This is a genomic window from Flavobacterium rhizophilum (assembly GCF_046000485.1).
Lineage (GTDB): Bacteria > Bacteroidota > Bacteroidia > Flavobacteriales > Flavobacteriaceae > Flavobacterium > Flavobacterium rhizophilum.
Map to the genome: position 1 here is coordinate 173015 of NZ_JBELQB010000004.1, position 115343 is coordinate 288357.

The 115343-nt window shown below is 36.6% G+C and carries 100 protein-coding genes, 1 tRNA gene and 2 pseudogenes (2 of these 103 running past the window's edge); 51 read left to right on the forward strand and 52 right to left on the reverse strand.

Features of this window, described 5'->3' with window-relative positions:
* From ruvB to ABS768_RS06690, 18 genes and pseudogenes are all read left to right on the forward strand, one after another.
* A protein-coding gene (ruvB, locus tag ABS768_RS06605; RefSeq protein ID WP_408074171.1) for a Holliday junction branch migration DNA helicase RuvB crosses the window boundary here: on the forward strand, positions 1 to 785 show its 3' portion. Its footprint begins 235 nt before the window's first position; the window shows 785 of its 1020 coding nt (coding positions 236–1020); its start codon lies off the left edge, out of view; the stop codon is at positions 783 to 785.
* A gap of 33 nt (positions 786 to 818) precedes the next feature.
* Positions 819 to 1343: a hypothetical protein gene (locus ABS768_RS06610; RefSeq protein ID WP_408074172.1), complete on the forward strand. Its 525-nt coding sequence runs from the start codon at positions 819 to 821 to the stop codon at positions 1341 to 1343.
* 82 nt (positions 1344 to 1425) lie between these two features.
* A complete protein-coding gene (queG, locus tag ABS768_RS06615; RefSeq protein ID WP_408074173.1) occupies positions 1426 to 2349 on the forward strand; it encodes a tRNA epoxyqueuosine(34) reductase QueG in 924 nt (307 codons plus the stop codon).
* A pseudogene (locus ABS768_RS06620) lies at positions 2346 to 2489 on the forward strand (winged helix-turn-helix domain-containing protein); the annotation flags it as partial. The gene queG and the pseudogene ABS768_RS06620, both read left to right, overlap by 4 nt.
* A gap of 94 nt (positions 2490 to 2583) precedes the next feature.
* Positions 2584 to 4875, forward strand: coding sequence for an NADP-dependent malic enzyme (locus ABS768_RS06625; protein WP_408074174.1), 2292 nt, complete (start codon positions 2584 to 2586; stop codon positions 4873 to 4875).
* Positions 4876 to 4930: 55 nt separating this feature from the next.
* Positions 4931 to 5512 (forward strand): Holliday junction branch migration protein RuvA, encoded by a 582-nt coding sequence (gene ruvA / locus ABS768_RS06630; RefSeq protein WP_408074175.1) that lies wholly within the window; start codon positions 4931 to 4933, stop codon positions 5510 to 5512.
* Between the two features lie 3 nt (positions 5513 to 5515).
* Positions 5516 to 12886: a T9SS outer membrane translocon Sov/SprA gene (sov, locus tag ABS768_RS06635; RefSeq protein ID WP_408074176.1), complete on the forward strand. Its 7371-nt coding sequence runs from the start codon at positions 5516 to 5518 to the stop codon at positions 12884 to 12886.
* A 61-nt stretch (positions 12887 to 12947) separates the two neighbouring features.
* Positions 12948 to 13328, forward strand: a complete 381-nt coding sequence (gene gcvH / locus ABS768_RS06640; RefSeq protein WP_408074177.1) for a glycine cleavage system protein GcvH — start codon at positions 12948 to 12950, stop codon at positions 13326 to 13328.
* Between the two features lie 46 nt (positions 13329 to 13374).
* Positions 13375 to 13683 carry a VanZ family protein gene (locus ABS768_RS06645; RefSeq protein WP_408074303.1) on the forward strand — a complete coding sequence of 103 codons (309 nt, stop codon included), beginning with the start codon at positions 13375 to 13377 and terminating at the stop codon, positions 13681 to 13683.
* Positions 13684 to 13725: 42 nt separating this feature from the next.
* A complete protein-coding gene (deoC, locus tag ABS768_RS06650) occupies positions 13726 to 14469 on the forward strand; it encodes a deoxyribose-phosphate aldolase (RefSeq protein WP_408074178.1) in 744 nt (247 codons plus the stop codon).
* A gap of 254 nt (positions 14470 to 14723) precedes the next feature.
* Positions 14724 to 15626, forward strand: a complete 903-nt coding sequence (gene cyoE, locus ABS768_RS06655) for a heme o synthase (protein ID WP_408074304.1) — start codon at positions 14724 to 14726, stop codon at positions 15624 to 15626.
* A 2-nt stretch (positions 15627 to 15628) separates the two neighbouring features.
* Positions 15629 to 16213, forward strand: a complete 585-nt coding sequence (locus ABS768_RS06660) for a cytochrome c oxidase subunit 3 (protein WP_408074179.1) — start codon at positions 15629 to 15631, stop codon at positions 16211 to 16213.
* A 47-nt stretch (positions 16214 to 16260) separates the two neighbouring features.
* Entirely contained in the window at positions 16261 to 17247 is a 987-nt protein-coding gene (locus ABS768_RS06665; RefSeq protein WP_330442604.1) for a cytochrome c oxidase subunit 3, read from the forward strand.
* Between the two features lie 21 nt (positions 17248 to 17268).
* A complete protein-coding gene (locus tag ABS768_RS06670) occupies positions 17269 to 17619 on the forward strand; it encodes a cytochrome C oxidase subunit IV family protein (protein ID WP_330442603.1) in 351 nt (116 codons plus the stop codon).
* 81 nt (positions 17620 to 17700) lie between these two features.
* Positions 17701 to 18366: a hypothetical protein gene (locus ABS768_RS06675; protein WP_330442602.1), complete on the forward strand. Its 666-nt coding sequence runs from the start codon at positions 17701 to 17703 to the stop codon at positions 18364 to 18366.
* Positions 18367 to 18371: 5 nt separating this feature from the next.
* Entirely contained in the window at positions 18372 to 18998 is a 627-nt protein-coding gene (locus ABS768_RS06680; RefSeq protein ID WP_330442601.1) for an SCO family protein, read from the forward strand.
* Between the two features lies 1 nt (position 18999).
* Entirely contained in the window at positions 19000 to 19590 is a 591-nt protein-coding gene (locus ABS768_RS06685; RefSeq protein WP_408074180.1) for a DUF420 domain-containing protein, read from the forward strand.
* A gap of 12 nt (positions 19591 to 19602) precedes the next feature.
* Positions 19603 to 19839, forward strand: a complete 237-nt coding sequence (locus tag ABS768_RS06690; RefSeq protein WP_330442599.1) for a hypothetical protein — start codon at positions 19603 to 19605, stop codon at positions 19837 to 19839.
* A gap of 16 nt (positions 19840 to 19855) precedes the next feature.
* Here the strand turns inward: ABS768_RS06690 and ABS768_RS06695 are convergent, their stop codons facing one another.
* Positions 19856 to 21244: a DUF4403 family protein gene (locus ABS768_RS06695; RefSeq protein WP_408074181.1), complete on the reverse strand. Its 1389-nt coding sequence runs from the start codon at positions 21242 to 21244 to the stop codon at positions 19856 to 19858.
* Between the two features lie 137 nt (positions 21245 to 21381).
* On the opposite strand from ABS768_RS06695, the gene ABS768_RS06700 reads away from it, so the two are divergent.
* From ABS768_RS06700 to tsaB, 3 genes are read left to right on the forward strand one after another with little or no spacing between them, the layout of a single operon-like run.
* Positions 21382 to 22746, forward strand: coding sequence for a TolC family protein (locus ABS768_RS06700; RefSeq protein ID WP_330442597.1), 1365 nt, complete (start codon positions 21382 to 21384; stop codon positions 22744 to 22746).
* A 6-nt stretch (positions 22747 to 22752) separates the two neighbouring features.
* On the forward strand, positions 22753 to 24048 hold the full coding sequence (locus ABS768_RS06705) for an efflux RND transporter periplasmic adaptor subunit (RefSeq protein ID WP_408074182.1): 1296 nt from the start codon (positions 22753 to 22755) through the stop codon (positions 24046 to 24048).
* Positions 24049 to 24074: 26 nt separating this feature from the next.
* Positions 24075 to 24737 (forward strand): tRNA (adenosine(37)-N6)-threonylcarbamoyltransferase complex dimerization subunit type 1 TsaB, encoded by a 663-nt coding sequence (gene tsaB / locus ABS768_RS06710; protein WP_408074183.1) that lies wholly within the window; start codon positions 24075 to 24077, stop codon positions 24735 to 24737.
* A gap of 5 nt (positions 24738 to 24742) precedes the next feature.
* On the opposite strand, the gene ABS768_RS06715 is transcribed toward tsaB, so the two are convergent.
* The 3 genes from ABS768_RS06715 to ABS768_RS06725 form a co-directional block, all read right to left on the reverse strand.
* Positions 24743 to 25420 carry a hypothetical protein gene (locus tag ABS768_RS06715; RefSeq protein WP_408074184.1) on the reverse strand — a complete coding sequence of 226 codons (678 nt, stop codon included), beginning with the start codon at positions 25418 to 25420 and terminating at the stop codon, positions 24743 to 24745.
* 124 nt (positions 25421 to 25544) lie between these two features.
* Positions 25545 to 26381 (reverse strand): mechanosensitive ion channel family protein, encoded by an 837-nt coding sequence (locus ABS768_RS06720; RefSeq protein ID WP_408074185.1) that lies wholly within the window; start codon positions 26379 to 26381, stop codon positions 25545 to 25547.
* A gap of 2 nt (positions 26382 to 26383) precedes the next feature.
* The gene (locus ABS768_RS06725; protein WP_408074186.1) at positions 26384 to 28405 is read right to left on the reverse strand and encodes a thioredoxin domain-containing protein; all 2022 of its coding nucleotides are present in this window, start codon (positions 28403 to 28405) and stop codon (positions 26384 to 26386) included.
* A 93-nt stretch (positions 28406 to 28498) separates the two neighbouring features.
* On the opposite strand from ABS768_RS06725, the gene ABS768_RS06730 reads away from it, so the two are divergent.
* Both ABS768_RS06730 and ABS768_RS06735 read left to right on the forward strand, forming a co-directional pair.
* A complete protein-coding gene (locus ABS768_RS06730) occupies positions 28499 to 28687 on the forward strand; it encodes a hypothetical protein (protein ID WP_408074187.1) in 189 nt (62 codons plus the stop codon).
* Positions 28688 to 28695: 8 nt separating this feature from the next.
* On the forward strand, positions 28696 to 29382 hold the full coding sequence (locus tag ABS768_RS06735) for a peroxiredoxin-like family protein (RefSeq protein ID WP_408074188.1): 687 nt from the start codon (positions 28696 to 28698) through the stop codon (positions 29380 to 29382).
* A gap of 86 nt (positions 29383 to 29468) precedes the next feature.
* Here the strand turns inward: ABS768_RS06735 and ABS768_RS06740 are convergent, their stop codons facing one another.
* The 8 genes from ABS768_RS06740 to ABS768_RS06775 form a co-directional block, all read right to left on the reverse strand.
* Positions 29469 to 30386 (reverse strand): glycerophosphodiester phosphodiesterase family protein, encoded by a 918-nt coding sequence (locus ABS768_RS06740; protein ID WP_408074189.1) that lies wholly within the window; start codon positions 30384 to 30386, stop codon positions 29469 to 29471.
* Positions 30387 to 30388: 2 nt separating this feature from the next.
* Positions 30389 to 31963 (reverse strand): calcineurin-like phosphoesterase C-terminal domain-containing protein, encoded by a 1575-nt coding sequence (locus ABS768_RS06745; protein ID WP_408074190.1) that lies wholly within the window; start codon positions 31961 to 31963, stop codon positions 30389 to 30391.
* A gap of 15 nt (positions 31964 to 31978) precedes the next feature.
* The gene (locus ABS768_RS06750) at positions 31979 to 33409 is read right to left on the reverse strand and encodes a SusD/RagB family nutrient-binding outer membrane lipoprotein (RefSeq protein WP_408074191.1); all 1431 of its coding nucleotides are present in this window, start codon (positions 33407 to 33409) and stop codon (positions 31979 to 31981) included.
* Positions 33410 to 33421: 12 nt separating this feature from the next.
* Positions 33422 to 36787, reverse strand: coding sequence for a SusC/RagA family TonB-linked outer membrane protein (locus ABS768_RS06755; RefSeq protein ID WP_456264634.1), 3366 nt, complete (start codon positions 36785 to 36787; stop codon positions 33422 to 33424).
* Between the two features lie 165 nt (positions 36788 to 36952).
* Entirely contained in the window at positions 36953 to 37885 is a 933-nt protein-coding gene (locus tag ABS768_RS06760; protein WP_408074193.1) for a FecR family protein, read from the reverse strand.
* Positions 37886 to 37984: 99 nt separating this feature from the next.
* Complete coding sequence (locus tag ABS768_RS06765) at positions 37985 to 38563, reverse strand: RNA polymerase sigma factor (protein WP_408074194.1); 579 nt, start codon at positions 38561 to 38563, stop codon at positions 37985 to 37987.
* 108 nt (positions 38564 to 38671) lie between these two features.
* Positions 38672 to 39763, reverse strand: a complete 1092-nt coding sequence (locus ABS768_RS06770; RefSeq protein WP_408074195.1) for an acyl-CoA dehydrogenase family protein — start codon at positions 39761 to 39763, stop codon at positions 38672 to 38674.
* A gap of 126 nt (positions 39764 to 39889) precedes the next feature.
* On the reverse strand, positions 39890 to 41146 hold the full coding sequence (locus ABS768_RS06775; RefSeq protein ID WP_408074196.1) for a DoxX family protein: 1257 nt from the start codon (positions 41144 to 41146) through the stop codon (positions 39890 to 39892).
* 306 nt (positions 41147 to 41452) lie between these two features.
* On the opposite strand from ABS768_RS06775, the gene ABS768_RS06780 reads away from it, so the two are divergent.
* Both ABS768_RS06780 and ABS768_RS06785 read left to right on the forward strand, forming a co-directional pair.
* Positions 41453 to 41743 (forward strand): RNA recognition motif domain-containing protein, encoded by a 291-nt coding sequence (locus tag ABS768_RS06780; RefSeq protein WP_408074197.1) that lies wholly within the window; start codon positions 41453 to 41455, stop codon positions 41741 to 41743.
* Between the two features lie 145 nt (positions 41744 to 41888).
* A pseudogene (locus tag ABS768_RS06785) lies at positions 41889 to 42071 on the forward strand (cold shock domain-containing protein); the annotation flags it as partial.
* A 270-nt stretch (positions 42072 to 42341) separates the two neighbouring features.
* Here ABS768_RS06785 and ABS768_RS06790 read toward each other — a convergent pair.
* Both ABS768_RS06790 and ABS768_RS06795 read right to left on the reverse strand, forming a co-directional pair.
* Complete coding sequence (locus ABS768_RS06790; RefSeq protein WP_408074198.1) at positions 42342 to 45650, reverse strand: sacsin N-terminal ATP-binding-like domain-containing protein; 3309 nt, start codon at positions 45648 to 45650, stop codon at positions 42342 to 42344.
* A gap of 8 nt (positions 45651 to 45658) precedes the next feature.
* On the reverse strand, positions 45659 to 46033 hold the full coding sequence (locus ABS768_RS06795; RefSeq protein WP_408074199.1) for a hypothetical protein: 375 nt from the start codon (positions 46031 to 46033) through the stop codon (positions 45659 to 45661).
* 145 nt (positions 46034 to 46178) lie between these two features.
* Between ABS768_RS06795 and ABS768_RS06800 the strand changes: the two genes are divergently transcribed.
* Positions 46179 to 48095 carry a DUF3987 domain-containing protein gene (locus ABS768_RS06800; RefSeq protein ID WP_408074200.1) on the forward strand — a complete coding sequence of 639 codons (1917 nt, stop codon included), beginning with the start codon at positions 46179 to 46181 and terminating at the stop codon, positions 48093 to 48095.
* A 126-nt stretch (positions 48096 to 48221) separates the two neighbouring features.
* Positions 48222 to 48557 carry a hypothetical protein gene (locus ABS768_RS06805; RefSeq protein WP_408074201.1) on the forward strand — a complete coding sequence of 112 codons (336 nt, stop codon included), beginning with the start codon at positions 48222 to 48224 and terminating at the stop codon, positions 48555 to 48557.
* A 23-nt stretch (positions 48558 to 48580) separates the two neighbouring features.
* On the opposite strand, the gene ABS768_RS06810 is transcribed toward ABS768_RS06805, so the two are convergent.
* From ABS768_RS06810 to ABS768_RS06850, 9 genes are all read right to left on the reverse strand, one after another.
* A complete protein-coding gene (locus tag ABS768_RS06810) occupies positions 48581 to 49531 on the reverse strand; it encodes a hypothetical protein (protein ID WP_408074202.1) in 951 nt (316 codons plus the stop codon).
* 316 nt (positions 49532 to 49847) lie between these two features.
* On the reverse strand, positions 49848 to 51086 hold the full coding sequence (locus tag ABS768_RS06815) for a site-specific integrase (RefSeq protein WP_408074203.1): 1239 nt from the start codon (positions 51084 to 51086) through the stop codon (positions 49848 to 49850).
* A 93-nt stretch (positions 51087 to 51179) separates the two neighbouring features.
* The gene (locus tag ABS768_RS06820; protein WP_408074204.1) at positions 51180 to 51470 is read right to left on the reverse strand and encodes a helix-turn-helix domain-containing protein; all 291 of its coding nucleotides are present in this window, start codon (positions 51468 to 51470) and stop codon (positions 51180 to 51182) included.
* Positions 51471 to 51555: 85 nt separating this feature from the next.
* Positions 51556 to 52512 (reverse strand): hypothetical protein, encoded by a 957-nt coding sequence (locus tag ABS768_RS06825; RefSeq protein ID WP_408074205.1) that lies wholly within the window; start codon positions 52510 to 52512, stop codon positions 51556 to 51558.
* A 164-nt stretch (positions 52513 to 52676) separates the two neighbouring features.
* Entirely contained in the window at positions 52677 to 53198 is a 522-nt protein-coding gene (locus ABS768_RS06830) for a hypothetical protein (RefSeq protein ID WP_408074206.1), read from the reverse strand.
* A 1-nt stretch (position 53199) separates the two neighbouring features.
* Complete coding sequence (locus ABS768_RS06835; RefSeq protein ID WP_408074207.1) at positions 53200 to 54396, reverse strand: hypothetical protein; 1197 nt, start codon at positions 54394 to 54396, stop codon at positions 53200 to 53202.
* On the reverse strand, positions 54396 to 56897 hold the full coding sequence (locus tag ABS768_RS06840; RefSeq protein WP_408074208.1) for a DNA methyltransferase: 2502 nt from the start codon (positions 56895 to 56897) through the stop codon (positions 54396 to 54398). Before ABS768_RS06840 ends, ABS768_RS06835 begins: the two co-directional genes overlap by 1 nt.
* A complete protein-coding gene (locus ABS768_RS06845; protein ID WP_408074209.1) occupies positions 56894 to 57100 on the reverse strand; it encodes a helix-turn-helix domain-containing protein in 207 nt (68 codons plus the stop codon). The genes ABS768_RS06840 and ABS768_RS06845 overlap by 4 nt, the downstream gene beginning before the upstream one ends.
* A 261-nt stretch (positions 57101 to 57361) precedes the next feature.
* Positions 57362 to 57434: transfer RNA gene (locus ABS768_RS06850), tRNA-Phe, on the reverse strand.
* A 99-nt stretch (positions 57435 to 57533) separates the two neighbouring features.
* Here ABS768_RS06850 and ABS768_RS06855 point away from each other — a divergent pair.
* From ABS768_RS06855 to ABS768_RS06885, 7 genes are all read left to right on the forward strand, one after another.
* Positions 57534 to 58268, forward strand: coding sequence for a type III pantothenate kinase (locus ABS768_RS06855; RefSeq protein ID WP_408074210.1), 735 nt, complete (start codon positions 57534 to 57536; stop codon positions 58266 to 58268).
* Positions 58261 to 59526 carry a hypothetical protein gene (locus tag ABS768_RS06860; RefSeq protein WP_408074211.1) on the forward strand — a complete coding sequence of 422 codons (1266 nt, stop codon included), beginning with the start codon at positions 58261 to 58263 and terminating at the stop codon, positions 59524 to 59526. Before ABS768_RS06855 ends, ABS768_RS06860 begins: the two co-directional genes overlap by 8 nt.
* 20 nt (positions 59527 to 59546) lie before the next feature.
* Complete coding sequence (locus ABS768_RS06865) at positions 59547 to 60917, forward strand: tetratricopeptide repeat protein (RefSeq protein ID WP_408074212.1); 1371 nt, start codon at positions 59547 to 59549, stop codon at positions 60915 to 60917.
* A complete protein-coding gene (lptC, locus tag ABS768_RS06870; protein WP_408074213.1) occupies positions 60917 to 61474 on the forward strand; it encodes an LPS export ABC transporter periplasmic protein LptC in 558 nt (185 codons plus the stop codon). The genes ABS768_RS06865 and lptC overlap by 1 nt, the downstream gene beginning before the upstream one ends.
* A gap of 9 nt (positions 61475 to 61483) precedes the next feature.
* Positions 61484 to 61669, forward strand: a complete 186-nt coding sequence (locus ABS768_RS06875; protein ID WP_408074214.1) for a hypothetical protein — start codon at positions 61484 to 61486, stop codon at positions 61667 to 61669.
* 9 nt (positions 61670 to 61678) lie between these two features.
* Positions 61679 to 62938: a hemolysin family protein gene (locus tag ABS768_RS06880; protein ID WP_408074215.1), complete on the forward strand. Its 1260-nt coding sequence runs from the start codon at positions 61679 to 61681 to the stop codon at positions 62936 to 62938.
* A 101-nt stretch (positions 62939 to 63039) separates the two neighbouring features.
* Complete coding sequence (locus tag ABS768_RS06885) at positions 63040 to 65142, forward strand: peptidylprolyl isomerase (protein WP_408074216.1); 2103 nt, start codon at positions 63040 to 63042, stop codon at positions 65140 to 65142.
* Positions 65143 to 65223: 81 nt separating this feature from the next.
* On the opposite strand, the gene ABS768_RS06890 is transcribed toward ABS768_RS06885, so the two are convergent.
* The 4 genes from ABS768_RS06890 to ABS768_RS06905 form a co-directional block, all read right to left on the reverse strand.
* Positions 65224 to 65724: a VOC family protein gene (locus ABS768_RS06890; RefSeq protein ID WP_408074217.1), complete on the reverse strand. Its 501-nt coding sequence runs from the start codon at positions 65722 to 65724 to the stop codon at positions 65224 to 65226.
* Positions 65725 to 65802: 78 nt separating this feature from the next.
* A complete protein-coding gene (locus ABS768_RS06895) occupies positions 65803 to 66438 on the reverse strand; it encodes a helix-turn-helix domain-containing protein (protein WP_408074218.1) in 636 nt (211 codons plus the stop codon).
* A 255-nt stretch (positions 66439 to 66693) separates the two neighbouring features.
* On the reverse strand, positions 66694 to 67608 hold the full coding sequence (locus ABS768_RS06900) for a GYDIA family GHMP kinase (RefSeq protein ID WP_408074219.1): 915 nt from the start codon (positions 67606 to 67608) through the stop codon (positions 66694 to 66696).
* Positions 67589 to 68938: a hydroxymethylglutaryl-CoA reductase, degradative gene (locus ABS768_RS06905; RefSeq protein WP_408074220.1), complete on the reverse strand. Its 1350-nt coding sequence runs from the start codon at positions 68936 to 68938 to the stop codon at positions 67589 to 67591. Before ABS768_RS06905 ends, ABS768_RS06900 begins: the two co-directional genes overlap by 20 nt.
* 175 nt (positions 68939 to 69113) lie before the next feature.
* Here ABS768_RS06905 and ABS768_RS06910 point away from each other — a divergent pair, with 175 nt between their 5' ends.
* The 5 genes from ABS768_RS06910 to ABS768_RS06930 are packed head-to-tail and all read left to right on the forward strand — an operon-like array spanning position 69114 to position 75726.
* Positions 69114 to 71279: a S9 family peptidase gene (locus ABS768_RS06910; protein ID WP_408074221.1), complete on the forward strand. Its 2166-nt coding sequence runs from the start codon at positions 69114 to 69116 to the stop codon at positions 71277 to 71279.
* 1 nt (position 71280) lies between these two features.
* Positions 71281 to 72831, forward strand: a complete 1551-nt coding sequence (locus ABS768_RS06915; protein ID WP_408074222.1) for a peptide MFS transporter — start codon at positions 71281 to 71283, stop codon at positions 72829 to 72831.
* Positions 72832 to 72839: 8 nt separating this feature from the next.
* A complete protein-coding gene (locus tag ABS768_RS06920; RefSeq protein ID WP_408074223.1) occupies positions 72840 to 74705 on the forward strand; it encodes a peptide MFS transporter in 1866 nt (621 codons plus the stop codon).
* A gap of 43 nt (positions 74706 to 74748) precedes the next feature.
* On the forward strand, positions 74749 to 75210 hold the full coding sequence (locus ABS768_RS06925; protein WP_408074224.1) for a thioredoxin family protein: 462 nt from the start codon (positions 74749 to 74751) through the stop codon (positions 75208 to 75210).
* A 36-nt stretch (positions 75211 to 75246) separates the two neighbouring features.
* On the forward strand, positions 75247 to 75726 hold the full coding sequence (locus tag ABS768_RS06930; protein ID WP_408074225.1) for a thioredoxin family protein: 480 nt from the start codon (positions 75247 to 75249) through the stop codon (positions 75724 to 75726).
* Between the two features lie 61 nt (positions 75727 to 75787).
* Here ABS768_RS06930 and ABS768_RS06935 read toward each other — a convergent pair whose 3' ends face one another.
* From ABS768_RS06935 to surE, 5 genes are all read right to left on the reverse strand, one after another.
* Positions 75788 to 77803 carry a ComEC/Rec2 family competence protein gene (locus ABS768_RS06935; RefSeq protein WP_408074226.1) on the reverse strand — a complete coding sequence of 672 codons (2016 nt, stop codon included), beginning with the start codon at positions 77801 to 77803 and terminating at the stop codon, positions 75788 to 75790.
* A 35-nt stretch (positions 77804 to 77838) separates the two neighbouring features.
* Positions 77839 to 78549, reverse strand: coding sequence for a C40 family peptidase (locus ABS768_RS06940; protein ID WP_408074227.1), 711 nt, complete (start codon positions 78547 to 78549; stop codon positions 77839 to 77841).
* A 64-nt stretch (positions 78550 to 78613) separates the two neighbouring features.
* Entirely contained in the window at positions 78614 to 79735 is a 1122-nt protein-coding gene (lpxB, locus tag ABS768_RS06945; RefSeq protein ID WP_408074228.1) for a lipid-A-disaccharide synthase, read from the reverse strand.
* A 45-nt stretch (positions 79736 to 79780) separates the two neighbouring features.
* Positions 79781 to 80071 (reverse strand): hypothetical protein, encoded by a 291-nt coding sequence (locus ABS768_RS06950; protein ID WP_408074229.1) that lies wholly within the window; start codon positions 80069 to 80071, stop codon positions 79781 to 79783.
* Positions 80058 to 80840 carry a 5'/3'-nucleotidase SurE gene (gene surE / locus ABS768_RS06955; RefSeq protein ID WP_408074230.1) on the reverse strand — a complete coding sequence of 261 codons (783 nt, stop codon included), beginning with the start codon at positions 80838 to 80840 and terminating at the stop codon, positions 80058 to 80060. Before surE ends, ABS768_RS06950 begins: the two co-directional genes overlap by 14 nt.
* Before the next feature lie 138 nt (positions 80841 to 80978).
* On the opposite strand from surE, the gene ABS768_RS06960 reads away from it, so the two are divergent.
* Together ABS768_RS06960 and ABS768_RS06965 are read left to right on the forward strand one after the other, a co-directional pair.
* Positions 80979 to 83177, forward strand: coding sequence for a carboxy terminal-processing peptidase (locus ABS768_RS06960; protein ID WP_408074231.1), 2199 nt, complete (start codon positions 80979 to 80981; stop codon positions 83175 to 83177).
* Positions 83178 to 83185: 8 nt separating this feature from the next.
* Positions 83186 to 84295 (forward strand): ABC transporter permease, encoded by a 1110-nt coding sequence (locus tag ABS768_RS06965; RefSeq protein ID WP_408074232.1) that lies wholly within the window; start codon positions 83186 to 83188, stop codon positions 84293 to 84295.
* Positions 84296 to 84302: 7 nt separating this feature from the next.
* Here the strand turns inward: ABS768_RS06965 and rodA are convergent, their stop codons facing one another.
* Genes rodA through purH form a run of 6 tightly spaced genes read right to left on the reverse strand, consistent with a single transcriptional unit; the run spans position 84303 to position 91355 of the window.
* The gene (rodA, locus tag ABS768_RS06970; protein WP_408074233.1) at positions 84303 to 85559 is read right to left on the reverse strand and encodes a rod shape-determining protein RodA; all 1257 of its coding nucleotides are present in this window, start codon (positions 85557 to 85559) and stop codon (positions 84303 to 84305) included.
* Positions 85559 to 87409 (reverse strand): penicillin-binding protein 2, encoded by a 1851-nt coding sequence (gene mrdA, locus ABS768_RS06975; protein ID WP_408074234.1) that lies wholly within the window; start codon positions 87407 to 87409, stop codon positions 85559 to 85561. Before mrdA ends, rodA begins: the two co-directional genes overlap by 1 nt.
* Entirely contained in the window at positions 87406 to 87909 is a 504-nt protein-coding gene (locus ABS768_RS06980; RefSeq protein ID WP_408074235.1) for a rod shape-determining protein MreD, read from the reverse strand. Before ABS768_RS06980 ends, mrdA begins: the two co-directional genes overlap by 4 nt.
* Positions 87902 to 88726, reverse strand: a complete 825-nt coding sequence (gene mreC, locus ABS768_RS06985; protein WP_408074236.1) for a rod shape-determining protein MreC — start codon at positions 88724 to 88726, stop codon at positions 87902 to 87904. Before mreC ends, ABS768_RS06980 begins: the two co-directional genes overlap by 8 nt.
* Positions 88727 to 88739: 13 nt before the next feature.
* Entirely contained in the window at positions 88740 to 89768 is a 1029-nt protein-coding gene (locus ABS768_RS06990; protein ID WP_035133962.1) for a rod shape-determining protein, read from the reverse strand.
* 60 nt (positions 89769 to 89828) lie between these two features.
* Entirely contained in the window at positions 89829 to 91355 is a 1527-nt protein-coding gene (purH, locus tag ABS768_RS06995; protein WP_408074237.1) for a bifunctional phosphoribosylaminoimidazolecarboxamide formyltransferase/IMP cyclohydrolase, read from the reverse strand.
* A 157-nt stretch (positions 91356 to 91512) separates the two neighbouring features.
* On the opposite strand from purH, the gene ABS768_RS07000 reads away from it, so the two are divergent.
* The gene (locus ABS768_RS07000) at positions 91513 to 92763 is read left to right on the forward strand and encodes an ABC transporter permease (protein WP_408074238.1); all 1251 of its coding nucleotides are present in this window, start codon (positions 91513 to 91515) and stop codon (positions 92761 to 92763) included.
* Positions 92764 to 92815: 52 nt separating this feature from the next.
* Here the strand turns inward: ABS768_RS07000 and accD are convergent, their stop codons facing one another.
* The 3 genes from accD to tamL are packed head-to-tail and all read right to left on the reverse strand — an operon-like array spanning position 92816 to position 97391.
* The gene (gene accD, locus ABS768_RS07005; RefSeq protein WP_408074239.1) at positions 92816 to 93670 is read right to left on the reverse strand and encodes an acetyl-CoA carboxylase, carboxyltransferase subunit beta; all 855 of its coding nucleotides are present in this window, start codon (positions 93668 to 93670) and stop codon (positions 92816 to 92818) included.
* A 35-nt stretch (positions 93671 to 93705) separates the two neighbouring features.
* Positions 93706 to 94773 carry a class II fructose-bisphosphate aldolase gene (gene fbaA / locus ABS768_RS07010; protein WP_408074240.1) on the reverse strand — a complete coding sequence of 356 codons (1068 nt, stop codon included), beginning with the start codon at positions 94771 to 94773 and terminating at the stop codon, positions 93706 to 93708.
* Between the two features lie 47 nt (positions 94774 to 94820).
* Positions 94821 to 97391, reverse strand: coding sequence for a translocation and assembly module lipoprotein TamL (gene tamL / locus ABS768_RS07015; RefSeq protein ID WP_408074241.1), 2571 nt, complete (start codon positions 97389 to 97391; stop codon positions 94821 to 94823).
* 39 nt (positions 97392 to 97430) lie between these two features.
* On the opposite strand from tamL, the gene ABS768_RS07020 reads away from it, so the two are divergent.
* Entirely contained in the window at positions 97431 to 98171 is a 741-nt protein-coding gene (locus tag ABS768_RS07020; RefSeq protein ID WP_408074242.1) for a TrmH family RNA methyltransferase, read from the forward strand.
* Here ABS768_RS07020 and porT read toward each other — a convergent pair.
* From porT to ABS768_RS07065, 9 genes are all read right to left on the reverse strand, one after another.
* Positions 98158 to 98859, reverse strand: coding sequence for a type IX secretion/gliding motility protein PorT/SprT (gene porT, locus ABS768_RS07025; RefSeq protein ID WP_408074243.1), 702 nt, complete (start codon positions 98857 to 98859; stop codon positions 98158 to 98160). The two genes, ABS768_RS07020 and porT, sit on opposite strands and share 14 nt — an antisense overlap.
* Positions 98860 to 98863: 4 nt before the next feature.
* The gene (gene ubiE, locus ABS768_RS07030; protein ID WP_408074244.1) at positions 98864 to 99592 is read right to left on the reverse strand and encodes a bifunctional demethylmenaquinone methyltransferase/2-methoxy-6-polyprenyl-1,4-benzoquinol methylase UbiE; all 729 of its coding nucleotides are present in this window, start codon (positions 99590 to 99592) and stop codon (positions 98864 to 98866) included.
* A 74-nt stretch (positions 99593 to 99666) separates the two neighbouring features.
* Positions 99667 to 99954: a hypothetical protein gene (locus ABS768_RS07035; RefSeq protein WP_408074245.1), complete on the reverse strand. Its 288-nt coding sequence runs from the start codon at positions 99952 to 99954 to the stop codon at positions 99667 to 99669.
* Complete coding sequence (locus tag ABS768_RS07040) at positions 99947 to 100450, reverse strand: dihydrofolate reductase (RefSeq protein ID WP_408074246.1); 504 nt, start codon at positions 100448 to 100450, stop codon at positions 99947 to 99949. Before ABS768_RS07040 ends, ABS768_RS07035 begins: the two co-directional genes overlap by 8 nt.
* Positions 100450 to 100827 carry a 2TM domain-containing protein gene (locus tag ABS768_RS07045; RefSeq protein WP_408074247.1) on the reverse strand — a complete coding sequence of 126 codons (378 nt, stop codon included), beginning with the start codon at positions 100825 to 100827 and terminating at the stop codon, positions 100450 to 100452. Before ABS768_RS07045 ends, ABS768_RS07040 begins: the two co-directional genes overlap by 1 nt.
* 40 nt (positions 100828 to 100867) lie before the next feature.
* Positions 100868 to 101692 (reverse strand): thymidylate synthase, encoded by an 825-nt coding sequence (locus ABS768_RS07050; RefSeq protein WP_408074248.1) that lies wholly within the window; start codon positions 101690 to 101692, stop codon positions 100868 to 100870.
* Between the two features lie 77 nt (positions 101693 to 101769).
* The gene (locus tag ABS768_RS07055) at positions 101770 to 102381 is read right to left on the reverse strand and encodes a bifunctional nuclease family protein (protein WP_408074249.1); all 612 of its coding nucleotides are present in this window, start codon (positions 102379 to 102381) and stop codon (positions 101770 to 101772) included.
* Between the two features lie 97 nt (positions 102382 to 102478).
* The gene (locus ABS768_RS07060) at positions 102479 to 103447 is read right to left on the reverse strand and encodes an electron transfer flavoprotein subunit alpha/FixB family protein (protein ID WP_408074250.1); all 969 of its coding nucleotides are present in this window, start codon (positions 103445 to 103447) and stop codon (positions 102479 to 102481) included.
* Between the two features lie 81 nt (positions 103448 to 103528).
* Complete coding sequence (locus tag ABS768_RS07065) at positions 103529 to 104275, reverse strand: electron transfer flavoprotein subunit beta/FixA family protein (protein WP_408074251.1); 747 nt, start codon at positions 104273 to 104275, stop codon at positions 103529 to 103531.
* Positions 104276 to 104551: 276 nt separating this feature from the next.
* Between ABS768_RS07065 and ABS768_RS07070 the strand changes: the two genes are divergently transcribed.
* The 6 genes from ABS768_RS07070 (at position 104552) to ABS768_RS07095 (ending at position 112720) form a co-directional block, all read left to right on the forward strand.
* Positions 104552 to 105529 (forward strand): pyruvate dehydrogenase complex E1 component subunit beta, encoded by a 978-nt coding sequence (locus ABS768_RS07070; protein WP_408074252.1) that lies wholly within the window; start codon positions 104552 to 104554, stop codon positions 105527 to 105529.
* A 73-nt stretch (positions 105530 to 105602) separates the two neighbouring features.
* Positions 105603 to 108095, forward strand: coding sequence for a DUF5686 and carboxypeptidase-like regulatory domain-containing protein (locus tag ABS768_RS07075; protein ID WP_408074253.1), 2493 nt, complete (start codon positions 105603 to 105605; stop codon positions 108093 to 108095).
* A gap of 70 nt (positions 108096 to 108165) precedes the next feature.
* The gene (locus ABS768_RS07080; RefSeq protein WP_408074254.1) at positions 108166 to 108723 is read left to right on the forward strand and encodes a hypothetical protein; all 558 of its coding nucleotides are present in this window, start codon (positions 108166 to 108168) and stop codon (positions 108721 to 108723) included.
* Between the two features lie 96 nt (positions 108724 to 108819).
* Positions 108820 to 109371, forward strand: a complete 552-nt coding sequence (locus tag ABS768_RS07085) for a hypothetical protein (protein WP_408074255.1) — start codon at positions 108820 to 108822, stop codon at positions 109369 to 109371.
* A gap of 250 nt (positions 109372 to 109621) precedes the next feature.
* The gene (locus tag ABS768_RS07090; protein WP_035133920.1) at positions 109622 to 110152 is read left to right on the forward strand and encodes an inorganic diphosphatase; all 531 of its coding nucleotides are present in this window, start codon (positions 109622 to 109624) and stop codon (positions 110150 to 110152) included.
* 114 nt (positions 110153 to 110266) lie between these two features.
* Positions 110267 to 112720: a sodium-translocating pyrophosphatase gene (locus ABS768_RS07095; protein ID WP_408074256.1), complete on the forward strand. Its 2454-nt coding sequence runs from the start codon at positions 110267 to 110269 to the stop codon at positions 112718 to 112720.
* Positions 112721 to 112773: 53 nt separating this feature from the next.
* Here ABS768_RS07095 and ABS768_RS07100 read toward each other — a convergent pair whose 3' ends face one another.
* Positions 112774 to 113388 (reverse strand): deoxynucleoside kinase, encoded by a 615-nt coding sequence (locus tag ABS768_RS07100; protein WP_408074257.1) that lies wholly within the window; start codon positions 113386 to 113388, stop codon positions 112774 to 112776.
* The gene (locus tag ABS768_RS07105; protein ID WP_408074258.1) at positions 113388 to 114182 is read right to left on the reverse strand and encodes a hypothetical protein; all 795 of its coding nucleotides are present in this window, start codon (positions 114180 to 114182) and stop codon (positions 113388 to 113390) included. Before ABS768_RS07105 ends, ABS768_RS07100 begins: the two co-directional genes overlap by 1 nt.
* Before the next feature lie 113 nt (positions 114183 to 114295).
* Here ABS768_RS07105 and ABS768_RS07110 point away from each other — a divergent pair, with 113 nt between their 5' ends.
* Positions 114296 to 115201, forward strand: coding sequence for a GLPGLI family protein (locus ABS768_RS07110; RefSeq protein WP_408074259.1), 906 nt, complete (start codon positions 114296 to 114298; stop codon positions 115199 to 115201).
* Positions 115202 to 115300: 99 nt separating this feature from the next.
* Positions 115301 to 115343, forward strand: partial view of a carboxypeptidase regulatory-like domain-containing protein gene (locus tag ABS768_RS07115; protein ID WP_408074260.1) — the beginning only. Its footprint extends 2714 nt past the window's final position; the window shows 43 of its 2757 coding nt (coding positions 1–43); it begins with the start codon at positions 115301 to 115303; its stop codon lies off the right edge, out of view.

Consider the following 115343-nt stretch of genomic DNA (forward strand, 5'->3'; position numbering starts at 1 on the left):
TGGGCGTTGGTATTAAAATCACTTCAGGGCCTGTTTTAGATAAACCGGGCGATTTAGCCGGACTGCTTACCAATCTTGATGAAAGGGATATACTTTTTATAGATGAAATTCACCGTCTTAGCCCTGTTGTGGAGGAATATCTCTATTCGGCTATGGAGGATTTTAAAATAGATATCATGATTGAGTCGGGGCCTAATGCCCGCTCAGTACAAATAGGTCTTAATCCGTTTACACTGGTTGGGGCTACAACCCGTTCGGGTTTATTAACTGCGCCTATGCGTGCCCGTTTCGGTATTTCAAGCCGACTTCAGTATTATACTACCGAGCTTTTAACAAGTATAGTGGAGCGTAGTTCTGCCATACTTAAAATGCCTATTACTATGGAAGCTGCTATTGAGATAGCAGGTCGTAGTCGTGGTACACCCCGTATTGCCAATGCACTTTTACGACGAGTGCGTGATTTTGCCCAGATAAAAGGTAATGGTAAAATTGATATCGAGATAGCCAGATATTCACTTAAGGCTCTTAATGTAGATGCTCATGGTCTTGATGAAATGGATAATAAGATACTTAACACTATAATCGATAAGTTTAAAGGTGGACCTGTTGGTTTGTCTACACTGGCAACAGCAGTGTCTGAAAGCGGAGAGACTATTGAAGAAGTATACGAGCCTTTCCTTATTCAGGAAGGTTTTATAGTAAGAACCCCAAGAGGTAGGGAGGTAACTGAGAAAGCTTATAAGCATCTTGGTAAGATTAGAATAACACAGGGAGGATTGTTTTAGCATTTAACTATTAACCAACCAATATAATTATTAATGAAAAGATTTTTAATTCCATCCTTACTATTGGTGGGAGCTGTTGCGCTCCTTTCTTACAAAGGTATAGCCGATGCGTATACCAAAGATGAAATCAAATTGTATGCAAAGAGTATAGGTATACCTCAGGAAGATTTATATTTTATAAAGAACGACTTACAGGCTCAGTATCTTGAAAAAGGTCAGCCTAATCTTATTGTTTTAAACAGGCAGATGCAAAGGCTTAAAGCCGGAACCTGTTATATGGAGTATCCGTACTACATGGATGGTTTTTTTGAAATGAAATCTCAGGTTAAGGATACTCTTAGCATGTATGATATGAAGTTTGACGGAGATGTAAATAAAGTTTTTGAAACTATTCAGGGAGGTGAAACGCTTAAACTTGATGCTTCTAAAAAGTATTATGCCTTTTATTATTTTGCCAGGTATGCTAAGTTTAAGGATAAGCTTATCAAAAAAAGTATGAAACGGTATAAGGACAGTATACAGTACTTCTATGTAAACGTAGATAATATAAAACAATAAAAAAGCCGCTATTAGCGGCTTTTTTATTGTTTTGAGGGTGTGGTTGCTTTTGGTAACTTTGCCTGTGTAATTATAGCTTACCTTGGATAACAGAAAACGATATTCCGATTTTATAAAAGCCGAAGCCAAACGCCTCGGTTTTTTGTCATGCGGTATATCTAAGGCCGGGTTTCTGGAAGAGGAAGCGCCCCGTTTGGAAAAGTGGCTTAACGACAATAGGAACGGGAAAATGCAGTACATGGAGAATCACTTTGATAAAAGGTTAGATCCAACCCTGCTTGTAGACGGAGCTAAAAGTATGATTTCTCTATTACTCAATTATTATCCTGAACAAACCCAAACAGAAGGGAGTTATAAAATATCAAAATATGCCTATGGGCAGGATTATCACTTTGTAATAAAATCCAAGCTTAAGGAACTTTTAAATTCCATTCAGGAAAATATAGGCGAAGTAGGAGGTAGGGCTTTTGTAGATTCGGCTCCTGTGCTTGATAAAGCATGGGCTGCAAAAAGCGGCTTGGGCTGGATAGGCAAAAACAGTAATCTGTTAAGTAAGCAGGTGGGCTCCTTCTTTTTTATTGCTGAGCTTATTGTTGATATAGATTTGGAATACGATGGGGTAACTACCGATCATTGCGGAAGCTGTACAGCCTGTATTGATGCCTGTCCTACGCAGGCAATAATAGAGCCTTATGTAGTAGATGGCAGTAAATGTATTTCCTATTTTACCATTGAGCTTAAGGAAAACATTCCGACAGAGATGAGGGGCAAGTTTGACGACTGGGCTTTTGGTTGTGATGTTTGTCAGGATGTATGTCCGTGGAACCGTTTTTCCAAACCACATCGTGAACCGTTATTTAATCCGCACCCTGATTTGCTTTCCATGACAAAAAAGGACTGGGATGAAATTACCGAAGAAACTTTTAGGGCGGTGTTTAAAAACTCGGCTGTTAAGCGTACAAAATTTGAGGGGCTTAAAAGAAATATAAATTTCCTTAAGCCCTGATGCGACTTTGGGGAGATGATAATTTTTTTACCACACGAAATATGGATGTGTATATAACAAAGCTCAGGAAAAAGCTGAGTGAAGATGCTTCGGTAGAGATTGTAAATGTTCGAGGTTTTGGCTATAAACTCATTTGTTAATTACTCATTAATTAAATAAAAAGAAAGTTCTTAAAAATTTCTCAATTTCAGCGATACGCTTACCTTTGTAAGTTCTGTAATAAAAGTAAATAGAATGAACAAGTACAGTAAGCGTAGAGAAGCACTTTTATACCACGCCAAACCCCATCCGGGTAAAATACAGGTGGTGCCTACAAAGAAATATGCAACACAAAGGGATTTGTCGTTAGCTTATTCTCCTGGGGTGGCAGAGCCATGTCTTGAAATAGCCAAAGATGTAAATAACGTTTATAAATATACAGCAAAAGGAAACCTTGTAGCCGTGATATCAAACGGTACAGCAGTTTTAGGTCTGGGAGATATAGGCCCGGAGGCATCTAAACCTGTAATGGAAGGTAAAGGCCTTTTGTTTAAGATTTTTGCCGACATTGATGTTTTTGATATTGAGGTGGATACCAAAGATGTAGATAAATTTATCGAAACGGTAAAAAATATAGCTCCTACTTTTGGGGGTATCAATCTTGAGGATATTAAAGCGCCTGAGTCTTTTGAAATTGAAAGGAGGCTTGTTGAAGAGCTTAATATACCTGTAATGCACGATGACCAGCACGGTACGGCCATAATTTCTTCGGCTGCACTTTTAAATGCGTTGGAACTTGCTGATAAAAAAATAGAAGATGTTAAGGTAGTGGTTTCGGGTGCTGGATCGGCTGCTTTGGCATGTGCTAACCTTTATCTGCTTTTAGGGGTAAAGGCCGAAAATATAACCATGTTTGATAAAGACGGTATGCTTGTAAAAAGCCGTACCGATTTATTAGATCTTCAGATGAAATATGCTAAAGATGCAGAGCCTGTTACTTTAGCCGAAGCGGTTAAGGGAAGCGATGTGTTTTTAGGACTTTCGGTAGGTAATGTACTTACTCCGGAAATGCTGCTTACCATGAATCACGATCCAATTGTGTTTGCAATGGCAAACCCGATTCCGGAAATTGATTATGACCTTGCAATTGCAACACGTGATGATATTATTATGGCAACCGGTAGGTCTGACCATCCTAACCAGGTGAATAATGTGCTGGGTTTTCCTTATATCTTTAGGGGTGCTATGGATGTTAGGGCAACAAAAATTAACGAGACTATGAAAATGGCAGCTGTTAAGGCGCTTGCCGAACTCGCTAAAGCTCCGGTACCCGAGCAGGTTAATATCGCTTATGGTGAGACCAAGCTTAACTTTGGTCGTGATTATATTATTCCGAAACCTTTTGATCCAAGGCTTATAGCTGTGGTACCACCGGCAGTTGCTCAGGCAGCAATGGAATCGGGAGTAGCATTAAACCCTATAACCGACTGGGATAAGTATGCCGAAGAGCTTCTGGACAGGTTAGGTAATGATAATAAAATGGTAAGACTGCTTACCAACAGGGCTAAAACCGATCCTAAACGAATTGTATTTGCCGAGGCAGATCATCTTGATGTGCTTAAAGCGGCACAAATTGTTCATGAGGAGAAAATTGGTATTCCAATCCTGTTAGGTAACAGCGAAATTATAAATGAACTTAAAGAAGAGATAGGTTTTGAAGCCGAAGTGGCTATTATTGATCCGAAAACCGATGAGGAAGCGGAGAGAAGAAACCGTTATGCCGATGTGTTTTGGGGTTCAAGACGTCGTAGGGGTGTGAGTCTTTTAGATGCTCAAAAGTGGATGCGTGAGCGTAACTACTTTGCAGCAATGATGGTGAACGAAGGGGATGCCGATGCTATGGTTACAGGATATTCAAGGAGTTATCCTGCTACAGTTAAGCCTATTATCCAGCTTATAGGTAAAGCACAAAGTGTAAGTAAAATTGCTACTACTAACCTGATGCTTACCAAACGCGGACCTATGTTTCTTTCAGATACAGCTATTAATCCAAATCCGAATGCTGAAGAGTTAGCTAAAATCGCTATTATGACGGCAAGAACGGTAAGGATGTTTGGTATGGAGCCTGTAATTGCAATGGTATCGTTTTCAAACTATGGTTCGTCACCAGATCCTGAGGCAGTAAAAGTAAGGCAGGCTGTACAGATACTTCATCGTGATTATCCTGATTTACTGGTAGATGGAGAAGTTCAGGCCGATTTTGCCTTAAATGCAGAAATGTCAAAAGATAAGTTTCCTTTTTCAAAAATTGCAGGAAAAAAGGTTAATACATTAATTTTTCCTAACTTGGATGCAGCTAATATTACTTATAAGTTGTTAAAAGAGCTGAATAAAGTAGTTTCTATCGGGCCTATAATGCTTGGTATGAATAAGCCTGTTCACGTATTCCAGTTAGGTGCCAGTGTAGAGGAGATGGTAAATATGGCAGCAGTGGCTGTTGTAGATGCTCAGGAAAAGGAAAAGCGCCTAAAAATGGCAAAAAATTAATACATAGTAATCATTAGAGAATTTTATTATTTTTGGGAACGGATAAAAAAATGTTATGATAGCACATCTTCAGGGAAGACTTGTTGAGAAAACACCAACAGAAGTAGTAATAGACTGTAATGGGGTTGGTTACCAGGTTAATATTTCCCTGCACACCTTTTCTCTTTTGCCTGATTCTGAAAACATAAGGTTGTATACCTTTTTACAGGTTAAGGAAGACGCACATACCCTTTTTGGCTTTATAGAAAAAGCCGAAAGGGAATTATTTAAGCTTCTTATTTCTGTTTCAGGAGTGGGGGCAGGTACGGCTCGTACAATGCTCTCTTCGCTTGAGCCGAAACAAATTATAAACGCCATCGCATCGGGAGATGTGGCAACAATTCAGTCTATAAAAGGGATTGGTGCAAAAACAGCACAAAGGGTAATACTTGACCTTAAGGATAAAGTGTTAAAAGTGTATGATTTGGGTGAAGTTTCGGTATCAGGTTACAATACAAATAAAGATGAGGCGTTATCTGCGTTAGAGGTTTTAGGATTTAACAAAAAGGCTGCAGAAAAAGTTGTAGATAAGATTGTTAGGGAAAATCCGGATGTTACTGTTGAAACAATTATCAAACAAGCATTAAAAAATTTATAGTCCTTGAAAACAGAATACTCTAAAGATTTTTATATAAAGTTAAGACTGGCCGTTTCGCTATTGTTCTTATTTTTCAATCTAACCGCACAAGCACAGGATGATGAAGATGATAACGAAAAACAGGATACTCTTACCGGTTACAGTACTGCAAGGGTAGAGCTCGAAAATCCCAGGAGTATAGTACAAGGCTATACTTATGACCCTATTACAAATAAATATATCTACACGGAAAGCGTAGATGATTTTAATATCAACTATCCGCTTATTCTTACTCCCGAGGAGTATGAAGAGCTGGTTCTTCGTGAATCCATTCGCGAATACTATCAGCAAAAATCAAAAGCGCTTGATGGTAAAGGAACTGAGGAAGAACAGAAAAATCTGCTTCCCAGGTATTATGTAAACTCCAAATTCTTTGAAACCATATTTGGAGGTAATACCATTGATATTAAACCTCAGGGTTCGGTAGAGCTTGACTTGGGGGTTAGGTATACCAAGCAGGATAACCCATCACTTTCACCAAGAAACAGGAGCACCTTTACCTTTGATTTTGACCAGAGGATAAGTATGAGTTTACAGGGACAGGTAGGTACAAAATTAGGGGTAACGGCTAATTATGATACCGAGTCGACCTTTGCATTCCAAAACCTGATCAAACTGGAATATACTCCTGATGAGGATGATATTATACAGAAAATTGAAGTAGGTAATGTTAGCTTTCCGCTATCTAACTCATTAGTTAGAGGGGCGCAAAGCCTTTTTGGTGTTAAGGCACAGTTCCAGTTTGGGAAAACTACCGTAACGGGAATTTTCTCAGAACAGAAATCACAAACCAAAACCATAACCGCTCAGGGAGGTGGTACAGTACAGGAGTTTAGCTTCTTTGCTGCCGACTATGATAGCGATAAGCACTTCTTCCTTTCTCAATGGTTTAGAAATAATTATGATAAGGCATTAAAACAATATCCTTTAATTGATAGCCGTGTACAAATTACCCGTGTGGAAGTATGGGTTACAAACAGGCAAAACAGAATTAATTCTCAGGAAAACAACTCCAGAAATATTCTTGCACTTCAGGATTTAGGTGAATCGCAATTAACCAGTTATTATGATAATACAGATATTACAAGTGATGCTGTAGGTTTTGCCAGTAGTGGTGCGCCGGGAGGTTTCTTTACTTCGGGGCCTAACTCGCCATCTGATAATAGTAATAACGGACTTGATCCTTCTCTTGTTGACAACGGAAGTAGCCAGTTTTTAAGTCCGTCTGTAAGGGAAATAGTAACGCTAAGTAACAATAGCTTTATAGGAGGTCTTGATGCTAACGAAGGACGTGACTATGCTAAACTTGAAAATGCAAGGAAACTTACTACAAATGAATATACATTTCATCCGCAGTTAGGTTATATATCATTAAACCAAAGGCTTTCTAATGACGAGATCCTTGCTGTAGCTTATCAGTATACCATTGGTGATCAGGTATACCAGGTTGGTGAATTTGCAACAGATGGTACTGATGCCACTTCGGTAACAGAGTCAGATAATCCGAATGAAGACGCATCTATCAGTACCAAGAGTCTTATATTAAAGATGCTTAAGAGTAGTTTGGTAAATGTAGGTGAGCCGGTTTGGGATTTGATGATGAAAAATATCTATTCAATTCCGGGAGCTTACCAGTTAGAGCAGGAGGATTTTAAGATGAATATACTTTATACCGATCCTTCTCCGCTAAACTATATTACTCCGGCTACAGATGTTAACGGTAACGTCATTGATCCGTTCCCAAATACAGGTGTTTCGGAAACGCCTCTTTTGAATGTGTTTAATGTGGATAGGTTAAGCTATGCTAATGACCCGCAGCCAGGTGGTGACGGTTTCTTTGACTTTTATCCGGGGATTACTGTAAACACACAAAACGGTAATTTAATCTTTACTACTGTAGAGCCGTTTGGTAAATACCTGTTTGAGAAATTAAGGTTAGATAACTTAGAGGATTATGCTGATCAAAATGAAACCACTTATAACGCTAACCAGGAAAAATATGTATACCGCAGGCTGTACATGAGTACACAGGCAGATGCATCGCAGGAAAGCGCAAAAAATAAGTTTCAGTTAAGAGGTAAGTTCAAATCTACTGGAGGCGATGGTATCTCTTTGGGGGCATTTAATATTCCTCAGGGTTCGGTTGTGGTGACAGCCGGTGGTCGTACACTTGTTGAGGGTGTAGACTATACAGTGAACTATCAGTTAGGTAGAGTACAAATTTTAGATGCCTCCCTTCAAAATTCTAATACTCCTATTGAGGTTTCTGTTGAGAATAATGCAGTATTTGGGCAGCAAACACGCCGCTTTGCCGGGGTTTATGTTGAACATAAGTTTACTGACAAATTTTTAGTGGGGGCTACCTTATTGAATATGGCAGAAAGGCCATTTACCCAAAAAACAAATTACGGACAGGAATCGGTTAACAATACAATTTTCGGACTTAATACGACGTATTCTACCGAAGTGCCTTTCTTTACACGCTTAGTTAATAAACTTCCTAATATAGATACAGATGTTCCTTCTAACTTATCGTTTAGGGGTGAAATAGCATACTTACAACCGGGAGCCTCAAAGGCAGACCAGTTTAACAGTGAACCTACTACTTATGTAGATGACTTTGAAGGTTCACAAACCACTATAGATATGCGTTCGCCACTATCGTGGTCGCTTGCCAGTGCACCAATTACCCTGTTTCCGGGTAATGCACCACCTGTAGATGATCTTTCTTACGGGTACCAAAGAGCAAAACTTGCGTGGTATACCATAGACCCTACATTCTTTACAAATCAGCGCCCTACAGGTGTTAGTGATGATGACCTGTCTTCTAACAGAACGAGGCGTGTATATTATAGTGAGCTTTATCCTGTAACCGATGTAGCACCGGGTCAAACTACTGTAGTTAATACTCTAGATCTTACTTATTTTCCGCAGGAAAGAGGACCCTATAACTACAATCCGACAGTAGCGGGTACAGGAGGTATTTTTGATCAAGGTCAGGCAGAACAAAACTGGGCAGGTATAATGAGGTCTATAACCTCTACCAATTTTGAGCAGACGAATGTTGAATATATTCAGTTTTGGGTTCTTGACCCGTATTCAGGTAATGCGGGAGACGTAGCCGATCCTACTAATACCGGTATGCTTGAAATCAACCTTGGTGAAATATCTGAAGATATATTAAAAGATAACCGTAAACAATACGAGAACGGACTTCCTGCAGCGGGGGGGACACAGCCAACATTTACTTCTTCGTGGAGTAGGGTTCCCGTTTCTCAATCACTTATTTATGCTTTTGATACCGATACGGGTAACAGGGCTTTACAGGATGTAGGTCTTGATGGTTTAAGTGATGAAGAAGAGGCTGCAAAATTTGCTGCTCAAGGATATGGTGGTTATGAAGATCCTTCGGGAGATAACTATCAGTTTTTCCTTGATGCCGATGGCGACGTGATAAATAGATATAGAAATTATAATGGTACAGAAGGAAACTCTCCTGTAGATGTTACCAGCAATAGCAGGGGTTCTACTTCCCTTCCTGATGTAGAAGACATCAACAGGGATAATACCATGAATACCATTGATGCTTATTACAGATATAGAATTCCTATTGAACCGGGGGTTCAGCCTGGACAGGGTTACGTTATAGATGCAAGACCTTTTAGTGTAGAAGTGCCTGGTAATAATGGTGACGCGGGCAGTAATCAGGCTACCGGTAGATGGCTACTGTATAAAGTGCCTATTGAAGTGCCGGATGAGGATGATGAAGAGTATGCAGTAGGAGGTATAACGAATACCCGTTCTATACGTTTTATGAGGATGTTTGTTTCCGGATTTAAAGAGGAAATAACCTTAAGGTTTGGTGCCTTAGACCTTGTAAGGGGTGAATGGAGGAGATATACCGGAATATTTGATGAAGATACAGATCCTGACGGAGATACTAATGATACACAAACCGGTTTTGATGTAACATCGCTTAACGTACAGGAGAACGGGTCGCGTACACCTATTAATTATGTGTCGCCACCGGGAGTTGTTCGTGAGCAGCTATATAGCGGTACTGCTGTAATTAACCAAAATGAGCAGGCTTTATCGTTAAGGGTTTACTCTACCAACGGATCGGGTACAGACGGTGGTTTAGAACCGGGTGACTCTCGTGCTGTGTTTAAAAATGTAAATGTGGATATGCGTCAGTTTAAAAAACTGAGAATGTTTCTGCATGCCGAGGCGCTATCTGCCGGCGGAGGTAATATACCTGAAAACGGTGCAGTTGAAAACAGAGAGCTAAAAGCATTTATCCGTTTTGGTAATGACTTTACCGATAACTATTATCAGGTAGAGATTGAACTGGATTTGACTCCTCTTGGAGCAACTAGTGCAGAAGATATTTGGCCGGAGGATAACGAAATTAACTTACCGCTGGAATTACTTACCCAAATAAAAATTCTGGCCATGCAGGATAACCTTCCTATTGACCAGGAAGGGGCAAGGTATGCTAATGTGAGTGATTTAGATGCTTCCCTTGGCGACAGGATGACGGTAAGAATTAAAGGTAATCCTAACTTTGGTTTGGTGCGTACCTTAATGGTGGGGGTTAAAAACGGATATGAAGTAGGTGATACCGGAGCCAGAAACCTTAGAGGTGAAGTTTGGTTTAACGAGCTGCGTCTTTCAGATATGGATAGTAGTGGCGGTATGGCAGCACTTGCCAGTATGGATACCAACTTTGCTGATTTTGCAAACTTTTCTGCAACGGGTAGGGTGAGTACAATTGGCTTTGGTACTATTGAGCAGGGGCCTAATGAAAGAAGCAGGGAAGATGCAAAACAGTATAATATTGTAACAAACCTTAATTTGGGGCAGTTGCTCCCTAAAAAATGGGGTATTAATCTGCCGTTTAACTATGGTGTAGGTGAAGAAATAATCACGCCTGAATATGATCCGTTCCAGCAGGATGTACGACTGGATCAATTGATAGATTTAGCAGAGACGCAGGCCGAAAAAGATAATCTTAAAGACAGGGCTATAGAGTATACGAAGACAAAAAGTATAAACTTTATAGGGGTTAAAAAGAACAGGTCGCCTGAACAAAAACCTCATGTATACGATCCTGAAAACTTTACGCTGTCGTATTCATATAACCAAACCAACCACCATGATTATGAAGTGGAAGATTTGCTGGATCAGCAGGTAAGGACATCTGTTGACTATAGTTATGCTTTTAACAGTAAACCCATAGAGCCTTTGGCTAAAACGAAGTTTATGAGTAAAAGCCAGTATTGGAAACTGCTAAGGGATTTTAATTTTAATTATTTACCTACTAATATTTCTTTCAGTTCAAATATATTAAGGCAATATAACAGGCAGCAATTCAGGAACGTAGATGTGGAAGGTATTCCTATTAATCCGCTTTACAGGAGGAATTATTTCTTTAATTACCAGTATGGCTTTAACTATAATCTGTCTAAAGGGCTTAGGTTTAATTATGCTGTGGCTACCAGTAATGTTGTAAGAAATTATCTGGATGAGAATAATGTGCCTATTGAAGACTTTACCATATGGGATGACTTTTGGAATATAGGTTCGGCAAATCAGCACACACAGCAGCTTACTGTGAATTATGATATTCCTATTAATAAGTTGCCTATGTTTAGCTTTATTAAACCGGTATATACATATACTTCAACGTTTAACTGGCAACGTTCTACAGATGGTTTAAGATACTTTGACAGAACTAATGAAGATGGTAGTGTTACAACTTATGATTTAGGTAATTTAATTCAAAATAATAGCAGCCATAAGTTAAATACAGGCTTTAATATGGATGTTTTTTATAAATACATAGGGCTTACTGCTAAAAAAACGGCTAAAAATGCCAAGCCAAAACCACAGGCACCTAAACCTGGTCAAAAAATTACTAATAATCAAAAAACAGGTGATGATGGCAATGTGTTTTTAAATGGGCTTATAGGTGTTGTAACCAGTGTGAAGAACATAAATGTTAATTATGAAGAGAGAAGAGGTACAGTGCTTCCGGGGTATATACCTGGCATAGGTTTCTTTGGAACAACTAAACCCGGGCTTGATTTCGTGTTTGGTAGTCAGGGTGATATAAGGTATGAAATGGCTCGAAATGGATATCTTACTAATTATGATCAATACAATCAGAATTTTACAAGGGTTAAGACCCAGGTATTGAATATAACGGCTTCAATTGATTTATTCCCTGACTTAAAAATTGATCTAACAGCCGACAGGACTTATTCAAGAAATGATTCGGAACAATATTATGTTGATGGAGGTGAATATATACCACAGTCACCATATTCTACAGGTAACCTTCAAATGAGTACTATACTTATTAAAACGGCATTTAGTAAGAGTGATGTGAATTCATCTGAAGCTTTTGATCAGTTCCGTGAAAACAGGCTGGTAGTGGCAAACAGGCTGGCTGAACAGCGTTATGGTACTCCTAACTTTCCTGTTTATAACGGTCCGCTTGACGGTAATGCAGGTAGTGAATATAGCGTTGCCAATGCCGGTTATCCTTTAGGTTATGGTAAAAACTCACAGGCGGTATTACTTCCGGCATTCCTTTCGGCTTATTCAGGTCAGGATGCTTCAAAGGTAAAAACAAGTCCGTTTAGAGATGTTCCGCTTCCTAACTGGGTAGTTAAGTATACAGGTTTAATGCGTTACAAATACTTTAAAGAAAGGTTTAAGCGATTCTCACTACAGCACGGTTACAGGGCTTCATACAATATTAACTCTTACAGGACTAATTTGGAGTATGAATCAACACCTATAGATGCTAACGGTAACTTTGCTAACAAGTATATTATATCCAATATTAACCTTGCAGAGCAGTTTAATCCGCTTATACGTATTGACATGGAGATGAAAAACTCTATTAAGATATTGGCAGAGATTAAAAAAGACCGTACGCTTAACATGAGTTTTGATAATAACCTTTTAACTGAGGTTAAGGGTAATGAGTATACTGTAGGGCTAGGTTACCGTATTAAAGATGTTACAATTAATTCAAGCCTGGCAGATAACCCTACTAATGTTATTAAGAGTGATATTGACCTAAAAGCCGATTTTACACTGAGAAAAAATGAAACTATAGTACGCTATCTTGATTATGATAACAACCAGCTGGGAGGTGGTCAAAACATATGGTCGGTTAAGTTTACAGCAAGTTATTCGTTTAGTAAAAACTTAACTGCTATATTCTATTATGACCATTCGTTCTCTAAAGCGGTAATTTCAACAGCCTATCCGTTAACAAATATTCGATCAGGCTTTACTTTGAGGTATAATTTTGGAAATTAATAAAAAAAACATTTTATAATTATTTTTATTCAGCATACATTTGCTAAAAATATAAACTAACATGAATATTCCGGCAGATTTAAAGTACACAAAAGACCACGAGTGGGTTAAAATTGATGGAGATGTAGCTACTGTAGGTATTACAGACTTTGCTCAAAAAGAACTAGGTGATATTGTTTATGTAGAGGTTGATACCCTTGACCAGACTCTTGATAAAGATGAAGTTTTTGGTACGGTTGAAGCAGTAAAAACAGTATCTGATCTTTTCTTGCCTCTATCTGGAGAAATAATTGAATTTAATGAGTCTCTTGAGACTGCACCGGAAACAGTTAACACTGATCCTTATGGTGACGGTTGGATGGTTAAAGTAAAAATTTCTAACTCTGCAGAGGAAAGTGAACTTTTAACTAGTGATCAATATAAAGAGTTAATTGGCGCGTAATACGTTTTTTTGGGGTGCGGTAATATGGATGGTCATAACAGCAGTTATGTGCCTTATACCTGCTAACAACTTTAATGAGTTTGAACGCTTTCCAATCCCACATAAAGATAAGATAGTTCATTTTACTTTTTATTTTGTGTTTGTCCTTTTATGGAATTATACCTTTAAAGGTAGACAAAATATAAAAGCCAGGTTTTTGATTTTTATTGTTGCAGTTTTTTACGGTGTTATAATAGAGCTATGTCAAAAACTGTTTACAGTAACACGAAGCCCTGACTTTACAGATGCTCTGGTGAATACTTGCGGAGCATTATTAGGAACTATACTTTTTTGGCTTTTAAATAAAAATAAGTAATAATAAAATCCCGCATTATGCGGGATTTTTTATTTTTATGCTATGGATGTAAGGCAATATATAGATTCTACCTATTTAAAAACTCCTGCTATGGCAGGTGTTACCATTAAGGATAATAACGAGGTCGTGAAAAGTCTAGTTAGAGATGCTGTGATTAATGGTTATAAATTGGTTATGGTAAGGCCTGAAACGGTTACTTTTGTTAAGGAATTACTTTCTGTTGAAAGAAGTAAGGTCTTGATTGGGACCGTGGTTGATTTTCCTGAGGGTGAGGGTACATTGTTTAAAAAGTTAGAAGAGGCTCGTGAATGTATTGAATGGGGTGCCGATGAACTTGATTTTGTGATTGATTATAAGGCTTATAAAAGAGGTGATATAGAGAAAGTGAAGACTGATGTGATTGAATGTACCCGTTTGGGTTTAGATCATAAAAAGGTGGTGAAGTGGATAATAGAAGTGGCAGCATTATCAGATAAAGAGATTATCTCCATTACTGTATTAATTAAAAATATTGTACTTACTTATTTTTCAGAACCTGATTATTTTAATGTTTTTGTGAAGTCATCAACAGGGTTTTATAAAACTGAAAAGGGTTTGCCTAATGGAGCAACTATTCATTCAATCAAACTGATGCTTGAAAATTCATTTCCACTGCCTGTTAAAGCTGCCGGAGGAATACGTAATTATAATGAAGCTGTACAGATGATACGGCTTGGAGTAAAGCGTATTGGTACGTCTTTGGCTAATCAGATAATTGCCGGCGAACAGGTTTCGGGTGAATATTAAAAACAAAAAAAACCTTCCCGGTATGGAGGAAGGTTTCTTTTTCATAGCAATTTTTCCCAATTTTTCTTTTTCGTTACACCTGCACTACCTTAGCAGCTGTATATATATAGATGCGTATTTGTCGCAAAAGGTTGCGTTGGGTGCTAAAAAAAAATATTTTTTTTATAAAATCCCTTTTTAAAAAGCTAATGCTTTGATGAAAAGCAATTTTTCAAGTATCTTTGCGCCAGTTTTTGAAAACAATGAAAATTACTTTGGATACTACTGAAAAAACTATTTCCGTTAAGTCTTTATTTGCAGATTTTACAGCAATTACCAAGGCAAGGCTTGCGGTAAGTGTTGTTTTTTCCTCAATGGCAGGATATCTGTTAGGCTTCTCCGATATACATCCGTTTAGCTGGCTTACATTTATTTTACTTGGAATAGGCGGCTACTGTATGGTTGGGGCATCAAATGTTTTTAACCAGATTATAGAAAAAGACTTGGATTCCCTTATGGACAGGACAAAAAACAGGCCTGTGCCTTCGGGGAAAATATCTGTGAAAAATGCTTTTTGGTTAGGCTGTTTGCTTACTGTGTTAGGGATAGGGATACTTTATGCTATTAATCCTAAAACAGCAATGTTTGGGGCAATCTCAATTTTTCTTTACACGAGTGTATATACTCCCTTAAAAACCAAAACACCTCTTGCTGTATTTGTAGGGGCTTTCCCAGGGGCTATACCTTTTATGTTAGGGTGGGTGGCAGCAACAAATAATTTTGGTATTGAAGCGGGTACACTGTTTATGATTCAGTTTTTCTGGCAGTTTCCTCACTTTTGGGCTATTGGCTGGTTTTTATATGACGATTATAAAAAAGCAGGTTTCTTTATGCTTCCTACAAAAAAGAAAGATAAAAAAACGGCTCTATATACCATATTGTATACTGTTTGGTTGATATTAGCATCGTTGCTTCCTGTTACAGGATTTACAGGCGAGCTTAAATTAAGTTATATATCGGCAGGTGTTGTATTGCTTGTTGGGCTTTGGATGCTGGTTTATGCAATAAAGCTTTATAAAAAAATGGATGGGCCTACAGCCCGAAAACTTATGTTGGTAAGTGTATCATATATCTCTCTTTTACAGGTGATATATGTGCTTGATAAATTTATTAGATAATTATGGTAGAGAAAATGACTGCCCAGGAGCATATGGAAAGAAATGCAAAATCAAAGAAAATGCTGCTTTGGTTTGCTATGATTAGTATGTTTATGACTTTTGCGGGTTTAACGAGCGCTTATGTTGTGAGTGCTTCGAGGCCGGATTGGGTTAATGACTTTAAGCTTCCGCAGGCTTTTGTAATCAGTACTGTAGTTATACTTTTAAGTAGTATTACGTTTCACATGGCAAAAACCTTTGTGAAAAAAGGTAATAACAGTATGGCGGGTACTATGCTTTTAGCTACGCTGGCACTGGGTATTGCTTTTGTTTTTTGTCAGTTTCACGGCTTTAATGAGATAATAGAAAACGGTTATTTTTTCACCGGAAGTGAGAGCAGTGTAACAACATCTTTTGTTTACATTGTTATTGTGGTGCACATGGCTCACCTTTTTGCCGGGCTTATTGTGCTTTTGGTGGTAATTTATAATCATTTTAAACAAAAATACAACCCTTCTCAAACGCTTGGTATAGAGTTAGGTGCGATGTTTTGGCACTTTCTCGATGTTTTGTGGGTTTACTTGTTTTTGTTTTTGTATTTCTATTAATAAAAAAAAATGTAAATTTGGAAACTTTTTATAATTAACTAACTTTTATGGCAGCGACAGTTACTTCTTCAGCTACTACAGGTAAAACATGGGAGGGCGGTAATGAACCTATGGGTGCGAGTTACGGCAAGATGATGATGTGGTTCTTCATCGTATCAGATGCTCTAACTTTCTCAGGATTCCTTGCAGCTTACGGTTTTTCAAGATTTAAATTTATAGAAACATGGCCTATTGCGGATGAGGTGTTTAATCACTTCCCGTTTATGCATGGTGTTGATGCACCTATGTACTATGTAGCGTTCATGACATTTATCCTGATCTTTTCATCAGTAACCATGGTACTTGCCGTAGATGCGGGGCACCAGTTGAAAAAAACAAAGGTTGCTGTTTATATGGCTCTTACTATTGTAGGAGGTTTTATATTCTTAGGTTCTCAGGCCTGGGAGTGGAAAAACTTTATCAAAGGTGAATATGGAGCAATTGAAACTAAAGGTGGTGCGATTCTTCAGTTTGTTAAACAAGGTGAAAATGGTACTTATGAAAGAGTTAAGCTTGCTGATTTTGCTGCTCATATTCAAACTGATCGTGTAAACAATACCAGAAGTAATGGTATTTGGTTTGAAGACTCTGCAGCTTTACCAAGTTTTAGTGTTGAGGAAGTTGCAAAAGGTCTTGAGGCACATCCTGAAGTTTTAATCAGAACAGAAGTAATTAAAGATAAACATAAGACAGTACTTTCACGAGAAGAATCTCTGGTAAGGATTAAAGATGCTAAATATGTAGTTGAGGGAGCTAACCTTGTTAGAAATGAATACGGTCACAAATTGTTTGCTAACTTCTTCTTCTTTATTACAGGTTTCCACGGTTTCCACGTTTTCTCTGGGGTAATGATCAATATTGTTATTTTCCTTAACGTACTGTTAGGAACTTATGAAAGAAGAAAAAGCTATGAAATGGTGGAGAAAGTTGGTCTTTACTGGCACTTTGTAGACTTAGTTTGGGTGTTTGTATTTACATTCTTCTATCTTGTTTAATTGTTAAAAAGTATTAATGTCATGGCACATACTCACGAATCTAATACAAAAAGAATCTGGACCGTTTTCGGACTACTGTCAGTAATTACAGTGGTAGAGGTAGCATTAGGTATTATTAAACCTGATTTCCTTTTCAAAACTGACTTGTTTAAAATGCACCTGCTTAACTGGATATTTATTATCCTTACAGTAGTAAAAGCTTATTATATCATGTGGGCTTTCATGCACCTTGAAGGGGAGAAGGCTAATTTAAGATGGTCTATTGTAGCTCCACTGGTATTCCTAATTATCTATTTAGTGTTCATCTTACTTATAGAAGGTAATTATGTATTTGATGTGTTCCAGGTTTCTCAATATAAATGGATATTCTAAAGAGCACATATTAACGATAAAAAAGGCGGTTTTTCAACCGCCTTTTTTTATTTTTGTACCCGGAAACTTCCCCTCAATATTATGAAAAAAAAGTTTGTCCTTATACTGCTGCTTATATTCCCAATAACAGCTTATGTTTACTTTTCAATGGTAAAGCATAATTCTATTTATTTGTCTACACTTGTTAAGGATGTAGATGAATTACCTGAGGGTACAACGCTTAATGGTATGAAGGTGCATTTGCTGGATAAAATCACGGTAGTGGGTTTTCCGGGAGATGATCTTTCAAAGAGAAAAGAAAGTCTTTTTAACCTGAATCAGAAAATTTATAATAAATGTGCCGAGTTTGATGATTTTCAAATGGTGATGCTACTACCTAAAGGTAGTGATGAGGAAGTGAAAGAAGTTATTTCTGATTTAAAAAGAATGAGTGACCTGTCCGGATGGAGGTTTCTTTTTACTGAGCCTGAAAATATAGAGGCGTTTCATAAATCGTTGCAAACTAAACAACCCCTTGATAAGGATTACGGGTCTTTTTATGTATACATAATTGATAAGGACAGAAATCTTAGAGGTAGAAATGGTGAGGTTAAAAGTGAAAAGGGACAGGATGTTATGGATGGTTATAATACCTTCTCTGCTGCCGAACTTCATAATGAGATGACCGATGATATAAAAATCCTTTTAAGAGAGTACAGATTGGCCTTGAAAAAAAATACAGGCAAAGGTGTTAAAAGAGAAATCTAATTACAATGAAAAATAAGTCATATATAGGTATATCGTTTATTGTCCTGGTTTTTGGTATATGGGCAGTAAAAGAAATAGGAGAACGCTTTAGTAAATCTGATTTGGTAGAGATAGGACCTGTGCCTTCTTTCGAATTAACAGATCAAAACAACAAAACCATTACTGATAAAGATTATTTAGGTAAGGTATATGTAGTGGAATTCTTTTTTTCTACGTGTCCTACAATTTGCCCTGTAATGAACCAAAATATGGTTGAGATACAAAATGAGTTTTATGGTAATCCTGAATTTGGTATAGCTTCTATAACCATTAACCCTGAATATGATACTCCGAAGGTATTAAAACAGCATGCCGAAGATTTAGGGGTTAAGCATTACAATTGGCATTTTTTAACCGGCGATAAAGATTATATTTTTAACCTTGCGGAAAAAGGTTTTAATCTTTATGCAGGTCAAAACGATAAGGTGCCGGGAGGTTTTGAGCATTCTGGTTTGTTTGCTCTTATTGATAAGGATGGTAATATAAGATGTAGGGAAGATCAATATGGTAATCCTATTTTATATTATGACGGGCTGGAGGAAGAAGGCGTTAAGGCAATCAAGGAAGATATACGAAAATTATTAGCAGAGTAATATGGATACAGCAGCTCAAAGTGTTGAAAAAAAGTACAGGGTTTGGATAATATTATTATCAATAGTTATTCCTTTAGCAGTAGCGGTGCTTTTTAGTGTTAAGCTTAAGGATTTTGGCTTTGATGTAGAGCCGTTATATTTCCTTCCGCCTATATATGCCGGAATTAATGGCCTTACAGCTGTGGTGCTTGTAGTTGCTGTTATGGCGATTAGGAGGGGTAAGCAAAAACTGCATGAAAACCTTATGAAGTTTGCTATAACCCTGTCCTGTCTGTTCCTGGTAATGTATGTGGCTTACCACATGACTGCCGATTCTACCATATTCGGTGATTTTAATCACAATGGTGTTTTAGAGCTTTCTGAACAAAACGAAGTAGGTTTCTCAAGGTATATTTACCTGTTTATTCTTTTGTTTCATATAGCGCTTTCTGTAATCATTATTCCGCTTGTATTATTGACCTATGTAAGGGCTTTGTCTAAAAGCTTTATAAGACACAGAAAACTGGCTCGTATAACCTATCCGTTATGGTTGTATGTGGCAGTTACCGGAGTGGTGGTTTATTTGATGATATCGCCTTATTATAACTATTAAATAAAGAACGTTATGAATAACGGACTTAAAAAATACGGATTCCTGCTTATTATACTGTTTCTTTCAGTTCAGGGGCAGGCACAATGTGCCATGTGTAGGGCGGCTTTAGAGAGCAGTGACAGTGGTATTAAACCCGAAGCGGTTAACGATGGTATAGTATATCTTATGATATTTCCCTATCTGCTTGTAGGACTTGTTGGTTTTGCAGTTTATAAGCTGAGGAAAAAGAAAACTGCTAAGGCAGAGTAATAATAAAAATAGACGGCTACTTCATGCCGTCTATTTTTATATTCATATTACCGGAAGTTTTTATAAAGGCTATAATAGCATTGTCTGTAAGTACGATTTTATCAAACTCAAAACCGTTTAGTTTACCGTTTACAAATATTCCCGGCATGGGTGAGTAATTGTTAAGGTATGGAGCCAGGCTTCGCTCGCCTTCATTTAGATTTTCTGTTATGGTGTAACGGCAGTTCTCCTGTATTTTTAATAATACCGTTTTCTCAGCAAGCCAGTTTGCGGTTTTTATCAAAATACTTTTGGTATCCAGTACATAATCCAGCCTGTCAAAATAAATTTCCTGTGTTGTGGCATTGTAACTTGGGTACCCCGAAAGGTATATTGTTCCGTTTATACTGCCCGACATGTTTAGGGCTATTATCATCTTTCCGTCTTTATGCCATAGTTCAACATTGTTTACAATTACCTTCTGGCTGCCTGAACCAAATTCCTGTCCTTTAAAGTTTTTAGTTATAATTTTTGAGGCGCTTTCATAGGTCGATATTCCGGCTACCACTACATTAACCTTATCAGGCATTTTACTTACTGCTTTTAGTACAACCTTATCTTTGTTAAAAGTGTTATTTGGTTTTTGTCCTATAATGGTTTGCATAGTGCATTTCAGTCCCATTTCCATAGTGATTTTCTTGTCCTTTAAAACGGCATCGGTAACATATAGTTCTATTGGGTTTAGCTTGAACCATGCCTCATATTGTTCGTTGGATAGGAATGGGGTGCTTATTTTGTCCAGTGCATTAAGTACGTTTGGCTTAAAGTTAGTGGCCTCTTTAATCGCGTTATCCAGCATTTCTTCAATTTTAGATTTAAAGAGTTTTACTGCAGGGTTTATAAGGTAGGTTATGGCTACTTTTTGTCCGGCAATAGTTGTGGTTGGACTTTCCTGCCATTTAATTTTTTCAAGGTTTGTAACGGTTTTAAGTTCCCAGTTGGTTAGCCCGATATTACTTTCCATAGTTACAATGGCATTAAGATCAAACTCTCTGGTATCTTCAATATTTATACCTAGTGCCGATGTGCCATATCTTACCTTAGCATTTATTTTTATTGGAACCCTGGATTTTAGTTTCCCGTTTTCATCGGTAAATTTTATGGGAGCTGTTTTCCATATTTTGAGAGCAATATTATCATCGTTAATATCGTTGTCCTCATAAATGAGTCCGTTAAAAAATTTGTTGAGCTGATTTTCAATGTCGCTCAGGGATATGGTAACCGGCAGGTTTATAAATGATGTTGTGGTTTCATAAACCGTAGGTGTGTTTTTTGAAGGTTCGGGCTTTAGTGCCTGTATGTGTTTTGTTGTGGAGCAGGCTGTAACTATAACGGTTAACAGGCTAAACACGAGTAACTTTTTCATTAAGTGTGCGGCTTTTTTTAGCTAATTTAAGGGTTAATTTGTAACATTTACAATATCTTGTCGACTAAAAGTATACAGTATAAGGGTATTTACTTTAAATAAAATAAATACCTTTGTGAAACCCGTATTTTTACGCTATGAAAACCAACCTACGAATAACTTTTTTATTGTTTTTTTCATTTTGCGCATTTTTTTCCTTTTCTCAGGAAAAGAAATGGACGCTGGAGGAGTGTGTAAACTATGCATTGGAAAAAAACATTTCGATACGTGAAGCCGGACTTGATGTTCAGTTGGCAGAAGTTAACAAAAGTGATGCTTCAGGGAATTTTATGCCGAATGTTAATGTTACTGGCAGCCACTTTTGGAATATAGGTTTAACCCAAAGTATTAGCGGTATCCTTGAACAGCAAACTACCCAGTTTACCAATGCCGGTGCAAGTGCCAGTATAGATTTGTATAAAGGACTTTTAAACCAAAAGCAATACAGGAGGCAAAAAATGGCACTGGTGGCAAGTCAGTATCAATTAGTGAAAATGAAAGAGGATATTTCGCTTAATGTTGCTAATGCTTTTCTTGAAATCCTGTTTAATAAAGAGAACTTAAAAGTACAGCAGGAACAGCTAAAGGTTGACCTTGAGCAGAAAAACCGTACTGCCGATCTTGTTGAGGGAGGAATGGTGCCAAGAGGAGACCTTTTAGATATCGAGGCGACCGTTGCTGCCGACAGGCAAAAAGTAATACAGTCAGAAAATCAATTGCTTATTTCTAAACTTAGCCTTGCACAACTATTACAGCTGGAGGAGTTTTGGAAATTTGACATAGCCGATGAGGAGTATGATTTAAGTGAAAGTGAAGTAATGCTTAATACTCCTGTGCAGGTATATGATAAGGCAAGGGAACTGCGTACCGAAATTAAAATAGCACAGGCTAACCTTGAAGTGGCCGAGCAGGATGTGAAAATTGCACGTGCAGCATACCAACCTACACTTACAGGATTTTATAACCTGAACACAAGGGTTACCTATGCTGATTATAATTCTTTTGAAAACGGTCAGGTAGTGAGTGTTACTCCGCCGCCATTCTGGAATCAGTTTTGGGATAATAAAGGGCATTCGTTTGGGTTCCAGTTAAACATACCTATATTTAATGGTTTTGCTACCAGAAACAATGTGAGAAAGTCTAAAATAGCTTTAGAACGTTCTAAATTAGCTTTTGAAAGAGAAGAACTGGATTTACAGCGCAACGTTTATACTGCTTATACAGATGTTCAGGGAGCTCAAAAAGCATATGAGGCAGCCGTATCGGCGGCAGATGCCAGAAAGGAAGCACTTGTTTATGCTAAAGAGCGTTATGAAGTGGGGCTTATTAATGTTTTTGACCTTAACCAGGCACAAACACTATCCGCTAATGCACAAAGTGAAGTGCTTAGAACTAAGTACGATTATATATTTAAAGTTAAGATATTAGAATTCTATTTCGGTATACCAATTACTCAAAACTAAAACCTTATGTCTAAAAAGTCATTATATTATTTACTGGGAGCTGCAGCTATTGTTGTAGTGTTGCTTATTGTTTTAAAGCAAAAAGGAGTTATAGGTAAAGGAGAAGAAGGTAAAGAAGTTGAAACTGCAAAAGTGGAAGCGATTACACTTACCGAAACGGTTTCGGCAACAGGAAAAGTACAGCCTGAGGTAGAGGTTAAAATATCTTCTGAGGTTTCGGGTGAGATAATTGAACTGCCTATAAAAGAAGGACAAGCCATAAAAAAAGGTGATTTACTGGTAAGAATTAATCCTGATTTGTATGAGTCGGGCGTTAATAGGAGTGCAGCAGCATTATCTACTGCTAAGGCAGGATTAAGCCAGTCTGAAGCGCAGCTTAAGGAAGCTGAGGCAAACTATAACAGGAACAGGTCACTTTATGATAAGGGAGTAATATCAAAATCAGAGTGGGATAAAATCGTTTCGGCTTATGAAGTGGCAGTTGCCGCAAAGCAATCGGCTTATTACAACGTTCAAAGTGCTAATGCTACAGTGAGTGAAGCACGCGATAATTTAAACAGAACAACCATATATTCTCCGGTAGATGGTACTATATCAAAACTGGATGCCGAACTGGGTGAGCGTGTTGTAGGGACTCAGCAAATGGCAGGTACCGAAATTCTAAGGGTGGCAAACCTTAATAACATGGAAGTAGAGGTTGATGTTAATGAGAATGATATTGTTAAGGTAGAGATAGGCGATGAGGCTGATATTGAGGTAGATGCTTACCTGAAAAGAAAATTTAAAGGGGTTGTAACCAGTATCTCAAATTCGGCTAGTAGTGATCTTACTGCCGATCAGGTTACTAACTTTAAGGTTAAGGTAAGAATACTTAAAGAATCGTATGAAGATATGACCGAAGGTAAAGCCTCTAATTACTCACCTTTCAGGCCGGGAATGACAGCTACGGTAGAAATTATTACTCAACGTAAAGAAAATATACTTGCAGTACCTATTAGTGCTGTAGTGATAAAAACCGATACGACATCGGCTAAAAAAGATGTTATAGCCGAAATGGAACGTAAGGAGAAAGAACAGAAAACCGGTAAACTGGATGAACGTTTTGAATGTGTATTTATAAACCAGGGAGGTAAAGCTGTTCTTAAGCCTATTAAAACGGGTATACAGGACGATACTAGCATAGAGGTGGTAAGTGGGCTTGAAAAAGGTGATGAAGTGATTACAGGACCTTATACGCTGGTTTCAAAAGAGCTTAACCCAAATGATAAGGTGAGGCTTAAGCAAGATACATCTAAAAAGTAATTTTATACAGAAGGCTGGAGAGAGAAATGGCTTTAATACTTAATATTGAAACGGCTACAAGAAACTGTTCGGTAGCTTTGTCTTTAAACGAAGAGGTAATCGCAGTTAGGGAAATCGCGGCTCAGGGATATCTGCATGCCGAAAAACTGCATGTTTTTATTGAAGAGTGTATGGCAGAAGCCAAGAAGGAGATTAAAGACTTAAATGCAATAGCCATAAGTATGGGGCCTGGCTCTTATACCGGACTGCGTATAGGTGTTTCGGCGGCTAAAGGACTTTGTTATGCTTTGGGTATTCCTTTAATAGCTGTTGATACTTTAGAGGTGCTGGCAAGGAATATTGAAGTTAATGAAGGTGAAATCCTGTTACCGATGATTGATGCCAGAAGAATGGAAGCCTACACAGCCATTTTTGATAATAACTACAATAAGCTAAGGGAGACCAAAGCCGAAATAATAACTGAAGAATCGTTTACTGAGCTTAGCGGAAAAGTACATCTTTTAGGTGACGGAGCTGCTAAGTGTAAAGAAGTACTAACAGATGATAAATTTGTTTATCATGACGAGGCATTATTCCCTTCGGCTAAACAAATGTGCAGTGTAGCTTATAATAAATACAAAATAAGCGACACTGTAGATGTCGCTTATTTCGAGCCTTTTTATTTAAAAGACTTTATTGTAAACAAATAATAATCTTAGATAAGAGTGCTAAGGTAGTTTGCAAGCTGTTTTAGGTCTTCGTCTTCGTCTGTAGAGATTTTATTTTGCTTTATAAAGGTTTTTATCTCTTTTTCTTTACCGGGTACAAGACTTAAAATATCTTTTTTCTTAGTAGACATGTGCACTATTTCTCCGTTGTTAAACTGAATGTAGTATTCAATATCATTTTTCCTGAACATAGGAGCTTTATATCTACCGTAACCACTTGTAGGGTGCTCTTCCGGTTGCAGGTAAATGCTTTCTTCTTTGTAAATGCTCACTTTATCGCTTTTACTTACAGGTATTAGATAACGTTGCCTGCTTGTACCTTCTTTATCTGTGTATTGCAGATATTCGTAGCTAAGGTTTTGTCCTTTTAATTCTATAACCTGATTGTTTACAGGCTGAACTGCCATCTCTTCTCCGTTAACCTGAACTTCAATTTCATCGTGATAAGCATTATATCTCGCAAGAACAACTTCTTTTTCTCCGTTAATGTAAGCAGGAAGGAATTTTTCAGAAAAATACTGAGAACCCTGTGCTACTTCGCTATCTGCTTTTTTGTTATTTATGTAACCAATTTGTCCTCCTTGGTAATTATAAGTGGTTTGTTGGGCACTCATTAAAGCACCCGAAAATAGGAATGGGATTACAAGTAATTTAGTTAATTTCATTTTTATAGTTTTTTTATGCTCAAAATTAGGTAATATGATTAGGTTTTTATGTTAAAAAACGGCAACAAATGTGCCGTTTTATTAAACCTACGTTTTTTTAACGTATTATGCTTGAATATATTATTTAAGAAGGCAGGTTTTTTGTATCCAGGTTTCTTATAACAATATCTCTTTGAGGGAAAGGTATTTCTATCTTTTCGTTGTCGAACATTAATTTTACATTTTCCTGAACATCTGAAAGCATTTGCCAGTAATCCTCATTTTTCGCCCAAGCCAATATCTGGAAGTTAACCGAATTGTCTGCAAGCTCTTTCACCCTGATAATAGGAGCAGGCTCATTTAATATTTTAGGCTCTTCAGTAACAATTTTAGTCAGTACGTCTTTTACGTGTTTCATGTTACTGCCATAACCTGCACCAACTATAATTTCACCACGACGCGTAACCTCTTTAGAGTAGTTTTTAATGTTGCCGTTAGAAAGTGATCCGTTAGGAATGTAAATAACCTGATTGCTTGGAGTGGTAAGTTTGGTTGCAAAAATCTGGATTTCGTTAACAGTACCGCCTTCACCCTGTGCCTCTATATAATCTCCAACCCTAAAAGGCTTGAATATTATAATAAGTAATCCGCCTGCAAAGTTGGATAGTGATCCCTGTAGTGATAAACCTATAGCTAAACCTGCAGCACCCAGTATAGCTACAAATGAAGAAGTTTGTACGCCGAGCTCTCCAATTACTGTAATAAACAGCATTACTCTTAGTGCCCAGGTAAGTATATCTAAAAGGAAACGAACTGCAGTTGGATCCATATCCCTTTTCTTCATTACTTTTACGATAATAGCTCTAATAAGTTTAATGGCTATTAAACCACCTATAAGTATACCTAATGCTACAAGGATTTTAGGGGTGTACTCAAGTACTAGGTTTACAAACCAGTCATAATATGATTCAAAATTTTTCATTTCTATTTTATTTTTAAATTATTTAGAGTTTCACTTATTGAGGTGTGCGGAAGTTCACATGCTTTATTTTTACAAATATAAAATAGCTGTATGTCTTTCACAAAGCGGTTTTTAAGTATTGGTATGTTACTTTCACTATTGTTTCCCGCTATTAGTACATGTGGCAGGTATTCGCTGTTTATGGTTTTAATAGCTGCTTGTGCATCTGTACCACATACAGCCAGTTCCTTATTATCTATCGAAAGGTCCAGCCACAGGTTAAGCCAGTTGGAAAAAGCCGAAGGGTAATCCATATTAGGTATCATGTTGTGTAGCATTTGCAAAGCTGTTTTTTCATAGTAGCTGTTGTCAAAAATCAGACTTAGCTTATACAGTACATTTGCCATAACCGAATTTGATGCCGGGATTACATTATCCTCGGTTTCATAATGTGGTGTTATAAGCTGTTCTGCCTTTTGTGAATTATAGGTAAATAACATTTTTTGTTCGTCATAAAAATTCTCCAGCGTATAGTCGGTTAACTGTTTTGCGTAAAGCAGCCACTTCTCGTCAAGTGTTGCCTGATACAGACTTATAAAAGCATCTGCCGTATGGGCATAATCTTCTAAAAAGGCTTCAATTTTTGCTTTACCGTCTTTGTAGGTACGCCATAAAAACCCGTCCGGATCCCAAAGGTATTCAGTTATGAATAAAGCATTTTTTCGTGCGGCATCCAGGTATTGTTCTTCTCCCAAGGCTTTATAAGCATCGGCATATCCTTTTAGCATAATGGCATTCCAGGAGGTAAGTGTCTTATCGTCAAGCCCGGGTTTGGTTCTCTTTTGCCTTTCATGGTATAATATGTCTTCCCATTCTTTCTTTTTACGGCTTAATTCTTCCGGAGTATAATCCAGTTGCTCTGCCAGTTTTTCAAGAGGTTCACTTTGTATAAGTACATATTTTCCGTTTTCCCAGTGCCCAAAATCATTTACATTAAAAACTTTCGCAAAGGCATTAAAATCATCTTTTAATAATTGCTGAAGTTCCTGTTGTTCCCAAACATAAAAGGCACCCTCTTCGCTGTGCCCTTCATTATCGGGACTATCAGCATCCAGCGCACTGTAAAAGGCTCCGTTTGCTGTTGTGAGCTCGTTGTTTATAAATCGATGGGTTTTTTCTATAACCTCTTTGTATAATGGATTTTTGGTACGCTTGTAGGCTTCGGCATACAGGCTCATCAATTGCCCGTTGTCGTAAAGCATTTTTTCGAAATGGGGTACATGCCATTTTATGTCTACTGAGTATCTTGAAAATCCGCCACCTACAGTATCAAACAACCCACCGTAAGCCATGCGGGTAAGGGTAAGGTCGGTGAAATTAAGTAGGTCTTCTGATTGTGCCTGATACCCGTAACGTTGCAGGAACAGGTAATTGTTAGGCATCATAAATTTAGGGGCACGAGCATAGCCGCCAAAATCCCAGTCAAAACTTTTGGACCATTTTTCTACTAATGGTCTTATTGCATTGGGCTCGGGTATATGTTCCTCTTCATTAGTGTTGATAAGGCTCATAGCCTGTAACCCTTCAATCAGCTTTCCGGCATATTCGGTTACCCTGTTAGGGTCGGTTGCATAAAGTTGGTGTAGTTGTTCCAGTGAGGCAATCCAGTTTTCCTTTTTGAAATAGGTACCTCCCCAAACCGGCCTGCCATCGGGTAGTAAAACCACATTCATGGGCCAGCCTCCCTGCCCGGTCATTACCTGTACGGCTTTCATGTACACTGCATCAACATCGGGTCTTTCTTCACGATCCACTTTAATCGATACAAAATGGCTGTTCATCACTTTGGCCACTTCGCTGTCCTCAAAACTTTCATGTTCCATTACATGGCACCAGTGACAGGCCGAATATCCTACGCTTAGTATAATGAGTTTATTTTCCTCGCGGGCTTTTGTCAGGGCATGGTCATTCCATGCTTTCCAATGTATAGGGTTATTGGCGTGTTGTAGTAAATACGGACTTGTTTCAAAGTGAAGTTCGTTCATAGGCTGGTTATAAAAGTTGTAAAATTAGGAATTTTTGAACGGGAGGCAATGTGTTTTAAGAAAACTGAAACACTTGTTGAGAGATAAAATTAAATGTTTATAGCTGTTACTTTTACCGTTTTCCAGATAAAAGATTTAGGTGCTTACAGTAAAATGGCAAATTTTTACAAAAAGTTTTACTATCATATTGCACATCATTTGTTTGCGCAGTTAGGGATACTTAATTATCCGTATATTGCATTTATTATTAAAAGTATGCTGATAATGCATATAGAAATCTAAAAAACATTATGAAAAAAATTGTGGCATCCTTATTACTGCTTAGTGCAGTGACTGCCTGTAAAAATGAAAACAAAGAAACAGTTGAAGGACCTGCTGTAATAACAGAGCAGGCTGAACCTGTAAAAGACACTATCCCTTATGCTGATTTTGGTATGGATACTGCCGATTTGCCGGAAGGGCTTAAAGTAGGAGATATGGCTCCGGAAATTGCTATGACTACAGCCGACAATAAAACGGTTACACTACAAAGCCTGTATGAAAAACAACCTGTTGTGGTATTGTTTTACCGTGCTTACTGGTGTCCGGTATGTAGCAGGCACTTAACTGAGTTTGCCGAAAGAGCTAAGGAGATTGAAGATAAAGGAGCCAAGCTGGTTATTGTTACACCTGAAACCTATGAGAATGTAACCAAAACTAAGGAGCAGACTAAAACCGATTTCACAACCATATCTGACACTGATGGAAGTATAATGCGTGCTTTTGATGTTGACTTTAAGGTAACCGATAGTTATCAGGATATGATTAAGGAAAAGCTAAGCGCATCGGTAGCTGAAACTAATGCTACAGGCGAGGCAGTTTTACCGGTTCCGGCAACATTTGTTATTGATAAGGGTGGTAAAATAATTTACAGGCATTTTAATCCTAATTATAGGGAAAGAGCAAGTGTTGAGGAAATTATTAATCATCTTCCTTAATCAATCAAACTATTTTATATATAGTAAAAAACCCTCGCCGGCACTGCCTTTGAGGGTTTTTTCAATTAAACACAACGAAACGATTTTTATAACTTGCTAAGTACTCTCTCGGGATAATCGGTAATAATACCGTCTACTTTAAGCTGTATCATGCGGTTTATGTCTTCATCGTTATTCACTGTCCAGGGAATAACGCGCATGTTTTTCTGTCTTAAAGAGTCAATAAAAGCCTCATTCACCAGCTTATAGTTGGGACTGTAAATAGATGGTGTAAAATCCATTTGCGATAGGTTACTGTCTATGCCCGGTTTTGCGGTAAGGTAAGCTAGGGTTACCTGAGGGTATTTTTTATGCATTTCATTAAGGATAGCAGGGTCAAATGACTGGATGTTCATTTTATCTATTATTCCTTTTTCGGTAAGTACCTTCATTACCATATCTACAAAAACCGATGGTTGAGGCTGGCTTATGCCATACTCTTTTTCCTCTGATTTGATTTCGATATTGTAATGTACCGGTTTACTATTATTTGCCTTTACATAATTTTCCACACTGTCTATCACTTCTTCAAGTAATGGCTTGTAGGTACGCATTTTTTGCTGCTGGGTAAAGTTTTTATTTCCTTTAGAACCCGTGTCAAACTTCCTTATACTGTCGTAGGTCATTTCATGCAGGTTATAGTTGCGTTCGGTTTCCTTAGCAATAGAATCTCCTGCCGGAGTAGTAACGTATAATGATGACATAAACGGTTCGTGTGAAACTACTACTTTACCATCTTTAGAGATTACCACATCAAGCTCTACCACATCGGCACCTTTTTTAACGGCACTTAAAAAAGCAGGTATGGTATTTTCGGGAAAATTACCCCTGTCACCCCTGTGTCCCTGTACTTCTATAGTAGTTTTTGGCTGTTCGGCAGTTTCATGTATTTTCTTACTTTCGTTTTTACAGGAAATCATTGCCCCTGCCATTGCGAAAACTAAATAGGCTTTATTGTATTTCATAATCATTTAGGCATTTCTATTCGGTAGCTTTTTTCAGCTGTGTGTACCTTACCAAACATATCTGTAGCTTTGATTTCAATTTTATGTTCACCGGTTTCAAGGTTAGCCGGAAGGCTGCCTCTCCATACGTGTGTACTGATAACAGGATCAGACGAACGTCTTCCTGCCATAAGCTCTTCGGCAAGGTCCCATTCGTAAACCAGTTCCACATACGACGGATCCTGTGCTTCAACATGGTGCATTTGCTCCCACTTACCATTGTCTACACGATATTCAATTTTGTCATTTTTACCACCCATAAAGAAGTTTACAAAAACACCTGCTTTTGTTCTTTTTCCTTTAGCAACCACCTTAGGGGCAAATACCTCCATTTGATGTTCTTTGGTTTTTCCGGCGGCTTTATAATCAATAGTATATTGATTTCCGTTAAAACGAATAAAGGCATAACCTTTTGGAGTACCGTCTCTCATTACAGAGATAGGAATTCCTTTTTCATCCAGTTTGCCTGAATACCAGTCGCCCGAAGTTGTACCGATATTATAATGATGATGAGGTTTGTCCTGTAACCATCCGTCTTCTTTAGAGAAGAAGTCCTGACGCTGTAAATGCGTATGAGCTGAAAGGGAAAGGGTATAAGGATAATCTTTTAACGCACGGAACATCCTGTTACGGTCTTCATCACGAAAAGAATCGTCATTTACATCCGGTTCGCTAATTGGGATATGGAATGCCAGTACGATAAGATGGTCTTTAGGTACAAACTTCAGGTCGTTTTCAAGAAACTCAAGTTGGTCTTCCCTAAAACCACCCCAATAGCCTTTTGCATCCCTTGGATCCGGATACATAACATCATCCAGTACTATAAAGTGAACCTTGCCATAGTTGAATGCATAGTTGGCAGGGCCAAAGTGAGCCTCATAGGTCTCGTCGGCAAGGTTGTCACTTTCAGCGTCAAAATTCAAATCGTGGTTACCCAGTACGTTATACCATGGCAATCCTACTTTTTTTGTAGCCTGTATGTACGGATTAAAAAGGCTAAGGTCATTACCTACAAGGTCACCCATACTAAGCCCGAAAACAACACCTTTTGTGTCCTGGACATCGGCAACAATACCTCTTGCATAAAAGTCAATCTCTTCAAGATTGTATGGTTGCGGATCACCAAAAACAAGCGCGGTGAAATCTTCAGTTTCCTTAGCAGTTGTTAAGGCGAAGTCTACGGACTTAGGTAGTTTTCCTGTTGGGGCAACACCATCGAATTTTGCTTTAGGAGAACCCTGTGGTTTGTGGATGTAAAAAAACTGAGGCAGGTTGTCACTGTTTACAGGAACATTATATCCGGCCGGTTTGATTACCGATATTACGGCATCATCGCTAAGGCTAAGTTCATAATTACCGTTTTTGTCGGTAAGTACAACATCACGTCCGTTAGTAACGGCAACATTGGCAACGCCTTTTTCTTTTCTTTCTTTTTTACCGTTTAGGTTAGCATCGTTATATACTGTCCCTTTAACGGTTTGGGCAGAAAGGTATGCTGCGAAAAGCAGCATACCTGTTGTAATAATGTGTTTCTTCATTTTTAGTTGAATCTATTAATTATCCCACCAAACTTTGGTGTTGATGTCATCTTCACCTATCATTTGTACAGCGTCCTGATAGTTTGAAAGGTTATAAATCTGCTGATCTGATGGATAAGGGAATCTTGATGGCATTATACCGTTGTTAAGCATTGCCGGAGTTGTAGGGAGTTCAGGTAAACCTGTTCTTCTAAACTCAAACCATTGCTGATAGTCTACAAAGTACAGTGCGTAGTATTTTTGAAGCATTATCTGTTCCAGTGTGCCGTCATACTGTGCTGCTGTGTTATCAAAGTAATCTTCGGGCATAGTGGCTTTAACCTGCTCTATAGCTGCTTTAACACCTTTGTTGTAATGCTCTTCGGCATCACCTGTAAATCCTTTTTGTGCTACCTCCGCCTTAATGAATTCTACTTCCGAATAAGGAAGAATAAAAATTTGCATAGGGTTGGTAACCTGTAATATCTGTAAGGTAGAGGCATTGTATTCAAACTGAGAATCCGGTCCGTCATATCCACTGGGAATACCGATGTAGCCAATGTTGTTATTGTCAAGATCAGTACCTGTAGTTGCAATAAGCGGTCTCCTTGGGTCATTCCAGTCGTTAAGATTGTCAATAAAGAACGATGCCATTTTTACATTAAGCCTGAAATCCTGAGGTCTTCCCCATGGCGATACATTTGCACCCACACCTGTTACCTGTAGTATAGCCGACTCGGCATTGCTTTCAAATACAGGATATTCTTCAGGGTTGTTTATGATTGTTGTAAGCTTTTGGAAAGCATTCGTCTCAGTACGGTTTGAAATCCTTAATAAAAGTCTCATATGTAGTGAGTTGGTGAATTTTTTCCACTTTTCAACATCATTATTAAAAAGGATGTCGCTTGCATATATCATACCTGCATCGGTATCATATAGTTGGTTAGCTGTTTCCAGGTCGTTAAGTATGGTTTCATAAATAAGTTCCTGACTGTCGTATGCCGGGTAAAGTATACCGTCTTCGGCTCTTACCGCCTCAGTCATCGGTACAGGTCCAAACTGGTCTGTTAGGTTTGAGTATACCCATGCGTTAAGCGTTAAAGCAGCGGCCAGGTAGTTGTTGTCTCCCGAAGCTTCGGCAGCCATACGCATTTCGCGTATGTTTGCCAGCCACTTGTAGGATGTATTCCATGACGAGTTACCTATATTAGGACTAACGTCATAACGATGTAAGCCTCCCGATACACTTGGGAAAGGCAGGGTAACCTGCATAAGGTCAAAATTAGTACTGGCACTGCGTGATGCATTGTGACTGGCCATACCATAAATGATAGGGTTAATAAGTGTACCCGGACTAATTTGTGCTATACGGTTTGGATCTTCGTTTATTTCTTCAAAATCACCTGTACAGGCTGTGTTAAGCATAAACAGCGATAAACAGGCGGCTATATAAGTTATCTTTTTCATTTTCAAATCAGATTAAAAATTCACTTTTAAGTTAAAACCATAAGTTGCAGGCGAAGGCATTTGCCCCATTTCTATACCCTGTAGCATTACGTTACCGTTAAGTGCTGCAGTTTCCGGATCGTATATAGGGAAGTCTGAAACTACTGCCAGGTCTCTACCGAATACTGAAAGCTGAACTGAGTTAAGTCCCGTGTTTTTTAACCACGTTTTTGGGAAGTTATATCCAAGGCTCACCTCACGAAGTTTTAGGTATGAAGCATCAAATGAGTTTGACTCAATATTAGCCCTGCGGTAGTATCTCTTATACCAGTCGGCAGGTTTAACCTGCGTAGTGTTTGGAGAATAAGTACCGTCGCCATTTTGAACAACACCGTCGCCCACAATAAAGCCTTCTTCTCTACCATAATAAGTTGAGGTAAGTTTACCCTGCTCCATAGACTTGTGGTGCGTTTGCGAATAAATGATACCGCCATACTGTCCGTCAACAGTTACACTGGCAGTGAAATCGCCAACAGTGAATACGTTTGTTAAACCAGCTTTCCATTTAGGGCTGGCATCGCCTATGTATTGTATCTCATCCGGGTAAGCCGGTAAACCTGCATTGTCATAAACAATCTGTCCGTCGTCAGAACGTACAAAACCATAACCGTAAATTGCAGTTGTTGTACCACCTACACGTGCAATTACCGATGCAGTACCACCTTCACCAATTACCTGCTGATCCTGAATACCCTCGGCTAACGAAAGTACTTTGTTCCAGTTGCGCGACCAGTTAAGGTTAGCTGCCCATTTGAATTTTGGATTGTCAAATATTTTACCGCCTAATAGTAACTCTATACCGCGGTTTCTTACTTTACCTGCATTAAGTACGGCTCTGTTGTATCCGGTACTGTAATCCATAGGTACTTCAATAATCTGGTTTTTGGTGTTACTCTCATAAATAGTAGCATCCAGATTAATACGTTTTTTAAGCATATATAACTCAAAACCTGTTTCAAAGCTGGTAGTAATTTCCGGCTTAAAGTGGTCATTAAATAATAATACCGGAGCTACAGCCGAACTTGCAAAATCACTCTGGTCATAGTATTTCTGTGTTTTGTAAGGTCCGGTATCGTTACCTACCTGTGCAAAAGAGAAACGGTATTTTAAGTAATCGATAGCCTTAGGCATGTTAAACATTTCCGAAAGGATAAAGCTCGAGTTTGCCGAAGGGTAGAAGAATGAGTTGTTAGCAGCCGGAAGGGTACTTGACCAGTCGTTACGCCCGGTAAGGTCAATAAATATCTGATCTTTGTAAGAGAACGACATTAAACCGTATAGTGAGTTCACTTTCTCAAAAGCATCTCTTGCCCTGATTAGAGGAGCATTAATACCGTTTGTTAATTTATAAACATCCGGTACTACAAGACCTTCAACCTCTGCTTCAGTGTTTCTGTATTTGTAGTTTTTAAGGTTACCACCTACAGAACCTGAGAAAGCAATAGAGCTGCTTATGTTGTTTTTGTATGACAGTAAGAAATCAGTGTTAACTTCCTGCTTAAATACATTTTGTGTTTTAAAGAAACCTTTTGCATAACGGTTGATGCTGTAAGGTCGTCTTTGTTCTCTGTGCTGACTGTAAGTATTAATAGCTGATCTAAGCATTAAGTCAAGGTTTGAAGCCAGGTTAATGTTAGCAAAAATATTACCTACTATCTGGTCATTATCCAGTGAGTTAGTAGCTTCATAAGCTATAAGGTACGGGTTGTCTATGTACGAACTGAAAGGGTGTACCTGCTGGATATTTTCCTGTCCCTGTTTCCATATACTACGATACCAGTCAAGGTCTACGTTTGGATTTTGGAAAATCATGAAGTAGGCAATAGATCCGTTGTTGTAACCGGTAGAAGGAAGATTGTCACTGGTTCTGTTATTAAAGTTAACCGATGTTCCCAGTTTAATTCTGTCTGAAACCTGATAGTTGGCATTCACGGCAGCAGATATTCTTTCGAAACCGGTGTTAGGCATAATCCACTCATTTTTTTGGTGGCCTAAAGAGAAACGCATAGAACCTTTCTCATCACCTCCCTGAATAGAAAGATTGTTGTTGTAAGTTACGCCTGTTCTCCAGAAATCCTTACGGTTGTCTTTGTATGGCTGCCATAATTGTCTTTCTGCCGACTGACCTTCAAGAGTTGGGTCGTACTGGTAAAATGACTGACCGTTAAATTCAGGTCCCCAGGCACTACTTGTACCGCCAGTACTACCTCCGTCTTCAGAACTCCCGTAAGAGTAGTATGGGTTTCCGTCTGCGCCAAAAGAGTTTCCTGTACCCTGACCGTATTTGTACTGCCAGTCCGGCCATCTTTGTATTACATCAAAAGTGGCACCTGTGGTATAGGTAATACCTAAACCTTTGTTCTTTTTGCCCGATTTTGTTGTAATGATTAATGCACCATTTGCTGCACGGCTACCGTAAAGCGCCGTTGCACCTGCACCTTTCAATACGGTTACGGTCTCTATATCGTCAAGGTTAAGTTCAGATATACCATTACCATAGTCAATAGGGGAATCCTGACCCATATAAGCTGATGATGATCCTGATGTTGTCATTTCCTGATTCATCGGTACACCATCTACCACTATAAGAGCATAGTTATTTTCGGTAACAAGCGATCTGTTTCCTCTTAATACTATTTGCTGAGAGTTAAGTGGCCCTGATCCTGATGATACTATATTTAAACCGGCTACTTTACCTTTTAAAGCCGATGACCAGTTATTTGGAGTTGTAGTTTCAAGCTGATCTGTTTTAATGGTTTGTTGTGCGAAACCTAAACGTTTCTCTTCTCTTTTAATACCAAGAGCTGTTACTACTACCTCATTAAGCTCGTTTGCTTTTTGAGTAAGTGTGATAATAAGCTCTTTAGAAGAATTTGCTTTTACTTCTATGGTTTCAAAACCAATGAAGGATACAGCAAGGGTAGCACCTGTAGAAGTGGTAATGGTAAAGTTACCATCCATATCGGTCACTACACTGTTATTGGTTCCTTTTTCCAGTACCGAAGCTCCCGGTAATGAAAGCCCGTCTTCATCAATTACCTTTCCGCGAATTATTTCCTGCTGATTTTTGGTAACCGTGATAGTGTTGTTTATTTTTTTGAACAGGAAACCTGTTTTAATGGTGATTTTGTTTAAAACATCTTCAACGCTTTCGTTAACTGCTTTAATGGTTAGGCGCTGGTTAGCTCCTGATATTTTTTCGTCAAAAACGAAAGTGAATTCTGTTTCTTTTTCAATAGCAGAAAAAACTTCTGTAATTGAGGCATTTTTTAGGTCCAGGTTAATTTGTTTACCTGTTGGCTGTCCCTTTACAGGAGCTGCAAAAGTGGTTGCAGCCATGAAAAGGGTGCAAAACAAATAAAATAATTTGTTTGATATTCGATTCAAAAAAAATTGTAGTTTAGTATCCATTACTATAGGCTATAAATTTGATTTTGTTTGTAGTCTTTGTTTTAAGTAAGTGGCCCGTTTCTGTTGCAGCAGACGCGGGTTTTTTTGTATTGGTTAATGTTGGGTATTTCTTCTTATAATAATTTGGTTTTTAGTTAAATAATCAATTTTTACTTCTTTAAGGAAGGCGATACTCTCTAATATGTTTTCCAGCTTCTCGTTTTTATACTTACCGGTTATGGTAAGGTTCTCAAGGCGGCTGTCTTCAAATTTTATGGATACATCATACCAGTTTTCAAGTATTCTGGCAGTTTCGGCAAGAGTATTGTCTTTAAGTATTATTATGTTTTTAGTCCAGGCTATACCATCGCTGCTGTTCTCTTTAGAGAGTACAAATTCATTTTGAGTGGTATATTCTGCCTGTTCATCTTTAATGAGAAATACTTTTTTTCCTGTATCGTCAGTCACCTGTACTTTTCCGGTAAGCACACTTACTTTGGTATTAAGAGTGTCGTAAGCATTAATGTTGAATGAGGTTCCCAGTACTTTTATATCTACCTTATGGGTTTGAACTATAAAAGGCTGCTGAGGGTTGCGAAATACTTTAAAGTAAGCTTCACCCTCAAGCTTCACCTCCCTGGTTTTACCAAACTCTTCAGGATAGCTTATGCTGCTGTTGGAGTTAAGTACTACCACGCTGCCATCGTGCAGCATAACTTCTTTTTTCTCTCCTTTAGCGGCAAATTCGGTAATAGTGGGGATTTCTTTATTAATAAGCATGTAGCAAAAAGCAAGTCCGGCTACTATAAACAGTGTGGCGGCAACCCTCATGGCTTTTTTCCATAATGGTATGACCTTAACAGGTTTTATGGCTTTGTTTATAGTATTGTAGATACTGTCCCTTTTTGAGTCAAGAATGTACTCGGGGATATCATCAGTAGTTTTTTGCATTTTTTCAAAGTAGGCTTCAACAGCATTTTTTTCTTCTTCAGTGCAGTTGCCGGATGCATACTTTTGGGTTAAAACGATAAAATCTTCTTTTTTCAAAATACTTGCTTTTACCCTTAAGTCACATTTTTTGACCCCAACAAGTAGTAGGAAAAAGACGTTTAATGTTTTCTTAAAAAACGCGGTTAAGCCGTAACATTAAAGAAACAATGAAATAACAACTATTGCCAGCTGATAATTGTCTAAGTTGTTGCGTAGGTGTTTAATAGCGTTGCTTATATGCTTTTCTACAGTATGTACCGATAAATTGAGTTTTTTTGCAATTTCGCTATTAGTGTAGTTTTCAAAACGGCTTAAAAGGAAAACTTCACGACATTTTGGGGAAAGTTTTTCAATCTCGGTAAGGATGCCTTTTTCAAATTCCTGATATTCGATATCAACGGTTGTTTTGGACGGAGTAGGAATGTCCTGCAACACATCAATATGTTCCTGACTGAATTTTAGCCCTCTAATATGGTTGGCTATCCTGTATTTTACCGAACGCATAAGATAGGCTTCAAGATTTAATATGTTTGAGGAGGAAGCGTTGTTCCAAAGACTGATAAAAATTTCCTGAACGATGTCCTGGCAAATTTCTTCGTCACGATAAATTTTATGGGCGTAGTTGTAGAGTTTTTTCCAGTAGCGGTCAAAAATAACACTAAAAGCCCCCTCATCCTCTTTCTTTAAAAGGTTTTGTAATTCATTGTCTGGTAATGAAGTAAGCTTTTCTCTCATGGTAAAAACAGCATAGGCAAATGAATGACAATCCTGCAAAACCTACCAGAGATTTATTTTAAGTTTGTGTTATGTAATGTTTAAATTGATAAGGTGTTTTGTGCTTTTTTAAAACGGGAAAGTGAGTAGCGAATGCTGACTTGCCGTGTGCAAATCCCTCCATACACGATTGAGTTCCGATCCGGTTTTGGCAGCTTCGAGTCCGCAGTAAGGGTATAGGGTGTCGGTAACTTTACGAGCAGTGTGGGCTAAAGTCCTGCTGTAATGTGATACTTGTTTAAGTATATCATTTGTAATAACATTATGCTTTATATAATTCTCCCACGATAAATCTACTGCTTCATAAAAACGCTGTGAATTATCTTTAAGTTCCAGTTTTACTTTTTTGAATTCGGTTTCAAAATAGGTTTTCTGTTCGGGGGTAAAACGTTCCATGCCCGATCTGTGATAAAACAGATCTTTTACTAAATCAATAAAATGTGATGCCATCCCTAAAAAGTTTACAGCCAGCGTGGCTTCAGCTAATTGCAGGAAGGGGTAGTTGAGGTAAGGTGCTTCTGTTTTAGGACTTCCGTTTATGGTAAAGCTCCGATTTGAAGGAACTTCAATGTTATTTACCGTAAAGCTATGACTACCCGATGCTATCATTCCTATAGATGGCCAGTTAGGTACTACGGTTACTTCATCTTTTTTAAGCAGGAAGGAAAGAACAAGTTCTTCATTATCATCATTAATAACAGCAGATCCATCTGTATTTTTTACAACACAGTTCATAGTAAAGTGAGTGGCATGCAGTGCTCCGCTTGCATATTTCCAGTTCCCGTTAATTATATATCCGTTTTTAGTAATAGTTGCCGTACCTGTTGTAGCGCCGCTTCCTGCGAGGCATACGTTCGGGTTGCTAAATATCTCTTTAGCTAAATCAGGTTCTAAAAATGCAGCAAACCAGGCTGCTCCGCTACAAAGGGTAACGGTCCATCCGGTACTGCCGTCGGCTTTGGCAATTTGTTCTTCCAGCCGTAGTATCTCAGGTAATGGCTTTTCCAGTCCGCCATATACTTTGGGTACATAAATATTAAACCAGTTTTTGGAATGGATGAGGTTAAGGATTTCGGGATGAAGTTTACCGTTTTTTTCTGATTGCCCAGCATGTTCCTTTATGATTTGTACCCATAAATCGTTAAACTCAAAATTACCCATAATAGTTTTTTATACTGATACTTTGCAAAAGTAAAACATAGCCTGGTTGCAGAAAATCAAAACGACAGAAATATTAAAAATGTAGTATCAGACTTTAAGTCTGATACTATCTGTGTGTTAAAACTATTACCTGTTATACGGATATTCGTTTATCCAATGGAAACCTCTATTCATAAGCAGGTAATCATTTTCATCTGTACGCAGGGTGTTCATTTTTATAGTATCGTTTTTATAAATACCTTCAAATGTATAATGAATGCTGTCGGTTTTGTAGTATTTAAATTTACCTACTTCTGTAGAATCGTTGTAGCTTATAAATGAAATATGTTTGTTAAGGGTGTCAGTTTTTGATCTAAAATATATTCTGTTTTTTGATCCTGAAGTCTGCATTTTAAAAACATTGCCTGAATCCCATTTATCTATAATAACATAACGCCATCTTATGGTATCAGTAAGCATTGGTGGAAGGGTGTCGTTATTTATTACAAATTCTTCCACTTCATAAATTCCGTACATAGGTGGTTTAGGGGCAGCATCTCCATATTGTGCCTGAGATTTCAGTCCGTTATATATCATTAACCCTGAAGCGGCTACTATGGCTACGCCTTTTGCAATTTGAGTAGTAAGGTTTGCCCATTTCGGTTTAAAGGGGGGGCGGTTAACCTGTGTGCCTACGGGTTTGTTAAGGATAAATACATTTACAAGCCTTTTGTAGTCCAGGCCTATAAAGAAGGCAGAAAGGAATAAAAGTTCAAAAGAAAATAGCTTGACCGGAATGTCGTAAGACATGTTTATTAAAAATACATTAAGCATTACACCAAAACATACAATGGCTCCCAGTGTTCTTGTTTTGCGGTACATTAAAAGCAATCCGCCAGCCACTTCACATAATCCTGAGAATATAGAATAAGTGTCAGAATATCCCATAAAAGTCCAGGCCAGTCCCATAGGAGATTTGTCTCCTAAAGGTGATAGCAGGGCAGGAAGCGAAGGGTATCCAAACTGGGTTTTAATGACTTTTGAAAAACCGTAAACAAGCATAAAAGCTCCTAAATAGTAGCGGATGTAGGTTTCCTGAAGATACAGTATAAGTTTATATTCTTTGCTTTTCCTGTCAACAAGAGTCCAAATTAATGCTACAATTAATGCAAGGATAAGCCGGAAAGCTAATTTGTAGTAATCATATAGGGTGTCTCCGCTGCCACTGGGATGATAACTAACCTCTGTGCCTAATAGCGAACCGACTAGTTCGTTAGTGATGTTAAACAATATATTTCCTATTGCAGGCAGTATTGAAAAGGCACAAAATGCAAAGAAAAACCGGAAAAGGAATTTAGTAAAGCCATTCCACGGCGTTGCGGTTAAGGTGTTTGGTTGGTTCATTATAGCTGGTTTTATTTTGTAGTCAATAACGCAGATGATTTAAAAATGTTGTAGGCATTTTCTTTTGTTTCAGCTTTGAAAAGCGGTAGTATTTGTTGATGTGTTTTTTCTTTGCTGTTGTCTGGTGGTATATTAGTGCTGTTTTGTGTAGTTTTTCCAATAATATGGTGTAAATGAAATTATTATGCTTACCTTTACGCATATTGGTTTTCTGCCTGAGCTTTCTCTGATCTGCGATTTGTTTACACTTTACTCTTCAGCCTGGCGTTTCAGTTGCCACTTTTCTAATCTAAACAAATTTTTATCATGAACATTTATGTAGGGAATCTGAGTCAGGAGACTTCAGAAACCAAATTACGTGACCTATTCGCAACATATGGCGAGGTCGAAACAGCGAAAGTTATAACAGACAGTCTTACGGGTTTATCCAAAGGATTTGGTTTTGTTGAAATGAGTAGTAAAAAAGAAGGAGAAAAAGCTATTGATGAGCTTAATGCGACCATTTTTGAATCTAGTAATATAGTTGTAAACGAAGCACGCAAAAAGCCTGCCCATTCGGGAGGCGGTAACTTTAAGTTTAACAAAAGGAGTTACTAGAGCTAACCTGATTAAAATTACTAAGGGTAGCATTTTATGTATTATCCTTGGTTTTTTGTTTTAGGGGTGTACTTAAAAAGACTATCGTTGGCTTTTGCGGCCAAATACAAACAAGTAAATATAAATTAAAAACTAAATAACATTTATGCCAGACTCATTTACAAAAAAAGAGAATATCAAAAAGAAGATTAAAAAGAAAAAAGAAAAAGAATTAAAGAGAGAGGATAGGAAAACAAACAACAATAAAGGGAAAAGCCTGGAAGATATGTTTGTTTATGTTGATAAGAACGGGCAGTTAACCTCTACACCACCGGTACAAAAGCAGCCTGAAGTGAAAAATGAAAAGCGTAGTGATGCTTTTAACAAGAAATACAAATAAACAAGTACAGGTTTTACATAAAAAACAAAAGCCGATTTACAAAATGTAAATCGGCTTTTTTGTTTGTGGTACCTCCAGTATTGGCTTAAAATGCATTTATGGACTATTATAGAGCATAATTTGCGCATTTATATAACTAATCATTTGAAATGTAATATCAATAGACATCTCTATACACATATAAATATTTGACCATTTTTAACAAACAATTGAATTTACTTAATTAGAAAAATTTGTAGCGACAAAACTCTCAATGCTATAAACACCTATTTTATTCCATACAGATGAAGCAATTTTAAATCTAACGCTTTGTTCTTCTATTTCAACAGACACTCCATTTTTTCCCTGAATTAATCCTTCTTTTTGGAATTTGATATTACTATAATCGTTATGAATTGATTGCAGATATGATCTTATGTCAACAATGACCTTTGCATTTGATCTTATATATTCAATATTAATTTCGCAGTCTTGAAGTGGAATGACAATTAAAGCATAGTTTTGATTTGGTTTTACAGCTGTTTTAACTTGCAACTCAGTCATACTTGCAGATTGCTTTCCAGTTGCTTTAAGTTCTATGAGCCAAGTACCAATTTGAAAACTTTCTCTTTCACCGTTTTGATTAACTAAATCAGAAGAATCTTCTGTTAATATGTAATCACTACCAAAAGGCTTACGGTTAATATTAATATTTATTCCATCAGTGTTGTAATTTATAATAAGCTCTTTAAAAAGTCGTTCTACAGTAGCGCCAATATTTTGATTTCTTTGTATTAAGTTTCGTTGGCTTAATCGGTTTTCATATTCTTTCCTTATGTTTGGATCACTAAATATTGCTTGAACTAATTCAGGGTCAATATTACTTGTAATGATATTAGTGATTGCTTTGTCCCAACTTATTTTTTGATCGTTAGGTAAGGTATTTCTAATTAAGTCAGATACACCGACGCCTAACCTAGAAAGGAATTTTTGTTTCTTTTCTTCTCGTAATAATCTCATTATTGAATCTTCATTTTTAATTAAATCAGATAAATTTTGAGAATTAGGTGGTACATTCAACATTTTTTTCTCAGAATCAGGCAGAATATTTTTTGCAATAACCCACGGTAAAACTTTGGCTCTATTTAGCCACATTGTTTTACTGAAGAGAAATGTTTTATCGATACCTTCTATATAGTGTTTATAATATTCTTCATCAAAAAAAGGATCTTTTTCGACAGCTTCTTGAAATAAGAACCTGAATCTTTCCATGCTTGATTTTGAGGAAGAATTTCTTTCATAAATGTGGCCATCAGAAGCTGTTAGATATGCGAAATCAGAATACGTACACTCTATTGGGAATTTCAATTTACCTTCTTCATCTTTTAAAAATTCAATATCTGTAGGGTTAACTAAAAGTGTTTCTACGTTTTTAATATCTAATAATTCTGTTCGAACAACTAAAGGGCTATAATGGATAAATCCATTATTATCAAGATATCGGAAATCATTATCAGAAAGAATTGAACTATAGATTGAATGCATGCAATCCTTTTCTCGTATTAAGTTTGAGTATAAAGGAAATTCTTCGTTGAAAAAATTTATTGGTGTAAGGATTAGGTGTTTAGCTTTAATAAAAGTTTGTACGACTATAGATTCAGAGTCTAATTTAAAATCACTTATTATTTTAAGGTTTTTTATATTATCTATATCAGATTCTCCGATTAACCATTTTAAAAATTTAGCATTTGAAGCTTGATTATTTTCATCAAGATATTCTCTATCGGGTAAAGTATTTAATGTGTTTTTTAAAATTTCTACAGCATGATTTTTTGTTAATACATCAATGCCAGGAGATTCAAAAAAGTCTATTTCTTCTGCTATAAGTTTATTTGGGAAATTAATGTTCAGACTTGTTGAAATTTGATTAAGAACTTCGTCAGTTACATTGTCCCAATGCATTCCTTCTGCTATTCTGAACACTCCATTTTTATTTAATAAAATTGATTTATCTAAAGGGAATTGAGAGTATTCTTGAATAATTGTCTTATATAAATTATTTATGAAAGGAAATATTTTATCTTTTTCACGTAATAACGTTGTAAGGTTAACAAGATTACGTTGATCCTCTACAATATCTATCAGGTTTTTTATGCCTTTTATAGAAGATATATTATAAATGTCAGTCTTATAAAGTTGGGCTATATTTTTTGACACATTAATCCATTCGATTAATCTTGCGATATCAGGTATTTTTGCATTTTCAAGTTCACTATAAAGAGTCCAAATTTCGAACGAAATATCCTCACTATTGTTATACGGTATAGTTAGATCATTAAATGAGCAATATTCTTTACTATTATGATAAGTAATACAGTTAATTGAGCAAAGGGATTTAATAATTTCAATTTTAAGTAATCTAAACCATTCTGAATCAATCCAATGATAGTCTTTTTCTTCCTTGAAATCATAAATTTTAAAGATATTATTGATTTTTTTCTCTTTAAGTACTTGTAAGAATAAGGGGCAACAGATTGATAAAGCATTTTTAATAATACTTTTATTGTTGTCGGAGTCATGAGAGTAATTTAAGTAGATGCCATCCCTTTCAATTTTAGGATCGAAGTGTCTTGAATTGATAACAACAGGAATTCCTATTCCTTCAGTGCCAATTAACGGAAATATAAAAAATAATTTAGCACCTTCTGTACTAAGATCTACTATTTCTCTTGTTTCCTCATTAACTAATATACTTACATCATATTTTGAATCCCTGTATAGATAAGCGATATATGCGCTTTGTACATCACCCTCTACTACATTAGTCACTCTCCAAGTCTCAATACTTTTACCTTCTATTAAAATATTCTCTAATTGCTCTTTTTCATATTCATTAATTACGCCGTTGTTATTTATAACTATTGAAGCTATCTCGTTATTGAAGAGTTGTGTGTATGGTATTAGGTTATTAATGCTCTTGAGTCCTACATTCGCTGTATTTTTGCCTAAGTCATCGAATAAATATTTGAATCGGGTTTGATAGAGGCTTGTTCCCAAATAACTTGATTCTCTAAGTGAATTATCAAATTCATCGTTTGATTTTTTTTGTAACTCGTAAAATTCTATATTGTCAATAGCGTTTCTGTTTAATTTAAACGAGAAGAATCCATCATTGTTTGTCAGTGCCCCTGTAATTTCAACTTCTCTTGATAGTAAATAGGTTGTCATAAAACCTGTCCCGAAACGCCCCACTTTCGTCTTATCAACTTTTGATGAACCTTGAACAATAAGACTTAATATATCATCGAGTTCAAACGGATTTCCTGAATGAGAAAATGATAATGAATTTTCAGTTATATCAATTCTAATATGAACTCTTCCATTCTCTTCAACAGAATCTTTAGCATTTTGAAGTAATTCCCAAAACCATCGCTCTTCATATTCATTTCTTTCTTTTAAACGTGCTTCAATATCTCTATATACGCTATCAGCATGTCTAATTCCGGCAATTTCATTTCTACGGTTTTTAATGTATGTTTTATCTAACATATTAGTTATTATTTAAACAAGTTGTAATTTTCATTATCCTCCCAAAAACTTATACATTTTTTTATTTGCGATACTTCGAAAATTCTTTCCTTCTTTAATTTTTTTGCTTCTCCAAAACCTAACTCTTGTGCTAATGTGTAGAATCCGTCACCTTCACGACTATCCGAAGCTCTAATAACAAGCGCACTAAGTAATGGTCTCTCAAATGAATGTTCATATCGGGATATAGTATCAAGAATTGAAGCTATAGCTAATCTATCAGAAGGATTGGCATGCATATTAAAACCAAGTTTACAATCATCAGATAGTTTCTGATATGTAACCGTCTGATTAAATCTTTTTCGTGCAAGCTCAATTAAGTAGGCTCTAACAATTATATTCATACATTGATTTTTTATGCAATGTATTATTTTGATTCTATATTATATATGTTAACGCGTAAAAAATTAAATGGCAATTTAATTTTACGTACAATTACCTAGCTTTCCCTTGGAATGTACTTTCGCATTCTAACTTAAATTTTAATTTATGAATGCGGATTTAAAAACAGAACTATTAGAAAGAAGTAATAATGGCTTAGACTTCTTTAAAATCTATTTTGGGGATCAGCTACGTTGGGCAACAAAAAAGCGAAGCAAAAACCTTAAGAATCCTTTTTATCGCGATAAGAATGGTAGTCTTTCAATTTATGAGGATGATAGTGGTAGATGGCGGTTTAAAGATTATGGTGACTCAAACTTTCAAGGTGATTGTTTCAATTTGTATGCGTTGGAATATAGTATTGATATAAATACAGGTTTCAATGACCTTCTACTAAAGATGAAACAGGTTTTAGAAGAAAGGAAAACTAAAATTGACGAAGAACTTCCTAACGAAATCAACTTTGAAAAATCAGAAATAGTTAAGGTGGATTTGCATGAAGTTGTAATGTCAGATGAAGCAAATAAATTTTGGCAAGACTATGGGATTACTGAAAAAATCTTAAAAACTAATCAAGTAACTCAAATAAACGGCTATACTCTCACTTATAAAGATGGTTTAAGTAAATACATCTGGCAAGGAGATATGACTTTTGCTTACAAAATGGGAAGTTATTATAAAATTTATCGTCCAACAGCAGAAAGGAAATATAAGTTTAGCTATTTGGGTAAACACGGGCAAGAGCATGTGTTTGGTTGGAATTATCAAACTGACAGTAAATTACTCTTTATTACAGGAGGTGAAAAAGATGTTATGACGTTACATAGTTTAGGTTTTCAAGCTATTTGTGTGGGAAGCGAAGTAGCAACTATATCAAGAAGATTAGTAAAGGAGCTCTACTATGATGAATATATTGTGGTAGTATTATATGATTTAGATGAAACAGGACGCAGAGAAGCAACTAAGTTATCACGGGAGCATTTATGGCAGATTGCTAATCTTTCTTCCATTGTAGAGGTAAAATCCGACAATAATTTAAAAGATGTATCTGACTATATTAAGAATGAACTTTCAATAGATAAGCTAAAAGTATTCTTAAATCAATTTGATGATAAAAAATTAGAGTGTAATGCAGTTATAGAAAATATACAAACTGAAGAGGTTGGAGAAATAGATGAAATCGAAGATTTTGTTGAGCAAAATGAAAAGCAATCTTATGCTTCAATACCTAAGAAGGTATATGAAAATTTGCCACCACTTATACAACGTATTACTACACCATTTAAAAATCAGGTTCAGAAGGATTTACTATTAGCTGCAAGTTTGGGAGTTCTTAGTAATCTTGTTGAGGTTAGCGGTGTTTACAGAAGAAATATAGTCTATCCGAATTTGTTTATTTTTATTACAGCTCCTGCAGGTTCAGGAAAAGGAGTTATGAAGTGGACAAGAAAACTAGGGAATTGCTTACAAAATAAGTATGATCAAAATTATAAGAATGCAAAAGCTGAATACGAGGAAGATAATAAGAAAGGAGAAAAACCTAAACGGCAAACAGTTTTTCAAGCTGCAAATGCAAGTGTTCCAGCATTTATAAAGCAGCTATTCAAGAATAATAGCAGAAGTATCGTTTTTGAAACTGAGGCAGATTCTCTTAATGGTGTAATGAAAAATGATGATTGGGGTAGCTTTTCAGATATGCTAAGGCGCTTTTTTGAATTTGAAGATGTATCGATGTTAAGGGTAGATGAAGAAAATAGTATTGAGATTGAAAACCCACGTGTTTCAATAGTTCTTTCTGGAACTAAGGATCAGCTTTTTAAATTAATGCCATCTTCTCAAAATGGTCTTTATAGTCGTTTTTTGTTTATGGATTTTCCACGTTTACGAGAATGGGGAAGCTCTTGGGAAAGTGATGAAAGTTTAGATAATTATTTTAATAGCCTATCAACAAAGGTTTATAATTATTTTCAGAAGACAAAAGAATGTAACATTAAGTTTCGATTTACCTCTACACAACAGTATTAATTTGATGAGTATTTTAGTAAAATCCAAAATAAATATGAGACATTGTATGGGGAAGATATTGTTGCATCTATTAGACGAATTGCTAATATACATTTTAGAATATCAATGCTACTATCATCAATAAGAATGCTCGACAATAATGATATTACTAATGATCTTGTCTGTGATGATTTAGATTTTGAATTAGCAATGGATTTGGTAAACTGGTTTTTAATGCATACTGTTAAGATATTTGGACAATTGCCCGATAAGCCTAAACAGTATAATGAGCTAAAAACGATTGTTCAGAAACTATATGATAGCCTTCCGAATAAATTTACATATCAAGAGGCTCTAAAGGCAGGAGAGTCTTTAAAAATACCTAATGGTACGGTTCAAAAATACTTAGCTAAACTTAAAAAAGTTGAGCTTATTTTAGCAGAAGCTCACGGAAAATATAGTAAAACTGAAGGCATAAATTGATGTGCCTTCAGTTAAATTTTAAATTAATCTGTCAACTTAAAATTATAGTAGATAAATTCTGTTTGTTGTTCAGGAGCATGATTATTAGGCTCATAAACAGTATGTAAAGCAGCTATTTTTGATTGTTCTAATAGACATTCTGCCATATTAGTTGTTCCATTAATACCTGGGATAGCTTCAATTACTTTTCCTGCTTTGTTAATTGTAACTTTGACTATCACTGTACCTTCTTCATTGCAAATATATCGGGGCTGAGGCTTTGTTATACAGTTCCTTTTGATCGGAATACTATTTTGTATACTATCTTGTTTTATATCATCTGCTATTTCGAAATTATTCTTGCTAATTTCAGTTCGCATTTTCTTTATCTCGAAGCTTGTGTCAGCAGTGTTTCTTTCCTCATGCATAATGTTTTTAATCACTTCTTTGGTGTGTGCTTCCATACTTTTTTTCTTAATGATTTCAATTTTTTGAAGGATTGATTTGCTAAGGGATGAATTTTTGGTCTTATGATATTCTACAATAGCTGTATTATCTTTTGATAGTATAAATTTATAATAGTAATTAAAGTCGTCAGTAAAATATAAGTTATCGATTATCTCAAAAGAATAATTTCGAATATAAAAATCTTTTACGGATTCAAGAGTTAATGAGTTAAATTCTTTAGTAATGGTGTTTATTTTGCCATTTTTAATTATGCAATACTCACAAAAATCAGTACTGATTGTCAAACCTGTAATAGGCTGATTCAATTTACATAGAGTTATTTTAATGAGTGTGCCATTATCATATTTTACATCAGTTGTCCAATATGGCTTGTCTAATTTTTTAAGAGGATTCAAACGGTTTTGTTTACTTACACTCCATTCAATTAAAGTCTTGGCATATTCGCCATCTTCACCTATTTTAATATTCTGTGCGATACTAATGTTTTTAATAAACATGATTGAAAGAATGAGTAGGAACTTTTTCATAACTGATAACTCTCTGTCAGCCCCAAGTAGAGTATTAGTTAATAAAAAAAAGCGTGGAACTGTAGCTTACCGCATCTGAGGTACCGCCAAGCACCCTGCACACAAATAAACTAAGCCCACGCCAAGCGTGAGCGTTCGTCTATTTAACTTGTGTGCATCTTTAAATTGGCGGTTTTCAGATACAAGTGAAATAGCTAACGCTATAATATTTTTCGATATGTTTGCAGTAAAATTACAAAAAGCTTACTTACTATAAACGTATAAAATAAAAAAAGGATAGCAAATGCTATCCTTTATGTGAAATAGGATTGTTTATTTATGCTGAATTTCTCAATTGTTCAAGTATCATAATTGCATTTTCTTCTTTCGTAATTTTAATGTATGCCATAAATGATTTGTCAGTTGTATGTCCAGTTATTTGCATTATTGCTAAAGTGCTTAAGCCTCGTTTGTACATATTAGTAGCAAAGCTTCTTCTCGCTGTATGAGTGCAAACGATTTGCCATTTCATATAGCTTTTAGAAATTTGTTTATTTCCGCTCTTGAAACTTTTTTGTATGATGTCATTAAGTTTAGCCTTTTGAGCAACTAATTTTAAGTATTCATTCATCTTTTGGTTACAATATGCTTTGGGTAACTTACCATTATACTTTTCAAGTATTTTTTTTACTTCTGGTAATATCGGTATAACTACGTCAACACCTGTTTTCTGTGTTTTAATTTTAATTAAATCTTTGCTTATATTATCAGGAGTTAAAGTAGAAAAATCACTAAAGCGTAAGCCTGTATAGCAACCTATTATAAATAAGTCTCTTGCTCTGTCAAGCTTTTTATTTTCATTAAAATCCAAAGCAATTATTTTTTTAAGTTCATCTTCATTGAGGTATATATTGTGTACATCTTCTTTAAGTGCTTTAAACTCTTTTCTTTTATAAGAAAGGTTACCGTTTATACCTCTATCTGTAGCACAGTTAAGTATTGACTTCAATACTTTGATAATTTTTCCGAAGCCGTTGTTACCTAAGCCTTTATAGCCCGTATAATAATCTAAAAATTTGTAGTAAAAAGAAGTGTCGAAACTCCCCCAGTCTAAAGTTATGTTTTCATATTTTTCGTAACTCTTTAGGTTATTGATAACATTGTTATAACAGCGCAATGTATTAGGATTTAACTTAGAATGAATCTCTTTAAAGTAACCATCAACAAATGCCCAGAATGTAACTTTTATTTTCTCCGCTTTCTGTTCTTTATTAGTGTTGTATAGGTTTTTTACATAAAGAACAGTTGGATTAATGTCATTGGCTAATGCTGTATTAATTATATCTTCAATTTTTTGTCGGTGTACAGATAGTAATACATTAAGTTTGTTATGTCCTGAATATGCCTTTTTAATACATTGATTTTTTTTATCGAAGTACTGAATGTCAATATTTTTTCCAGTAAAAAAATAAGTTGTTTTAGCTTGATGAGTGTAACGATACATTAACATAGCTTCACTACTATTATTGCGCTTTTGTGATTCTGAATGTTTACAAGTTAATTTTAAAATAGCCATTTTTACAATTTTATATGATACAATATTTTGTCGGGAAGATCCCCAAATATTAGGTGCAAAAATTGTTTTACTTAAAGTGGGTAAGAAATGACCCTATGTGCCCTTTTTAAAAAATTCTTCAACCTCTGATTGACGAAAGCGGATTGAGCCATCGATATTTAATACAGGGAAGTCTTTATATTTCTTTCGAAGCTTATTAATATGAGATTTTGATACCTTAAGGCAGGAAGCTAATTCGTCTGTAGTAAGAAGTGGCTGTAGTGTATTTTGTCGTGAATTATAAATTTTAAGTGATTGACCTACAGAATTAATAATCTCATCTGAGATTATAGCTTTTACTTCTAAAAATAAGTTGGTGAGGTGGTGATTTATTTTTTCTTTCATTTGCCTTTAATATTTATATAGGCAAAGTTGTAGATAAAATGGTCTATTTTAAATTGTGCGTAAAAGAAGTATAAAATTAAATTGATTACGTTTTCTTCATGTTCTTACAGATATTTTCAAAAATATAATCATTAACGGAAACCTTATTTTTTAAATTAGCTTTAATAAATTTTTCTCGTTCTTTGCGATAAGTGATAAAAATAATTTGAGCGAAATGAATTTTATTGGTTAGCTTCTCATATAGATTTTTATCTGGAAGAGTGAATAACTCTCTCACTGCTTGTGAAGGTTTGATGTTGTTATTTGTCTTTTTGTCCCAATATTTTTTATGTTCACTATCTGCATAATCTTTAAATGTGTCAATTTCTTTTTTATAGAGATGATATATTTTAAAGAATCTACTCCTGACTGCCCCTATACTACTATAATTTAAGTCAAGTAATCGTGGAGATAATTGGAGATTTCCAAAAGAATTTCCAAGCAGAATATCAATATCATTATCATTTAATAAGCCTTTCAAAATTTCTTTTAGGGGAGGCTTAAAATCTTTAGTAACTCTTTTACCGCTTTTGTCAATAAAACTTAATTTCAATGGAATTTTTATTGAATTAAAGGCAACCAAATCAAAAGTTGTTTCATATGCATCATATGGTATTTTATTTTGTAGACTGTTTTTATACAAAATTTCAGCTTCTAACAAATATGAATTACATGCTTCTGTAATTTTCTTAACATAGCTGTCTGTTGAAATCTTCCATTTAGCCAAATCTTCTATTTCTCCATTGTATCCCTTTTTATTTAATATTTCTTTTTCATTTAATTGCCTATAAATAAATGAATCTTGATTAAGGTAATGTTTAATATAGGTAACTATAAAATATTTTTCTATGCTGCAGTAATTATAGTCAAAAAATATGTCTTTCAAATCTTCCTTAGTTTTTAAAGGCTTTCTATTTAAATCAGTAAATAAATTTACTATGCGAAAAACTCTTGCAACTGATTTTGGGTTTAAATGGAGTAAGTTAGGTTTAAAAGATTTCATTGTATTACAAATTTCTGTAGCTAAAGTAAGTAAGAAATTGTAAAATGTGAACCATAAATTGGAGCAGATTAACTTGTTATGTTTTTATCTTTTTGGTTATTAGTCTGTTATCTGATTTTGTAGTGATACATAGTGTATCATATTATGATTGTTATTTACAAATATTATAAAATGTGGCTACATTTAGTAAAGGGAAAGAGGTTTTTTATGTTGTCAGGGCATTTTACGAGCTTAATATTAGCAGAATTTAAGGTTATAGTTGTTTCCAATTGAATTATAGAGTTTGGTATTACATGCTTAGGTGTTGATTGTGTATCTTTTAAAGAGTTAACACCGCCCATTAATAATATAATCTCTGGAGAAAAAGAAAGTGTGTCGCAAATTTGAGAAATAAAATCATTTTTCCAATCTGATTGTAAAGTTAGATTAGAAATTTTTTCAATATCAGAAATTTTAGTTGCCTGTTTTCGAAATAAGTCTTTGAACTTAATTTTTTCTTCCCAAACAATTACTACATTGTCTTTGATAGATAAGCAATCAGGCTGTTTATAAAGAGGTGGAAAAGTATTATTTATTCTATAATAAAACTTTTCTCCATTATTTTTTGTTGAGATGAATTGGAAGTCATTATCTAATAAGAATTTTCTTGTACAAGAGTTTATTTCTGCTTCTGAGATTTTATCCATATTATCTAAAGGGAATTACAATATCTTTTAAGATAATTATATCAGCTGCGTAGCAATATTGCCTTATAAAATCTTTAATTTCATGAGTATATCCTTCTGTAAGATGAAGTGAATATTTAGGTATTTCACTTTCTTTAGGGAGTGTATTTTTTCCTATTGGACTTGAATCGTGAACCTTTCTTGCGTATACTGAAAACTCTTCGAAAGAAAGTTCAGATAAATCAATTAATAAATTCACATCCCTGTCATAAGTTGTCGTTCCTAAACGACAAAATAAAAAGTCAAAAGCTAATGGCATTCCGTTATAGGGATTACCATTTTTTTTATGAATCCGATCCATTAATGTTTCTTTTAAGACTCTATTAGTTTTAGTAAGTCTTGGTAAAAAAACTAAGCTTTTATTTCTTAAAGGAATTCTTTCTGGTAAACTTGGTATTTTTAGCTTCTTTTCATTTTCAATATAGTTGACAACCGTTTGCCAATCAACATATCCTTCATTTGATAAATGCTTTAATCTGTTATAGTTGCCAGGGTGTGGGATTTCTGAAATTTTAATTCTATGCTTATTCCTTAAATCGACGATTAATCGTTCTTTTATTAAGTTTTTGAAATCCTTGCCGTGTATTGCATAGTCAATAGTAGTGTTTAAAAATTTAATGGTATCTTTCATCGAGAAACTATCTCTATCGGGTACGTCAGGATAGTCCTTATCAGCACTCAATTCTCCTTTTTCATTTGGACACCAATCAGCTAAATATATTGGGATTTCCTGAATTTCCATTACACGATCATAGGCGTAAAAGAACTCTGAGTTAAGCTTACCTTTCCATTTATTGGTGTCACTCTCATATCTCATTATAAACACACTGGGAATGCCTAATTCACAAGCGCCTACTAAACTAGGAAACCTTTGCATCCAGTGATCTGTCGCAGGTTTAGCATCTGTTATTTCCCATGCAAATATTGTCTTTTCACTTTCAATCCCATTATCGTAAGTTAGAATAACATCAGGATGCCCAAAGAAAAGTAACTTTCTTAAAGATCTTGGGAGTAAAGCAAATTCTTTCCCAGAATTTCCATTGGGTAGTGATTTTATATTTACATTAATTGAATAATTGGTAAGAGCTGAAAATTTTTTAAGAAATTCTGCTAAACCCCTGCTTTTTTCACCATGATAGTATAAATTGAACTTTTCCATTACTTTCTAAGTACTATAATTTTATCTTCATCTATTTTTTTTCCGGTTGAATGTCTCGTAATTTTAAAACGATGTTTTTGTATTTTATATTTGAATTCCAGTTCTTTTTTAAATCCTAATTCCACTCCGATTTCACCTAATATAGAACATGTGTCAATAAATTCTCCTTTGATTTGGTTTGTACCACAAACAATAACATAAACTCCACCTTTTTTAAGGTAGTCGTAGGCTTTTTGAATTGTATTTTTCATGTCTTCAAAATATGCTTTAACAATATATGCTCTCTTTTTTTCTTTTTCAAAAATATTTGATATTTTCAAATTTAGTTCTGTAAAATCATTTCCGGGCATTCTGAATAATTGTAAGACATTATACTGATTTGCATATACTCTTTCGGTACCTATATATTCTGTTTGATGGGAGATGTAATCTTCGGGAGATATCAAGCCTGAAAGTAATAATTCATATCTATGGACCATTGGATAGTTCATGGCATTTATATAAGGAGGTGATGAAACTATCAGATTTACATTTCCTATGATATTAGTTACTGTTTCTGTTGAAGAAGTTAAAAAGAATTGTGTTTGAGGCTTAAGCTTTTTTTCTTCAATTATCCTCATATATGAAGACATGGATTTTATGTTTTTTATAGCTTGAGCTTTGAATAACTCCTGTGCGTTTTTATTTCCATTCAAAAGCTTTTGATGATCTCTTTTTACTTTTAACTGACTTTCATCTAAAAATGAAATTTTCTTTATTATGGAGTACAGAGTAAGTTGGAAAAAATCTTTTACTTCATCGTCTTTTACATATTTTATTGCTTTTTTTATTTTAAAAAAATCTTCCAACTCTTTTACTCCGAACCAGAATTCTTTTAAAGGAAAATCTATTATATCGTGTGAATCTAAATTAATTGATTTAAGTTTTTCAAGAATGGATTCTAATTCCGAATTTAATCGGATAACAGGTATAGGTGTTGTCTTTACTCGCGATGTCAATACAGCCACTGGGTTAATGTCGAATCCTATGCTTTTTCTATTTAGTATTGTAGCCTCTAAGTTCGTTGTTCCTGAGCCCATAAAATTGTCTAAAATCATATCACCTTCTTGTGAATACTTTAAAATTGCCCATCTTGGAATATGAGGTATATATTTAGCGGGATATTTAATTAGACCGTGAGTGTAATTAGTTACATTATTTGATTTAATTATAATTGAAGATTGATTTTCAATGTCAAGAGGTATCTCGCTCACCTCTGTATAAACTGTATCGGAATCATTTTGAGATATTATATCTGACTCATCGCGTTTTATTTTTGAACCATTTTGAAAAACAAGAACGTGTGTCTGTTTTTGCTCAAAATGCTTACTGGATGTATTCTGAGAAATAAAAGAACGGCTTGCATTTTTCATCTTGTAAGAAGTTAGCCCTATAAATTTCATGCCAGATTCTTGGCAAACTTCTTTGTAAAAGTCATCCATCTTAATAAACTCTCCTTTGATTATAGAGTCTCCGACGATAATAAAAATCATTTTACCAGGTTTGGTTACTTTGTGGACACTTTTAAAGCAATCAACCATTTCTTTTTTAAATATTTTAATATCTGGAGCATTTTTTCCTGAAAATTTATAGCGTGAACCAAGTTCTTTTTGTTGAACTTCCGTTATGTCAATAACTTCATTGTTTTCTGGATAACTAATCCAATAGATTCTAAATTTATGATAAAGATAATAATCAAAGCTGTTTACATATGGAGGGGAAGTGATTACAAGATCGATAGAGTTCTCTGGTAATGATTCCGAAATATTTCTTGAATCTTCAAGGTAAATTAAGCACGAACTTCTACTAAATTTTTCATTTCCGCATAATTCTTCAAGTTTTTCTTTATTAACTATTACTTTTCTTTTAAAAGAAGCAAAAACACCTTTGAAATTAGAGTTATTAGATTTAGCTGCAAATCTTGTTTCACTTTCTTGGTTAGATACAGATACGATAATTCCTGATAAGCATAGATTGAAAAATCTTTGAATATCAATATCTTTTATTTTTCTAATTTCATCCACAATAATAGATAGTGCCTGTATGACCTCTTTTTTAAACCAATGCTCTATTCTAGGGATTTTTGGAATCCAGAGTTTTGAAGTATTTGTTTCATTTTCTCTACGAGCAATTACAGCTAATATTTCTTCAATCTGTTTAAATTGATCAGAAGTATAACAATGGGATTTTACTCTACTTATTAATACTCCTATAGGATTAATATCAAATCCTACTGAATCCCGTCCTTTTATTTTAGCTTCTAAAAGAGTGGTGCCAGATCCAGAAAATGGGTCAAGTATAGTGTGTCTTTCATTAGAAAACTCTTCTATGATTTTTTTTGGTATCTGAGGTATGAATTTTGCTGGATAGGGGTGTATAGCGTGTGTGTAATTATTAGCTTCAGAAGGAGGCGTGTTTTGAAAATCACTAATCTCTGAAAGTACTGTCAATTCTTTATTCATAATTTACTTTTCTCTTTATTGTTTTCTAATAATTCTGTTACTTCGATATTTAAAATATTAGCTATTTCAAATAGAAGTTCAAGTTTTGGCTGTTGCCTATTTTGAACATATGCATTTACCATATTATAGCTTTTCCCTAATTTATTTGCGAGCCAGGTTTGTTTAATTCCTCTTTCGTCTAATACTTTTTTAATCCGGTTCATTTGCCAAAATTTAAGTGACTAAAGTTAATTAATGGAGTTTTTATCTTGTAAAATGAGATAAAAATTATATCAATTATTTATTAACATGCTTATTTGTTGGTGTAGGTGTAGTCTATTTGTTAAGTAGATGCAAGGGGGATTTAGTTTCGAGATTGTTCTTGAATATAAGAATTATATTCTATTAATATGACCATTTTTTAGGTGTAAAGAAAAAGCCCCTGATAATCTTTCTGATAATCAAGGGCTTCTTTTTATTTCTTGTGGTACCTCCAGGAATCGAACCAGGGACACATGGATTTTCAGTCCATTGCTCTACCAACTGAGCTAAGGTACCGTTGTCATTGCGGGTGCAAATATAGAACCATTTTTATATTATCCAAAACAAAAATCAAAAAAAATCAATTTGTATCTTTGCCGTACTAACAAAAGGAAAATGCTTTTAGCCGTAGATATAGGTAATACAAAAATTAAAGCCGCTGTGTTTGAGGTGAATGCCTTGAAAGAGAAATTTGTTTTTGAGAAAAACGAGGCCGAAAAAAAAATTAAAAAAATTTTTCATCAATATGAAAAAATTGAGGTTTCCATCCTTTCTTCGGTAGGAGAAAAGGAAAAAGAAGTAATAGGTGTACTTAAAAAATATACCCGTGTTGAGGTGGTAAGCCATACTTTTTTGTTTCCGTTTACAAATAAATATGCTACTCCGTCTACTTTAGGTATCGATAGGATGGTGCTTGCGGCAGGTGCCGTACTGCAATATCCCGATAAAAACAGGCTTGTACTTGATGCCGGAACCTGTATAACCTACGATTTTATAGACAGGAACAATCACTACCTTGGTGGTGCTATTGCTCCGGGATTGCAAATGCGCTATGATGCCATGCATAATTTTACCGCTAAACTTCCGTTGTTATATCCTGAAGAGCCGTTAAACTATATTGGGAACTCTACTTCGGCCTCAATGCATTCGGGGGCTGTGAATGGTTTTTTGCATGAAATTGAGGGGTTTATAAAAGACTACAGTAGGGACTATGAAGATTTAACGGTTATATTAACAGGAGGAGATGCTGAATTTTTGGCTAAAAGATTAAAAAACACCATATTTGCCAATTCAAATTTTCTACTGGAAAGTTTGAACAATTTGTATATATATAAAACCAACAATGATTAAAAAGATAATCGCAGGTATATTCCTTCTTTCTTCGGGGGTAATATTTTCACAAGAGAGTAATTCGTCACCATATTCATACTACGGCCTGGGAGACAGGAAGTTTAAAGGTACTGTAGAGAATATAAGTATGGGAGGTGTAGGGATACTAAGAGATAGTATTCATATCAATCTTCAAAACCCTTCGGGTTATGCCGCTTTAAAATTCACCACTTTTACGGTAGGGGCCAACACTTCGGCTACCACTTTAAAAACAGATGAAGCTAATGAAAAAGCTAACAGGACTACATTTAACTATATTGCAATAGGGATTCCTGTAAATAATAAGTTTGGTGTTGGTTTTGGTTTAATGCCGATTACTTCGGTAGGTTATAAGCTGGATAATTCGTCTGTAGGTAATGATGGTTTAGAGAGGTACAGAAGGTTTAATGGTAAAGGTGGATTGAACCGGGTATTTGCAGCGGCTTCTTATGCTGTTACTCCAAAACTTAGTTTGGGTGCCGAAATCCAGTACAACTTTGGTAATATTGAAACGAAATCTATAATAGCCGTTTCAGATGTGCAATATCCTACAAGAGAGAGTAATGATTCTCACTATGGTGGTGCATCGTTTAATTTAGGAGCTACATATCAAACCCGTTTTGAAAGCGGTGTTACATGGTATACAGCTGCTACTTATACACCTTCAACTACCTTAAACAGTTCGGTAACACGTAATATAGCAGTGGTTTCTTATACGAACAGTGGTGCAGAAACTACTATTGACGCACTTGATGAATCAAGTTTTGATGAAAAGGTAAAATTACCTTCGGCATATAGTATTGGTACAGGATTTGGTGTAGAGAGAAAATGGTTTGTAGGGGCGCAATATACTGCTCAGGAAAGTAACGAGCTTGGTAATAGGTTTGATAACGTATCTGATGCTTCGTTTCAAAGTTCGTACAGAATGTCGTTAGGCGGATATTTTATTCCTAAATACAATTCGTTTACCAGTTATTTGAGCAGGGTTACCTACAGGGCGGGTATGAGATATGAAAATACAGGCCTTGTTTTGAATGGTGAAGATATAATAGATCTTGGTGTAAGTTTTGGTTTAGGTTTGCCGCTGGGAAGTGGTATTGGAGGGTCTAACCTTAACATAGGCTTTGAGTTTGGTAAGCGTGGTACTACTAACGCCGGACTAATACAGGAAAATTATTTTAACCTGCATGTAGGTTTATCGTTTAATGAAAAATGGTTTGTTAAGCGTAAGTTTAACTAATACTTAAAAATGTGTCATTTATGATAAAGAAAAATCTAACAGCTTTTTTATTTATCGCTTCGGTTTTTACAGCTGTAGCGCAGCAAACTTCAAAATGTGAAGAGCAAATTGCTGTTTTTGAGCAAACTGTAAAGGCCGGGAAATATGATGATGCATTGCAGGAGTTTGGCGGACTTGTAAAAAAATGCCCTAATGTTGATGAAAAACTATATACACTGGCAGAAACTGCTTTGGTATATAAAATAGAATCGGCTCAGACTAAAGAGTTGAAACAGCAGTTTGCCGATAGTATTTTTGGGGTATATCAGTTGCATAATAAAAACTTCCCTAAAGCTAAAAATGGTAATGGTATCAATAAGGCTTTAATACAAAATGATTACAGGCTGGCAGACGAGAAAGAGGTCTTTAAAGCGCTTGATGCTGCTTTTGTATTACAACCTCATGATTATACTGATTACAGGGCTATAGAGACTTACTATAATATTTATCTTAAGCGTTTTGAAGCCGGACAGGAAATTACGCTAACTGATTTTACCGAAAAGTTTGGGGCGATTTCCACTCAGGTAATGTATGCTAAGAATAGAATTGCCGATAGGCAAAATCAATTAAAGGTTAAAGAAAAAACCGAGCCGCTTACTCAGGAAGAGAAAGATTTTTTGGCGAGGGCAAATAAAAATATTGATGTGCTTACTGCTGTGGGTGAAAATGTAGACAGGCAGTCATCAAAGCATTTCAGTTGTAAAGGGCTGGAAGAATATTACACAGCCAATTTTGAAAAGAACAAAGAAAACAGTGACTGGCTGGAGGCTTTGGTTAACGTAATGTTCTTAAACAGATGTTACGAGTCGGAAATATTAGCGAAAGGTGCTGCAACTTTGTATAAGTTAAAGCCTTCGGCTCAATCGGCTTTTAATATGGGTACTATCGAACTTAGAAAAAATAATATTGATAGTGCTGCCGAATATTTTGATAAATCGGCTCAGCTTGAAACAGATATTGATCAGAAAGCTGAGGTATACTATAAAGTAGCCGGGATATTAAGAAACTCAGATAAAGCAAGAGCCAAAGAATATATTATAAAAACAGTTAAGGCTAATCCTAAAAAAGCCCGTGCCTATATTTTACTGGCCGAGATGTATGCTTCGGTAACAAAAGAATGTAATATTACTGACTTTGAAAGGAAAGCATTACTTTGGCTTGCAATTGATACTGTGAAGAAAGCAGAAGAGGCTGATGTTAAGTATAAAGGTACAGTTGCTTCCATGATAGAAAATTATGAAAAGAGACTGCCTAATCGTGATGAGGTGAAAGAAGCCGGTAAGAGAAAAGGAGATGAAATTGTTTACGGCTGCTGGATTAATGAAACAGTTACTGTTCCAAAAGTGAAATAATGATGCTTTTAAAAAGTAAAGCTTTTATTTGTATAGGCCTTTTAGCAGTAGTGTTTGCTTCTTGCGAAAGTAACCTGAGAGACGTTCAGATGATGAATGCTGTGGCTTTTTCCCCGGCAGGCGAATCTGAAGATATAAATTTAAAGTATACTGACTCAGGTGAGCTTAAGGCAATACTGGAGAGTCCCCTCATGTTAGATTTTTCAAATCTTGATTATGGCTTTAACGAGTTTCCAAAAGGAGTTCATGTTACTATGCTCGATGAAAACGGGAATAAAACCTTTATTGAGTCGGATTATGCTATTAGCTATAATAAGACTCAGTTGATAGATTTGCAGGGTAATGTTAAAATTACTTCGCATGACGGTAAAAGGCTGGAAACACAGCAGCTATACTACGATCAGAAAAATGAGTGGTTTTATACCGAGAAAAATTTTAAATTTACAGATGAGGAAGGGCGTTATTATGAAGGCCCGGGTATAGACTTCAATAAGGATTTCAGCATTATTAATGCACAACAGAATTCCGGAGAAGGAAATGTGGATAATATTGAATAGTTATAAAAAATGGGAATTTTTAAGTTTACAGCATATCTTTATCTAATAGTGGCCGCTTTTTTTGTGTATGATGGTGTTATGAGGATACAGGAAGGGGAAGCGCCATATATGTCTTTTGCGATTGTTGCTGTTTGTATTTTTATGTTTTTCTTCAGGAAAAGCCAAATCAAAAAGTTTCAAAACAGGGGTAAATAATAAACGCTTATGGAAGCGACAATTATCATAGTGTGCTTATTGCTTTCCGCGTTTTTTTCGGGAATGGAGATAGCCTATGTGTCGTCAAATAAAATTTACCTTGGTGTAGAGAGGAAACAAACTTCGTTTCTCTCCAGGATACTTACCAAACTTACAGAAAAACCGGCACGTTTTATTACCTCTATGCTAGTAGGTAACAGTATTTGTCTGGTAATTTACGGTTACTACATGAGTGGGGTTGTAATGGGGTGGCTTGCTCCAATGCAGTTTTCGCTGGCTTCGGCTATAGTACTACAAATAATTATATCGGCTTTTATAATACTTCTTACGGCCGAGTTTATACCAAAAGTATTTTTTCAGGTGTATGCCAATAAGCTTATTAAGCTTTTTGCATTGCCAGCCTATGCTTTTTACTGTGTTTTTTCGTGGGCTTCAAAATTTGTTATACATGTATCTGATTTTATCCTGATAAAAGTATTTAGGACTAGTGGTGATAAACAGCAGGGGTACTTTAGCCGTGGGGAATTAGGGCATTATATAACCGAACAAATGAATGGTGTGGAAGAGCAGGAAGAGGTGGACTCTGAAATTCAGATATTTCAGAATGCACTCGAATTTTCTGATCTCAAGGCGAGGGATATCATGACTCCGCGTACCGAAATTGTAGCGGTAGAGATAAACGATACTGTGCAGGAACTTAAAGATTTGTTTGTTGATACCGGGTACTCTAAAATGATAGTATATCGTGAGTCATTGGATAATATCATTGGGTATATACATTCGTTTGAACTTTTTAAAAAGCCGAAAACAGTAGGGCAAATGATGATAGCTGCCGAGTATGTTCCGGGTACGATTTATATAAAAGAGCTTTTAAATATACTTACCAAAAAAAGGAAAAGTCTGGCTGTGGTGATAGATGAGTACGGAGGTACATCGGGTATTGTTACAATTGAAGATATTATTGAAGAGCTTTTTGGTGAGATAGAGGATGAGCATGATGAAGAAGAAGAGTTGGTAGAAAAAGAACTGGGAGAAGGTGTTTATCTTTTCTCTGCAAGGCTTGATGTGGAGTATGTTAACGAGGAATATGGATTGGAGATACCTGAAAGTGATTCCTATTCTACACTGGGAGGTTTTGTAGTTTATAATACTAAAGAGATTCCTAAAACGGGGGAACGTGTTAAGTTTGATGATTTCGAAATTCTTATAGAAATGGCGTCTAATAAGAAGATTGAGCTTATTAAGTTTGTTCCGTTACAACAGAAATAAAAAAATTAACATTTTAATCCGAAAATATAACTTAACGACTTTTATTATTAAATAGATAATTGTATTTTCGCCCACTGAAATAAAATTTAACAACATTTAAAATGGCAGTTTTATCAAAAATTAGGGAGCGTTCGCTTATACTGATACTTGTTATTGGCTTTTGTCTTTTCGCTTTTGTGATAGGTGATGTTATCAAAAGCGGCGGGTTTGGCGTTACCAGAAACATAGGTAGTGTTAATGGTACCGATATACCTGTACAGGAATTTTTAGAGAAAGTAAATGATCTGGAAAGCAGACAGCCGGGGATATCTCCAACTCAGGCATCTAATGCGGTTTGGAGTCAGGAAGTAGACAGAATCCTTTTTGGTGAAAGATTTGAGCAGGCAGGCTTAAGAGTAGGTAAGGAGCATGTTATTAATATGTATGCCCAAAATCCTCAAGTTGCTCAAAATCCTCAATTTCTTAATGCTGCAGGTCAGTTTGACAAAGCTAAGTTCAATGAGTTTCTTGTAAACATGAAAACCACAAATCCGCAAATGTGGGAGTCAATGGAAAGAAACACGCCTGTTGTAGAGGCTTCTGCCATGAGACAAATATATACTGCCATGGTTAAGTCTGGATATGTAGCAACAAACAATGATGCTAAAGCCAGATATGAGGCAGAAAACAATAAAGTTACTTTTGATTATGTTTATGTTCCTTTCTCAACAATCAATGATGATGAGATTACTGTTTCAGACGATGAGATTGTTGCTTATATGAAAAAGAACGAGAAAAAATATAAATCTCAGCCTACACGCTCTATTCAGTATGTTAAGATAGAAGATAAGGCTTCTGCTGAAGATGAACTTGAGATTAGAGAAAGAATCAATTCTCTTATAAATTCAAGAGTAGAATACAGAGACGGTAAAAATGATACTCTTCCTGGTTTTAAAGATATGAAGCTTGAAGAGGTTCCTGATTTTGTTAATTCAAATTCAGATATCAAATATGATTCTACTTATGTAGTGAAAAAGAACCTTCCAAAAGATCATGCTGATGATATTTTTGATTTAGCTAAAGGTGAAGTTTTTGGGCCTTATGTGGAGAATGGTTATTATAAAGTGACCAGAATGCTTGACAAGAAAGATGGAGGAAGTGTTAAAGCAAGCCATATTCTTATTGCTTATAAAGGTGCTATGAGAGCCGCTCCAACTGTAGAGATTACTAAAGAGGAAGCTAAGGCTAAAGCAGATGATTTATTAAAACAAATAAATGCTGATGCATCAAAATTTGGAGTGCTTGCTGCTCAAAACAGTGATGATCCTGGATCTAAAAATAATGGAGGTACTTATGATAACGTCACTCCTGGACAAATGGTTCCTGCTTTTGATGAGTTTATCTTTAACAGCCCTGTAGGTAAAACTGCAGTTGTTGAAACTGATTTTGGTTACCACGTTATTAAAGTTGACGCTAAGTATGAAGCTGTAAGAATTGCTACTATAGCTTTAGAGATTCGTCCAAGTGATAAAACAGGAGATCAAACGTATGCTAAGGCTTCTCAGTTTGAGCTTGATGCTACAGAAAAACCATTTGAGGAAGTTGCAAAAGCGGCTGATGTAAATGTTGTTGATGTTGCTAAATTGCTTCCAAGTGATGAGAGTATTCAGGGATTAGGTGCACAAAGAAGTATTGTTCTTTGGGCTTTCTCTAAGGACTCTGAAGCGGGTGCTGTTAAGAGGTTTGATGTGTCTGACGGATATGTGATTGCAAAACTTAAAGATGTAAACGAGTCAGGGCTAATGCCTGTTGAAGAGGCTAGACTTGTTGTTGCTCCAATAATCAGAAATGAGAAAAAAGCTGAAAAGATAAAAGAAAAAATGACTGGCGATACTCTTGATGCTGTTTCGCAGGCATCGGGTGCTAAGGTTGCTACTGCAGAGAATGTAACATTAGGTTCTGCTATGGTTCCTACAGTTGGTGTTGAGCCAAAGGTAGTAGGTTCTGCTTTTGCTCTTGAGGCCGGTAAAACATCAGGTCTTATAGTAGGTAAGTCAGGTGTGTTTAAAATAACTACAAAAACTGTTGAAAAAGCAGCTGAGCTTCCTAACTATAACTCTTATTTGGCAAGAGTTGAAAAGCAGGAGAAAACTGCTGCTGTTTCAAGAATAAGCAGTGCTCTTAAAGAGAATGCTGATATTGAAGATAACCGAGTGAAAATGTAATTTCACAAGCAAGCATATAAAAATAAAAAATCCCGTTATTAAAACGGGATTTTTTATTTTTAAGAGTTAAGCAGAAGCTCATTATTCTGGATTGTAAACACCATTGAATAAAATTACTCTCCATTGGTCAGGATCCTCATAAGTTTCGCTTTTGCCTTTCCAATATGGGTTTTCCGGCTTAACAGGGGCTATTCCCATTTTTTGTATTCGTTCGTTTGCTTTTTTATATTCCTCAGGTTTATCGTAATATAAAACAATTAAATTCTCTTTTGTAGGTTTAGGTAATGGCTCTTTGTTAATATGTTGAGTAAATTCTAAATGATGTGTTTTATCAGGTATTCCTAACATAACTCCGTCATACCCTGCATGATCTTTAAACTGGCCTAAAATATCCAGTCCTAAGCCTTCATGGTAAAACTTTATAACTTCAGTAAGGTTATTTGTAGGTCTTGCAATTCTAAATTGTATAGCTTTCATTTCTTTTTGGCTTTTAGATGTTTCTGAAATCGTTTTCTTGTTACAGGATGTAACAAAGGTTGTTGCAATTGCAGCTGCTATAACACTCAATATTTTTTGTTTCATAAAATAGATTTAAAAGTTATGAAGCAAAATTCAGAACAAAAGCTATGTTAGTCAATTGCAGGAATTCGGTTTGTGTTGTCAGTTTTCCTGTTTGTTGCGATAGTTGTCGGGAGATATACCTTTTATTCCTTTAAAAAAGCGGGAAAAGGCTGATGTTGAAGTAAAGCCTAATTTATTAGAAATTAATTTTATAGTTAGCTGTGAGTATTTTAATAAAAATTCAGCTTCCAAAATAATTCGGTTTTGAATTAAGCTAAGAGCTGAAGCACCAGTTTGATTTTTGATACATTCACTAATGTATTTAGATGAAAGATGCATTATATCAGCATATTCTTTTACGGTTTTGAGTTTATGAAAATTCTTATCAACTAATTTTCTAAACTCATACACAACCTGATATTGCCTGTTAATTAGTTTGTCTGAGTTTAACAGGCATATCTCACAGGTTCTGTTATAATCATAAAGTATTTGTAATACGTACAAACGGGAAACTTCAACGCAAAATGGTGACTGATTTTCGGTTTCGTGTTTTATCTTTTCAAACTTATATAATGTGTCGTTAAAGTCGTTTGCTTCCAGGTCGAAGATTGGCGGGTAATCAGGATTTATAAATAGTAACTCTTCCATAATATCACTTTTTACAAAGCCCTTTTTTACAAAGTCAGATTTGAAAAGTAAAAAGTGGGCATTAAAATCTTCAGAAAAATGCTTCATTGAAAAAACAGTTTGCGGCGGAATAATTGAAATTGAAGATGGTTGTATAGCAAAATTATGGTGTCCAACAGATGCATTACAGTTGCCTTTGTTGCATAAAATAACTAAATGAAAATTTAGTTTTACAGCATCAATAGATTTCGGATATTCATCTGTATGTATTAAGGTGCAACTGGTGTCTTCGGTATTATTTGACAGATAACACAAAACTCTTTTTATGAAATCTTTTATTTCTAAAGATTTTGTGTTCATTATCTATAATATCATGTCTTTGTAAGGTATGACTACAGGATAGCCTTTTTGTTTAAAATAAGCGGCTGTGTCGTTGTTTTTAGATATGGCTAATACAAAGTCGCCTCCCCATGCTCCAAGGCTCTTTATACTTCCTGTAAAGTCGGAAAATAATTCTTCTTTAACAGGAGGTGTTTCCAGTACTTCACTCATTATGGCTGTATGCTTGTCCAGTAATTTAATAAATTGTTCAATATTTCCAGAGTTTAGTATCTCCTGTGTAATATTGTTTATCTGATTAACAGTAGCGATTATGTTGCTTTTCTTTTCATTATAGGCAGTAATGGCACTACGGCTGTTTTGTTTTTGGTTTAGGTAAACAAAATAGATGTCGTTAGTGAACTCGGGCTTAAAGCTTATGTTCTTTACTGTTGGTGTTGGTGTACTTACATTGTAAACAATAGGTGTGTTATTTTGCGCGCAGGCAATATCATAACCGCTACCGCCAAAACTGTTTTTGAGTAAAATAAAAGCATCAATGGCAAACCACTGTGCTATGTTATTTATAAGTGTTGATGAAGTTCCCAGTCCCCAGTGTCTTGGAAAGGTCAGTTCTGTTGTAATATCAAATCCTTTTGAACCCAATAGTATTTCCGGATTCATACTGTTTGCCGTATGCAGTATTTTTACCAGTGTTTGGGTAACAGGGTTTATGCTTTCTGTTTTACCTTCTTTTATATCGCTGAAAGATAAAGCGCCTTCAAACCATATACTCTTATCAGCATCAAAGCTAGTCCATTTAACAGATTTACTTTCTTCTTTCTTTACATGCAGGTACTGACCGTATTTGGTGGGCAGTGCAAAAGCATCTGCACCGTCAAGTACGGTGTATTCTCCTGTTATTAATAGTTTTCCGTTACTATAAAATGTCTGTTTCAATGTTGCTTGCTGTTGTTTTGCGTAAATCTTTTATAAAGTCTACCACTGCGGCATGAGTTACGGTATTCTGTTCAAAATGTTTAACGGTTTGTAGCTTTTCACTTTCGTTAGCTTCCAATTGGTTCAGTATGTTCATCAGGTGCATTTTCATGTGGCCCTGCTGGATTCCGGTAGTAGTAAGCGATCGAAGTGCTGCGAAGTTTTGTGCCAGTCCGGCAGCAGCTACAATCTGCATAAGCTCTTTAGCTGTTGGATTACCCAGCATTTCGAGTGAAAACTTAACTAACGGATGTAGTGTTGTAAGTCCGCCTACAGTTCCTAAAGCTAAAGGCACGTCCATCCAAAAAGTGAAAATACCATTCTCTATTTTAGCGTGCGACAGGCTGCTGTATGTCCCGTTTTTAGATGCATAGGCATGAACTCCGGCTTCAACAGCCCTAAAGTCATTGCCTGTTGCTACAACTACTGCATCGATGCCGTTCATTACTCCTTTATTGTGGGTTACAGCTCTAAATGGTTCAACTTCCGCTATTTTAACTGCTTTCACAAACTTTTCGGCAAATTCCTGAGGGTCTATGTTGTTTCCTTCACTTAAATCGGCTACAGGGCATGAAACCTCTGCTCTAACCACACAGTTAGGTACATAGTTGGAAAGTATGCTCATTACCGTTTCGATATGTTTTTCGTCTTCGGTAAAGTCGTTATGCTGTAATGCTTCGTTTTTAAGTGTTTTAGAAAACTGCTCCAGGCAGGAGTTTATAAAGTTGGCTCCCATACTGTCTTTAGTTTCAAAAGTAGCATGAAGCTGGTAGTAGTTGTCTAACGATTCGGTTTTATCCCTTAGTTCAATATCTGTAATACCACCACCACGCTTTTGCATGTTTTTGGTGATACTCTCAGTTTCGTTAAAAAACTGGGGCTTTATTGTGTTGAAAAAGGCTGTTAGCTTTTGTTTGTCTCCTTTGTATATAAAGTGAACCTGACCTATTTTTTCGGTGCCCAGTATCATAGTTTTAAAACCGCCACGCTGCGCCCAGAATTTTGCAGCTTTTGATGCCGCAGCAACTACCGAACTTTCTTCAATAGCCATTGGGATGGTATATTCCCTTCCGTTGATATTGAAGTTTGGACAAACCCCTAACGGAAGATAGAAGTTAGTAATAGTGTTTTCTATAAACTCATCGTGTAGTTTTTGCAGGTTTTCGTCATTGTTCCAGTATTTTTTTAATAGTGAAACAGCCACCGCCGGATTGGTAAAATATTCATTTGCAATCCAGTTAATTTTTTCTTGTTTAGTCAGTTTTGAAAAACCAGCTATAGCCTTGCTCATTTTCAGTGTCTTAAAGTAATTACAGGTTGCAAAGATACATTTTAACACGTGTAAATGCTAAAAAGTATAGGTGCGATATTGTTAGTAATTATACATGAAAATTTCATTTAACAAAAAAAAGCAGGGTTATCTCATAAAATTTTACTAAAATTGGAAGTTTTTTACCATGTATGAAATGAAAAATATCAAAAAGTCACTTTACTTATTTTTACTGTTAAGTTTGCCGGTTCTCGGTCAGCAAAAAATAACCCTCGAAGAGATTTGGGGCGGAGCATTCAGAACAAAAGGAATGTATTCGCTGGAAGCCATGAAAAACACTAACCAGTATACCGTTTTGAATGGTGGATGGGGTAGTGGGCAAATCGATTTGTATGATTTTGCAACACTGGAAAAAGTCAGTACTATTATCAGCTCAAAAGATTTTAGCGAGCTTGACGGTATAGACAGCTATACTTTTAGTCCGGATGAGAAAAAAGTACTGATAGCAGTTAATTCGGAGCAAATTTTCAGGCATTCTTTTGTGGCCGATTATTTTATTTATGATATCGCTACCAAAAAGCTGGTAAGGCTTAGTGATGATAAAGTTCAGGAACCTACCTTCTCTGCAGATAATTCTAAAGTAGCTTATGGCTACAACAATAACCTGTATGTTTATGATATGGCTACGGGGACTACAAAACAAATCACAACAGATGGTGTTAAAAATGCTGTGATAAACGGTATTACCGACTGGGTTTATGAAGAGGAATTTGCTTTTGTAAGAGCTTACGACTGGAATGCTGCCGGAGACAAAATTGCTTACATCCGTTTTGATGAAAGCGAAGTGCCGGAGTTTTCAATGGATATTTATCAGGGCGGACTTTACCCTCAACAATATTCATTTAAGTATCCTAAAGCGGGAGAGAATAATTCTAAAGTGTCACTTCATGTTTATGATGTGAAAAATAATACTACACAAAAAATCGCTTTTGCGAATATTGATGCTTACTATATTCCAAGAATTAAATGGACTAATGATGAACAAACATTAAGTGTTCAGTTAATTAACAGGCATCAAAATGATCTTAATTTAGTTTTTGTAAACGGAAATTCGGGGAAAGTTACCCCTGTGCTTCATGAAACAGATAAGGCTTATGTGGATATTACTGATAACTTAACTTTCCTTAATGATAACAGTTTTATCTGGACCAGTGAGAAAGATGGTTATAATCATATTTACCACTATGATAAAACCGGTAAGTTAATTCGTCAGGTAACAAAGGGGGATTGGGAAGTAACAGCTTACTATGGTTTTGATAAAAAAACCGGAAATATATTTTACCAGTCGGTAGAAAACGGTTCTATTAACCGTGATGTGTACCGAATTGCATTAACAGGTAAAAATAAAACCAGACTTACGCAAAAAACAGGGACTAACGATGCTACATTCAGTCCTAACTTTGAATATTTTATTAATAGTTTTTCAAGTGCTCAGGTGCCAACTTCTTATGCTTTATTAAATGCTAAAAATGGTAAAGAGGTAAAAGAAATAGCTAATAATAATGCTCTTAAGGACAGATTAGCAAACTATAATCTTCCAACAAAAGAATTTACTACCATTAAAACAGATAAAGGGCATGAGCTTAATGCCTGGATAATTAAACCGGCAAACTTTGATTCTTCAAAAAAATATCCGCTATTCATGTATCAATATAGCGGTCCGGGTTCTCAGGAGGTAGCTAACAAATGGAACAGTTATAATGACTATTGGTTTCTTATGCTGGCGCAACAAGGTTATGTTGTGGCTTGTGTTGATGGTCGTGGTACCGGTTTTAAAGGTGCCGACTTTAAAAAAGTAACCTATAAGGAACTTGGGAAATATGAAGTGGAAGATCAAATTGATGCTGCAAAAGTATTAGGTCGTTATGATTATGTAGATGCATCCAGAATAGGTATATTTGGCTGGAGTTTTGGAGGTTTTATGTCTTCAAACTGTATTCTTAAAGGGAACGATGTGTTCAAAATGGCCATTGCAGTGGCTCCGGTAACTAACTGGCGCTTTTATGATACGGTATATACCGAGAGATATATGCAAACGCCGCAGGAAAATGCATCAGGATATGATGATAACTCTCCGATTAACCACGTAAGTAAGCTGGAAGGTTCTTACCTGCTTATACATGGTACTGCCGATGATAACGTACATGTGCAAAACACCATGCTTATGGTGGAAGCGTTAGTTCAGGCTAATAAACAGTTTGATTGGGCTATTTACCCTGATAAGAATCACGGAATTTATGGAGGGGCGACACGTCTTCAGTTATTTACAAAAATGACCAACTTTATTAAAGAGAAATTATAATATGGCAACATTAGAAAAACAACCTTACCAAAAAGAGCTTTTCGGACATCCGGTAGGGCTATTTATTCTATTTCTTACAGAAATGTGGGAGCGTTATTCTTACTATGGAATGCGTGCGTTATTAACCTTATATATGGCAGAGGAAGCTATGGGCGATAATCCTGGATTGGGATGGTCTAACTCAAGGGCCTTAATGCTTTATGGGTGGTATACCATGCTGGTATATGTTATGTCTATTCCCGGTGGGATGATTGCCGACCGTTATATTGGTCAGAAAAAATCAGTGCTTGTTGGAGCTATTATTCTGGTTTTTGGTCATGGTGTTTTAGCAATTGAGCAAGACTGGGCATTTTATACAGGTTTAGGTCTTATAGTGCTCGGTGTTGGGATGCTTAAGCCTAACATATCAACAATGGTGGGAGGCCTGTATGGTGAAAATGATATTAGGAGAGATAAAGGTTTTAGTATATTTTACATAGGTATTAATACAGGTTCGTTTCTTGCGACCTTATCAGTAGGTTTTGTTGGTGAAGTATATGGCTGGCATTACGGATTTGGTATGGCAGGTATTTGTATGCTACTTGGTTTGGTAATTTATCTTTGGGGGCAAAAATTTCTTGTTCATGTGGGTAATGCACCAACAGTAGAAGAGAAGAAGAGTATAATACCCCTAAGCAGTTTTTATGTGCAGTTGTTTAAATCGCCCAAGCATTTACTTATTGTATTAGTTTTATTAGCGTTCTCTATATACGCTGGGTTTAGTTTTGAAGGTATTGATAATTGGGCTTATGGGGTGTTGTTTGTATTTTTGACTCTTGTGGTAGGGCTTGTAATGATGATTTATAAAGACCTGACTACTCAGGTTATGAAAGACCGTTTTATGGTTATACTACTTTCATTTGCATTGGTTATAGTTTTTTGGGGAGCTTTTGAACAGGCAGGAGGATTAATGAGTTTGTACACCGAACAAAAAACAGATAGGGATTTCTTTGGGTTATTTACTATACCGGCAACGGCTTTCCAGAGTCTTAATGCAGGCTTTATTATGATATTTGCAGTTGGTATAGCTAATTTCTGGGCTAAAAGGAAATTAAAAGGAAAAGAGGCTTCTTCTTTATTTAAAATGGCAACAGGTACTATAATCATGGGGTTAGGCTTTATGTTTATGGTATTTGCGTCTATGCAATATGAAGCAGTAGGGAAATCAGCTATGTATTGGCTAGTGCTTGCATACTTATTCCATACTGTAGGAGAATTGTGCTCTTCTCCTGTATCGCTTTCTTTTGTTACTAAACTTGCTCCTGCAAAATATGCTTCATTAATGATGGGGCTTTACTTCGCTTCTACTGGACTGGGTAATAAAGTTGCAGGAATTGTAGGTGAAAATGCCTCTGAGTTTGGTGAATTGACTATTTTTACCGGAATTTTAATTTTTACAGTAATTTTTGGTCTTTTAGTTATTGCATTACTTAAGCCTTTGAAAAGGCTTACTCACGGTGTTGAGGATAACGAAACAGAAATTACTAATAATACTATTGAAACAACTACATAATTAATTTGATGGAGACGACAACAACGAATGACTTTTTTAAAACAAATGTATTAGGCCACCCGGCAGGATTATTTGTATTGTTTTTTACCGAAATGTGGGAACGTTTTTCATATTACGGTATGCGAGCATTATTAGTAATGTTTTTAACAGCTTCAATAACAGGATCACATCCTGGATGGGGTTGGCCACAGGAGCATGCATATGCTTTGTTTGGTTCATATACAGCTCTAGTTTACCTTTCAACAATGTTGGGAGGTTATTTTGCTGATAAATTAATAGGTTACAGATGGGCTGTAGTTGTTGGGGCTTTTTTAATGACTTTGGGTCATGCCAGTATGGCTATAGAAACGCCGTTTTTTATCTACTTAGGTTTAACATTACTTATTTTTGGTACTGGATTTTTTAAACCTAATATGACGTCTATAATCTCTGAAATGTATAAAGATAAGCCTGAGAAAAAAGATGGTGCGTACACTATTTTCTATATGGGTGTTAATGCTGGTGCTTTCTTTGGTATCCTTTTGTGTGGCTATTTAGGAGAAAAAGTTGGATGGAGTATAGGTTTTGGTCTTGCAGGTATTTTTATGCTTTTTGGGCTTTTACAGTTTTATTTTTCTCAAAGAATATTTGGAGATATTGGGCTGAAGCCAAAAATGGCTGATGAAATTGCTCTTGCTAACTCTGATGCTTCAGAAATTAATACAACGGTATTAGATGAAAAAGAAGTAAATAAGAATAATGAGGATAAAAAAGTTCCGTTTACAGGGTGGCAGTTAGCTGTAATTGCAATTTGTAGTATTTTGGGCTTGGTGTGGGTAATAAATGATCCTGCATCTAAAATATCTGAGGGCACGGTTAATTTTTTAAGTATAGGAGGTCACGATTTATCTAATGTAGCTATTATTACAGCTTTATTATTGTTTTTTGGTTTACTTGCTTACAGATTAAGTCAGTACTCAACTATTACTCGCCAGAAGTTACTTGCTGTAACGTTTTTTGCAGCATTAACCTTTTGCTTTTTTGTAGTTTTTGAACAGGCGCCGGGTACTTTAACAATTTTTGCAAGAGATTATACCGATCGTATTTTAACAGGAGGAGCTAGTCTTGTATTTTTAGTTGTTAATACGCTAATTGCGGTTGTTCCTTTGGCTATCATAACTTGGGTGTTGTTTAAGTTGTTTAAACAAACATTTAAAAATTATGCTTTAGCAAATATTTTCTTAAGCCTAAGTTTTGTTATCATTTGGATTATTACAATATGGATGCTTACAAAAGATTTCTATTCAGCTGGTTATCTTCATCTTTCAGATAGTACACTTGAAGCATTAAAAATTGATAAGGTAACCGAAAAATTAACTGAGATACCTGCTACATGGTTTAATGTATTAAACTCATTGTTTATTATTACTTTGGCTCCGTTATTCTCAAAATGGTGGGAAAGTAAATTTAATCCTTCTGCTAATGCCAAGTTTGGTATAGGTATGATTTTATTAGGTCTTGGTATGGGCTTTATTGCATATGGAGGTAGGAATATTGAACCAGGCGCTGCATCTGCTTCAGTAGGAATGTACTGGTTAGTTTTTGTGTACTTGTTCCATACTATGGGTGAACTTTGTATTTCTCCTGTAGGACTTTCCTATGTTAGTAAATTAGTGCCTGGACGTATGATTGCCTTTATGTTTGGTGTTTGGTATTTAGCTATTGCCATTGCAAATAAAGTTGCGGGTATAATAGGTGAAAACTCTACTGATATAGCTAATGAAAAAGGTATAGGTACATTCTTTATGATAATTATGGTACTTGCCATTATTGTAGGTGTTGTGGCAATTTTGTTAAATAAGCCTATCAAAAAACTTATGCACGGGGTTAAATAACTTCGGCACTGTTTTTGAAATCCAATCGGAAAAATAAATACTTATGAAAAAAATACTTTTAATACTATTTGTGGCTTTAGGTACTATAGCTGCACAGGCTCAGGAAATAAAATGGATGTCTATGGATGAGGCACTGGCAGCTCAGAAAAAAGAAGCCAAACCTATTTTTATGGATGTTTATACTGATTGGTGTGGGCCATGTAAAATATTGGATAAGCATACTTTTCATGACCCTGCAGTAGTAGAGTACATAAGTAAAAATTACTATGCGGTTAAGTTTAATGCCGAAGGCAACTCTGAGGTAAACTATAAAGGTAAAAAATATGCTAACCCTAACTTTGTAGAAGGACGCAAAGGAAGAAATTCAAGCCATGAATTTGCAAGACTTTTAAGTATTAGGGCATATCCTACCATGATGGTTTTTGATAAAAAAGGAGAAATTATAAATACTATTGTAGGTTTACAAACTCCTGATCAGTTACAAACTGCTTTAAAGGAACAATAAATTAATGCCGGTTGTTGCCGGCTAATACAATAGCTCATGAAAAAAATTCTATTAACACTTTTTATTGTACTTGCTTCTATTACTATTCAGGCTCAGGAACTGGAATGGCATACTGATATGAACAAAGCTATGGAGCTTTCTCAAAAAAACAAGAAGCCTTTGCTTTTGTTCTTTACAGGAAGTGATTGGTGCGGGTGGTGTATGCGTTTACAAAAAGAAGTGCTGAAAACAGAAGAATTTGCTAAATGGGCTAAAGACAATGTTATTCTTGTGGAACTTGATTTTCCTAAAAGAACAGCTCAGCCTGCCGAGTTGAAGCAGCAAAATGCTTCACTTGCCAGATCGTTTGCAGTACAGGGATATCCAACAGTGTGGTTTGTAGATGTACAAAAAGGAGAAGATAAAAAACCAGTACTGAAACAGCTTGGTAAAACAGGTTACGTTAGAGGTGGTGCTTCTGCCTGGCTTGAAGGTGCCAATGCTATATTAGACCACGGTAAAAAACAAAAAAAATAAATTAAAGATATTAATCCCTTTTCCTGTTTCAGTGAAAAGGGATTTTTTAGTGATTAATTATTTATTCAAGTTTATAATATCCTTTTTCTGCAGTAGCATGGAAAAGGATATTTTGTTTATGGCAGGTAGCTTTCCAGTGTTGTATTAAATTCCTGTAATTAGTGCCGTCTGCAATAATTGTTTTCGGTTTCATTTCGTTAATTACTTTTTCAAGGTTTATTTTAGGGGAGTGGCTTAATAGTATTATATCAGGATTCAGGTTTTCGGGATAAATGGTGTTAGGTTCAATAATGGCTATTTTTTGCCCTTTAAACCATAATAATGTGTTGAGTTGAGTTAGTATGGGTTTTGGGTTAAAAGAGGCTGTGAGATAAGGTTTAATTGTTTTTATAGGATATGCTGTAGTGTCGTTGCAGAGAATGGTTAATCTGTTACGGTCTTTTATACTGATAACTGATTCATTATAGTTGTTAAATACAATCAGTTCACTTTTGTTATTCATGTAGGTTTTATAGCCCAAATAGCTAATCTGAAAAAATATAAAACAAGTTAATACGGTTATTGTGGTTTTAAATGTCGGTTTTCTTAACCATATACCAAATGCAATAATTGCCAAAGTAAGCGTAATTGAAAATAACAAAGGGAATGTGATCTCTTTGATGGTGAAGCTGTCAAAGCCGGCAATCCATTCGGTATAGCTATTAAGAATTTGTATAAGCCATTTTAAGATCGCTCCTGTTACATTCGCTAAGTGTAAGCTGATAAAGTTTAATAATAAAGTTAGGAGACCGAAGGTTAGTAATAGTCCGGTTAAAGGGACAACGATAATGTTTGTTACTACAGATAGTAATGGTGTCTGATTGAAATAATAAAGGCATAAAGGGAGGGTACTTAACTGTGCTATGATAGATATGAGGGCAATGTCGGTAAAATAGTTTACAGCCCTGTATTTGGAAAACTTTATATTTTTATAAACAGGCCTTAAAACAATAATAGCTATAACTGCCGTGTAGCTTAACTGAAAACCCACGTCAAAAAGCTGTTTTGGATTGAACAGGAGTATAATCAGCATGGATATGGCTACCGAATTCATCATACTGCTTTTTCTGTTTAGATATTGACCAATACTGATAAAACTAAACATTATAACGGCCCTGACTACCGATGGTGATAAACCCGAAAGTATAGCAAATCCCCAAAGGAATAGTAATAATAAAATCAGTTGTATTGTTTTACCTCTTTTTGGTAATCTGTTCAATGGTTTTAATATCAGGTTAAGCAGGAAAAACAAAATTGCAATATGTAGTCCTGATATAGCAAGTATGTGTATGGCTCCCGCCGAAGCAAATGTCTCTGTTGTTTCCGGGCTCAAGTCCTGCCGTTGTCCCAGCAGTAAAGCATTTAATAAAGCAATCTCTTTTGAGGTGAAAATATCATGATTAAAACTCCCTATTAGCCTGTTTCTTATCTGGTCAAGATAATAGTTGAAACTTTTGTTCTTACCTGTAATAATGTAGTTATTGGTAAGGTTTAGTTGATGAAAAACATTTTGTTTTTCCATGTAAGCAGCATAATCAAACTGATAGGGGTTAAGGGGGCTATTTATGGGTTTTGGTATTTCTGTAATAATTAGTTTATCTCCGGGGCTGAACTTTTTCTGCTTTGAGCTGAGTAATATTCTGCCATTTGTTTTAAGATGATCTATCCGACTTATTTCAAAATAATACCTTTCAGAAAATTCGGTAGGTTTTAATCGGTGAGTTATTGTACCTTCAATAATTGCATTATCAGTTAAATAATGAGAGTAATGCCGTTTTTGGTCAGGAGTATGGTGTATAGTATAAGATAGTATCCCGAAGCTGAATACCAGTAACCATGTACTTATGGAAAAGTAAGGCTTTTGTATTAGTTGGTTTTTGCTTTTCCGATAGATGAATAAGAAAAACGATAAGGCAATGATTAAGAAATATAATGCTGAACTGACAGGAGGGTTTATGTAATAGCCGGCAATAATGCCTACAGCAAAAAATAGTGTTAGTAATGCTATTATCATCTCTTTAGGTAAGGTATTGCCCAAAGATAGTAAAAGTTAGTTTTTATAAAAGGGAGTTATTAGTTAAGTATTCTGTTAGCCTGAGCAAAACTTTTCGTATAATATTCCTCACTCATTGAAGAAATAGTAACGCCTAAACTAAGTGTTGAATGTATAAAAAGGATTTCGCCGTTTTCTACAGATGTAACCAGACCTACGTGATTAATAGTTTTTTTGCGACGGTTTGTTTTAAAGAAAAGCAGGTCGCCGGGTTTCACTTCAGATAGTTTAATTTCTTCGCCAACCTTTGCCTGTTCGTAAGAACTTCGTGGAAGCGAAATGTCAAATATTTTAAACGTAGTGAATACGAGTCCTGAACAGTCCATTCCGTCTTTAGTTGTTCCGCCCGTCCTGTAGCGTACACCTTCAAAATCCATTGCATTATTTACAATCTGGATTTGAGTGTAATTTTCTAAGGAGAAATCAGAAACAAAACCGTAATCATTTTCGTCCAGTTCTATTTCTTTTTTAGCAACAGTAACAGGTTGTGTAGTTGGTTCGTTTACCGACTCATTCTTTTTGCTTCTGTGCTTTTTCTTTTTCTTTGATCTTTCAGTGCCGCTACTTTGGCTTCCGCTACTGCCTGAAGTTATGTCAAGGCTGCCGGGCACTTCGCTATAAGAATATAATCCTTTCTCCACAGCTTCTTCCTTAGATGTTATTATCTGTCCCGAAGCTTTCCATGAAAGCGCCAGTAATAGGAAAAGGGATATGGATACTAATTTTTTCAAAGGTTGTTGTTTAGTTATTTTTACAGTTGGATGATACACAAATATAAAAATAAAAGTATGGATTTTATTTTCCCTCGTTCAAATGCTTAATTATTCGTTGAGCTGTTTTTTGGCTGGCACCTTCGCCGCCCAGTTTCTGTTCAAGTAAGTCATAGTCGGCAAGTACTTTCTTCCTGTGTTCGGGGTCCAGTATTTTTTGCAACTCCTTTTTGATATTCTTGCGGTTGCACTCTCCCTGTATAAGTTCCTTAACCACCTCACGATCCATGATAAGGTTAACCAGTGAAATAAACTTTAGGGTGATAATACGTTTGGCTATCTGATAAGATATCCAGCCGCCTTTATAGCATACGACTTCGGGTACTTTAAAGAGTGCTGTTTCCAGTGTAGCGGTACCCGATGTTACCAAAGCAGCATAGGCAATGCTCAAAAGGTCATAAGTTTTGTTGCTTATAAAATGAACGTTATTGTTTTTAAGAAACTGCTTGTAGAACTCATAATCCTGTGAAGGAGCCCCGGCAATTACAAACTGATAGTCTGGAAAATCCTTCACTATAGAAAGCATTTCGCTAAGTAATTTCGAAATTTCCTGCTTACGGCTGCCCGGTAAAAGTGCAATAACAGGTTTATCGTCAAGATTATGTTCTTTTTTAAAGCTTTCAGCATCGGTTGGTTTACGGTTGTGAATGGCATCAATTAGCGGATGTCCTACAAACTCGACGGCAAACTGATGTTTGTTTTCATAAAAATCCTTTTCGAAAGGAAGTATGATATACATGTGATCTACATCCCTCTTAATGGCTTTAATCCTGTTTTCCTTCCAGGCCCATATTTGTGGGGAAATGTAGTAGTGTGTTTTAATGCCCAGTTCTTTTGCCCATTTGGCTATGCGCATATTAAAACCGGGGTAGTCTATAAAAATAATTACATCAGGCTTAAAGCTCAATATGTCTTCCTTACAAAATTTAATATTACCTAAAATAGTACGCAGGTTGGCTACTACCTCTGCAAATCCCATAAATGCCAGGTCACGGTAATGCTTAACCAGAGTTCCGCCTGCCTGCTGCATAAGGTCACCTCCCCAAAAGCGTATGTTTGCTTCCGGGTCCTGTTTGTGCAGTTCTTTCATAAGGTTGGAACCATGCAGGTCTCCCGAAGCTTCACCGGCTATAATGTAATATTTCATGCTTAGTGTTTATAAATCAAAAGTACTTAATTTAATCAGCCTTTTTTATACAAATACTGTAATTAAAGTTAAAATAGCAGTAGCAATTATTATGCCCCATGCCATCATATCTTTTTTTAATCGCAGCAGCAGGAAAAATATTAGGAGGTTAGGTATTGCGCCAATGGTAATTACTTTACCCATTACGCCCTGAGACTTAATCGCAGTGATAGTATCGTTTAGGTTATTTCCTGTAGTAGATTCCACATATTTTAGGTATAAAAATATGCCTAGTGATGCAATAACAAGTCCAATAATTATACCAATGGCAACCTGTATATATTTACTTAGTTTCATTTAATTTCCACGAATTTAATTGTTGTATGGCATGATGTGCAGTTAGGTCAAACTGAACCGGTACTATGGAAATGTAGCCTTTTTCCAGAGCCCATTCGTCAGTGTCTTCGCCATTGTCAAGATTTACAAATTTTCCGGTTAGCCAGTAATAATCACGTCCCTGAGGGTTTTGTCTTTTGTCAAACTCCTCCATCCACATGGCTTTTGCCTGTCGGCATATTTTAATGCCCTTAATCTCATTTTCCTTCAGTTTAGGGAAGTTTACATTAAGGATAACACCTTCCGGCAATCCGTTAGCAAGCACCTGTAGGGTTATTTTTTTTATAAACGATTTAGCTGGTTCAAAGTCGGCATTCCAGTTGTAATCCAGTAATGAGAAGCCTATGGCAGGTATACCTTCAATACCGGCTTCTACAGCGGCACTTAGTGTTCCCGAATAAATTACATTTATGGATGAATTGGACCCGTGATTAATACCCGATACGCATAGGTCGGGTTTTCTGTCCAGTATTTCGTTTACGGCAAATTTCACACAGTCTACCGGGGTTCCCGAGCAGCTGTATTCGCTGTCAACATCGGGATCAATGTTTATTTTATTGATAGATAGTGTGCTGTTTATGGTTATGGCGTGACCTGTAGCAGATTGTGGACTGTCAGGCGCCACTACCACAACATCACCTATAGTTTTCATTACCGATATTAATGCTCTTATTCCGGGCGCGGAAATACCGTCGTCGTTAGTAACCAGTATTAGCGGTTTTTTCTTCATGCTTTTAGTAAAATCAAAATAAGTATTGTACTTTTACGTTAGCTAAAATAAGCATTTTTGCTTTCGTGCCCTTTATTTTTATTGAAGTTAACTCATGCCGTTTGAATTTTTGGCACGCTTTTTTATACAGATTACATAATGAAAGCTATTTTGGAATTTATGAAAAGAAACTATAAAATACTGATGTTTGTTGCCGTACTTGCGGTGGCACTACTTAGTTTTATCCCCGGGAAAAAAGAATCAGATCCAGATAAGGACAAGCTATTACTGGAACTTATAACATTTGTTATTGAGAAAGGACATTATGATCCGGCTGCTATAAACGACGATTTCTCTAAAGGAGTATATAAAGATTACATAGAAGGACTTGATCCTTCTAAACGTTTTTTCCTACAGTCAGATATTGATGAGTTTTCGAAATATGAAACTCAGATTGATGATATGATCAATACTCAGAATCTTGCTTTTTTTGATCTTACTTATACTAAACTGGTACAACGATTAAAAGAGTCTGAAGATATCTATAAAGATATACTGGATAAACCTTTTGATTATAGTATTGATGAAACTTTTGATGCCGATTATGAGCATAAGCCATATGCTAAATCTAAAGAAGAACTAAAGTTACGTTGGGAAAAACAACTTAAACTTTCTGTGCTTTCATCTATAACAGATAAACAAAAGGTACAGGAGAAAAATCTTGAAACCTATAACAAGAAATCGGCTGAAGAAAAAGAGAAAGCTGAAAAGCCTGAAATGAAGTCTTTTGATGAGCTTGAGAAAGAAGCACGCGAATCAAGCCGTAAATCACTAGATCAGTATTTTGAGTTTATTGACGATCTTACCCGTGATGAGTGGTTTAGCATTTACCTTAATTCTATTGTAGAGAGGTTTGACCCACACACGTTCTATTTTGCTCCTGATGATAAGGAGAAGTTTGATACCAGTATGAGAGGTTCTATTGAAGGTATTGGTGCTAGGCTGCAAAAGAAAAGTGATTATGTAGAGATATCTGAACTTATACCTGGCGGTCCTGCCTGGAGGGGTAAGGAGCTTGAACAGGGAGACCTTATTATGAAAGTGGCACAGGGTGAAGAGGAGCCTGTTGATATTGCAGGTATGCGTCTTGACGATGTGGTTAAGAAAATTAAAGGCCCTAAAGGGACTGAGGTTCGCTTAACGGTTAAAAAAGTAGACGGTAGTATTGAAGTTATTCCTATAGTGAGAGAGGTAGTAGAGATTGAAGAGACCTATGCTAAATCGAGCGTTGTAGAGAAAGACGGCAAAAAATATGGTATCATTAACCTGCCTAAGTTCTATATTGACTTTGAAAATAAAGATAACCGTGATGCTGCTAAAGATGTTAAGCAGGAAGTTATCAGATTAAAAGAATATGGAGTAGACGGTATTGTTATCGATTTAAGGAATAACGGTGGTGGTTCACTTAGAACTGTTGTAGATATGACAGGTTTATTTGTGCCGGAAGGACCTGTTGTTCAGGTTAAATCGTCTAACAAAAACAAAGAGGTTTTAGAGGATAAAGGTACTAAAGTAGAGTGGGACGGACCGCTTGTGGTTTTGGTGAACAACTTCTCGGCTTCGGCTTCAGAGATTTTTGCTGCGGCTATTCAGGATTATAACCGTGGGCTAATACTAGGTAGCAGGCATACTTATGGTAAAGGCACCGTACAAAATGTAATTGACCTTAACCAGTTTGTTAGAGGTAACTCAATGGGAGACCTTGGTGCGCTTAAAACTACTACACAGAAATTTTACAGAATTAACGGTGGTTCTACTCAAAGAGAAGGTGTTTACAGTGATATCGTAATGCCGGATAGGTATGCTTACCTGCAAATGGGTGAACGTGATAGCGAAACGGCTATGCCTTGGGATAAAATAGATGCAGCTTCATATAAGCCGTTTAAAAATAATTATGATTTAGTAATTGCTAAAAGCAATGACAGGATTTCTAAAAATGAGCAGTTTAAGCTTATTGACGAAAATGCAAAATGGATTGACGCTAAAAAAGATGACAATCAGTTTGACCTGAATATTGATAAATTTAAGGCAGAGCTTAAAAAGACCGAAGATATTACCAAAAAGTTTAAAGCTATTTCTGATTACAAAAACGGACTTGAGTTTAAACCGCTTCCATACGAACAGGCAATTTTTGATAAAGACCCTGCTTTTGCAGAGAAAAAAGAAATATGGTATGAAAGTCTTGCTAAAGATGTTTATGTTGAAGAGGCAATAAACGTACTTGGCGACATGCAGGATAAATCAGCTAAAACAGCGGTTACCCTTAATAAAAAAGAAAAACCTATTAAAACACGATAACAGTTTTAATGAGTAGAAATAATCAATCCCTCACAATTTTAGCGCTCCAAAAGTTTAAAAAGAACTTTTGGGGCGTTTTAAGTTTATCATTCATTTTGATTTTGGTATTTATCGCTGTGTTTGCTTATGTATTTGCACCTGATAGTACCAAAAATGCCAACTGGGGAGATTTGTCTATTCATTCTAAGTCACCGGGCTTTAAAGTAGAGATGCTTACACTGCCTGTGCAGGGAAAAACGGAGAAAACATACCTCTCTGATTATTTTAAAGGGAAAGAGTTTATTCAGCCTAAAGTGCCTATACTCGGATACGAGATAAAGGGTGATAGCCTTACTTATACCGAATATGCCAATGATTCTGATCTGGCTGTAAACAAAACAGTTCCGCTTACGATATTTGGTACAAATGACCCCGAAACTATTAAGGCCAATTTTATAAAGGAGCAGAAGTTTATTCTGGGGACCGATAGTCAGGGCAGGGATTTGTTAAGTAGGCTTATTGTTGGTTCAAGAGTATCTATTGCCATTGGTTTTGTAGCCGTATTTATATCGCTCATTGTGGGGATATTTTTTGGTGCCATTGCCGGATTTTTTGGTGGTAAGGTAGATGCTTTTGTAATGTGGCTGGTAAATATAATCTGGTCTATACCTACACTGCTTTTGGTAATAGCTATTACACTGGCTTTAGGAAAAGGATTCTGGCAGGTTTTTGTAGCTGTAGGGCTTACTATGTGGGTAGAGGTTGCCCGTGTGGTTAGGGGACAGGTTATGAGTATTAAACAAATGCAGTTTGTAACAGCTGCCAAGGCTTTAGGATATAACAATGTCAGGATAATATTTAATCATATACTGCCTAATAGTATGGCTCCGGTTATAGTAATATCGGCTGCCAATTTTGCTTCGGCAATTCTGGTGGAAAGCGGGCTTAGCTTTTTAGGGCTTGGAGCACAGCCGCCCGTGCCAAGTTGGGGAGGTATGATTAAAGATCACTACAACTATATTATTTTAGGTAAGCCCTATTTGGCATTAGCGCCAGGTATAGCCATGTTATTATTGGTGCTTGCCTTTATGATGGTGGGTAATGCCTTGAGGGATGCACTTGATGTGAAAGCCGAGTAGAAAGATCTTACCACTCATTAACCTTATTAGCATCCAGTTTTATAAATATAAACAGTAGGGTAGTAAAGGCAAATAAGCTTGATCCTCCATAAGAGAAAAACGGAAGCGGTACACCGATAGTTGGGAAAAGCTTTATAAGCATCGCTATGTTAACAAAAAAGTGTGTAAACAGCAATGCTGCCACACAATAGCCATACGTTCGGCTAAAGCGTGATTTTTGCCTTTCTGCGAGGTATAGTATACGTAGTAGTAGGGTTACAAACAGTACGATTACAACCATTGAACCTGCAAATCCCCATTCTTCACCTACAGTGGTAAAAATATAATCAGTGTGCTGTTCGGGCACAAACTTACCTTTGGTTTGTGTTCCTTCTAGGTATCCTTTACCTGTCCAGGAACCCGATCCAATAGCAATCATCGATTGGTTCAGGTTGTAACCTTCTGCCTGAATGTTTACATTCTTGTCAAAAAGTACATTGATACGGTCTTTTTGATGTTCTTCCAGTACATTGTTAAAAACATAGTCTACCGAGAAGGTAAAGCCTATCATCGTGATTAAGGTTATAGCATAAAGAAATATGTTTCTTTTGTTTTTCCTGTTCAGTACATAGTGGATAATAATTCCGGCAATAATATAGACTACCAGAAACTGTAATTTTATAAGTAATGCCAAAAGGAATAACAATATTGCAAAAAAGCCTGTCCATAAATACCATGACGGTAAGCCTTCACGGTGCAGTACAAAAGCCAAGGATAAAAATATCATGGCACTACCGGCATCGGGCTGCATCATGATAAGTAATACAGGCATTGCTATAATACCAAAAGCTACCATTTGATTGTTGGTAGTCTTTAAATTTATCTGTACATCACTCAGGTATTTAGAAAGTATAAGTGAAGTGGCTATCTTGGCAAATTCAGATGGCTGTATACTAAAGCCTCCAAAGGCATACCAGTTGGTTTGCCCCTTTATTGTTTTACCGGCTACAAACAGTCCGGCAAGGAGTATGAGTGAGAGTATGTAAAATATAAGGGAATACTTCTCATAGATTTTAGCATCGAGCATTAGTATAACGCTTATCAAAGGGATACACATCATTATGAAAAGCATTTGCTTACCATAAATTTCGCTCAGGTCAAAAATGGAACCGGGGTTAGTAGGTAGCGAAGCAGAGTATATAGTCATCCAGCCCAGTAATACCAATGCAGTATAAAGGAAAATTAAAGGCCAGTCAACATTATTAATTACACTCTGGTTTCTCATTACTTGTTATTATAGTATCCGTTTATAACTTTATCATATTCTTCTTTAAGCCCCTGTGTAAGCATTTTTGTTTCCAGGTCCTTACGTGTTATTTCGCCCTTAAGGTATTTCTCTATCATAAGGCTGGCAATAGGTCCTGCCCAACGTGCACCCCAGTATCCGTTTTCAATAAATACAGCGATAGCAATTTTAGGGTCGTGCCTTGGGGCAAATGCTACAAATACCGAGTGATCCTGTAGTTTTACCCTTTTACCGTTGATTTTGGCATAGTTCTCTGCTGTACCCGTTTTACCACAAATTTCAATCCCTTCAACACGAAGGCTTTTTGCAGTACCTAAGTTATATACATCATACAGCCCGTCTATAACAGGTTTGAAATACTCTTTGTCAATAGTGGTTACATGCTTGGTGGTAAACTTGTCATCAATTTTACCATCCTGAATACTTTTAATAATGTGAGGGGTATAATAATAACCCTCGTTAGCTACAGTAGCCATCATGTTTGCCAGCTGGATAGGGGTCATTTTAATCTCACCCTGCCCAATAGCGTTTGATATGGTGGTTGTACTTCTCCATCCGCCATTAGGATAGTAGCGGTTATAGTAATCACCATCAGGTATTAACCCTCTTCTTCCCGGAGGGAGGTCATAGCCTAAAAAGTTACCAAGCCCGAAGCTCTTTAAATGGTTGCTCCACGCATCCATACCGTCTTTCGGTTTGTCGTACTTATCTATAGTTAGTTTGTAGGTACTCGCAAAGTAGGTGTTACAGGAGTTATATATACCGTTATGCAGTTTTGACGGACCACTATCGTGGCACTTCATAAACGCTCCGCGACCATAAAAGAAACCGTGGTGGCAAATAAATGTGGTGTTCTCATCAATTACTTCTTCCTGTAGTCCTATAAGTCCGGTAAGTATTTTAAACGGAGAGCCCGGGGGGTATTCCGCTAAAAGTCCACGGTCAAATAGGGGTACAGCTATAGTATCTCTGGATAATTTGGTGTAGTTCTCTGAGCGTTTGCGCCCTACAAGTATTGCCGGGTCGTAACTAGGAGCGGTAACCAATGCCAGTATTTCACCGGTTTTAGGTTCGATAGCAACAATACCGCCGCGCTTTTCAAACATTAGTGATTCACCATATTTTTGAAGTTCGGCATCGAGTGTTAATGTGATATCCTTTCCTTTTACGGCAATAGTATCATACATACCATCTTTAAAAGGTCCTATTTCCCTTCCAAACCGATCTCGCTGTATACGTTTTACACCTTTAACACCTCTAAGTACGTCCTCATACATTTCTTCAACTCCCTGTCTCCCTATAAGGTCGCCGCTTTTGTAATATGGATTTTTTTGAATAATATAATCATTAACCTGCTGGATGTAGCCAAAAACATTGGCTGCTTCGTTTACCTGATAATCTCTTAGTGAACGTTTAACAATGTCGAAACCTTTAAAACGTCGTATTTTTTCCTGAAAAGCGGCAAACTCTTTTTTGTTCAGTTGAGCTAAAAAGATAGAGGGTAGTCTTGGGCTGTATACTTTAGCCTTTTCAACTTTTCGTATAAACTCTTCTTTTGTAATGCTTAGAAGGCTGCATATTTCAAGCGTATCAGTATCCTTCATTTCATTTGGGGTTACCATAATGTCGTATGAAGGTTGGTTAGCTACCAGTAGCTCTCCGTTACGGTCGTATATATAACCTCGCTCAGGGTATTCGTATTTTATTTTAACGGCATTGTTATCCGATGCCTCAATGTAGGAGTCGTCAAGTATTTGTAAATAATAAAGTCTGACTGTTATCAGCAGCGCTGCAGCTATAATTATGGCTGGCAGTAAAATCTTTCTCATTGTTTGCCCGGCTTAATTAAATAAATTATGGTAATACACAGAATTAAGGTGAAAGCAGTTGTTGCAACCGTTCTTATCAGGGTGTCTATGATAAGAGAGAACCTTAATAACTCCAAAAGATATAAAATTAAATGGTGTGTTACAACTGAAATCAGAATAAATGAAAAACGTTCGGGCGTAAGGCGGTCATTTATTCTTATGGTTTGATATTCGTAACTGATACCGAATGAAAATCTAAAAAAAGCGGGCCTGAAGTAGGCTAAACAAACACAGGCAGCCGCATGTGGTCCTGATGTGTTTAAAAAGATATCCTGAGTAAGTCCTAAAAAGAAAGCAGTAATAAGCAATACGGCTTTATTGCCGTTAACAGGAAATAAAAGGATATATAATATATACGGAAATGCGGTGTAGCCAAACAGTTCCATTTTGTTGAAAACAAGAATCTGTGCTGCCATCAAAAGGACAAATCGTGATATGTTGCCTATAACTGTGCTATTCATCTCCGGTACGGGCTTCCAGGTCTCTTATCTCCTGTAAGTCTTTGTTTTCTATAATGTATACGTGGTCAAGGTTAGTCATGTCATTAAACAGCCTAACACTTAGGGTGTAGTAATTTGTTTTGGTATCCCTGAAAATATTTTCGATTTTGCCTATTGGAATATTTTCCGGGAATATTACCGATCTTCCACCAGTTACAATAGTGTCACCTTTTTTTACAGATGCCAGTCTTGGTACTTCGGTAAGCTGGGCATAGCCTGTATTTTTTGCATCCCATTTCAGGGTGCCGAAGTGGTTACTGCCTTTAATTTTGGCATCCAGCTTAAATTTTAAGTTTAGTATACTGATTACCGTGGCATAATTTTTTGATGTATTCTCTATTATACCTACAACACCTAAGCTGCTTACAACCCCCATGTCCGGCTTAACACCGTCGTTAGTACCGCTGTTAATTGTAAGGTAGTTTTCGTAATTGTTGTAAGAGTTGGATATTACTTTAGACTGTATAACGGTAAAATTATCCAGTCCCTGTGGTTTCTGTATAACTGGAATATCGATAGTATCCTGACTGTTGTATAGTAATTGTTTTAATGTTGCGTTTTCGGTAGCAAGCTTGTCGTTTTGTTCTTTAAGGCTGAAATACTGTTCTACGTCGTTTATTTTTTCGTAGGTATAGCCAGATATAGCGTTAGCCGATGTAACAGCCCTGCTCCTGTGATAGTAGTGGGACTGAAATACCAGCGATAACGATATGCCTAAAAGCAGCAAAAACAGTAATAAGATACTGTTTTTAAATATAAAATTAAATATTTGCTGCATGAACTATTGCTGTTTATTTGATAAGTATGCTCCTGAATTTCTCGATGTTTTTAAGTGCCATTCCGGTACCGCGTACAACCGCTCTTAACGGGTCTTCGGCGATGTAAACCGGCAAGTCTGTTTTTTGTGATATACGCTTGTCAAGTCCTCTTAACATCGAACCACCACCTGCAAGGTATATACCGGTATTATAAATATCGGCAGCAAGCTCAGGAGGAGTTTGTGAAAGTGTTTCCATAACAGCATCCTCAATACGCTGGATAGACTTGTCAAGGGCTTTGGCGATTTCACGGTATGAAACATCAACCTGTTTTGGCTTACCTGTTAAAAGGTCACGACCCTGAACAGACATTTCCTCCGGTGGAGACTCAAGGTCTTCAAGGGCAGCACCAATCTGAATTTTGATTTTTTCGGCAGTTGTCTCACCAACAAAAAGGTTATGTTGGGTTCTCATGTAGTAAACAATATCGTTAGTGAAAACGTCACCCGCAATCTTAACCGACTTGTCACATACAATACCGCCCAGTGCTATAACAGCAATCTCGGTAGTACCACCACCTATATCTACAATCATGTTACCCTTAGGCTGCATGATATCCACACCAATACCTATGGCCGCAGCCATAGGTTCGTGGATTAGGTATACTTCTTTACCGTTTACCCTTTCGGCAGATTCTTTTACTGCACGCATCTCCACTTCGGTAATACCCGAAGGGATACAGATAACCATGCGAAGGGCCGGTTGAAACAGTTTCTTTTTTAAAGCCGGAATACTTTTGATAAACATTTTTATCATTTCTTCCGATGCAGCAAAGTCTGCAATAACCCCGTCTTTAAGCGGACGTATGGTTTTGATGTTTTCATGGGTTTTACCCTGCATCATATTGGCTTCTTTACCAACGGCAATTATTTTACCGGTAACACGGTTCCGCGCTACTATAGACGGGCTGTCAATAACAACTTTGTCATTATGTATAATCAGGGTGTTTGCGGTACCAAGGTCAATCGCAATGTCCTCGGTCATGAAATCAAAAAATCCCATACTTTTTATTCCTCAGGGTTTAGTTTATTTAAAATAAGATGCACAAACAAAAATAACAAATTAATGTTTAAAATGACGTGTTCCTGTAAATACCATTGCAACATTATTTTCATTGCAGTAGTTTATACTCAATTCGTCTTTAATTGAGCCTCCCGGTTGTATTACAGCAGTAATTCCTGCCTGCTTAGCCATTTCAACGCAATCCGGGAACGGGAAAAACGCATCACTTGCCATTACAGCGCCGTTAAGGTCAAAGTTAAATGAGTTTGCTTTTTCTACAGCCTGCCTTAAAGCATCTACACGAGACGTTTGTCCGGTACCGCTGGCAAACAGCTGTTTGTTTTTAGCAAAAACGATGGTATTGGATTTTGTATGCTTACAGATTTTTGAAGCAAACAGCAGGTCTTCCACTTCCTGCTCAGTAGGTGAAGTTACTGTAACGGTTTTTAAATGCTCTTTATTATCTGTAATATTGTCTTTATCCTGAACTAATAATCCGTTTAAACATGTTCTAATCTGTTTAGCAGGTAGTTCCACTTCATTTTGGATTAAAATAATTCTGTTTTTCTTTTCCTGAAGTACCTCAAGGGCGTCATTGTCATAAGCCGGAGCGATAACAACTTCACAGAAAAGCTTATTAATCTCATCGGCAGCAGCCTTGTCTATTTTTGAGTTAGAGATAAGTACGCCTCCAAAAGCAGAAGTAGGATCGCCTGCAAGAGCGTCAAGATACGCTTCTTTTACATTACTTCTTGTAGCCAAACCACAAGCATTGTTGTGTTTAAGTATAGCAAACGTAGGGTCGTCGTTTTTAAATTCCTGCATTAGGTTAACGGCAGCATCTACATCAAGAAGGTTGTTGTATGATAATTCCTTACCATGAAGTTTGCTGAACATCTTGTCAAACTCGCCAAAGAAGAAACCTTTTTGGTGAGGGTTCTCGCCATAGCGAAGTACCTGCCCGTTAGCAATACTCTCTTTGTAGTAAGTATCGTCTGTGTTAAAATAATTGAATATAGCAGTATCGTAGTTTGAAGAAACGTGGAATGCTTTTGTAGCAAGTAGTCTTCTTTCCTCGATTGTAGTACCACAATCGTTTTTAGTAATCATATCTAAAAACAGGCTGTACTCCTCTACAGAGGCAACGATAACAGTGTCTTTAAAGTTTTTTGCCGCAGCACGGATAAGTGAAATACCGCCAATGTCGATTTTTTCAATAATATCGGCTTCAGGAGCTCCCGATGCAACGGTTTTTTCAAAAGGGTACAGGTCAACGATAACCAGGTCAATTTGCGGGATATCGAATTCTTTCATCTGCTGTACATCCGATTCGTTGTCCTGACGGTTAAGAATGCCTCCAAAAACTTTTGGGTGTAATGTTTTTACTCGTCCTCCAAGTATTGAAGGGTAAGAAGTTACGTCTTCAACGGCTACAACCGGTATGCCTAAATCCCTGATAAAAGATTCTGTTCCTCCGGTAGAATAGATGGTTACTGAATGTTGGTGTAGTTTCCTTACAATAGGTTCTAAGCCGTCTTTATCAAATACAGAGATAAGGGCCGATGAAATGTTTTTTACTGTGCTCATTTTGATGCGTGTTCTAAAGGTGCAAAAGTAGTTATTGTATGGCTAACATTCAAAGAGATATAACATATAATTTTATGTTTTTTTTATTTTAATGTTTTTAGTTTTTAGGATTTTGCGAAAAAAATATTGAATTTTACACAACTCAATAAAAAATGTTATGCTGTTATACCTGCGTTTGCTTAGAGAAAGCCTCGGATTTGCCCTAAATGCACTTAGGAACAACAAGCTGCGTACCTTTTTGTCGCTGCTTGGGGTTACCATAGGTATATTTTCTATTATTGCCGTTTGGGCTGCTGTAGACTCTATGGACAGGCAAATTAAAGAACAGCTTAGCAGTGTGGATAGGAATACCATGTATTTAAAAAGGTTCTCTTTTGCACCCAGTAATGTTCCAAGGTGGAAAAGGGATCAATTCCCGGATGTTACTTATGCCGAATACCAGTACTTGAAAGAATCGGTAACGATGGCTGATAAGCTGGCGTACCAGATTTTTACAAACAGGGAGGTGGTAAAGTATAATGACAAGTCGGTTAGTGATATAAATGTGGTTCCGGTATCTTATGAATTTACCGACATACAAAAGCTTGATATATCTAACGGTCGCTTTTATAATGAGGCTGAATCGGTTTCCGGTACGCCTGTTATTGTGATTGGGTATGAAGTGGCCGATGCCTTGTTTGGAAGTGTTGATCCTGTTGGGAAAAAGATAAGAATGTATGGTCAGAAATTTACCGTGATTGGTGTTTTGAACAAGCAGGGGCAGGGGAGCTTTGGAGAGAATAATGATACTGCGGTGTTTATTCCGGTTAACTTTTTACGTCGTAAATACGGGGATCATAATGATTTTATGACGCCAATAATTATCATAAAGCCGAAGGCCGGATATACGGGAGAAGAAGTTAAGGCTGAAGTGACTTATAAGTTAAGGAGCTACAGGGGTATTAAAGCCGGTGAGATTGATAATTTTATGATTGATATACTTTCGGGTTTCACTGATTTTATTGATGATATAGTGTTTAATCTTAACCTGGGAGGTGGTATAATAGCCCTTTTCTCTATTATTGTGGGAGGTTTTGGTATTGCTAATATTATGTTTGTATCGGTTAAGGAACGAACTAATCTTATAGGTATACAAAAAGCACTTGGAGCAAAAAGAAAGTTTATATTACTTCAGTTTTTGTTTGAGGCTGTAATACTTTGTGTAATTGGCGGCTTGGTAGGTATGGCACTCGTGTGGGTAATAGCGGCTGTTTTAACCAAAGTGCTGGATTTTGAATTTGTGTTAAGTGCGGCCAATATTATTTGGGGTGTGAGTATATCTGTAGCTATTGGGCTTGTTTCGGGGATATTGCCTGCGGTTTCGGCATCAAGGCTGGATCCTGTAGAGGCTATAAGAAGCGGAATGTAATTATAAAAAAGTACATATAAAAAAACCCTGCTATGCAGGGTTTTTTGTTTATTTATCGTATCGGTTGATTTTGAATAAGGTCAAGGTACAGGTTAATCTTGTCTTTAAGTTCTTTACGAGGAGTGATAAAGTCAAGGAAACCGTGTTCTAATACAAACTCTGCAGTTTGGAATCCTTCAGGTAGGTCTTTACCTGTAGTGTCTTTTACTACACGCGGACCTGCAAACCCGATAAGAGCTCCCGGTTCTGAAATGTTTACATCTCCAAGCATTGCGTATGATGCAGTTGTACCACCTGTTGTAGGGTCTGTACATAAAGAGATGTAAGGTATTTTAGCATCTGCAAGCTGAGCAAGTTTAGCCGATGTTTTAGCAAGCTGCATAAGTGAATAAGCAGCCTCCATCATTCTTGCTCCACCAGATTTTGATATCATAAGGAATGGAATCCTGTTTTTGATAGAGTGATCAATTGCACGTGCAATTTTCTCACCTACCACAGCTCCCATAGATCCGCCAATAAAAGCGAAGTCCATACATGCTATTACGATGTCTTTTCCTTTAGATTTTCCTACTCCGGTTCTAACGGCATCTTTAAGTTTTGTTTTTTCCTGAGCGTCTTTTAAACGATCGCCATATTTTTTGGTGTCCACAAACTTAAGAGGATCCTTTGATGTCATATCGGCATCAAGTTCTTCATACTCGTTATTATCAAACAGTATTTCAAAATATTCCTTACTGCCTATTCTAACGTGGTATCCGTCTTCAGGGCTTACATAAAAGTTTTTTGCCAGTTCTTCGGCATCAACAATTTTACCGGTTGGTGATTTGTACCATAATCCTTTAGGTACATCCTTCTTGTTCTCGGTTGGTGTTTGTATTCCTTTTTCCGTTCTTTTAAACCAAGCCATTTTACAAATATTAGTTAGTTATACGGCCCTAATTATTATAGGGTATTAACGTTGTTCAGGTCTTCAAAAGCTTTTGCAAGCCTTGCATTAAAGGTAAGTTCTCCTTCACGCATCCATTTTCTAGGATCGTAGTATTTTTTGTTTGGAGAATCGACCCCTTCAGGGTTACCTATTTGAGTTTTAAGATATTCAATATTTTTAGAAACATAGTCACGGATACCTTCTGTAAATGCAAACTGAAGGTCAGTATCAATGTTCATTTTGATTACACCATAAGTGATTGCTTCCCTGATTTCTTCAAGTGTAGAACCTGAACCACCGTGGAAAACAAAATCTACAGGGTTAACACCAGTGTTGTATTTATTCTGAATGTAGTCCTGAGAGTTTTTAAGGATTTTTGGTGTAAGTTTTACGTTACCCGGTTTGTATACACCGTGTACGTTACCAAAAGCAGCGGCTACAGTGAATCTGTTAGAAACTTTGCTTAATTCTTCATAAGCATAAGCTACTTCTTCCGGCTGAGTATATAGTTTAGAGCTGTCTACGTCAGAGTTATCTACTCCGTCTTCTTCACCTCCTGTAATACCTAATTCGATTTCAAGGGTCATGCCCATTTTGCTCATTCTCTCAAGGTATTTTTTAGAGATTTCTATGTTTTCCTCAAGAGGCTCTTCTGATAAGTCAATCATGTGAGAGCTGAAAAGTGGTTTTCCTGTAGCTTTAAAGTGTTCTTCGCTGGCATCAAGTAAACCGTCTATCCAAGGTAATAAGTTTTTAGCACAGTGATCTGTGTGTAATATAACAGTAGCTCCATAAGCTTCTGCAAGTGTATGTATATGTTTTGCTCCTGCAATAGCACCTAAAATGGCTGCTTTCTGTCCGTCGTTAGATAATCCTTTACCGGCATTGTAAGATGAACCGCCGTTAGAGAACTGAATAATTACAGGTGCTTTTAATTTTGCAGCTGTTTCAAGTACCCCGTTTATTGTGCTTGATCCCGTTACGTTTACAGCAGGTAGAGCAAATCCTTTTTCTTTAGCGTACTTAAAGATCTCCTGAACCTGATCTCCGGTTGCAACCCCGGGTTTAATATTATGAGCCATTTATTTAAATTTTTTATAATTAATTTACAAAAATAGTATTTTTAAATTTAGAACGGATAATTAATTCCGACATTTAGGACAGAGTGGGAGAAATTATATTCTTTAAACCACCTGTCGTTTACCTCCCTGCCAGGGTTGTATGTTTTGAAACCAAGATCCAGACGGACTACAAAGAAATTAAAATCATATCTAAATCCAAAACCCGAACCAAAAGCCAGGTCACGGAAGGATTGAATACCGTTAAAGGTATAGTCTTCGTCTTCCTCGTTGTCAAAAATATTCCAAATGTTGCCCACGTCACCAAAAACGGCTCCGTTTAACTGCCCGAATATATTAAAACGCAGTTCGGCACTGTAAGCCATTTTAAAGTTGGCTTCATTAAAGTCGTTAGGACTTCCGCTTCGGCCCGGCCCAAGGCTGTAAGATTGCCAGGCTCTGTTGTCGTTAGATCCACCTCCAAAGTAACTTCGTGTAAACGGAATTGAGTTAGAGTTGCCGTAAGGGATGGCGATACCAAAAAATGCCCTCATGGCAAGTACTTTTCCGCGCCTAAGGTCAAAGTGTTTTATAAAGTCGAATTCTGTTTTTACATACTGGGAGTATTCCACATTTACAAATGTTCTTCTCCCGTTTTCGTTCATGTTTTTATCACCCTGTAATTTGGAAAGCAGTGTAAGGAAGTTACCTGCTGTTTCCAGTTTGGTTTTAAAGATGAAAAAGGTGTTGTCTAAGAGGTTCTCTTTTGTACTTGTGGTATAAGTAAAGTTTGAAGCAAATATCAGGTTGTTTTCTGTAAGCCTTTGTCTTCTTTCTTCAAGGCTGTTAATACTTTTGTAGTCTTCGTTACTTACTGTTATGCTTTCATTTTTAACGTCGTTTATAAAACCATTGGTTCCTGACTCGATAATAAGCTCTTCTGCTCCTGTATCCGGATTGGTAGTGAAATAATCAGGGTTAACCTGCGACTGGTACTGCAATGCATAACCATTTAATCGTGAGTATGACGATTGGTATACGTTAAAATAATTTTGCGGGTTTACATTACGGATGTATTGTATGTTAAGCAGGTCCAGTTTTGCGGTAACGTTTCTTTTAGGTGTCCAGTTGTAGTTTAATATTCCGGTAAAACTCTCTTTGTCCAAACCGATGTTTTGCTGCCTGCTGATACCAAAACTCATAGTTGTAGAAGGTATCATTTCCTTACGGATTACCCTGTCGGTATTGATAGGGAAAAATATTCGCGGGAAGGTTAGTCTTAAGTCGGCACCATATTCAAGGATATTGAAGAAAGAGCGGTCCTTAATAGCCTGATCCCTTGAAGAACCTATGTTACCTCTTGTACTGATACTTAATACCTCGGCTCCTCTAAAAACATTTCTGGCAGATAAGGTAACATTACCCTGTATACCAAAATCCTGAATGTTGGAGTGGTTAAAGTCTACACTGGTAGAAAGATCAAACTTATCTTTTGGTTTAAGGTAAATATTTGTAATAAGTGATGTTCCTGTAGAGTCGTTAGGGTCTACATCATAAATTATTTTAGGGTAGTAAAATACACTAAGGTTAGAGAGGTATCTGTAAGTAAGTGTGCGCCTAAAATCGGCATACGTACTACCCGGAGTAACAAATACAGGGTCGGTCAAAGCTTTTGGCCTGTAGTTAAGTTTTCCGTTACTGTATATGTTAAAACCCTTATAGGTTGTACTGTCTATAACAGGGTTTTCTTCGCCGTTTGGATTTTCGGTGTATATATTTACCTCCTTAACAGTGTAAATTTTAAAAGGTCTTGTGTAGGTAGAGTCCTGAGTTCTTATAAGCTCATCGGTAACTAATAATTCTACGTTTGCTTTGTAACCGGTTCCAATTGTGTCTATGTTGTATGAAACATAGTTAGGCTGGAAGTTGTATACCCCATGGTTTAGGAAATAGTTTGTTATCCTTTCGCGCTCTCCCGAAAAATCACTTTGGTTGTATTGTTTGCCTTTTTTGATAAGGGACTTTTCTTTCGTTTTTTGGTAAAGTGAGTCCAGTACCGGGGTTGCAATTTGGGTAGATATAGAGTCTACTATGTAAGGTTTTCCGGTATTTACTGCATAGCTTACTTTTGCTTTTTTATCACCTATGCTGTCTATTTTATAATCTACTTTGGTGCGGAAATATCCCTGTCTGAAAAAATGTGCTCTTAACCTCGAAGCCGATCTTTGTGTGCGTTTTTCATCTACAATAACAGGAGGTTCACCAACATTTTTAAGAAAACTACTCATGCCGGCAACCAAAAATGACTGTCCTAAGCGTTGAACCTGCTTGTCTGAAAGTAAGGCAGTGTATCTTTTGCGACGGTTAGGCTTCCTGTCCAACCATGCCTGATAAGATGAATCAGGATTAGGAGTTGCCCAGTTGTACATGTGCAGCCTGATGTTAAGTCCAAGTACATCGCTGTTGGGTAACTGGTATAGCTGATTGGTTACATCCTCGTCATTTACTTTTTTGTCGTTTACGGTTATATTGGTTTCACGCAATAACTGTTTATCGTCAGGAACCCTTTTTGTCAGGGAACATGAAAATAAAACAGAAGCGGTTAATATAATAAGTGCTATTTTTGTTATCTTATTTCTCAAGGGCAGGGCTCTAAATCGTAATTCAAAAATACATTTTTTATGGTTAGTAAAAACCAAATTAAGACAATAACGGGTTTACAGCAAAAAAAATACCGAAAGGAGCATAAAATGTTCATTGCAGAAGGTGTTAAAGTAGTGGAAGAACTGTTAAACTCACATTTTGAATTACATCAGTTATTTACCACACAAAACGATTTTAATACTATTCCTCAATCAAAAAGGGTAGAAGTGACTGATGCCGAGCTGAAAAAAATTAGTGCCCTAACCACACAAAACACCTGTTTAGCTGTTTTTTTTATTCCGGAAGAAAATGATGTATTGCCTGATGGCGGACTTATAGTTGCGCTCGATGAGGTGCGTGATCCCGGTAATTTAGGTACAATTATAAGAATGTGTGACTGGTTTGGAGTAACTCATTTAGTGTGCTCTAAAGGATGTGTGGATGTCTACAATCCAAAAGTGGTGCAGGCTACAATGGGGTCCATAAGCAGAGTGAACGTTGTTTATACTGATTTAGAAGAATATCTTAAAAATACGTCGCTATCTGTATATGGTACTTTTATGGACGGAGAAAACATTTATACCCAGCAACTCCCTGAAAACGGTATTGTTGTTTTTGGTAATGAGGCAAACGGAATATCAGAAGCTATAGAGCAAACCGTTACCGATAAAATTGCTATACCACGTTTTGGTGCCATGCAAAAAACGGAAAGCCTGAATGTGGCTACAGCTACTGCAATAATATTAAGCGAGTTTAGGCGCTCTTTTAGTGGAAAGTAAAGTTAATTAAAATAGCCCTTGTTTTCATTGAGTTTATGTTTCCTGTCCACGGGCTATTGGGGTTGTTGTCGCGAATAAGCTCGTCGTTAAGCCCAAATACTCCTCTGATAGATGGTGAGAACTTAAAGTACTCCAGGTATAAATCGATACCAAACCCTATTTCATAGTTGGTAGTCCATTTTTTCATCCTGAAAGTTCCTGAGTAGTTATCGTCAAGAGATGAAGCATTACTTGAAAGGTTTAGTGTTTTTGAGAAACCTCCCACAAGGTATGGTTTTATATTTCCTGTTCTTTTTGCAGAAAATTTAAGTAATAATGGGAAATGGATATAAGTCGATTTTGCCTGTCTCAAAGCATCGCTCTGGCGTTCAATATCAGGGTAGGTAAGGTCTCTTTGAGTGTAATATAGTCCCGGTTCAAAACGAAGGTCAAGGTGTTCCATGATCCTAAGGTTGCCTACAAGTCCTACATTGAATCCGGTAGTTTGTTTTACTACAATGTCAGCACCCGGATCATCTATATAATCCATTTTAAAGCCATAGCTGTTAAAGCCTAAAAAATAACCCCAGTGAACTCTTTGTTTATCAAAATTCTCAAGGTGTATAATTGGGTCTTTACCAAATATTTTAAGCTGGGCATGACCTTGCATACCACATATAAGGATAAGGTATATTAAATATCTTTTCATTGTATTACTTTGAAGCGGAATAAATTGTAGCCACACCCATTGTTTGTGGTCTGTTCTTCACCTCTATAAACCCAATTTTTCTCAAAATATTGTTTAACATTTCGCCATGAGGGAAAACGGAGGCCGATTCACTAAGGTAAGCATAAGCCGATTTGTCTTTAGAAAACAGTTTGCCTATTAGTGGTAATATGTATTTGGTATAGAATTTATATCCCTGTTTAAAAGGTGTTTTTGTAGGTACAGATGTTTCCAGTATTACAAAAATACCACCCGGTTTTAATACCCTTAAAATTTCGGAAAGTCCTTTTTCAAGGTTTTCAAAATTACGAACCCCAAAAGCTACGGTAATCGCGTCGAAGCTGTTGTCTTCAAACGGAATATTTTCGCTGTCGCCCAGTACCATTTCAATTTTACCGTCAAGCTTTCTTTCGGCTATTTTTTTACGGCCTACTTCAAGCATACCTGCAGAAATGTCAAGTCCGGTAATTTTTTTTGCTCCGGTTTGTGTCATTAAAATGGCAAGGTCGCCCGTACCTGTGGCAATATCAAGAACAGTTTCGGGTTTTGTGTCCGATACCAGTTTTAATACCTTTTTTCTCCATTTAACATCTATACCAAAAGAAATCACGCGGTTAAGCCCGTCATACTTACCTGAAATGGTATCAAACATTTGGGCTACCTGTTCTTTTTTTCCCAGTTGGGAATCTTTATAGGGGGTTACGTTTTGTGACATTGCAAATATTTACGGCGCAAAGATAAAAATAGTTTTTTGGAAAACAGTTTTTAATTATTAGCTATATGGATTGGTTATTTAATACTTAGTTCTAATAATGTATAAGTTAATTCTTTTTTGAAAAAAGTATGAGTGTTAATCCATTCACCTTTGTTTTTTACTTGTGTTATGAATATATCATCTCTACCATCATATAGTGCTCTTTTAAAAGTGTATTCAATTGCCCATGAGCAACAATTTTTTTCAGAATAATTTATGAGAACAATCTGTTTTTTATCAAGAATGGAAAAGGATAAATCAAAAAGAAATAAATTCCAGTTTTTATTTTGATTCTTTTCTATTTCAAATAAGTTATCATTCATTTTTACCAGTATTCTTCACAAAAGTCTCAAACGTAAAGTCAAACTTATGTTTATCATCTTTTGGATGATATACTTTTTCGGTAAGTTCCCATTTGTTAGGGTCAATCTCCGGGAAAAAAGCATCAGCTTCGGGAGTGGTGCCGTGTACACGGGTAAGTTCTATCTTATCAGCAAACGGTAGGGACTGTTTGTAAATCTCACCACCACCTATTACGAATACCTCCTCATCCTGCGGGCATGCCTTGATGGCTTCTTCCAGACTGTTAGCTATAATACAGTTTTCGGCTGTGTAATCCTGTTGTCTTGTAATAATAACATGAGTACGGTTAGGAAGCATTCCCGGAAGGCTGTCAAAAGTTTTACGACCCATTATTATGTAATGGCCGGAGGTTAATTGCTTAAAGCGTTTAAAATCGTCCGGCAGGTGCCATATCATCTGGTTGTCTTTTCCTAAAGCATTGTTTTCTGCTGCTGCAGCTATAAGGGTAATAGTCATTATTCTGTTGGGGTAGTAGTATTGTCGGTTTCTGTTTCTGTTTGTGCGTTTTCGCTGTCTTTCTCCAGTTTCTTTTCAAGCTGACTTATCCTGCGTTCCTGCCTGGCTACAAGCTTGTCAATTTGTTCCTGTTCCCATTTCTTGTTTATAAAACTTTCGGTTACAAATACTTTTATAAAGTGCATTATAAACAGGAATGCCCATGCGGTAATAGCCCATAGATACCAGTCTTTTTCAGGGTTTACGTTAAGCCATTTGTTTATAATGTATAAAAATATACTGCCTACAAAAAACAGTATAAAGTGGAAGTAAACACGTTTCTTCTGCTTTACCCTTTTGCGGGCATATTCATACAACTCCTGTTGATTTGGTTCCATAAGTTAATATTATATAACTTAAAGATAGGGAAAAAAACAATTACACCGCCACAACTCCTTTAATATGTGGGTGCGGATCGTAGTCTGTTAATGTGAAGTCTTCAAATTTAAAGTCAAAAATGTCTTTAACCTTAGGGTTAAGTATCATTTTAGGTAACGGTCTTGGCTCGCGGGTTAGCTGAAGTTGCAACTGCTCCATGTGGTTGTTGTATATATGGGCGTCACCAAAAGTATGCACAAAATCTCCCGGTTTAAGGTCGCATACCTGTGCAATCATCATGGTAAGCAATGCATAGGATGCAATATTAAACGGAACACCTAAAAAGATATCGGCACTCCTTTGGTATAGCTGGCATGATAATTTGCCATCGGCCACATAAAACTGAAAGAAAGCATGACATGGAGGTAGTGCTACTTTACCTTCGGCTACATTCTCTGCAAATGATTTAGAAGTATCCGGCAGTACTTTAGGGTTCCAGGCACTAACAAGCATCCTACGGCTGTTAGGGTTGTTTTTTAAGGTGTCAATAAGTTCTTTGATCTGGTCTATTTCCTGGCTGTCCCAGTTTCTCCACTGATGGCCGTATACGGGGCCCAAATCGCCGTTCTCATCGGCCCATTCGTCCCAAATCCTTACGCCGTTCTCGTTTAGATAGCCAATATTTGTGTTGCCCTGTAAAAACCAAAGCAGCTCATATATAATAGATTTAAGGTGTAGCTTTTTTGTAGTAACAAGCGGAAAACCTTCGCTAAGGTCAAAACGCATCTGGTAACCAAAAACACTTTTAGTACCCGTTCCTGTACGGTCACCTTTTTGGTTTCCGTTCTCCATTACATGCTTCACTAAATCTAAATACTGCTTCATTGTGTGTTTATTTGATAATTGGGTTATTTGTTTATTTGGTTGTGGTGACCACATAACCAAATACACTAATTAACTAATCAACTCTCTCTTTTAGATATTTCGTCCCTTATTTTAGCTGCTTTTTCATAGTCTTCATTTTGTACTGCACCATCGAGCATATCATACAGTTCCTGTATGGAGTATTGTGAATAGCCTTCTCCCGAAACTTCTTCGGCTCCGAAAGTTTGTGGTTCCGAAAGTACATCTTCGCTTTCGGGGTTGTCCGGCTCGGGGTTTATTTTAAGATAAATTCCGGCTTTGTCCAAAATGTTTTTGTAGGTGAAAATAGGCGCATTGAAACGCAGGGCGAGTGCAATTGCGTCAGAAGTTCTGGCGTCAATAATTTCCTCAATGCGGTCGCGTTCACAAATAATGCTCGAAAAGAAAACACCGTCTACAAGTTTGTGTATAATTACCTGTTTTACCACGATGTCAAAACGGTCTGCAAAGTTTTTAAAAAGATCGTGGGTAAGGGGTCTTGGCGGTTTAATCTCTTTTTCCAGTGCTATTGCGATGGACTGGGCCTCAAACGCACCAATTACAATTGGTAATTTTCGTTCACCGTCTACCTCATTCAGGATAAGAGCATACGCGCCGTTTTGTGTCTGACTGTACGAAATCCCTTTAATAGTAAGTTTAACTAAGCTCATAAAAATCGTTCCTCTTTTCAAATAAAAAGGGCTATCTGAACAAATATAAAACCATCTGTTTCAGATAGCCCTTTCATGGGCACAATTTATAATAAAATTATGAGTTTTGAGCCTTAAACTCTTTTATTTTTTCAGTCAACTTAGGAACAACTTCAAAAGCATCACCTACAACACCATAGTCTGCAACTTTAAAGAAAGGAGCGTCCGGGTCAGTGTTTATAACTACTTTCACCTTAGAGGAGTTGATCCCTGCAATGTGCTGTATAGCTCCCGAGATACCTACTGCTATATAAAGGTTAGAGGCTACAGGTTTACCTGTTTGCCCTACGTGTTCAGAGTGAGGTCTCCATCCAAGATCTGATACCGGTTTAGAGCATGCAGTTGCAGCGCCAAGGGCAGCAGCAAGATCTTCAATCATTCCCCAGTTCTCAGGGCCTTTAAGTCCGCGTCCGCCTGAAACTACGATTTCAGCATCGGCAATAGTTACTTTACCTGTTACTTTTTCTACAGACTCTACTTTAATAGTGAAGTCGTTATCGTTTAATGACGGAGCAAACTCTTCTTCTGTAGCGGCGCCTGCTGCTTCAATAAGTCCGAATGAGTTTTTAGCAATAGCTAATACTTTTACGTCAGTGTTTATTTCTGTTACATTGAAAGCTTTGTTAGAAAAAGCATTCCTTTTAACGTGGAAAGGAGAAATGCTTTCCGGTAGTGCAACTACGTTTGATGCATAACCTGCCTCAAGGCCTACAGCTACAAGCGGAGCCAGGTAAAGGCTGTCTGTAGTAGAGGAAAGAAGTACAATTTTAGCTCCTTCTTTTTGGGCTGCCTGCTTAACTACATCAGCATAAGCTTTAGCGTTAAAAGAATTTAATTTGTCGTTCTTTACGTTTAATACTTTGTCAACTCCGTATTTTCCAAGTTGTGAAGCATCGGCAGCATTAACAGCTACTGCAGTTACAGTAGTTCCTGTTTCACCTGCTATTTTCTTTGCGTAAGAGGCAAGCTCAAACGCTGTTTTTTTAAATTTTCCTTCTGCTGATTCAGCGTATATTAAGATAGACATAATTCTAATTTATTAATTGAGTCAATTTATTAATGTAATAGTTGGTAAACTGTTACATTGTTTAACTGAGTCATTGTTGTATTAAATTACTTTAGCTTCGTTATGTAATAGGTTAACCAGTTCGTCAAGGTTATCCGGGCTAATAAGTTTTACTGCCGATTTTGGAGCCGGTTTTTCAAACTTCACAGCCTGCGTAGCATTGTTAGCAGCTACAGGTTCAAGTACTGTAAGGGTTTTTTGTCTTGCCTGCATAATACCTCTCATGTTTGGTATTTTAAGGTCTTTCTCTTCTACAAGTCCTTTTTGTCCGCCTATTACAAGAGGAAGTTTAGCGCTAAGGGTTTCTTTACCTCCGTCTATCTCTCTTACGGCTTTAGCATCGGTTCCGTTAACGTCCAGTCCGATACATGAGTTAATAAAGTCGTAACCTAAGTTTGCTGCAAGCATACCCGGTACCATTCCTCCGTTATAATCAAGAGATTCCTTACCGGCAATTACAAGGTTATAATTTCCGTTTTTCACAACTTCAGCAAGTTGTTTTGCAACAAAAAATCCATCGGTTGGGTTAGCGTTTACACGAATGGCTTCGTCAGCACCAATAGCAAGGGCTTTTCTAAGAGTAGCCTCTGCGTCAGGTCCGCCAACATTCACAACAGTTACGTTTGCTCCCTGTTGCTCTTTAAACCAAACTGCTCTGGTTAAACCAAATTCGTCGTTAGGATTTATAACAAACTGTACCCCGTTAGTATCAAATTCTGAATCCCCGTTGGTAAAGTTGATTTTGGAAGTAGTATCAGGCACGTGGCTGATGCAAACTAATATTTTCATTTTTATAAAGTTATAAAGATTATTTTCCGGTTACGAAGTTAATAATTTTATTTAAATAAAAAACTATGCACGCATAATAAATATGCTTTTTTTAAAAAAATGCTGTTAAAATTTAATATACCACTAAAAACGCACACGTTTTAGCTTGATAATTGCGGAATTTTAATTGCTTAAAACAGAAGAAAAACAGGGGTATTTATTTGATGTTTTTTGAGACAGAAATAAATATAAAATCTTTATTTTTGCCAATCATAAAATTAAGAAATACAATATTACATGAGAACTATACAGTTTAGAGAGGCCGTTTGCGAAGCAATGAGCGAAGAGATGCGTCGCGATGAGTCAGTATATTTAATGGGTGAAGAAGTTGCCGAATATAACGGTGCTTATAAAGCATCTAAAGGTATGCTGGACGAGTTTGGTCCTAAAAGGGTAATCGATACTCCTATTGCCGAGCTTGGTTTTGCCGGTATTGCAGTAGGTTCTGCCATGAACGGCAACCGTCCTATTGTGGAGTTCATGACATTTAACTTCTCGTTAGTGGGTATTGATCAAATTATAAACAATGCTGCTAAAATGAGACAGATGTCTGCCGGGCAGTTTTCAATGCCAATCGTTTTCCGTGGTCCTACAGCATCTGCAGGTCAGCTTGCTGCGACTCACTCACAGGCTTTTGAAAACTGGTATGCAAATACTCCGGGTCTTAAAGTTGTAGTTCCTTCAAATCCATATGACGCAAAAGGTCTTTTAAAATCGGCTATCCGTGATAATGACCCTGTAATCTTCATGGAGTCTGAGCAAATGTATGGCGATAAAGGTGAAGTGCCGGAAGGTGAGTACACTATTCCGCTGGGGGTTGCTGATATTAAGCGTGAAGGTAAAGATGTAACCATTGTTTCTTTCGGTAAAATCATCAAGGAGGCTTTCATTGCTGCAGATGAACTGGAGAAAGAAGGTATAAGCTGTGAAGTTATCGATCTTAGAACAGTTCGCCCAATGGATTATGATGCGATTTTAAACTCTGTGAAAAAAACAAACAGACTTGTGGTTCTTGAAGAGGCCTGGCCGTTTGCAAGTGTAGCTTCTGAGATCACTTATATGGTTCAGGAAAGAGCATTTGATTATCTTGATGCTCCTGTTCAAAGAATTACAACTGCCGATACTCCGGCACCATACTCTCCTGTACTGCTTAAAGAGTGGTTGCCTAACTCTGAAGATGTTGTAAAAGCAGTTAAGAAAGTTATGTATAAATAAGAATTCAGACAAAATCTGATTATATTTGAAACTTCATCATACTATATGATGAAGTTTTTTGTTTATAGCATATATGAAAAAGAAAATACTTTTTTTACTGGTAGTATTTATTGGATTTACAGCCTGTTTATCAGCACAAACTAAAGTTAGCGGAATAGTGCTGGATGAAGGCAATGAGCCTATACCTTATGCTAATGTTTACTTTAAAGGGACTGCCGAAGGTGTAATAACTGATGAGAATGGAAAATTCTATTTAGAGTCTCAAAATACCTACAGGGAAATACAAATCTCTTTTGTAGGGTATGAGTCAAAAGATATACAGCTTCAAAAGCAAAGTACCTACGATCTCAAAGTGGTTTTGGGCGAAGGGCAAATGCTAAATGAGGTTGTGCTTTATTCGGGTAAAACCTCTAAGAAAAATAACCCTGCCATTGATATACTTCGTAAAATTTGGGAACGCAGAAGGAAAAACGGACTCAGGATGTTTGATCAGTACCAGTTCGATAAGTATGAAAAGGTAGAGTTTGATATGAATAATATAGATAGCGCCTTTACTAAGAGAAAGCTTTTTAAGGGTATGGAGTTTATATTTGATCATGTAGATACTTCGAGCGTTACGGGTAAAACCTATCTGCCTATATTTATTAATGAGAATATAGGGAAGGTGTATGGTGATAATACCACAAACAGCCGTAAGGAAATAACCGAGGCTAATAAAAACTCCGGCTTTAGTGATAATCAGCAAATAATAGCTTTTATCAAAGACCTGTATGCTGAGTATGACATCTATGATAATTACCTTAAATTTTTTGATAAGGATTTTGTGAGCCCGCTATCACGCACGGGTATAAATGTGTATAATTATGTTTTGCATGACAGTTCGTATGTAGATAATAAGTGGTGTTATAATATAGTGTTTTATCCAAGGCGTAAAAATGAGCTAACCTTTAAGGGAAATTTTTGGGTAAACGATACCACTTTTGCTATAAAGAAAATTGTAATGTCGGCCAGTAAAAGTGCTAATATTAACTGGGTGAAAGATATTTATATTGAGCAGGAGTTTGAGGTAATGAACGATTCGGTTTTTCTGCTTACCCGGGATCATATGATGTCTGATTTTGCTCTAAGGAAAAAGGAAGGCTCTAAAGGTGTTTATGGTAAAAGAACCACGCTTTTCCGTAACTATGAATTCGATATAAAAAAGCCGTCCGATTTTTATCATAAAGAAGTCAATGAGTTTGATGAGGCTGTAAATAACAAATCAGACGATTACTGGAGGGAAAACCGTTTTGAGTCGCTCAATAAAGATGAGAAGGCTATATATAAAATGCTGGATACCCTTAAAACTGTCCCAAGGTTTAAACAGATGTATAATCTCGTCGCAACGCTGGGGTCGGGTTATTATCAGATAAATCATTTTGATTACGGACCTATTTTCTCCACCTTCGGCTATAATGATGTTGAGGGTATAAGGGTTAGAACCGGAGGACGTACCTATTTTGGCCAAAATGATCCGTGGAGGGTAGAGGGCTATACTGCTTATGGTTTTAAAGATAATAAGTTTAAGTATGGAATCTCGGGCAAATGGATGGTTAATAAAAAGAACAGGATTATCCTCTCTGGGGGTAACCGTAGAGATATAGAGCAAACCGGGGTTAGTCTTACGGCTACTAACGATGTACTTGGTCGTAGCTTTGCGTCATCCTCTCTTTTTGCCAGCGGAGATAACAGTAAACTTACCAATATAAGATTAACTACATTTGCGGCAGAAATAGAACCGGTTAAAAATTTACTTTTCAGAACGAGTTTTTCATACAGGACATTAAAGTCGGCTTCACCTCAAACCTTTAATATGGATTATTATATAGATCCAAATGATCCTTCGCAAGGGGTGAGGAGTAGAGTAAATCAATATGAATACAGTTTGCATGCTGATTATACTCCGGGAAGAAGAACAATAGGTTATGGAGTGGAGCGTAGTGATGTTGATTTAAACTATGCCCGACTGTATTTGAATTTCACACAGGGAGTGAAGCTTTTTGATAGTGATTTTGAATATCAAAAATTACAATTCTACTATAGGCAGCCTGTCCTTATAGGTGGTTTCGGTAGGTTGTTTACAACGCTTGAGGCCGGGAAGATATTTGGAGCTGTTCCGCTAGGGTTAATGGGTATTGTGCCGGGTAACCAGTCGTACTTTATTATAGAGAATACTTATAACCTGATGAATTATTATGAATTTGCTGCCGATGAATATGTTTCATTGCATTTGGAACATAATTTTAACGGTAGGCTTTTTGCCAGAATACCGCTTTTAAGAAAGCTTAACCTAAGGGAGATAGTTGGAATTAAAGGGGTATATGGTACCGTTTCTCAAAGAAATATCGATTTAAATGCTTCAAGTATAACCTATCGTGCTCCTGAGGATGTATATTGGGAGTATCACGCAGGTGTTGGGAATATATTTAAAGTATTCCGTATAGATTTTGCATGGAGGGGTAGTTATCTTGATTTGCCGGATATTAATAAGTTTGCTGTTAAGGGAACTTTCGGTTTTCATTTTTAATATTCTTCGTTGGTGTGAAAAAAATTGTATTTTAGTGTCGAATACGTAATTGTCCATTAATCTTTACTATATGAAAAGCATAGCTATATGCGTTTTTACTCTGTTTGCCTTAGTGTTTTTAGGGTGTAAACAGCAAAAAGAAGAAGAACAAAGTAAATCTGAGGAAGTTCTTGAAAAAGCAACTTCTGTAGAGCAGGAACAAAACATAGTTCCTGTTGAAAGATACTTTACTGATGCTCCTGTTGCAGTAGTTAAAAATGGTGAAATTGAGTATACGGATTATGATGCTTTTCTTGAAAAATGGAAATCAGTTACAGGTAAAGAAGGTGTTATAGCAACTATAGAAATTAAGAAAACTGATGTTGGAGGTGTAGATGATAATTTTTATATGGTGCTGGCATCTAGTGAGGATAAAAAAACAAAATTTGGAACCTTACTTACTATGCAGAACTCTAAACTTTACTATTATGCTCCGCAGGATATTGTAGTAATGATAATGTGTAAAGGCTGTGTGGATGATTGTGAAGTTATTGTAGCTTACAATGGAGTAGCCAGTCTTTCATGTTCTGAGGGATGTTCTGATTGTATTAAGCGTGAAGGTATTTTCAGGCTTAAGAGGAGTGAGTAATAGTTTTTTTTAACATTTAGTTAGGAGTTTTGATAAGCGAAAAAGATTATTTTCGTTTTAAATAGAGTCAGTTAAATAATTAAACCTTGCCTTATTATGAGAAAAAATACTTTATTAAGTCTTTTGTTTTTATTTGTTTCTTTAGTTTTTGTCTCCTGTAGTGATGACAAATCTAATGTTGAGATGAATAATGGAGATACTGCATTAAGCCTTAAAAGCAGGTCTTCTGTATGGAGTGGTCCCATTGCTGTGCTTCAAAATGGTGAAGTTGTTTTAGCGGCGCAGGAAAGTGATTTGCTGCAGGCTTTCAATGAGTATTTTAAAGAGAGAGGCTATGTAGAGCAGGTTCAATCTGTTTCTCTTGTAAAAAAAGTAGCAAGTAATGATTCAAGTATAGAGCGTTATTTTCTTTTAGGTTCAACAGGTGATAACCTTACGGCTAATGTTATATTAAGGCAAGAACCATCTACGCCGCGATTTTATGTAGACGATTCGTTTGAATTTGTTACGTTTTGCGAAGGCTGTCCAAGTGGTTGTCATGTTAAGTTTTTGAAACACGAGGGGAAAATTATTCCATACTGTGATGAAGGACCATGTACTATTTATTGGTGTGAGCAGTTTGATGAGGGTAATACTTTGAATGATTAAATGCTGAAAGTAGTTTTTATTAATAGTTAATACGTATAGTAGTTTAAAGTCTTCTTTTTAAGAAGACTTTTTTATTTGATAGGGTTTTGGTTTTACATCAGGATATGAAATAATGTGGTTTTCCTCATTAAATTTATGTAAATACACTACTAACCAGTGTTTTTAATAGGGGTGTTGCTTTGTAAACAGTATTTTTTGCATTAATTTTGCAGCCGCAAAACTGTAAATGAAATAAATACAACAAAATAAAATGAGCGCAGCAAAATCAAATTCGTTCGATGTACTTATCGAGATACCAAAAGGAAGCAGAAATAAATATGAGTATGACTTTGAACTAAAGAAAATACGTTATGACAGGATGTTATTCTCATCTATGATGTATCCTGCAGATTACGGTTTCATACCGGAAACTCTTGCTCTTGACGGTGATCCTCTTGATGTATTAGTACTGGTTACAGAGCCTACTTTCCCTGGTTGTGTTATGGAAGTTAAGCCAATTGGTGTATTCCACATGGCAGATGAGAAAGGTCCGGATGAGAAAATTGTTTGCGTTCCTATGTCAGACCCAATCTGGAATAAGTTAGAAGACCTAAGTGATATGAATCCGCACCTTCTAAAAGAGATTGAGCACTTCTTTAAAGTTTACAAAGATCTTGAAAACAAGAAAGTTGATGTAGAAGGATGGGGAGATGTGAAGGAAGCTCGTGAAATTATAGAGAAATGTGTTGATCGTTTTGAGTCTTTACAAGACAAGCCTGCTGAATTATTTAGCATCAGATAATAATATTTCCTAAAAAAATATGAAAAAAGCAATATTCTGTATAGAATATTGCTTTTTTATTTGTCTTGGTTTTGCTACATTTACTAATGTATTAACAAACCAAACAATTTTTTTATGGAATCAATAATGATTTACGTGCCTATAATAATGGCCGTTGTAGGGTTGCTGTTTATGGCAGTTAAAAGATCATGGGTCCTTAAGCAAGATGCCGGTGACGGGAAAATGAAAGAAATCTCAGATCACATCTATGAAGGAGCTTTAGCTTTCCTAAAAGCGGAATATAAATTATTAGCATTTTTTGTTATAGCCGCCAGTATAGCTCTGGCGGTTATTTCTTATATAGTCCCCACTACAGATATACTTATTGTGGTAGCTTTTATTTTTGGGGCCTTCTTTTCTGCGTTAGCAGGAAATATGGGAATGAAAATAGCTACCAAGTCTAATGTAAGAACTACACAAGCCGCAAGGTCAAACCTGCCACAGGCACTTAAGGTTTCGTTTGGCGGAGGTACGGTTATGGGGCTTGGTGTTGCTGGGCTTGCCGTATTAGGGTTAACAGGTTTCTTTATCTTCTTTTTTCATTACTTTATGAATGGTGTTTGGGCACCCGGAGATTTAGGTGGTGATCCAAAAACAGCTCAGGAATTAATGACTATAGTTCTGGAAACTCTGGCTGGTTTTTCCCTTGGTGCCGAATCTATTGCGCTATTTGCCCGTGTGGGTGGTGGTATTTATACTAAGGCTGCCGATGTAGGTGCCGACTTGGTAGGTAAGGTAGAAGCCGGTATACCGGAAGATGATCCGCGTAACCCTGCTACAATTGCCGATAATGTAGGTGATAACGTAGGGGATGTTGCCGGTATGGGAGCCGATTTGTTTGGGTCATACGTAGCAACAGTTTTGGCAGCAATGGTTTTGGGTAATTATGTTTTAAGAGATATAATAGCTGCTAACCCTGATGTTAGTCTTGCATTTGGAGGTATTGGCCCTATATTATTACCTATGGCTATAGCAGGCTTCGGAATACTGTTTTCTATTATAGGTACTTTATTGGTTAAAATAAAAAGCAACGATGCTAAAGAGGCAGAAGTTCAGGGAGCGCTTAATGTGGGTAACTGGGTTTCTATTGCTCTTGTGGCTGTTTCATGTTACTTTCTGGTGACTTACTTATTGCCGGAAACTATGATGATGAATTTTTATGGAGAAGATGCAAAGGAAATTTCTTCACTACGGGTATTCTACTCAACGCTGGTGGGTCTTTTTGTAGGTGGTGTTATATCATCGGTTACTGAATATTATACAGGACTTGGTAAAAAACCGGTTTTGGCTATTGTTCAAAAATCCAGTACAGGTGCAGGAACCAATATCATAGCCGGATTGGCAACAGGTATGGTTTCTACCTTCCCAACAGTGCTGCTTTTTGCAGGTGCGATTTGGGGAGCTTATGCTTTTGCAGGTTTTTATGGTGTGGCACTGGCGGCATCGGCAATGATGGCTACCACTGCTATGCAGTTGGCTATTGATGCTTTTGGTCCTATTGCAGATAATGCCGGGGGTATAGCCGAAATGAGTGAATTGCCTAAAGAAGTAAGAGGGCGTACAGATATTCTGGACTCTGTAGGTAATACTACTGCGGCAACCGGTAAAGGATTTGCTATTGCATCGGCAGCTTTAACATCGTTAGGGCTTTTTGCAGCCTATGTAACTTTTACGGGTATAGATGGTATTAATATATTCAGGGCACCTGTACTGGCCATGCTTTTTGTGGGTGGTATGATTCCGGTTGTGTTCTCGGCATTAGCTATGAATTCAGTGGGTAAGGCAGCTATGGATATGGTTTACGAGGTTAGAAGACAGTTTAAGGAGATTGCAGGTATTATGGAAGGTACAGGTAAGCCGGAGTATGGTAAGTGTGTAGAAATCTCTACAAAGGCCGCTTTACGCGAAATGATGCTTCCGGGATTGCTAACTATTGGTTTTCCTATTGCAATTGTACTTATAGGTATGCTTGTTTATCCTGATAATCATCAGTTGGTGGCAGAGATGTTAGGTGGCTATATGGCGGGTGTAACCGTGTCGGGTGTGCTTTGGGCTGTGTTCCAGAATAATGCCGGAGGAGCTTGGGATAATGCCAAGAAATCATTTGAGGCCGGGGTTATGATTAATGGGGAAATGACCTATAAAGGGTCTGATGCTCACAAGGCTGCCGTAACAGGAGATACTGTGGGTGATCCTTTTAAAGATACGTCGGGTCCGTCTATGAATATCCTTATCAAATTAACCTGTCTTATAGGTCTTGTTGTGGCTCCTATTTTGGGCGGACATGATGCTCATAGTATGAATGTGCAGTCGTCCACAGTAATAGAACAGCCTATAAATACTACGGTTGAAAAACGTACAGAAATAACAGTTGAAAAAGTAAGGGGTGAAGATGGTAAGATTACTGCTAATGTGGTAATATCTACCTATACCACAAACGAAGATATAAAAATGGAGGAGAAATCCTTTGAAGGTACAGAAGAAGAAGTGGATGCAAAGATTAACGAATTACGGGAAAATAATAAGTAAATTAATCCATTTTAAAAGAAATGCCCCTACAATTGAAGGGGCATTTTTTATTTTTAGAACAGTCCGTTTAACTCGGCATTAATTCGGTTTATAATATCTCCTAAATCTTCGGGGCTGTCAACAAAGTTGTTTTTGTCTACGTCTATAATAAGCAGTTTGCCTTTATCGTAGTTTTGAATCCAGGCCTCATAGCGCTCGTTTAGTCTGCTAAGGTAATCTATAGATATGGAGTTCTCATAATCACGCCCACGCTTGTGTATTTGCTTTACAAGGTTAGGGATGGAGCTTCTTAGATAAATAAGTAAATCAGGAGCGCCCACAAAAGTTTCCATAAGCTCAAAAAGGGAAGTATAGTTGTTAAAATCCCTGTTACTCATAAGGCCCATGGCGTGAAGGTTTGGTGCAAAAATATGTGAATCCTCATATATGGTCCTGTCCTGAATAGTAACCTTTCCGCTTTCCTTAAACTGTAATACCTGTCTTAGTCGGGTATTTAAAAAGTAGATTTGCAGGTTGAATGACCAGCGTTCCATCTGATGATAAAAATCATCGAGATAAGGGTTGTCTACCACATCCTCAAAATGTGGTTCCCATTTAAAATGTTTGGCCAGTAGTTCTGTTAGGGTAGTTTTTCCGGCCCCTATATTTCCGGCTACTGCTATATGCATTATTCGGTACTTGTTATTTTATATTGAATGATGTCGTTGTCTGTAAAAATAGATAAAATTTGCTCTTTGTAATAAAAACTCTTAAAGCTTTTTTTCTTTACCTCAATTAGTTTGCGGCTTTGGGTTTCCATGTTGTAAAGGTACATATTATTGTCCTTTTTGAATAGTACTTTTTGTGGTGCTATAAACTGCAGTTGGTCAAAGCCCTCTGTTATTCCCAGTGTATTTACCTTGCCAAACAGGTTTACCCTATAGCAGGTGTTGGTATTATTTACCCAGTAAAAATAATTATAGTCAGACTGGTAGTACTGCATACCGCCGCTCAGTTGTGGTGTAATTGTTTTATAACTATTCTGGGCTATATCATACAATCCTATTTGTTGTGTGTTAATATCATAAACCCACAAACGGTTTTGTGAAGCTAAACTAACAGCTTCGGCTATTATAGCCTGCGGAGTGTCTGAAAAGTTTATTCTCGCTGTTTCGGTAAGCTGACTGTCCAGCAATACAACTGTATTGAAGTTCTTGTAGAATAAAACTACCTGTAATGGGTTTTGCAGGTCTACCTGATAGATGTCTCCCAGTGAAAGGCTTTTGTATTTAAGAACCTTATTGTCCTTTTGTTTTTTAAACTCATTGTCACTTATGGTATACTCATAGCCAAAGGCATCGGTTCCTATATATCTTTCGGGTGCAGCCTTGCTGTTAGAAAGAAATTTAACAGGAATGGTAAGCTCCTGTGCTGAGGTACAGTTACAAACAAATAGCAGGAGTATAATGATGGTATTTTTCATACTTAGCCAAAGTACAAAAAATTAGAATGAGAGAAAACTTAATATTTTTTAAAAAGTAATGTAACGAATGGGCTTTTGGACAGTCTAACAAATAAATGCAAAAACCAATCGATATGAAAAATTTCACTTTTTATGTTATAACATTACTTTTTTCTGTTTTCCTGTCTCATGCTCAGGAATTTCAGGGAGAAGCCGTATATGAGTCTAAAACCAGTATGGAAGATGCTACAAAGCAACTTGACGGAAACAAGAACATTACGCCGGAAATGAGAAAAATGATTGAGGAGAGAATTCGCCCTATGTTTGAAAAGACTTTTGTACTACATTTTGATAAAACGGCTTCTGTTTATCAGGAAGAACAAAAGCTGGATGCACCGGGACAGGACGGAGGAATGTTTAAAATGATGTCGTCCATGATGGGCGGTGGCGGAAAACACTACAAAAATGTAAAGGACAAGAGGGTACTTGTAGAGAAAGATATTTTTGGGAAAGAGTTTTTAGTAGACGATTCGCTTCCGGCTATTAAATGGAAAATGGTAAACGAAACAAAAAAAATAGGTAACTACACCTGTTTTAAGGCTACTGCTGTTATGCCTGTAGATAAAACCAACCTGATGAACATGCGTCCTAAAAAAGGAGCAGAAGAAAAAATAAAAAAGTTACAGGAGGAAGGTAAGGAAGAAGAATTGAGAAAAACCAACTTTATGGATATGGTAGAGATGCCTGAATCGGTTGAGATTACAGCTTGGTATACTCCGGAAATACCTATTAGCCAGGGACCGGGTAATTACTGGGGACTTCCGGGACTTATACTGGAAGTAAGTGATGGCAAAACAATGATACTTTGTTCTAAAATAGTACTTAATCCTAAAGATAAGACCGAGATTAAAGAGCTTAAGAAAGGAGAGAAAGTAACTCAGGAAGAATTTGCTGAAATCCTGATGAAAAAAATGCAGGAAATGCAGGAAATGCGTGGCGGTCCAAGAGGCGGAGGTCATCGAGGTATGGGTAGACCATAATCCTTATTTAAAAAATAATATGCCTAAGTATCAATAGGAAGGAGAATCCTATAATAGTATAACTGCAGGCGAACAGAATAAAATTACACTAACCAACCAATGAGAAATTTTTTACTTGCTGTTGTACTATTGGTTTCGGCCT

What these genes read in the sequence shown, in the direction of transcription:
- ABS768_RS06835 (WP_408074207.1), bottom strand. Translation starts at nt 54,396, where the DNA reads ATGGAAAAGTTCAATTTATACTATCATGGTGAAAAAAGCAGGGGTTTA.
- ABS768_RS06800 (WP_408074200.1), top strand. Translation starts at nt 46,179, where the DNA reads ATGAATGCGGATTTAAAAACAGAACTATTAGAAAGAAGTAATAATGGC.
- ABS768_RS06680 (WP_330442601.1), top strand. Translation starts at nt 18,372, where the DNA reads ATGAAAAATAAGTCATATATAGGTATATCGTTTATTGTCCTGGTTTTT.
- ABS768_RS06725 (WP_408074186.1), bottom strand. Translation starts at nt 28,405, where the DNA reads ATGAACGAACTTCACTTTGAAACAAGTCCGTATTTACTACAACACGCC.
- ABS768_RS06705 (WP_408074182.1), top strand. Translation starts at nt 22,753, where the DNA reads ATGTCTAAAAAGTCATTATATTATTTACTGGGAGCTGCAGCTATTGTT.
- ABS768_RS06625 (WP_408074174.1), top strand. Translation starts at nt 2,584, where the DNA reads ATGAACAAGTACAGTAAGCGTAGAGAAGCACTTTTATACCACGCCAAA.
- ABS768_RS06690 (WP_330442599.1), top strand. Translation starts at nt 19,603, where the DNA reads ATGAATAACGGACTTAAAAAATACGGATTCCTGCTTATTATACTGTTT.
- ABS768_RS06645 (WP_408074303.1), top strand. Translation starts at nt 13,375, where the DNA reads ATGTGCCTTATACCTGCTAACAACTTTAATGAGTTTGAACGCTTTCCA.
- ABS768_RS06860 (WP_408074211.1), top strand. Translation starts at nt 58,261, where the DNA reads ATGATTAAAAAGATAATCGCAGGTATATTCCTTCTTTCTTCGGGGGTA.
- ABS768_RS06960 (WP_408074231.1), top strand. Translation starts at nt 80,979, where the DNA reads ATGAAAGCTATTTTGGAATTTATGAAAAGAAACTATAAAATACTGATG.
- ABS768_RS06730 (WP_408074187.1), top strand. Translation starts at nt 28,499, where the DNA reads ATGTTTATAGCTGTTACTTTTACCGTTTTCCAGATAAAAGATTTAGGT.
- ABS768_RS06675 (WP_330442602.1), top strand. Translation starts at nt 17,701, where the DNA reads ATGAAAAAAAAGTTTGTCCTTATACTGCTGCTTATATTCCCAATAACA.
- ABS768_RS06770 (WP_408074195.1), bottom strand. Translation starts at nt 39,763, where the DNA reads ATGGGTAATTTTGAGTTTAACGATTTATGGGTACAAATCATAAAGGAA.
- ABS768_RS06685 (WP_408074180.1), top strand. Translation starts at nt 19,000, where the DNA reads ATGGATACAGCAGCTCAAAGTGTTGAAAAAAAGTACAGGGTTTGGATA.
- lpxB (WP_408074228.1), bottom strand. Translation starts at nt 79,735, where the DNA reads ATGAAATATTACATTATAGCCGGTGAAGCTTCGGGAGACCTGCATGGT.
- ABS768_RS06905 (WP_408074220.1), bottom strand. Translation starts at nt 68,938, where the DNA reads ATGAGCAAGGCTATAGCTGGTTTTTCAAAACTGACTAAACAAGAAAAA.
- ABS768_RS06820 (WP_408074204.1), bottom strand. Translation starts at nt 51,470, where the DNA reads ATGAAAGAAAAAATAAATCACCACCTCACCAACTTATTTTTAGAAGTA.
- ABS768_RS07105 (WP_408074258.1), bottom strand. Translation starts at nt 114,182, where the DNA reads ATGAAAAATACCATCATTATACTCCTGCTATTTGTTTGTAACTGTACC.
- ABS768_RS07080 (WP_408074254.1), top strand. Translation starts at nt 108,166, where the DNA reads ATGAAAAGCATAGCTATATGCGTTTTTACTCTGTTTGCCTTAGTGTTT.
- ABS768_RS06965 (WP_408074232.1), top strand. Translation starts at nt 83,186, where the DNA reads ATGAGTAGAAATAATCAATCCCTCACAATTTTAGCGCTCCAAAAGTTT.
- ABS768_RS06845 (WP_408074209.1), bottom strand. Translation starts at nt 57,100, where the DNA reads ATGAACCGGATTAAAAAAGTATTAGACGAAAGAGGAATTAAACAAACC.
- ABS768_RS06670 (WP_330442603.1), top strand. Translation starts at nt 17,269, where the DNA reads ATGGCACATACTCACGAATCTAATACAAAAAGAATCTGGACCGTTTTC.
- ABS768_RS06865 (WP_408074212.1), top strand. Translation starts at nt 59,547, where the DNA reads ATGATAAAGAAAAATCTAACAGCTTTTTTATTTATCGCTTCGGTTTTT.
- ABS768_RS06990 (WP_035133962.1), bottom strand. Translation starts at nt 89,768, where the DNA reads ATGGGATTTTTTGATTTCATGACCGAGGACATTGCGATTGACCTTGGT.
- ABS768_RS06610 (WP_408074172.1), top strand. Translation starts at nt 819, where the DNA reads ATGAAAAGATTTTTAATTCCATCCTTACTATTGGTGGGAGCTGTTGCG.
- ABS768_RS06740 (WP_408074189.1), bottom strand. Translation starts at nt 30,386, where the DNA reads ATGAAATACAATAAAGCCTATTTAGTTTTCGCAATGGCAGGGGCAATG.
- ABS768_RS06895 (WP_408074218.1), bottom strand. Translation starts at nt 66,438, where the DNA reads ATGAAGCATTTTTCTGAAGATTTTAATGCCCACTTTTTACTTTTCAAA.
- ABS768_RS06700 (WP_330442597.1), top strand. Translation starts at nt 21,382, where the DNA reads ATGAAAACCAACCTACGAATAACTTTTTTATTGTTTTTTTCATTTTGC.
- ABS768_RS07040 (WP_408074246.1), bottom strand. Translation starts at nt 100,450, where the DNA reads ATGACTATTACCCTTATAGCTGCAGCAGCAGAAAACAATGCTTTAGGA.
- ABS768_RS06855 (WP_408074210.1), top strand. Translation starts at nt 57,534, where the DNA reads ATGCTTTTAGCCGTAGATATAGGTAATACAAAAATTAAAGCCGCTGTG.
- ABS768_RS06890 (WP_408074217.1), bottom strand. Translation starts at nt 65,724, where the DNA reads ATGAAACAAAAAATATTGAGTGTTATAGCAGCTGCAATTGCAACAACC.
- surE (WP_408074230.1), bottom strand. Translation starts at nt 80,840, where the DNA reads ATGAAGAAAAAACCGCTAATACTGGTTACTAACGACGACGGTATTTCC.
- ABS768_RS06790 (WP_408074198.1), bottom strand. Translation starts at nt 45,650, where the DNA reads ATGTTAGATAAAACATACATTAAAAACCGTAGAAATGAAATTGCCGGA.
- mrdA (WP_408074234.1), bottom strand. Translation starts at nt 87,409, where the DNA reads ATGAGAAAGATTTTACTGCCAGCCATAATTATAGCTGCAGCGCTGCTG.
- deoC (WP_408074178.1), top strand. Translation starts at nt 13,726, where the DNA reads ATGGATGTAAGGCAATATATAGATTCTACCTATTTAAAAACTCCTGCT.
- ABS768_RS07095 (WP_408074256.1), top strand. Translation starts at nt 110,267, where the DNA reads ATGGAATCAATAATGATTTACGTGCCTATAATAATGGCCGTTGTAGGG.
- ABS768_RS07110 (WP_408074259.1), top strand. Translation starts at nt 114,296, where the DNA reads ATGAAAAATTTCACTTTTTATGTTATAACATTACTTTTTTCTGTTTTC.
- ABS768_RS06875 (WP_408074214.1), top strand. Translation starts at nt 61,484, where the DNA reads ATGGGAATTTTTAAGTTTACAGCATATCTTTATCTAATAGTGGCCGCT.
- ABS768_RS07000 (WP_408074238.1), top strand. Translation starts at nt 91,513, where the DNA reads ATGCTGTTATACCTGCGTTTGCTTAGAGAAAGCCTCGGATTTGCCCTA.
- ABS768_RS06910 (WP_408074221.1), top strand. Translation starts at nt 69,114, where the DNA reads ATGAAAAATATCAAAAAGTCACTTTACTTATTTTTACTGTTAAGTTTG.
- ABS768_RS07060 (WP_408074250.1), bottom strand. Translation starts at nt 103,447, where the DNA reads ATGTCTATCTTAATATACGCTGAATCAGCAGAAGGAAAATTTAAAAAA.
- ABS768_RS06750 (WP_408074191.1), bottom strand. Translation starts at nt 33,409, where the DNA reads ATGAAAAAGATAACTTATATAGCCGCCTGTTTATCGCTGTTTATGCTT.
- ABS768_RS06775 (WP_408074196.1), bottom strand. Translation starts at nt 41,146, where the DNA reads ATGAACCAACCAAACACCTTAACCGCAACGCCGTGGAATGGCTTTACT.
- tsaB (WP_408074183.1), top strand. Translation starts at nt 24,075, where the DNA reads ATGGCTTTAATACTTAATATTGAAACGGCTACAAGAAACTGTTCGGTA.
- ABS768_RS07055 (WP_408074249.1), bottom strand. Translation starts at nt 102,381, where the DNA reads ATGAGCTTAGTTAAACTTACTATTAAAGGGATTTCGTACAGTCAGACA.
- ABS768_RS07075 (WP_408074253.1), top strand. Translation starts at nt 105,603, where the DNA reads ATGAAAAAGAAAATACTTTTTTTACTGGTAGTATTTATTGGATTTACA.
- ABS768_RS06980 (WP_408074235.1), bottom strand. Translation starts at nt 87,909, where the DNA reads ATGAATAGCACAGTTATAGGCAACATATCACGATTTGTCCTTTTGATG.
- ABS768_RS06780 (WP_408074197.1), top strand. Translation starts at nt 41,453, where the DNA reads ATGAACATTTATGTAGGGAATCTGAGTCAGGAGACTTCAGAAACCAAA.
- ABS768_RS07085 (WP_408074255.1), top strand. Translation starts at nt 108,820, where the DNA reads ATGAGAAAAAATACTTTATTAAGTCTTTTGTTTTTATTTGTTTCTTTA.
- ABS768_RS06765 (WP_408074194.1), bottom strand. Translation starts at nt 38,563, where the DNA reads ATGAGAGAAAAGCTTACTTCATTACCAGACAATGAATTACAAAACCTT.
- lptC (WP_408074213.1), top strand. Translation starts at nt 60,917, where the DNA reads ATGATGCTTTTAAAAAGTAAAGCTTTTATTTGTATAGGCCTTTTAGCA.
- ABS768_RS06695 (WP_408074181.1), bottom strand. Translation starts at nt 21,244, where the DNA reads ATGAAAAAGTTACTCGTGTTTAGCCTGTTAACCGTTATAGTTACAGCC.
- mreC (WP_408074236.1), bottom strand. Translation starts at nt 88,726, where the DNA reads ATGCAGCAAATATTTAATTTTATATTTAAAAACAGTATCTTATTACTG.
- ABS768_RS06665 (WP_330442604.1), top strand. Translation starts at nt 16,261, where the DNA reads ATGGCAGCGACAGTTACTTCTTCAGCTACTACAGGTAAAACATGGGAG.
- rodA (WP_408074233.1), bottom strand. Translation starts at nt 85,559, where the DNA reads ATGAGAAACCAGAGTGTAATTAATAATGTTGACTGGCCTTTAATTTTC.
- ABS768_RS06720 (WP_408074185.1), bottom strand. Translation starts at nt 26,381, where the DNA reads ATGAAAAATTTTGAATCATATTATGACTGGTTTGTAAACCTAGTACTT.
- ABS768_RS06815 (WP_408074203.1), bottom strand. Translation starts at nt 51,086, where the DNA reads ATGGCTATTTTAAAATTAACTTGTAAACATTCAGAATCACAAAAGCGC.
- ruvA (WP_408074175.1), top strand. Translation starts at nt 4,931, where the DNA reads ATGATAGCACATCTTCAGGGAAGACTTGTTGAGAAAACACCAACAGAA.
- ABS768_RS06810 (WP_408074202.1), bottom strand. Translation starts at nt 49,531, where the DNA reads ATGAAAAAGTTCCTACTCATTCTTTCAATCATGTTTATTAAAAACATT.
- ABS768_RS06745 (WP_408074190.1), bottom strand. Translation starts at nt 31,963, where the DNA reads ATGAAGAAACACATTATTACAACAGGTATGCTGCTTTTCGCAGCATAC.
- ABS768_RS06830 (WP_408074206.1), bottom strand. Translation starts at nt 53,198, where the DNA reads ATGGATAAAATCTCAGAAGCAGAAATAAACTCTTGTACAAGAAAATTC.
- ABS768_RS06715 (WP_408074184.1), bottom strand. Translation starts at nt 25,420, where the DNA reads ATGAAATTAACTAAATTACTTGTAATCCCATTCCTATTTTCGGGTGCT.
- ABS768_RS06660 (WP_408074179.1), top strand. Translation starts at nt 15,629, where the DNA reads ATGGTAGAGAAAATGACTGCCCAGGAGCATATGGAAAGAAATGCAAAA.
- ABS768_RS06755 (WP_456264634.1), bottom strand. Translation starts at nt 36,787, where the DNA reads ATGGCTGCAACCACTTTTGCAGCTCCTGTAAAGGGACAGCCAACAGGT.
- ubiE (WP_408074244.1), bottom strand. Translation starts at nt 99,592, where the DNA reads ATGTCACAAAACGTAACCCCCTATAAAGATTCCCAACTGGGAAAAAAA.
- ABS768_RS06950 (WP_408074229.1), bottom strand. Translation starts at nt 80,071, where the DNA reads ATGAAACTAAGTAAATATATACAGGTTGCCATTGGTATAATTATTGGA.
- porT (WP_408074243.1), bottom strand. Translation starts at nt 98,859, where the DNA reads ATGAAAAGATATTTAATATACCTTATCCTTATATGTGGTATGCAAGGT.
- ABS768_RS06930 (WP_408074225.1), top strand. Translation starts at nt 75,247, where the DNA reads ATGAAAAAAATTCTATTAACACTTTTTATTGTACTTGCTTCTATTACT.
- ABS768_RS06915 (WP_408074222.1), top strand. Translation starts at nt 71,281, where the DNA reads ATGGCAACATTAGAAAAACAACCTTACCAAAAAGAGCTTTTCGGACAT.
- ABS768_RS07045 (WP_408074247.1), bottom strand. Translation starts at nt 100,827, where the DNA reads ATGGAACCAAATCAACAGGAGTTGTATGAATATGCCCGCAAAAGGGTA.
- ABS768_RS07035 (WP_408074245.1), bottom strand. Translation starts at nt 99,954, where the DNA reads ATGAATGATAACTTATTTGAAATAGAAAAGAATCAAAATAAAAACTGG.
- ABS768_RS07090 (WP_035133920.1), top strand. Translation starts at nt 109,622, where the DNA reads ATGAGCGCAGCAAAATCAAATTCGTTCGATGTACTTATCGAGATACCA.
- ABS768_RS06920 (WP_408074223.1), top strand. Translation starts at nt 72,840, where the DNA reads ATGGAGACGACAACAACGAATGACTTTTTTAAAACAAATGTATTAGGC.
- fbaA (WP_408074240.1), bottom strand. Translation starts at nt 94,773, where the DNA reads ATGGCTCATAATATTAAACCCGGGGTTGCAACCGGAGATCAGGTTCAG.
- ABS768_RS07100 (WP_408074257.1), bottom strand. Translation starts at nt 113,388, where the DNA reads ATGCATATAGCAGTAGCCGGAAATATAGGGGCCGGAAAAACTACCCTA.
- accD (WP_408074239.1), bottom strand. Translation starts at nt 93,670, where the DNA reads ATGGCTTGGTTTAAAAGAACGGAAAAAGGAATACAAACACCAACCGAG.
- ABS768_RS06795 (WP_408074199.1), bottom strand. Translation starts at nt 46,033, where the DNA reads ATGAATATAATTGTTAGAGCCTACTTAATTGAGCTTGCACGAAAAAGA.
- ABS768_RS06885 (WP_408074216.1), top strand. Translation starts at nt 63,040, where the DNA reads ATGGCAGTTTTATCAAAAATTAGGGAGCGTTCGCTTATACTGATACTT.
- purH (WP_408074237.1), bottom strand. Translation starts at nt 91,355, where the DNA reads ATGAGCACAGTAAAAAACATTTCATCGGCCCTTATCTCTGTATTTGAT.
- ABS768_RS07020 (WP_408074242.1), top strand. Translation starts at nt 97,431, where the DNA reads ATGGTTAGTAAAAACCAAATTAAGACAATAACGGGTTTACAGCAAAAA.
- ABS768_RS06925 (WP_408074224.1), top strand. Translation starts at nt 74,749, where the DNA reads ATGAAAAAAATACTTTTAATACTATTTGTGGCTTTAGGTACTATAGCT.
- gcvH (WP_408074177.1), top strand. Translation starts at nt 12,948, where the DNA reads ATGAATATTCCGGCAGATTTAAAGTACACAAAAGACCACGAGTGGGTT.
- ABS768_RS07070 (WP_408074252.1), top strand. Translation starts at nt 104,552, where the DNA reads ATGAGAACTATACAGTTTAGAGAGGCCGTTTGCGAAGCAATGAGCGAA.
- ABS768_RS06735 (WP_408074188.1), top strand. Translation starts at nt 28,696, where the DNA reads ATGAAAAAAATTGTGGCATCCTTATTACTGCTTAGTGCAGTGACTGCC.
- ABS768_RS07065 (WP_408074251.1), bottom strand. Translation starts at nt 104,275, where the DNA reads ATGAAAATATTAGTTTGCATCAGCCACGTGCCTGATACTACTTCCAAA.
- ABS768_RS07050 (WP_408074248.1), bottom strand. Translation starts at nt 101,692, where the DNA reads ATGAAGCAGTATTTAGATTTAGTGAAGCATGTAATGGAGAACGGAAAC.
- ABS768_RS06880 (WP_408074215.1), top strand. Translation starts at nt 61,679, where the DNA reads ATGGAAGCGACAATTATCATAGTGTGCTTATTGCTTTCCGCGTTTTTT.
- ABS768_RS06805 (WP_408074201.1), top strand. Translation starts at nt 48,222, where the DNA reads ATGCTCGACAATAATGATATTACTAATGATCTTGTCTGTGATGATTTA.
- ABS768_RS06840 (WP_408074208.1), bottom strand. Translation starts at nt 56,897, where the DNA reads ATGAATAAAGAATTGACAGTACTTTCAGAGATTAGTGATTTTCAAAAC.
- ABS768_RS06825 (WP_408074205.1), bottom strand. Translation starts at nt 52,512, where the DNA reads ATGAAATCTTTTAAACCTAACTTACTCCATTTAAACCCAAAATCAGTT.